This window comes from Halobacillus sp. A5, assembly GCF_024189315.1.
Taxonomy (GTDB): Bacteria; Bacillota; Bacilli; order Bacillales; family Halobacillaceae; genus Halobacillus_A.
This window is the reverse complement of the sequence record NZ_JAIZEO010000006.1, coordinates 55,536-170,878: the sequence shown is the minus strand read 5'-3', so window position 1 is coordinate 170,878 and position 115,343 is coordinate 55,536. Positions and strand designations below refer to the sequence as shown.

110 protein-coding genes, 1 pseudogene and 2 riboswitches (2 of these 113 cut by a window edge) are annotated in these 115,343 nt (G+C 42.2%); of the genes and pseudogenes, 60 read left to right on the top strand and 51 right to left on the bottom strand.

Annotated elements, in window-relative coordinates; all coding sequences use genetic code 11:
* Positions 1 to 564 carry the beginning of an MDR family MFS transporter gene (locus LF822_RS20940; protein WP_253926046.1) on the bottom strand. 999 nt of this gene lie to the left of the window's left edge, so 564 of the gene's 1,563 nt are visible here — the first part of the coding sequence; its start codon is at positions 562 to 564; the stop codon falls past the left edge of the window.
* Between the two features lie 18 nt (positions 565 to 582).
* A complete protein-coding gene (locus tag LF822_RS20935; RefSeq protein ID WP_253926045.1) occupies positions 583 to 1,002 on the bottom strand; it encodes a MarR family winged helix-turn-helix transcriptional regulator in 420 nt (139 codons plus the stop codon).
* 187 nt (positions 1,003 to 1,189) lie between these two features.
* On the opposite strand from LF822_RS20935, the gene LF822_RS20930 reads away from it, so the two are divergent.
* From LF822_RS20930 to LF822_RS20915, 4 genes are all read left to right on the top strand, one after another.
* The gene (locus LF822_RS20930) at positions 1,190 to 2,035 is read left to right on the top strand and encodes an SAM hydrolase/SAM-dependent halogenase family protein (RefSeq protein WP_253926044.1); all 846 of its coding nucleotides are present in this window, start codon (positions 1,190 to 1,192) and stop codon (positions 2,033 to 2,035) included.
* Between the two features lie 34 nt (positions 2,036 to 2,069).
* The gene (locus LF822_RS20925; RefSeq protein ID WP_253926043.1) at positions 2,070 to 2,879 is read left to right on the top strand and encodes a DUF4362 domain-containing protein; all 810 of its coding nucleotides are present in this window, start codon (positions 2,070 to 2,072) and stop codon (positions 2,877 to 2,879) included.
* Between the two features lie 210 nt (positions 2,880 to 3,089).
* Positions 3,090 to 4,049: a nuclease-related domain-containing protein gene (locus tag LF822_RS20920; protein ID WP_253926042.1), complete on the top strand. Its 960-nt coding sequence runs from the start codon at positions 3,090 to 3,092 to the stop codon at positions 4,047 to 4,049.
* A gap of 203 nt (positions 4,050 to 4,252) precedes the next feature.
* Complete coding sequence (locus LF822_RS20915; protein ID WP_253926041.1) at positions 4,253 to 5,077, top strand: aldo/keto reductase; 825 nt, start codon at positions 4,253 to 4,255, stop codon at positions 5,075 to 5,077.
* A 40-nt stretch (positions 5,078 to 5,117) separates the two neighbouring features.
* Here the strand turns inward: LF822_RS20915 and LF822_RS23220 are convergent, their stop codons facing one another.
* Positions 5,118 to 5,660 carry a TetR/AcrR family transcriptional regulator gene (locus LF822_RS23220; protein WP_253926040.1) on the bottom strand — a complete coding sequence of 181 codons (543 nt, stop codon included), beginning with the start codon at positions 5,658 to 5,660 and terminating at the stop codon, positions 5,118 to 5,120.
* A gap of 206 nt (positions 5,661 to 5,866) precedes the next feature.
* On the opposite strand from LF822_RS23220, the gene LF822_RS20905 reads away from it, so the two are divergent.
* From LF822_RS20905 to uvsE, 7 genes are all read left to right on the top strand, one after another.
* Positions 5,867 to 6,820: an ABC transporter permease gene (locus LF822_RS20905; protein ID WP_253926039.1), complete on the top strand. Its 954-nt coding sequence runs from the start codon at positions 5,867 to 5,869 to the stop codon at positions 6,818 to 6,820.
* Complete coding sequence (locus tag LF822_RS20900; RefSeq protein ID WP_253926038.1) at positions 6,810 to 7,757, top strand: iron chelate uptake ABC transporter family permease subunit; 948 nt, start codon at positions 6,810 to 6,812, stop codon at positions 7,755 to 7,757. The genes LF822_RS20905 and LF822_RS20900 overlap by 11 nt, the downstream gene beginning before the upstream one ends.
* The gene (locus tag LF822_RS20895) at positions 7,751 to 8,506 is read left to right on the top strand and encodes an iron ABC transporter ATP-binding protein (protein ID WP_253926037.1); all 756 of its coding nucleotides are present in this window, start codon (positions 7,751 to 7,753) and stop codon (positions 8,504 to 8,506) included. Before LF822_RS20900 ends, LF822_RS20895 begins: the two co-directional genes overlap by 7 nt.
* A 21-nt stretch (positions 8,507 to 8,527) precedes the next feature.
* The gene (locus tag LF822_RS20890; protein WP_253926036.1) at positions 8,528 to 9,457 is read left to right on the top strand and encodes a siderophore ABC transporter substrate-binding protein; all 930 of its coding nucleotides are present in this window, start codon (positions 8,528 to 8,530) and stop codon (positions 9,455 to 9,457) included.
* Between the two features lie 137 nt (positions 9,458 to 9,594).
* Complete coding sequence (locus LF822_RS20885) at positions 9,595 to 10,191, top strand: biotin transporter BioY (protein WP_253926035.1); 597 nt, start codon at positions 9,595 to 9,597, stop codon at positions 10,189 to 10,191.
* A 14-nt stretch (positions 10,192 to 10,205) separates the two neighbouring features.
* The gene (bioB, locus tag LF822_RS20880) at positions 10,206 to 11,201 is read left to right on the top strand and encodes a biotin synthase BioB (protein ID WP_253926034.1); all 996 of its coding nucleotides are present in this window, start codon (positions 10,206 to 10,208) and stop codon (positions 11,199 to 11,201) included.
* Positions 11,202 to 11,511: 310 nt separating this feature from the next.
* On the top strand, positions 11,512 to 12,462 hold the full coding sequence (gene uvsE / locus LF822_RS20875; RefSeq protein WP_253926033.1) for a UV DNA damage repair endonuclease UvsE: 951 nt from the start codon (positions 11,512 to 11,514) through the stop codon (positions 12,460 to 12,462).
* Positions 12,463 to 12,497: 35 nt separating this feature from the next.
* Here uvsE and LF822_RS20870 read toward each other — a convergent pair whose 3' ends face one another.
* Positions 12,498 to 13,028: a YceI family protein gene (locus LF822_RS20870; RefSeq protein WP_253926032.1), complete on the bottom strand. Its 531-nt coding sequence runs from the start codon at positions 13,026 to 13,028 to the stop codon at positions 12,498 to 12,500.
* Between the two features lie 204 nt (positions 13,029 to 13,232).
* Here LF822_RS20870 and LF822_RS20865 point away from each other — a divergent pair, with 204 nt between their 5' ends.
* A complete protein-coding gene (locus tag LF822_RS20865; RefSeq protein ID WP_253926031.1) occupies positions 13,233 to 14,168 on the top strand; it encodes an alpha/beta hydrolase in 936 nt (311 codons plus the stop codon).
* A 74-nt stretch (positions 14,169 to 14,242) separates the two neighbouring features.
* Here the strand turns inward: LF822_RS20865 and LF822_RS20860 are convergent, their stop codons facing one another.
* Together LF822_RS20860 and LF822_RS20855 are read right to left on the bottom strand one after the other, a co-directional pair.
* A complete protein-coding gene (locus tag LF822_RS20860) occupies positions 14,243 to 14,824 on the bottom strand; it encodes a CDP-alcohol phosphatidyltransferase family protein (protein WP_253926030.1) in 582 nt (193 codons plus the stop codon).
* A 103-nt stretch (positions 14,825 to 14,927) separates the two neighbouring features.
* The gene (locus tag LF822_RS20855; RefSeq protein ID WP_253926029.1) at positions 14,928 to 16,325 is read right to left on the bottom strand and encodes an alanine/glycine:cation symporter family protein; all 1,398 of its coding nucleotides are present in this window, start codon (positions 16,323 to 16,325) and stop codon (positions 14,928 to 14,930) included.
* 142 nt (positions 16,326 to 16,467) lie between these two features.
* Between LF822_RS20855 and LF822_RS20850 the strand changes: the two genes are divergently transcribed.
* Positions 16,468 to 17,088 carry a flavin reductase family protein gene (locus tag LF822_RS20850; RefSeq protein WP_253926028.1) on the top strand — a complete coding sequence of 207 codons (621 nt, stop codon included), beginning with the start codon at positions 16,468 to 16,470 and terminating at the stop codon, positions 17,086 to 17,088.
* Between the two features lie 26 nt (positions 17,089 to 17,114).
* Here LF822_RS20850 and LF822_RS20845 read toward each other — a convergent pair whose 3' ends face one another.
* The 6 genes from LF822_RS20845 to LF822_RS20820 all read right to left on the bottom strand — a co-directional run bounded on the left by LF822_RS20845 (position 17,115) and on the right by LF822_RS20820 (position 24,881).
* Positions 17,115 to 17,612, bottom strand: coding sequence for a PCYCGC domain-containing protein (locus LF822_RS20845; protein ID WP_253926027.1), 498 nt, complete (start codon positions 17,610 to 17,612; stop codon positions 17,115 to 17,117).
* Positions 17,613 to 17,727: 115 nt separating this feature from the next.
* On the bottom strand, positions 17,728 to 19,362 hold the full coding sequence (locus tag LF822_RS20840) for a thiamine pyrophosphate-binding protein (RefSeq protein ID WP_253926026.1): 1,635 nt from the start codon (positions 19,360 to 19,362) through the stop codon (positions 17,728 to 17,730).
* 10 nt (positions 19,363 to 19,372) lie between these two features.
* Positions 19,373 to 22,168, bottom strand: coding sequence for a bifunctional diguanylate cyclase/phosphodiesterase (locus tag LF822_RS20835; RefSeq protein WP_253926025.1), 2,796 nt, complete (start codon positions 22,166 to 22,168; stop codon positions 19,373 to 19,375).
* A 137-nt stretch (positions 22,169 to 22,305) separates the two neighbouring features.
* Entirely contained in the window at positions 22,306 to 23,484 is a 1,179-nt protein-coding gene (chrA, locus tag LF822_RS20830) for a chromate efflux transporter (RefSeq protein WP_253926024.1), read from the bottom strand.
* Positions 23,477 to 23,809: a PadR family transcriptional regulator gene (locus LF822_RS20825; protein WP_253926023.1), complete on the bottom strand. Its 333-nt coding sequence runs from the start codon at positions 23,807 to 23,809 to the stop codon at positions 23,477 to 23,479. The genes chrA and LF822_RS20825 overlap by 8 nt, the downstream gene beginning before the upstream one ends.
* Before the next feature lie 115 nt (positions 23,810 to 23,924).
* A complete protein-coding gene (locus tag LF822_RS20820; protein ID WP_253926022.1) occupies positions 23,925 to 24,881 on the bottom strand; it encodes an ABC transporter substrate-binding protein in 957 nt (318 codons plus the stop codon).
* 326 nt (positions 24,882 to 25,207) lie between these two features.
* Here LF822_RS20820 and LF822_RS20815 point away from each other — a divergent pair, with 326 nt between their 5' ends.
* The 4 genes from LF822_RS20815 (at position 25,208) to LF822_RS20800 (ending at position 29,089) form a co-directional block, all read left to right on the top strand.
* Complete coding sequence (locus LF822_RS20815) at positions 25,208 to 25,381, top strand: hypothetical protein (RefSeq protein WP_253926021.1); 174 nt, start codon at positions 25,208 to 25,210, stop codon at positions 25,379 to 25,381.
* A 666-nt stretch (positions 25,382 to 26,047) separates the two neighbouring features.
* Complete coding sequence (locus LF822_RS20810; protein ID WP_253926020.1) at positions 26,048 to 27,088, top strand: FecCD family ABC transporter permease; 1,041 nt, start codon at positions 26,048 to 26,050, stop codon at positions 27,086 to 27,088.
* Positions 27,088 to 28,098, top strand: coding sequence for a FecCD family ABC transporter permease (locus tag LF822_RS20805; protein ID WP_253926019.1), 1,011 nt, complete (start codon positions 27,088 to 27,090; stop codon positions 28,096 to 28,098). The genes LF822_RS20810 and LF822_RS20805 overlap by 1 nt, the downstream gene beginning before the upstream one ends.
* 13 nt (positions 28,099 to 28,111) lie before the next feature.
* Positions 28,112 to 29,089, top strand: a complete 978-nt coding sequence (locus LF822_RS20800) for an NAD(P)/FAD-dependent oxidoreductase (protein ID WP_253926018.1) — start codon at positions 28,112 to 28,114, stop codon at positions 29,087 to 29,089.
* A gap of 165 nt (positions 29,090 to 29,254) precedes the next feature.
* Here LF822_RS20800 and LF822_RS20795 read toward each other — a convergent pair whose 3' ends face one another.
* The 7 genes from LF822_RS20795 to LF822_RS20765 all read right to left on the bottom strand — a co-directional run bounded on the left by LF822_RS20795 (position 29,255) and on the right by LF822_RS20765 (position 38,183).
* Complete coding sequence (locus LF822_RS20795; RefSeq protein ID WP_253926017.1) at positions 29,255 to 29,701, bottom strand: DUF4385 domain-containing protein; 447 nt, start codon at positions 29,699 to 29,701, stop codon at positions 29,255 to 29,257.
* A gap of 4 nt (positions 29,702 to 29,705) precedes the next feature.
* Entirely contained in the window at positions 29,706 to 30,656 is a 951-nt protein-coding gene (glsA, locus tag LF822_RS20790) for a glutaminase A (RefSeq protein WP_253926016.1), read from the bottom strand.
* A gap of 119 nt (positions 30,657 to 30,775) precedes the next feature.
* Positions 30,776 to 31,801: a cytochrome d ubiquinol oxidase subunit II gene (locus LF822_RS20785; RefSeq protein ID WP_253926015.1), complete on the bottom strand. Its 1,026-nt coding sequence runs from the start codon at positions 31,799 to 31,801 to the stop codon at positions 30,776 to 30,778.
* Positions 31,802 to 31,844: 43 nt separating this feature from the next.
* Positions 31,845 to 33,176: a cytochrome ubiquinol oxidase subunit I gene (locus tag LF822_RS20780; protein ID WP_253926014.1), complete on the bottom strand. Its 1,332-nt coding sequence runs from the start codon at positions 33,174 to 33,176 to the stop codon at positions 31,845 to 31,847.
* A 109-nt stretch (positions 33,177 to 33,285) separates the two neighbouring features.
* Positions 33,286 to 34,059 (bottom strand): class I SAM-dependent methyltransferase, encoded by a 774-nt coding sequence (locus tag LF822_RS20775; protein ID WP_253926013.1) that lies wholly within the window; start codon positions 34,057 to 34,059, stop codon positions 33,286 to 33,288.
* 284 nt (positions 34,060 to 34,343) lie between these two features.
* On the bottom strand, positions 34,344 to 35,702 hold the full coding sequence (locus LF822_RS20770; RefSeq protein WP_253926012.1) for a glucoamylase family protein: 1,359 nt from the start codon (positions 35,700 to 35,702) through the stop codon (positions 34,344 to 34,346).
* 324 nt (positions 35,703 to 36,026) lie between these two features.
* Positions 36,027 to 38,183 (bottom strand): glycoside hydrolase family 3 N-terminal domain-containing protein, encoded by a 2,157-nt coding sequence (locus tag LF822_RS20765; protein ID WP_253926011.1) that lies wholly within the window; start codon positions 38,181 to 38,183, stop codon positions 36,027 to 36,029.
* 408 nt (positions 38,184 to 38,591) lie between these two features.
* Here LF822_RS20765 and LF822_RS20760 point away from each other — a divergent pair, with 408 nt between their 5' ends.
* From LF822_RS20760 to LF822_RS20740, 5 genes are all read left to right on the top strand, one after another.
* Positions 38,592 to 39,842 (top strand): sugar ABC transporter substrate-binding protein, encoded by a 1,251-nt coding sequence (locus tag LF822_RS20760; protein ID WP_253926010.1) that lies wholly within the window; start codon positions 38,592 to 38,594, stop codon positions 39,840 to 39,842.
* Positions 39,843 to 39,990: 148 nt separating this feature from the next.
* Positions 39,991 to 40,890 carry a carbohydrate ABC transporter permease gene (locus tag LF822_RS20755; protein WP_253926009.1) on the top strand — a complete coding sequence of 300 codons (900 nt, stop codon included), beginning with the start codon at positions 39,991 to 39,993 and terminating at the stop codon, positions 40,888 to 40,890.
* A 39-nt stretch (positions 40,891 to 40,929) separates the two neighbouring features.
* Positions 40,930 to 41,760 carry a carbohydrate ABC transporter permease gene (locus tag LF822_RS20750; protein WP_253926008.1) on the top strand — a complete coding sequence of 277 codons (831 nt, stop codon included), beginning with the start codon at positions 40,930 to 40,932 and terminating at the stop codon, positions 41,758 to 41,760.
* 82 nt (positions 41,761 to 41,842) lie between these two features.
* Positions 41,843 to 42,544 (top strand): alpha/beta hydrolase, encoded by a 702-nt coding sequence (locus LF822_RS20745; protein WP_256522529.1) that lies wholly within the window; start codon positions 41,843 to 41,845, stop codon positions 42,542 to 42,544.
* Positions 42,545 to 42,633: 89 nt separating this feature from the next.
* Positions 42,634 to 43,620 carry a LacI family DNA-binding transcriptional regulator gene (locus tag LF822_RS20740; protein WP_253926007.1) on the top strand — a complete coding sequence of 329 codons (987 nt, stop codon included), beginning with the start codon at positions 42,634 to 42,636 and terminating at the stop codon, positions 43,618 to 43,620.
* Between the two features lie 143 nt (positions 43,621 to 43,763).
* Here the strand turns inward: LF822_RS20740 and LF822_RS20735 are convergent, their stop codons facing one another.
* Positions 43,764 to 44,192, bottom strand: coding sequence for a BrxA/BrxB family bacilliredoxin (locus LF822_RS20735; RefSeq protein ID WP_253926006.1), 429 nt, complete (start codon positions 44,190 to 44,192; stop codon positions 43,764 to 43,766).
* A 16-nt stretch (positions 44,193 to 44,208) separates the two neighbouring features.
* Positions 44,209 to 45,345, bottom strand: a complete 1,137-nt coding sequence (locus LF822_RS20730) for a conserved virulence factor C family protein (protein ID WP_253926005.1) — start codon at positions 45,343 to 45,345, stop codon at positions 44,209 to 44,211.
* A gap of 152 nt (positions 45,346 to 45,497) precedes the next feature.
* Here LF822_RS20730 and LF822_RS20725 point away from each other — a divergent pair, with 152 nt between their 5' ends.
* From LF822_RS20725 to LF822_RS20715, 3 genes are read left to right on the top strand one after another with little or no spacing between them, the layout of a single operon-like run.
* Complete coding sequence (locus tag LF822_RS20725) at positions 45,498 to 46,418, top strand: ABC transporter ATP-binding protein (RefSeq protein ID WP_253926004.1); 921 nt, start codon at positions 45,498 to 45,500, stop codon at positions 46,416 to 46,418.
* Positions 46,411 to 47,367, top strand: a complete 957-nt coding sequence (locus tag LF822_RS20720) for an ABC transporter permease (RefSeq protein ID WP_253926003.1) — start codon at positions 46,411 to 46,413, stop codon at positions 47,365 to 47,367. Before LF822_RS20725 ends, LF822_RS20720 begins: the two co-directional genes overlap by 8 nt.
* 22 nt (positions 47,368 to 47,389) lie before the next feature.
* Positions 47,390 to 47,839: a DUF4064 domain-containing protein gene (locus tag LF822_RS20715; protein WP_253926002.1), complete on the top strand. Its 450-nt coding sequence runs from the start codon at positions 47,390 to 47,392 to the stop codon at positions 47,837 to 47,839.
* Between the two features lie 41 nt (positions 47,840 to 47,880).
* Here the strand turns inward: LF822_RS20715 and LF822_RS20710 are convergent, their stop codons facing one another.
* On the bottom strand, positions 47,881 to 48,057 hold the full coding sequence (locus LF822_RS20710; protein ID WP_253926001.1) for a hypothetical protein: 177 nt from the start codon (positions 48,055 to 48,057) through the stop codon (positions 47,881 to 47,883).
* 129 nt (positions 48,058 to 48,186) lie between these two features.
* Between LF822_RS20710 and LF822_RS20705 the strand changes: the two genes are divergently transcribed.
* Positions 48,187 to 49,089 carry a formate/nitrite transporter family protein gene (locus LF822_RS20705; protein ID WP_253926000.1) on the top strand — a complete coding sequence of 301 codons (903 nt, stop codon included), beginning with the start codon at positions 48,187 to 48,189 and terminating at the stop codon, positions 49,087 to 49,089.
* Between the two features lie 239 nt (positions 49,090 to 49,328).
* Entirely contained in the window at positions 49,329 to 50,033 is a 705-nt protein-coding gene (locus LF822_RS20700; RefSeq protein WP_253925999.1) for a Type 1 glutamine amidotransferase-like domain-containing protein, read from the top strand.
* Between the two features lie 88 nt (positions 50,034 to 50,121).
* Here LF822_RS20700 and LF822_RS20695 read toward each other — a convergent pair whose 3' ends face one another.
* Complete coding sequence (locus tag LF822_RS20695; RefSeq protein ID WP_253925998.1) at positions 50,122 to 50,592, bottom strand: DinB family protein; 471 nt, start codon at positions 50,590 to 50,592, stop codon at positions 50,122 to 50,124.
* A gap of 164 nt (positions 50,593 to 50,756) precedes the next feature.
* On the opposite strand from LF822_RS20695, the gene LF822_RS23215 reads away from it, so the two are divergent.
* Entirely contained in the window at positions 50,757 to 51,515 is a 759-nt protein-coding gene (locus LF822_RS23215) for a MerR family transcriptional regulator (protein ID WP_253925997.1), read from the top strand.
* 26 nt (positions 51,516 to 51,541) lie between these two features.
* Here the strand turns inward: LF822_RS23215 and LF822_RS20685 are convergent, their stop codons facing one another.
* Entirely contained in the window at positions 51,542 to 52,588 is a 1,047-nt protein-coding gene (locus LF822_RS20685) for a class I SAM-dependent methyltransferase (protein WP_253925996.1), read from the bottom strand.
* 139 nt (positions 52,589 to 52,727) lie between these two features.
* Between LF822_RS20685 and LF822_RS20680 the strand changes: the two genes are divergently transcribed.
* Both LF822_RS20680 and LF822_RS20675 read left to right on the top strand, forming a co-directional pair.
* Positions 52,728 to 54,131, top strand: coding sequence for an FAD-binding oxidoreductase (locus tag LF822_RS20680; RefSeq protein ID WP_253925995.1), 1,404 nt, complete (start codon positions 52,728 to 52,730; stop codon positions 54,129 to 54,131).
* Positions 54,124 to 55,419 (top strand): (Fe-S)-binding protein, encoded by a 1,296-nt coding sequence (locus tag LF822_RS20675; RefSeq protein ID WP_253925994.1) that lies wholly within the window; start codon positions 54,124 to 54,126, stop codon positions 55,417 to 55,419. Before LF822_RS20680 ends, LF822_RS20675 begins: the two co-directional genes overlap by 8 nt.
* 98 nt (positions 55,420 to 55,517) lie before the next feature.
* Here LF822_RS20675 and LF822_RS20670 read toward each other — a convergent pair.
* Positions 55,518 to 56,076, bottom strand: a pseudogene (locus LF822_RS20670) (NADPH-dependent FMN reductase).
* Positions 56,077 to 56,323: 247 nt separating this feature from the next.
* Here LF822_RS20670 and LF822_RS20665 point away from each other — a divergent pair.
* From LF822_RS20665 to LF822_RS20650, 4 genes are all read left to right on the top strand, one after another.
* Complete coding sequence (locus LF822_RS20665) at positions 56,324 to 56,479, top strand: hypothetical protein (RefSeq protein WP_188378975.1); 156 nt, start codon at positions 56,324 to 56,326, stop codon at positions 56,477 to 56,479.
* 264 nt (positions 56,480 to 56,743) lie between these two features.
* A complete protein-coding gene (locus LF822_RS20660; RefSeq protein WP_253925993.1) occupies positions 56,744 to 57,544 on the top strand; it encodes an SDR family NAD(P)-dependent oxidoreductase in 801 nt (266 codons plus the stop codon).
* A 44-nt stretch (positions 57,545 to 57,588) separates the two neighbouring features.
* On the top strand, positions 57,589 to 58,605 hold the full coding sequence (locus LF822_RS20655) for a thiazole biosynthesis adenylyltransferase ThiF (RefSeq protein ID WP_253925992.1): 1,017 nt from the start codon (positions 57,589 to 57,591) through the stop codon (positions 58,603 to 58,605).
* 433 nt (positions 58,606 to 59,038) lie between these two features.
* The gene (locus LF822_RS20650) at positions 59,039 to 60,193 is read left to right on the top strand and encodes an AI-2E family transporter (RefSeq protein ID WP_253925991.1); all 1,155 of its coding nucleotides are present in this window, start codon (positions 59,039 to 59,041) and stop codon (positions 60,191 to 60,193) included.
* A gap of 35 nt (positions 60,194 to 60,228) precedes the next feature.
* On the opposite strand, the gene LF822_RS20645 is transcribed toward LF822_RS20650, so the two are convergent.
* Together LF822_RS20645 and LF822_RS20640 are read right to left on the bottom strand one after the other, a co-directional pair.
* Positions 60,229 to 60,681, bottom strand: a complete 453-nt coding sequence (locus LF822_RS20645) for a GNAT family N-acetyltransferase (protein WP_253925990.1) — start codon at positions 60,679 to 60,681, stop codon at positions 60,229 to 60,231.
* Between the two features lie 12 nt (positions 60,682 to 60,693).
* Positions 60,694 to 61,692, bottom strand: coding sequence for a YeiH family protein (locus tag LF822_RS20640; RefSeq protein WP_253925989.1), 999 nt, complete (start codon positions 61,690 to 61,692; stop codon positions 60,694 to 60,696).
* A 115-nt stretch (positions 61,693 to 61,807) separates the two neighbouring features.
* Here LF822_RS20640 and LF822_RS20635 point away from each other — a divergent pair, with 115 nt between their 5' ends.
* Positions 61,808 to 62,707, top strand: coding sequence for a LysR family transcriptional regulator (locus LF822_RS20635; RefSeq protein ID WP_253925988.1), 900 nt, complete (start codon positions 61,808 to 61,810; stop codon positions 62,705 to 62,707).
* A gap of 565 nt (positions 62,708 to 63,272) precedes the next feature.
* On the opposite strand, the gene LF822_RS20630 is transcribed toward LF822_RS20635, so the two are convergent.
* Positions 63,273 to 64,481 (bottom strand): MFS transporter, encoded by a 1,209-nt coding sequence (locus LF822_RS20630; RefSeq protein ID WP_253925987.1) that lies wholly within the window; start codon positions 64,479 to 64,481, stop codon positions 63,273 to 63,275.
* Between the two features lie 112 nt (positions 64,482 to 64,593).
* Between LF822_RS20630 and LF822_RS20625 the strand changes: the two genes are divergently transcribed.
* The 3 genes from LF822_RS20625 (at position 64,594) to ytvA (ending at position 66,890) form a co-directional block, all read left to right on the top strand.
* Positions 64,594 to 65,451: a LysR family transcriptional regulator gene (locus LF822_RS20625; RefSeq protein WP_253925986.1), complete on the top strand. Its 858-nt coding sequence runs from the start codon at positions 64,594 to 64,596 to the stop codon at positions 65,449 to 65,451.
* A 1-nt stretch (position 65,452) separates the two neighbouring features.
* The gene (locus tag LF822_RS20620) at positions 65,453 to 66,013 is read left to right on the top strand and encodes a nucleotidyltransferase family protein (RefSeq protein WP_253925985.1); all 561 of its coding nucleotides are present in this window, start codon (positions 65,453 to 65,455) and stop codon (positions 66,011 to 66,013) included.
* An 85-nt stretch (positions 66,014 to 66,098) separates the two neighbouring features.
* On the top strand, positions 66,099 to 66,890 hold the full coding sequence (ytvA, locus tag LF822_RS20615; protein ID WP_253925984.1) for a YtvA family blue-light photoreceptor: 792 nt from the start codon (positions 66,099 to 66,101) through the stop codon (positions 66,888 to 66,890).
* Positions 66,891 to 66,945: 55 nt separating this feature from the next.
* Here the strand turns inward: ytvA and LF822_RS20610 are convergent, their stop codons facing one another.
* Positions 66,946 to 67,323, bottom strand: coding sequence for a VOC family protein (locus tag LF822_RS20610; protein WP_253925983.1), 378 nt, complete (start codon positions 67,321 to 67,323; stop codon positions 66,946 to 66,948).
* Between the two features lie 181 nt (positions 67,324 to 67,504).
* Here LF822_RS20610 and LF822_RS20605 point away from each other — a divergent pair, with 181 nt between their 5' ends.
* Positions 67,505 to 68,665 (top strand): acyl-CoA dehydrogenase family protein, encoded by a 1,161-nt coding sequence (locus LF822_RS20605; protein WP_253925982.1) that lies wholly within the window; start codon positions 67,505 to 67,507, stop codon positions 68,663 to 68,665.
* A gap of 143 nt (positions 68,666 to 68,808) precedes the next feature.
* Here the strand turns inward: LF822_RS20605 and LF822_RS20600 are convergent, their stop codons facing one another.
* Together LF822_RS20600 and LF822_RS20595 are read right to left on the bottom strand one after the other, a co-directional pair.
* Complete coding sequence (locus LF822_RS20600; protein WP_253925981.1) at positions 68,809 to 69,330, bottom strand: type 1 glutamine amidotransferase domain-containing protein; 522 nt, start codon at positions 69,328 to 69,330, stop codon at positions 68,809 to 68,811.
* A gap of 61 nt (positions 69,331 to 69,391) precedes the next feature.
* Positions 69,392 to 69,763, bottom strand: a complete 372-nt coding sequence (locus LF822_RS20595) for a DoxX family protein (protein ID WP_253925980.1) — start codon at positions 69,761 to 69,763, stop codon at positions 69,392 to 69,394.
* 164 nt (positions 69,764 to 69,927) lie between these two features.
* Here LF822_RS20595 and LF822_RS20590 point away from each other — a divergent pair, with 164 nt between their 5' ends.
* Positions 69,928 to 70,833, top strand: a complete 906-nt coding sequence (locus LF822_RS20590) for a DUF1002 domain-containing protein (RefSeq protein ID WP_253925979.1) — start codon at positions 69,928 to 69,930, stop codon at positions 70,831 to 70,833.
* Positions 70,834 to 70,876: 43 nt separating this feature from the next.
* Here LF822_RS20590 and LF822_RS20585 read toward each other — a convergent pair whose 3' ends face one another.
* Positions 70,877 to 72,151 (bottom strand): helix-turn-helix domain-containing protein, encoded by a 1,275-nt coding sequence (locus tag LF822_RS20585; RefSeq protein ID WP_253925978.1) that lies wholly within the window; start codon positions 72,149 to 72,151, stop codon positions 70,877 to 70,879.
* Between the two features lie 276 nt (positions 72,152 to 72,427).
* Between LF822_RS20585 and LF822_RS20580 the strand changes: the two genes are divergently transcribed.
* On the top strand, positions 72,428 to 72,958 hold the full coding sequence (locus LF822_RS20580; RefSeq protein ID WP_253925977.1) for an RNA polymerase sigma factor: 531 nt from the start codon (positions 72,428 to 72,430) through the stop codon (positions 72,956 to 72,958).
* Between the two features lie 176 nt (positions 72,959 to 73,134).
* Here LF822_RS20580 and LF822_RS20575 read toward each other — a convergent pair whose 3' ends face one another.
* Positions 73,135 to 73,719 carry an SCO family protein gene (locus LF822_RS20575; RefSeq protein ID WP_253925976.1) on the bottom strand — a complete coding sequence of 195 codons (585 nt, stop codon included), beginning with the start codon at positions 73,717 to 73,719 and terminating at the stop codon, positions 73,135 to 73,137.
* Positions 73,720 to 73,900: 181 nt separating this feature from the next.
* Here LF822_RS20575 and LF822_RS20570 point away from each other — a divergent pair, with 181 nt between their 5' ends.
* Positions 73,901 to 74,689 carry an alpha/beta fold hydrolase gene (locus LF822_RS20570; protein WP_253925975.1) on the top strand — a complete coding sequence of 263 codons (789 nt, stop codon included), beginning with the start codon at positions 73,901 to 73,903 and terminating at the stop codon, positions 74,687 to 74,689.
* Between the two features lie 492 nt (positions 74,690 to 75,181).
* On the opposite strand, the gene LF822_RS20565 is transcribed toward LF822_RS20570, so the two are convergent.
* On the bottom strand, positions 75,182 to 76,603 hold the full coding sequence (locus tag LF822_RS20565) for a hypothetical protein (RefSeq protein ID WP_253925974.1): 1,422 nt from the start codon (positions 76,601 to 76,603) through the stop codon (positions 75,182 to 75,184).
* Between the two features lie 104 nt (positions 76,604 to 76,707).
* Entirely contained in the window at positions 76,708 to 76,887 is a 180-nt protein-coding gene (locus tag LF822_RS20560) for a hypothetical protein (protein WP_253925973.1), read from the bottom strand.
* Positions 76,888 to 77,074: 187 nt separating this feature from the next.
* On the opposite strand from LF822_RS20560, the gene LF822_RS20555 reads away from it, so the two are divergent.
* The 7 genes from LF822_RS20555 to LF822_RS20530 all read left to right on the top strand — a co-directional run bounded on the left by LF822_RS20555 (position 77,075) and on the right by LF822_RS20530 (position 84,667).
* Entirely contained in the window at positions 77,075 to 77,668 is a 594-nt protein-coding gene (locus LF822_RS20555; protein ID WP_253925972.1) for an NUDIX hydrolase, read from the top strand.
* Positions 77,669 to 77,741: 73 nt separating this feature from the next.
* On the top strand, positions 77,742 to 78,884 hold the full coding sequence (locus LF822_RS20550) for a trans-sulfuration enzyme family protein (RefSeq protein ID WP_371925980.1): 1,143 nt from the start codon (positions 77,742 to 77,744) through the stop codon (positions 78,882 to 78,884).
* Between the two features lie 74 nt (positions 78,885 to 78,958).
* Positions 78,959 to 79,069: riboswitch (SAM riboswitch) on the top strand.
* 89 nt (positions 79,070 to 79,158) lie between these two features.
* On the top strand, positions 79,159 to 80,946 hold the full coding sequence (locus LF822_RS20545; RefSeq protein ID WP_253925970.1) for a PLP-dependent aspartate aminotransferase family protein: 1,788 nt from the start codon (positions 79,159 to 79,161) through the stop codon (positions 80,944 to 80,946).
* Positions 80,947 to 81,119: 173 nt separating this feature from the next.
* Positions 81,120 to 81,347: a hypothetical protein gene (locus LF822_RS20540; protein WP_253925969.1), complete on the top strand. Its 228-nt coding sequence runs from the start codon at positions 81,120 to 81,122 to the stop codon at positions 81,345 to 81,347.
* Positions 81,348 to 81,684: 337 nt separating this feature from the next.
* Positions 81,685 to 81,807, top strand: a complete 123-nt coding sequence (locus LF822_RS22955; protein WP_256522512.1) for a hypothetical protein — start codon at positions 81,685 to 81,687, stop codon at positions 81,805 to 81,807.
* 112 nt (positions 81,808 to 81,919) lie between these two features.
* Complete coding sequence (locus LF822_RS20535) at positions 81,920 to 83,422, top strand: phytoene desaturase family protein (protein ID WP_253925968.1); 1,503 nt, start codon at positions 81,920 to 81,922, stop codon at positions 83,420 to 83,422.
* 252 nt (positions 83,423 to 83,674) lie between these two features.
* Positions 83,675 to 84,667 carry a sodium:calcium antiporter gene (locus LF822_RS20530; protein ID WP_253925967.1) on the top strand — a complete coding sequence of 331 codons (993 nt, stop codon included), beginning with the start codon at positions 83,675 to 83,677 and terminating at the stop codon, positions 84,665 to 84,667.
* A 34-nt stretch (positions 84,668 to 84,701) separates the two neighbouring features.
* Here the strand turns inward: LF822_RS20530 and LF822_RS20525 are convergent, their stop codons facing one another.
* Positions 84,702 to 86,837: an MMPL family transporter gene (locus LF822_RS20525; RefSeq protein ID WP_253925966.1), complete on the bottom strand. Its 2,136-nt coding sequence runs from the start codon at positions 86,835 to 86,837 to the stop codon at positions 84,702 to 84,704.
* A gap of 150 nt (positions 86,838 to 86,987) precedes the next feature.
* Between LF822_RS20525 and LF822_RS20520 the strand changes: the two genes are divergently transcribed.
* The gene (locus LF822_RS20520; RefSeq protein ID WP_253925965.1) at positions 86,988 to 87,620 is read left to right on the top strand and encodes a uracil-DNA glycosylase; all 633 of its coding nucleotides are present in this window, start codon (positions 86,988 to 86,990) and stop codon (positions 87,618 to 87,620) included.
* A gap of 34 nt (positions 87,621 to 87,654) precedes the next feature.
* Here LF822_RS20520 and LF822_RS20515 read toward each other — a convergent pair whose 3' ends face one another.
* Positions 87,655 to 88,305 (bottom strand): hypothetical protein, encoded by a 651-nt coding sequence (locus LF822_RS20515; RefSeq protein ID WP_253925964.1) that lies wholly within the window; start codon positions 88,303 to 88,305, stop codon positions 87,655 to 87,657.
* Positions 88,298 to 88,888, bottom strand: coding sequence for a sigma-70 family RNA polymerase sigma factor (locus LF822_RS20510; RefSeq protein WP_253925963.1), 591 nt, complete (start codon positions 88,886 to 88,888; stop codon positions 88,298 to 88,300). The genes LF822_RS20515 and LF822_RS20510 overlap by 8 nt, the downstream gene beginning before the upstream one ends.
* 118 nt (positions 88,889 to 89,006) lie before the next feature.
* Between LF822_RS20510 and LF822_RS20505 the strand changes: the two genes are divergently transcribed.
* A complete protein-coding gene (locus LF822_RS20505; protein WP_253925962.1) occupies positions 89,007 to 90,686 on the top strand; it encodes a YndJ family protein in 1,680 nt (559 codons plus the stop codon).
* Between the two features lie 35 nt (positions 90,687 to 90,721).
* Here LF822_RS20505 and LF822_RS20500 read toward each other — a convergent pair whose 3' ends face one another.
* From LF822_RS20500 to LF822_RS20485, 4 genes are all read right to left on the bottom strand, one after another.
* Entirely contained in the window at positions 90,722 to 92,119 is a 1,398-nt protein-coding gene (locus LF822_RS20500) for an ammonium transporter (protein WP_253925961.1), read from the bottom strand.
* A 28-nt stretch (positions 92,120 to 92,147) separates the two neighbouring features.
* On the bottom strand, positions 92,148 to 92,489 hold the full coding sequence (locus tag LF822_RS20495; protein ID WP_253925960.1) for a P-II family nitrogen regulator: 342 nt from the start codon (positions 92,487 to 92,489) through the stop codon (positions 92,148 to 92,150).
* A gap of 182 nt (positions 92,490 to 92,671) precedes the next feature.
* Positions 92,672 to 93,712 carry a ribonucleotide-diphosphate reductase subunit beta gene (locus LF822_RS20490; RefSeq protein WP_253925959.1) on the bottom strand — a complete coding sequence of 347 codons (1,041 nt, stop codon included), beginning with the start codon at positions 93,710 to 93,712 and terminating at the stop codon, positions 92,672 to 92,674.
* 13 nt (positions 93,713 to 93,725) lie between these two features.
* Positions 93,726 to 95,948, bottom strand: coding sequence for a ribonucleoside-diphosphate reductase subunit alpha (locus tag LF822_RS20485; RefSeq protein WP_253925958.1), 2,223 nt, complete (start codon positions 95,946 to 95,948; stop codon positions 93,726 to 93,728).
* Between the two features lie 159 nt (positions 95,949 to 96,107).
* Positions 96,108 to 96,284, bottom strand: a riboswitch (cobalamin riboswitch).
* A 268-nt stretch (positions 96,285 to 96,552) separates the two neighbouring features.
* Between LF822_RS20485 and LF822_RS20480 the strand changes: the two genes are divergently transcribed.
* Both LF822_RS20480 and LF822_RS20475 read left to right on the top strand, forming a co-directional pair.
* Complete coding sequence (locus tag LF822_RS20480) at positions 96,553 to 97,230, top strand: class I SAM-dependent methyltransferase (RefSeq protein ID WP_256522510.1); 678 nt, start codon at positions 96,553 to 96,555, stop codon at positions 97,228 to 97,230.
* A gap of 89 nt (positions 97,231 to 97,319) precedes the next feature.
* A complete protein-coding gene (locus LF822_RS20475; RefSeq protein WP_253925957.1) occupies positions 97,320 to 97,880 on the top strand; it encodes a DEAD/DEAH box helicase family protein in 561 nt (186 codons plus the stop codon).
* Between the two features lie 138 nt (positions 97,881 to 98,018).
* Here the strand turns inward: LF822_RS20475 and LF822_RS20470 are convergent, their stop codons facing one another.
* Entirely contained in the window at positions 98,019 to 99,005 is a 987-nt protein-coding gene (locus tag LF822_RS20470; RefSeq protein WP_253925956.1) for a cation diffusion facilitator family transporter, read from the bottom strand.
* A 155-nt stretch (positions 99,006 to 99,160) separates the two neighbouring features.
* On the opposite strand from LF822_RS20470, the gene LF822_RS20465 reads away from it, so the two are divergent.
* Positions 99,161 to 100,471 (top strand): Glu/Leu/Phe/Val family dehydrogenase, encoded by a 1,311-nt coding sequence (locus tag LF822_RS20465; RefSeq protein ID WP_305881988.1) that lies wholly within the window; start codon positions 99,161 to 99,163, stop codon positions 100,469 to 100,471.
* Between the two features lie 459 nt (positions 100,472 to 100,930).
* Here LF822_RS20465 and LF822_RS20460 read toward each other — a convergent pair whose 3' ends face one another.
* Positions 100,931 to 102,361, bottom strand: a complete 1,431-nt coding sequence (locus LF822_RS20460; protein ID WP_253925955.1) for an aldehyde dehydrogenase family protein — start codon at positions 102,359 to 102,361, stop codon at positions 100,931 to 100,933.
* A 14-nt stretch (positions 102,362 to 102,375) separates the two neighbouring features.
* Complete coding sequence (locus tag LF822_RS20455; RefSeq protein WP_253925954.1) at positions 102,376 to 104,007, bottom strand: acetolactate synthase large subunit; 1,632 nt, start codon at positions 104,005 to 104,007, stop codon at positions 102,376 to 102,378.
* Positions 104,008 to 104,297: 290 nt separating this feature from the next.
* Here LF822_RS20455 and LF822_RS20450 point away from each other — a divergent pair, with 290 nt between their 5' ends.
* Positions 104,298 to 104,816: a hypothetical protein gene (locus tag LF822_RS20450; RefSeq protein WP_253925953.1), complete on the top strand. Its 519-nt coding sequence runs from the start codon at positions 104,298 to 104,300 to the stop codon at positions 104,814 to 104,816.
* 42 nt (positions 104,817 to 104,858) lie between these two features.
* Here the strand turns inward: LF822_RS20450 and LF822_RS20445 are convergent, their stop codons facing one another.
* Together LF822_RS20445 and LF822_RS20440 are read right to left on the bottom strand one after the other, a co-directional pair.
* Positions 104,859 to 105,713, bottom strand: a complete 855-nt coding sequence (locus LF822_RS20445) for an alpha/beta fold hydrolase (protein ID WP_253925952.1) — start codon at positions 105,711 to 105,713, stop codon at positions 104,859 to 104,861.
* A gap of 163 nt (positions 105,714 to 105,876) precedes the next feature.
* Positions 105,877 to 106,602, bottom strand: a complete 726-nt coding sequence (locus tag LF822_RS20440; protein ID WP_253925951.1) for a Bax inhibitor-1/YccA family protein — start codon at positions 106,600 to 106,602, stop codon at positions 105,877 to 105,879.
* Between the two features lie 209 nt (positions 106,603 to 106,811).
* Here LF822_RS20440 and LF822_RS20435 point away from each other — a divergent pair, with 209 nt between their 5' ends.
* Complete coding sequence (locus LF822_RS20435; RefSeq protein WP_253925950.1) at positions 106,812 to 107,237, top strand: pyridoxamine 5'-phosphate oxidase family protein; 426 nt, start codon at positions 106,812 to 106,814, stop codon at positions 107,235 to 107,237.
* 72 nt (positions 107,238 to 107,309) lie between these two features.
* Here LF822_RS20435 and LF822_RS20430 read toward each other — a convergent pair whose 3' ends face one another.
* The 3 genes from LF822_RS20430 to LF822_RS20420 form a co-directional block, all read right to left on the bottom strand.
* Complete coding sequence (locus LF822_RS20430) at positions 107,310 to 107,618, bottom strand: ArsR/SmtB family transcription factor (protein ID WP_253925949.1); 309 nt, start codon at positions 107,616 to 107,618, stop codon at positions 107,310 to 107,312.
* On the bottom strand, positions 107,611 to 108,516 hold the full coding sequence (locus tag LF822_RS20425) for a cation diffusion facilitator family transporter (protein WP_253925948.1): 906 nt from the start codon (positions 108,514 to 108,516) through the stop codon (positions 107,611 to 107,613). The genes LF822_RS20430 and LF822_RS20425 overlap by 8 nt, the downstream gene beginning before the upstream one ends.
* A 240-nt stretch (positions 108,517 to 108,756) precedes the next feature.
* Positions 108,757 to 110,145: a DUF2254 domain-containing protein gene (locus LF822_RS20420; protein WP_253925947.1), complete on the bottom strand. Its 1,389-nt coding sequence runs from the start codon at positions 110,143 to 110,145 to the stop codon at positions 108,757 to 108,759.
* A gap of 157 nt (positions 110,146 to 110,302) precedes the next feature.
* On the opposite strand from LF822_RS20420, the gene LF822_RS20415 reads away from it, so the two are divergent.
* Together LF822_RS20415 and LF822_RS20410 are read left to right on the top strand one after the other, a co-directional pair.
* A complete protein-coding gene (locus LF822_RS20415; protein ID WP_253925946.1) occupies positions 110,303 to 110,746 on the top strand; it encodes a GNAT family N-acetyltransferase in 444 nt (147 codons plus the stop codon).
* A gap of 75 nt (positions 110,747 to 110,821) precedes the next feature.
* The gene (locus tag LF822_RS20410; protein WP_253925945.1) at positions 110,822 to 112,276 is read left to right on the top strand and encodes an aldehyde dehydrogenase family protein; all 1,455 of its coding nucleotides are present in this window, start codon (positions 110,822 to 110,824) and stop codon (positions 112,274 to 112,276) included.
* Positions 112,277 to 112,435: 159 nt separating this feature from the next.
* Here LF822_RS20410 and LF822_RS20405 read toward each other — a convergent pair whose 3' ends face one another.
* A complete protein-coding gene (locus LF822_RS20405; protein ID WP_253925944.1) occupies positions 112,436 to 113,629 on the bottom strand; it encodes a pyridoxal phosphate-dependent aminotransferase in 1,194 nt (397 codons plus the stop codon).
* Positions 113,630 to 113,759: 130 nt separating this feature from the next.
* On the opposite strand from LF822_RS20405, the gene LF822_RS20400 reads away from it, so the two are divergent.
* A complete protein-coding gene (locus LF822_RS20400) occupies positions 113,760 to 115,091 on the top strand; it encodes a CoA-disulfide reductase (protein ID WP_253925943.1) in 1,332 nt (443 codons plus the stop codon).
* 50 nt (positions 115,092 to 115,141) lie between these two features.
* On the top strand, positions 115,142 to 115,343 hold the 5' portion of the coding sequence (locus LF822_RS20395) for a zinc ribbon domain-containing protein (protein ID WP_253925942.1). The gene runs 5 nt beyond the window's last position; the window shows 202 of its 207 coding nt (coding positions 1-202); its start codon is at positions 115,142 to 115,144; its stop codon lies off the right edge, out of view.

The following is a 115,343-nucleotide window of genomic DNA, read 5'->3' as shown; positions in this document are numbered from 1 at the left end:
GGCTTTGGGGAACATTCTCCAAATCATTGTATAGGCGACTATTCCGAACGGGAGAAAGACCCAGAACACCCAGTTCCATTGAAATGTATCTACTATATAGCCTCCAAGTGTTGGACCAAACACACTCGCTAACCCAAATACAGACCCCATCATTCCCTGCCAGCGTCCACGTTCACGAGGGGGGAACAAATCTCCAATAGCAGTAAAGGACGTGGAAATGATCATGCCTCCCCCAAGACCTTGAACGGCACGGAATATGATTAATTGAAAAATGTTCACTGACATACCGCAAAGCAGAGAAGCAATAATGAATATCCCAATTCCCGTCAGGATAAAAGGTTTACGTCCATATGTATCAGATAACTTACCCACAAGAATAGCTGTAATACTGGATGAGAGCATATAGATCGTAAACACCCAGTTGAAATAATTCATCCCTCCTATATCAGCTACAATTATAGGAAGAGCGGTACCAATTATCGTCTGATTAAGGGCGGCAAACAGCATGGCGGCCATAATCGCAATCATTATGGTGACTTTTTGTTTGTGGTCGAGGTGTTCCATTTGATTTCACCCTTTGTTTTATAAATTATGAAAAATCCGTATTAAATCTTCAAGCTCTCTTTTGGTCAGTTTTTCAAACCTCTCCTGCATATAAGCGGCTCTTTTGTCGTGAAGTTCCTCAAAAATGCTCTCTCCATAAGAAGTAAGCTGAAAAACAACCACTCTGCGATCTTGTTTTGACCTGGTACGTGTCATTAATCCTTTCTCTTCAAGACGGTCCATAATGGATGTCGCATGACTGTTCGAAACATTGAGTACGGAGGCAAGACAGGAAACATTTTGATGACTATTTTCGCGGATCGCGCGAAGAAAGGCGAATTCACTACTCGTAAATCCTTCCCCTAAAAGATCATTTAATTCCTTTCTAAACTCTTTAATGAATTGCCTCATTACCCCTTCCAGCTCTGTAATAAGTGTCATTTTTTCTTGATCCGCCATAATTTGTTTCTCTCCTTGAAAATATCATTAAGTTAATATTAAACCTGGTTAAATAATAAATCAATTGTAGGGAATGCTGTCATTTTATCCAATAGGGTCGAACGAATCTCATTGAGTTTTTGCCAAAGGTTTTGTATCATAGCTGTAATCAGAGAAAAGGTCGGTTAATATACTGGGAGGGTACAGCATGAAAAGGGCATTAGTAGTACAGTCGGATTTTGGGATCAGTGACGGAGCAGTCAGCGCCATGCATGGAGTGGCAAATTCAGTTGATCATGATCTAAAGATATTTGATTTGACTCACGATATTCCTCCTTATAATATCTGGGAAGCCTCTTACCGATTGTGGCAGACAGTCACTTATTGGACAGAGGGGACTGTTTTTGTGTCCGTAGTGGATCCTGGAGTCGGCTCTACGAGGAGAAGCGTTGCGGTTCAAACAGGGTCAGGACAGTACGTTATTACACCAGACAATGGCAGTTTAACCCATATCGCACGGACTGAAGGCATTAGAGCAGTGAGGGAAATAGATGAGTCGGTGAACCGGCTGCCGAAATCAGGAGAATCTTATACCTTTCATGGGAGAGATATTTATGCTTATACAGGAGCCAGGCTGGCTTCGGGGATCATTTCGTTTGAAGGCGTTGGTCCGGAACTTCCCGTGAGCAGTCTCGTTCAGCTGCCAGTAAAAGAGGCCTGGGCAGAGGATAATATGGTAGAAGGAATGATTGACATTCTTGATATCCGATTCGGGAATTTATGGACAAACATCAGCCGTGAGCTTTTTAAATCGTTGGATGTACCCTATGGCGGTGCGATTGAAGTCGAAATCAAGCATGATGGCCGCAGTATTTACCGTAACGTAATGACGTTTGGCCGCTCGTTTGCCGATACTCACAAGGGTGAACCGCTTGTTTACATTAATTCTTTAGATAACATGGCAGTGGCGATTAACCAGGGCTCGTTCGCGAGAGCTTATGGCATCCGTACAGGCTCCAATTGGATAGTCATTTTTCGAAAAAAAGAAGACTGAGGTTGATTCATAATAAGCGGTGAGGTGAAACCTTATGAAGGTCCAGTGGTTGTTGGGGGTATTGTTGTTTGTAGCAGCTGGATGTTCGAATCAAATCGCTGGCATCTATGATCAATCAGAAGGTTTCGATCGGCAGGAAGAAGATGTGATAGATACCCAGGAAAAGGTTGAAAATACACAGTATTTGGATGATTTTATTCAAAATATAAACGACCAACAAGAGGATGAGGTCCGCATTGTAAGCTACACTTCTGAAGGAAATCCTGTGTTTACTTATTTGACATTCGACGGGAGTGAGATTACCTTTCAGTCCGAAAACTCAGATGACACATTCGTCTCAGGAGAAACTATTGAAAAAACATGTGAAAATTTTGAACGTAAAGACCGGGTGGAAGAAACAGTATATCAATTGGAATGTGGGAAGAAGGGAGACTTGATTGACGTTCTTACCCTTCCATATGATGCTGCTGCACAGGATCAGTTTGAGTTCAAATTCTCTTACGACAAAGGAAATCATGTGGTAGTCGATACATTAGAGCAATCATTATCCATTCAGGCGGACTCAAGCAGTTTGAAACAGGAGAATTTCAAACTCACCGAAGAAGAAAGTAATAAAATATATAAGCTGTTCATCAAGGGAAATTACCAGCAGCGTAAAGATCTCTCAGGAAGCTGCCGCGAAGACCGGGAATATTCATTGAAGGTCGTAATCAACGCAAGTGAGAAAAGGTTTGAGTGGTCGAGCTGTGACTCAGGAGAAGACGTCGAAGATATGAATGAATTGGCAGAAGAGATGATTGCAATTATTGAGGAGACCAGAGCTTATCGTAAGGTGTTTGAATGAGTGTAAATGCCCATAAAAAGAGTGTTTCCGCCCATAACATCACTAAAATACCCACAAATGTGCTGACCTGGCCCATAAAATCGTATAATAACCCATAACCGGTAGAACGCCCTTAAATTTTCGACATCTGTCGAAAGTTTTCTTTTTTGAGAAGGATTTTGGAGAGACTTGTAGAGTATATACTCCTTAAGCTAAGGAGGTGAAAAATTTATGATTGTGAAGCAGCGCCGGCGCTCTTCTAAATTAAAAGTGCTGTATTATTTGTTAGAAGCCCTCCCCGAATCCCATCCAGTAGTTGAACAAGTAAAAGAAGAAGTTCTGTTCTCCGCTCCAGGAGAGCGGGGCGAAGAATCCCTGGATTTCCACCTGGATTATCTTGATCCCCCTTTTCTCATTCTCCATAACCTCCGCTTGTTTGATGGTCTCCACTATTTTCAAATCGATACCCTTTTGATGTTCCCGCAATTCATACTTCTCCTCGAAGTGAAGAATATCTCTGGAGAACTAACATATGACACCGACCACCATCAGCTCATTCGGACAAAAGACGGCGATCGAGTTTCTTTTCCTGATTCCATTGAACAAGTTGACCGGCAGCAGATCCTGTTGAAAAAATGGCTGCGTAAAAATTGTGCGTTCAGTCTTCCTGTTGAATCGCTGGTAGTTTTAGCGAGCGCTAAATCACCGGTTGAGATCACGGGTGATAACAGAAAGGAGGCAGGCGAAAGAATGGTAAGACGCCACTCCCTTTTGAGCAGGGTGAAGCAGCTGAGAAACACCGTTATCGGAGAAGAAAAGAGTATGGAAGAACTGTCAAAGGTGGCTCATAGGTTGAAGTCTGCTCATGAACCGTATGTGTTCAATTATCGAGAAAGATTTAAACTTTCTTATGAAGACCTGCATCTTGGCGTTAGATGTCCAGATTGTCATCGTTACCGGATGAAATGGCAGCAGGCCAAGTGGCTGTGCCGGTTTTGCGGGGAACAATCAAAAGATGTTCACCATTATGCTTTAGAAAGATTCTCTTATTTAGTCAGTGAGACGATTTCCAATCGGGAAGCTAGAGAATTTCTTGGGATTGAATCACGATATATCGTAAAACGACTGCTTAAGCACTATCCCCTGGTGGAAAAGGGCGCTAAAAAAGGTGCCAGATACCAGCTGAGATAGCGAAATGCCCATAAAAACACGTTTTCGCCCATAAATGAAGGTATTCGCCCATAAATTACAAGAACCGCCCATAAAACGGATTAATCGTCCATAAAGCACACCCCGCCACCCCCACGCCTCATCAAGCAAAATAAACGCATTCACTATTGCTCCTGTGCTACACTACCACTGTAACCTTTTACAAGAAAGGAAGAGATTTTCGCATGAATATTGTTAAATTACATGACAAAATCGAAATGCCTCAGCTTGGCTTTGGGGTATGGCGGGTAGAAGAGAAGGATGCGGTTCCAGCTGTAACGAAAGCAATTGAAACCGGCTATCGTTCCATTGATACAGCGGCGGTTTATAAGAATGAGCGTCAAGTAGGCGAAGCGATTGCGAAGAGCAATGTTCCGCGCGAAGAGCTTTTTATTACAACAAAGGTCTGGAATGCGGATCAAGGGTATGAGCAGACGATCAAAGCAATGGATGAAAGTTTAGAAAAACTTGGCCTTGACTATGTAGATCTTTACCTAATTCACTGGCCGACACCTGAATATGATGATTATGTTGAAACGTATAAAGCACTTGAGCAGCTGCAGAAAGACGGCAAAACGAAAGCGATCGGGGTATGTAATTTCAATGTCGATCATTTACAGCGTTTACTGGATGAATGTGATGTAAAGCCTGCTGTTAACCAGATCGAATGCCACCCGTTTCTTGCGCAGAATGAGATAAAAGAATTCTGTCGCAAGCATGGTATTTTAGTGGAGGCGTGGAGCCCGCTGATGCAGGGGGGAGAAGTGTTGAACAACGATACAGTTCAATCTCTTGCTGAGAAGCATGGTAAAACACCGGCTCAGATTATTATTCGCTGGCATTTGCAAAACGAATCGGTCGTTATTCCTAAATCCGTAACTCCATCACGAATTGAAGAGAATTTTGACGTATTTGATTTTGAATTAACAGCTGAGGATATGAGTCAAATTAACAAGCTTGACCGTGGGGAGCGCAAAGGTCCTGAGCCAAGTGAGATGAATGTAAGATAATAAGAATGCACAAAAAGGGCGCTGAACACAGCGTCCTTTTTTAATGTGTATAGATCCCGTAATCAATCATTTCTGTTATGTAAGCAGCGAGATCATAAGGCGTACAGGGAAACTGATTTTCCACCCACCAAAGAATGGAGCCGATAATACTTGAAGCAATAAAGGTCTGGGTAATTTCAGCAGAGAATTTGACGGAGTGCTGGTAATCATAAGCTACCGACAGAGTAGAGCGTGTGGAGGACTGAATAAACTGCTCAAACTGTTTCTTGAATTCTCCCAGTTCTTTCTTGCTTAACAACGTTTCGAAGCCGAGTCGTTCTACATATATAAATTGAAGCATTTCGACAAATCGGGGATGAGGTTTTTTCTCTTTCACGAAGTCGAATCTCAGGGGACAGTTTTCTAACCTCGTTTTCCATTGTACGAAAAGATCTTCGATAATGGTTTTTAATAAATCTTCTTTATCAACAAAGTGACGGTAAAATGTAGCACGGTTCATTTGAGCTTGATGCATAATCTGATGAACCGATATATGATGAATGTGATTCTCTTTAACAAGTTTAGGAATGCTTCTTTGATCCACATTTTACTTCTCTGCACCCGGGGATCTTTATTTTTTTCCACGTTTAACATCTCCTTTCTGCAACACTTATTCCATAAATGTCGATTATCCTCAGTATGTATTGACCTTTAACCAGCCTTTACTCTATTATTCTAATTGATAATGAATTTCAATATCATTATTATATCAATAATCGTTCTAAAGGAAAGGGATAAGGGTGTTTTTTTATGAAAATCAGATATACATTTGCAACTCTTATTCTTTTGTCCTTCATGTCGTTGTTCATTGGAGTTTCGGAGTTAGCAGTGACCGATTTGTTTCATCTTTCAGCTGAACAATTAGAGATTCTGACGGTAAGCCGCCTTCCAAGACTGGTAAGTATTTTGATTGCGGGGGCAAGCATTAGTATTTGTGGATTGATTATGCAGCAGTTAACGAGGAATAAATTTGTCTCTCCGACCACTGCAGGAACATTTGACTCAGCGCGTCTCGGGGTATTAATCTCTCTGCTTTTGTTCACATCTGCAAGTCCGCTTGTAAAGATGGGAGTAGCTTTTGTCTTTGCTTTGATGGGGACCTTTCTTTTTATGCAGATTCTGGACCGTATTAAATTTAAGGATACGATTTTTATCCCGCTCGTAGGTCTGATGTTCGGTAATATCATAAGCTCTATTACGACTTTTTTTGCGTTGAAACACGACCTTGTGCAGAACATGTCTGCCTGGCTTCATGGTGATTTTTCGATGATTATGGAAGGACGGTTTGAAATGCTTTACCTTTCCGTTCCACTACTTCTTTTGGCCTTTTTCTATGCTGACCTTTTTACACTTGCAGGAATGGGAGAGGACTTTGCCAGAAACTTAGGACTTAAGTATAAGCAAGTCGTTAACATCGGTTTAGCCATCGTAGCAATGATTACAGCCTCTGTTGTCCTTACGGTTGGAATGATCCCCTTTCTTGGATTAATTGTTCCAAATATCGTCACGATGTACTACGGGGATCATTTGAAAAAAAGCTTAATTCAGACAGCAATTTTCGGAGCGGGCTTCGTATTGATTTGTGACATCATTGGCCGCGTGGCGATATACCCTTATGAGATATCAATCAGTCTTACTATGGGCGTCGCAGGGAGTGCAATATTTATTTACCTATTGATGAGGAGGCGCTCGTATGTTTTTTAAAAGAAAAATAGCTCTCCTCTTAATAATCGCTTCTGTTCTTGTTCTTGCTTTTCTGCTTACCGGGATCAGCAGTAATTGGGACTACATACTTCCGAGAAGAGGCGTCAAAATAACAGCCATTGTTATAACGGGGGCGGCTATCGCGTTTTCTACCGTGGTTTTTCAAACGATTACAAACAACCGCATCCTCACTCCAAGCATTCTGGGCCTGGACAGTATGTATCTTCTAGTACAGACCCTGGTTGTTTTCTTGTTTGGTTCTGGTTCGCTGGCCATGATGGACAGCCAGTTGAATTATTTGGTCTCCATAGCCGCCATGGTTGTATTTTCATTTCTTCTCTTTAAATGGCTGTTAAGAAAAGGAGAAAACGTATATTTGTTATTGCTCGTTGGAATTATTCTCGGCACGTTTTTTTCAAGCTTGTCGTCTTTCATGCAAGTACTCATTGATCCGAATGAGTTTCTAATTGTCCAGGACCGTATGTTTGCGAGCTTTAATAACGTAAATACAAACTTACTCGGAATCTCTATTGTCATTATGATAGGAAGTCTGCTCTTGTACCTTCCATATCATAAGTATATGGATGTTGTTGCCCTCGGTAAGGATCACGCTGTTAACTTAGGAGTTCCTTATGACAAAATTGTCCAGCGGCTGCTGATCGTCACAGCCATACTTATTTCTGCAGCTACCGCTTTAGTCGGACCGGTTACATTTCTAGGGTTACTCGTTGTTAATTTAGCTCATGAATTTCTTAAAACTTTCCGTCATAACTACTTATTTGCAGTTTCTGTGCTGTTTAGTGTGATTGCACTTGCGGGAGGACAGCTGATTGTAGAGAGAGTCTTTACCTTTTCAACTACGATTAGCGTCTTAATCAACTTCATCGGCGGAATTTACTTTATCTATCTACTGTTAAGGGAGAATAAAGCATGGTAAAAGTAATGAATTTATTTAAGAAATATGGAGGTAAAGCAGTTGTAGAAGATGTCTCTATCACCATTCCCAAAGGAAAAATTACAACCTTTATCGGTCCAAATGGTGCTGGAAAAAGTACACTTTTATCGATGATCAGTCGTTTGATTACTGTGGATGAAGGAGAGGTGATGGTCGAGGATAATGACATCAGCAGATGGAAGACGGAAAACCTTTCAAAGAAAATATCGATTCTCAAGCAAAGCAACCATATCCATCTTAGACTGACGATTCGTGAACTTGTCTCGTTCGGAAGGTTTCCGTACTCGAAAGGGAATTTGAATGAAGAAGATGAATCAAAAGTCGATGAAGCATTGGAATTTGTAAGCTTACTAGATATGCAGCATAAATACTTAGATCAATTAAGCGGTGGCCAGCGTCAAAGAGCTTATATCGCCATGGTTATAGCCCAGGACACCGATTATGTGCTTTTGGACGAGCCTTTAAACAACTTAGACATGAATCACTCGGTTCAAATTATGAAAACTTTGAGCCGATTAGTGAAAGAGCTTGGAAAGACTATTGTGCTTGTCGTTCATGATATTAATTTTGCTTCCTGCTATTCCGACTATATTGTCGCTATGAAAAATGGGCGGATTGTAGAAAAAGGCGACAAGGATCAGATGATCGATGCGGCTGTATTAAACTCTATTTATGATATGGACATTGATATCCATACGATCAATAATCAAAAAATCTGTGTGTATTTCTAATAAAAATATGAGGTGAAGAAAATGAAAAATTGGTTAATAGCAGTAAGTGTATTATTAATGGTCGCTTTATTAGCAGCCTGTGGAGGGGACACGGAGGCTGAATCGAATGCTGCCGAAGAGAAGGTAGCTGTTAAACATGAGTTGGGAGAAACGGAAGTTCCGGCAAACCCTGAAAATGTGGTGGTCTTTGACTTTGGAATTGTAGACAGCTTAGACGAACTTGGGGTAGATATACAGGGAGTGGCAAAGGATTCTCTCCCGGATTATTTAAGCCACTATAACGGGGAGAATTACGAAAACATTGGGGGACTGAAAGAGCCGGATTTTGAAGCAATCAGTCAAATGGATCCTGATGTTATCATTATTTCTGGTCGTCAATCATCCGTGTATGATGAACTATCAGAAATTGCGCCAACTATTTATTTAGGAGTGGATACCACAAAGTACATGGATTCATTCCAGGAGAATATGAATACGTTAGGTGAGATTTTTGAAAAAGAGGAAGAGGTAGATAAGCAGTTAGCGGACATTGAAACCAATATTGAAGAAACGCATGATAAGGCATCGTCCATGGAGGACCAAGGGTTAATTACGTTAGCCAATGATGGAAAAATAAGTGCCTATGGAGAAGGTTCCAGATTTGGTCTAATTCATGATGTATTAGGAGTGAATCCGGTGGATAATTCTATTGAATCCTCAACTCATGGACAAAGTGTTTCATTTGAATACATTTCAGAGAAAGATCCAGATTACCTTTTTGTCGTCGATCGTGGAGCTGTTGTAGGCGGTGAATCCTCTGCAGAAAAGGTGATGGAGAATGAACTGGTGAAAAAGACAACGGCTTATGAGAAAGACCATATTATTTATTTAGATCCTCAATACTGGTATCTTTCTGGCGGGGGTCTGCAGTCAGTCAATGCAATGGTGAAAGAGATCCAGGAAAGCTTGTAAATTAGGCAGGGAAGAGGGCGCAAAGAACAGCGCCCTTTTTTCTTGGTTTTAATGTTAACCTTAAATAAAATAAGTTGACATAAATGGAGGTTTTCTTCTATTCTTATTTTATAAGTGAAGAGGAGGAAGAACTCATAATGAAAAGAAAATGGACAGCTTTAGAAATTACGATGGGGGCCCTTTTTGTGGCTATGATGGCGATTGGCGCTAACATTACCTCAATTGCTCCTTTTATGGTTATTGGCGGAGTCCCCATTACACTCCAAACTTTTTTTGCTATATTAGCGGGTTTGATTCTTGGAAGCCGTTTAGGTGCCATGTCGATGTTTGTTTATATGGTGCTCGGGTTAGTGGGAGCCCCCATTTTTGCTCAATTTAAAGGCGGGTTAACGGTATTGTTGACGCCGACATTTGGCTTTATCTTTTCATTTATATTAATAGCTTACATAGCCGGAAAAATGGCTGAGCGGAAACGCAGCTTAAAAATGTATACAGCGGCTTCATTAGCTGCAATGGTTCTAAATTACGTCCTAGGAACGAACTGGATGTATGCCGCTTATTTATTCTGGTTTGAAGCACCGGAAGGGTTAACGTATTCCCTCGTCTGGTCGTGGATGATGGTCCCGCTGCCAAAAGATATTGTTCTTTCCGTTTTTGCTGGTGTGCTGGGGTATCGATTAGAGAAAAGTGTTGTGAGAAGAAGTGCATTTAGAAATCGTGAAAAAATCGCATAAAGGCGGGATAGTTGATGCTGGATTGGAAATGGTTAGCTGAAAAATCACTTCAAGGAGAAGAATTAACCGATTTAGAAGCTTTAGCTGTGCTGGAGTGTCCTGAAGACGAGCTGCTGGATCTGCTCTCAAGCGCTTATTTGGTGCGTAGACATTACTATGGCAGCAACGTCAAACTTAACATGATTATTAATACGAAGTCCGGCTTCTGCCCGGAGAACTGCGGATACTGTGCTCAGTCGAGAGATTCAACCGCCCCCATTCAGAAGTACCGGATGATGGATAAGCAGGAGATCATGGAAGGAGCCGAACAGGCGCACAAGCTGAAGTCAGGCACTTATTGTATTGTTGCGAGCGGCAGAGGACCATCAAAGCGGGAGCTGGATATTGTCACGTCTGCAGTAGAGGAGATTAAGAGCAAATACGATATGAAAATTTGTGCTTGTCTTGGTTTGCTGAAGCCGGAGCAGGCTCAGCAGCTAAAGGTGGCGGGAGTAGATCGTTACAACAACAACATTAATACGTCAGCCAGGCACCATGACAACATTACTACCAGCCACAGCTATGACGATCGTGTGGATACGGTTAACCACGTGAAAGATGCTGGCATTTCGCCTTGTTCCGGCGTGATCGTCGGTATGAAAGAAACAAAGCAGGATGTAATTGATATGGCACGTGCATTGAAAGAGTTAGATGCTGATTCCATCCCTGTTAATTTTCTCCATGCGATTGATGGTACACTTCTGGAAGGAACTAATGAATTAACACCTGCCTACTGCCTTAAGGTTCTTTGTTTATTCCGGTTTATCAACCCGTCCAAAGAAATCCGCATATCCGGTGGACGTGAAGTGAATCTGAGAAGCTTACAGCCGTTTGGCTTATATCCAGCGAATTCAATTTTTGTGGGTGATTACTTAACGACAGCAGGCCAGGAAGGAACGAAGGATCATCAAATGCTTAAAGATTTAGGGTTTGAAGTGGATTATGTATCGAGTGAAGTGAGCCATCCCTGACATGGAGCAGTAGTTACGTATCTCGCCTGCATAATCTAAATCAAACAGCACTAAATACAGAAATTTGACTTTACGATTGTGAAATAACCAAACCTGACATAAATAGGGGCAGCGGGGGATGACTTCCATGGAAAGCGAGTCGTTCTCTGCCGCCCCTTTCCTGGTTAATGACCCATAAAAGTAGGATGGCCTATATTGGGAAACAAAAATAGACTTTAATATATATAAACATTTATGTACCAACATACTTTTAAATCGATACTTAAAAGGGAAACATACATAACTCAACGAATTGTTAAGGAGCCTGACTATGAAAATTCGATTTGGTTACGTTGCAAATGCGCTGAATTTGTATGATTCGACCCCTTCAAAAACGATGACATTCGCACGATATCAAAAGCTTGCATCAAAGGACCGGGAAGAGCAGCTCGAACGGATTACCCGTACGAACCTTGAACACACCATCCGCGCCCTGCACTATAATATCGCCCACGAAATTCCTCTTTACCGATTTTCCTCCTCATTAGTTCCTTTAGCGACTCATGATGAGGTTGATTTTGATTATATTACTCCTTTTACAGAAGAGTATCGAATGATAGGAGAGCTCGTCCGCGCCCATCAGCTTAGAACAAGCTTTCACCCTAATCAATTTACTCTTTTCACAAGTGACAGGCCGCACGTTACAGAGAATGCTGTGAAGGATATGGAGTACCACTACCGGCTGCTTGAGGCTATGGGGTTAGAGGAGGAGGGACACATCAATATTCACGTCGGAGGAGCTTACGGCGATAAAGAGAAGTCTATTGCACGATTTCACGATAACTTAAAGCAGCTGCCTGTCTCTATTAAAGAGCAAATGACATTAGAGAATGATGACAAAACGTATACAACCACAGAAACACTTCAAGTGTGTGAAGAGGAGAAGGTGCCGATGATGTTTGATTATCATCATTATATGGCGAACCATGACGAGGGGGAGGACCTCGATAAACTGCTGCCGAGTTTTTTTAAAACGTGGTCTGAGATGCCTCCAAAGCTTCACATTTCTTCCCCTAAGTCAGAACAGGCTTATAGAAGTCACGCTGATTTTGTAGATATTACCTTTGTTCGACCGCTGTTACAGGAGATTAAAAGGCTGGAGCAGGATGTGGACTTTATGATTGAAGCCAAACAAAAAGATCGTGCTGTGCTTCAATTAATTGAAGACATTTCATCTATTCGAGGGGTAAAGAGATTAAGTGGCGGCACTATACAGCTATAAAAAATCCCGCCTTTATCCGGCGGGATTAATGTTACTTATTCTGCGGCTATGAATTCGAAGTTGCCTTCAAATTTAACTTCTTTACCTAGAAGCACACCGCCGGTTTCAATGGCCGCGTTATACGTTATGCCGTAAGCCTCACGGTTAATCTTTCCACTGACGTCAAAACCAGCAACAGTGCTGCCGTCCATTGGACTTTTTGACGTTCCATTGAATTCTACAGTAAATGTCTCTTCATTAGTTACGTCTTTAATAGTGAAGTTTCCTTTCACTTCATATTCATCTTCGGACAGCTGTTTAATCGAAGTGCTTTCAAAAACCATATTAGGATATTTATCTGCTTCGAAGAAATCACCTGAACGAAGGTGGCCATCACGGTCTTCGTTTCCTGTATTAATAGAAGTTACGGGAATCGTAACTTTCACGCTTGCAGACTCTACGTCGGAAAGGTCGCCGTTAAAGTCAATTTCAAAGTCCTCAAACTCTCCCTTAGCTTTCGACACCATCATATGCTTAATTTGAAAATCTAACGTACTGTGAACTTTATCTAAAGTTAACGTAGTCATTTAAAATCCTCCTTCATTAAGTTATAAAATAAAAACTGGTTACCTTATGTAAGTAACTATACAGAACAATTACTTTGAAGTCAAGATAATTTAATAAATTAATTATAAACAAATAAATTGTGGTTGGATATATTTCCCTTTTATAATATAGAAATATAGAAGACCAAATATGAGTATGATTTTATAAATGAAGGAGAATGAATTATGACTTTAGATCCTCAAGTGAAAGCTTTGCTTGACCAATTAAAAGTATTGTCCCCTCCGCCATTAGAACAAATGCCTCCCATCCAGGCAAGGCAGGCTTATCAAATGCTGGAAGGCAGCAGGAGAGGCAGCTTAGAGGCAGTGCATCAGGTCTCAAATCAAACGATTCCGGGACCGGATGGAGAAATACCGGTCAGAATTTACACGCCTGAAGGAAACGGCCCGCATCCCGCGCTCGTTTTCTTTCATGGAGGCGGCTGGGTAGTCGGTGATCTGGATACTCATGACAGTGTATGCCGTTCTCTGACTAACCTGGCAGATTGTGTGGTTGTTTCTGTGGATTATCGTCTTGCTCCCGAGCATAAATTCCCGGCAGCAGTAGAAGACAGCTTTACGGCCCTTGAATGGACGGCTGATCATGCAGAAGAGCTGAATATTGATCAGTATAGAATTGCAGTTGGAGGAGACAGCGCAGGAGGTAATTTAAGTGCTGTTGTATCGATGATGGCAAAGGAGAAAGGAGCGCCCACTATCGTCTGTCAGCTGCTTCTTTACCCCGCGACAGATTTTACTGCGGCGACAGATTCATTGAGTACCAATGCAGATGGTTACCTTCTAACTAAAGAAAGTATGAATTATTTTCGCAATCATTATTTAAACAATGACGATGATGCTCTTAATTTCTATGCATCTCCTTATTTGGCAGAAGACCTATCAGGACTGCCCGCGGCGTTGGTGATCACAGCAGAATATGATCCTTTACGTGATGAAGGAGAGGCATTTGCTGAGCGTCTGCAGGAGGCAGGTGTCCCTGTAACAGTAAAAAGGTATGATGGAATGATTCATGGATTCATAAGCATGGCTGACCGTTTTGATAAGGGGAAGGCTGCATTAAACCTGGCAGCAGACACGCTGCGCTTTTATTTTACTAAATAGTTTTGCCAGCACCATATAATCAGAAAAGAAAAGGACGCTGGCTTGTTAATTAGTCAGCGTCCTTTTTATCAGAATTAGGTTAAAATTTTACGAGCTTCTACAAAGCGCTGCACGCCAGTAAACAATTCTGCTGCGAAGAAGATAAGAGTTGTCCAAAGTAAAATATCCGGGAGCAGCAGCATCAGACTGAATAATATGAACCCTTCTGTCCGTTCGGCTAAACCAGCCTGATAGTAAAACGATTTGACGCCTGCCTTTTCAGAAACTGTACCTACAACTAAGAAAATGGTCATTGATATCACGATGGAAACGGTCAGTAACAGAAGCGGCCACAGCACACCGGGATGGACGTAAGCGATTGCCACAATCATACTTACCTCGACGACCCGGTCGAAAGTGATATCCATGACCGTACCAAAAGGTGTGGACTTTGTATGACGCGCCATAGTGCCGTCTACTGCATCCAGATATCCGGATAACCATAGAAGAATGACGGCTGCGACCGGGTAACCTAAAATGTATAAAACACTCGTTCCGATTCCGGATACGAAGGCGATGATCGTCACTTGATCGGGGGTCATTCCTCTGGTCAAAAACCATTTCGCTGTATGTTCAATAGAAGGCTGGACGAATTTCCGTGCATGAGTATCTAACATCTTTTCACCAACTTTTTAATCAACGATACTTACAGCAGTATACCACGAATGAAAGCGTCAAAAGGAAACCACTGTCTCCATGTGGGAAGCAGTGGTTCTTGATTTAATCATTTTCTTCAACAAACAGTTTTACTTTTTGCTCTTTTGTTTTCTTCTTGTATACGCGATTTACATAATCATCTGTCAATGATGCGATTTCTTTGTGGAGGAAAAGCAGCGGAATAATATTGGCTAACAAGACAAAGGCAAGTAATAAGTCAAGGAACTGCCATACAAATTGCAGGCCGCCAATGGCTCCCAGGAAAACGGCAATGATGTATATGATCCGCATCAGTCTGGCGGCTTTTAAATTAAATAAATATTCAGCTTGTTTTTCTCCATAGAAGATAAGAACCCCAAGGGTGGTAACGACGAAAAAGATTAAGAATACAGTAATAAACGCGCCGCCGAGCGCATCTCCAAATTCAGTCGCTAATGCTGCATTGATCATATTAGAGGCATCGTCCGGCCCGACATCTTTCCAGGCCCCTGTGACGAGGACGACGAGTCCTGACATAGAGCAGATCACAATCGTGTCGACGAATACAGCAAATATGCCCCACATCGCCTGACGGGAAGGGTGGTCGGTCTGCGCAGCCGAGTGGGCAATCGGTGCTGTCCCGAGTCCGGCTTCGTTTGAGTAAAGGCCGCGTGCGACGCCCCATCGCAGGGCTTCAGCCACCATTGCTCCCGCAAAGCCTCCTGTTGCCGACAGGGGCGTGAAAGCGTGGGTGAAAATAAGGCCGAACACACCAGGGAGCTGGTCGATGTTTACTAGAATGATATAAAGACATACGCCGACGTACGTTATAACCATGAAAGGAACCATCTTATCTGTGACTTTACCAATTCGTTTAATCCCTCCAAAGACAACGACAGCAATAACAGCACACATAATGATTCCGGTAATCTCAACAGGCCATCCAAAAGCTCCTTCGGTCTGTGTAGCAATGGAGTTAGACTGTACCATAGTACTTGGTACTAATTCGATCATGAGGAAGAATGCGAATGCTGACGCTACCCAGTGCCAGCCCAGCGCTTTCTTTATGTAATATTGCGGTCCTCCGACCCATTCGTTCTTTTCATTTTTCTCCCGGTATTTCAGGCCGAGCAGAATTTCAGCATACTTTGTGGCCATGCCGATCAGCGCAATTACCCACATCCAGAATAAAGCTCCCGGTCCACCTAGTGAAATGGCTACAGGTACTCCAACGATGTTGGTGGCACCCGCTGTTGAAGCTAATGCCGAGGTGAAGGCTTGAAAAGGGGTGATAGTTCCCGTTTTATCCGTCTTTTTAAAAATCTGGCCGACGGTCTGGTGTAACACGTGACCAAAGAAACGGAATTGAAAGAATTTCAACCGAATCGTTAAAAAGATACCTCCGGCAATTAAAATAATAGCTAGAGGGTAGTTCCATAAAAAATCTGAAATATAAGCTATGATACTCTCCAAAGCATCCAATAGCATCGAACTCCTTTCGTTGTTAATTACATGGAATATTCCCTAAATTTCACAAAATAAACAATCGTATAGTACGGAATGAATGAGGACTTAAAGGTATTCATGTATGATGATAGAAACAAAGAACAAGGAGTTGACTGCGGTGATCTTAAAAAAGAACTCGTTTAAAGACCATAATATGAGTAAGCTTGTGAAAGGTTCGGTGGTGCCGCGCCCGATTGCCTGGGTCTCAACGATAAGTGAAGAGGGCGTTTATAATCTGGCTCCTTTTAGTTTCTTTACAGTAGCTTCAATGGACCCGATTACACTTTGTATCTCTGTAGGAGACGGAGAGCGGGATAAGGATACCTTATTAAATATTCAGGAGACGAAGGATTTTGTTATTAATATCGTATCTGAATCATTAGCGAATCAAATGCACGAGAGCAGCAAGCCATTCAGCCGCGATGTCGATGAATTTGAGAGAGCAGGTACAGCTTCGGGAAAGAGTGTTCAGGTCCGATCGCCTAAAGCATCTGAAGCTCCTGTAAGCTTTGAGTGTGAACTTGATCAAATTATTGAGGTAGGTACAAGCCACCTTATTCTAGGTAAATTAGTGTGCTGCCACATACAGGATGACCTGCTGCTTGAAGGAGATAAAATTGATCCTTATAAATTATCTCCAGTTGGAAGAATGGCGGGAGATTACAGCTATATCAGGGAATTCTATCGTCTTCCCAATGAAGACCTGCCTAAAGTAAAGAAGCATCTGGACTCGGATTAAAGTCCGGATGCTTCTTTAGGTGTATTTTACACTTCGGGTGTAGGGGTAGGTTCGGCGTAGCCATCTTCGTACTGTTTGTCGATGTCCTCCCGGATTTCTTTAACGGATTTGCCGTCCTGATGATCAACAATAGCCTGCGCTGCAATCTCTAAGCATACTCCGCATTTTGTTCCATGATCATCCCATACCAGGGATTCATCTTCTCGGCTTTCATGTACGAAACAGTCGTAATTATCACGATGCCCGGCTGTTTCCCCACATCCACAGTAGCAAGGGATGTTCTCTAATAAATCTTTGTTCTGAGCCACCGCCGCGTAAATATTCTGCATATCTTCAGGTTTCTCATCGAGGAACCCGGGCAGTTGTTCGTAGCTGGATGTTTCTTCACGCACGTCCCCGCTTTCCGTTGTTTCGTGAACGTGACCTTCATGGTTGTCGCTCGATTCTTCATTATTTTCTTCAGAACAGCCCGATAGTAAAGCTGATAAAACTAAACCGGCTATGGTTAATACGCGTAAATTCACTTTCTCTCGTCCCTTCAAATGGATAAATCATATCTATCATAGATGGAAAATGAGGGAAGTACAAGGGCTGTGTCCATCTTTCACAATATATTAAAGATTGGGTTCCTGGAACATTCTATTTTCCAAAGGAGGATAGAAATTTAACCCGGTCTCCCATAGGCGGTACGCGGTCATCAATCAATGCAATTTCTAAGAGAGCTGGACCATCTTGATTAAGAAGGGAATCAACAGCGTCTTGATGTAAATCTTCTATTTTATCAACTCGTACACTAGGAACCCCTAGTATATGTGCTAATGCTGAAATATCAACGGGCTCTTGAGAAAAACGATTATGGGCTCTTTTGTATTGCAGGGCGTGGCCGTGGTGGACCATCCCCAGGCGTGCGTTGTTCATAACAACGAAAAGGACAGGTATTCCATATTCTTTTGCAGTGAGCAGCTCCATACCATGCATAAAAAAGCACCCGTCTCCCGTTATGCTGACTGTAGGTCGTTCTGGGTCGGCAAGTTTTGTCCCGATTGCACTGCCAATTCCACTCCCCATTGCGCCAAAGTGAACGTTGATGTCAAAGCTGTCTTCCTCCAACACATTCATATGGTGAATGACATAGGCCATAAATTCACCGATGTCTATCGTATAGCGTGTGTCTGCGGGAAGTAAGTCCTGAAGTCGAAGCAGCGCATTTTTTGTGCTGAATTCATTGGATACGCTCTCGAACTGCCGGCGTTTTGAAGGGCTCATAGTTCTTTCATAACCTAATAGATGTAAGCCTTGATTAAGAGACGAAAGGGTGATTTCCACATCTCCTAAGATTGCTGTATCGACCGCATATCTGCGGTTAAATACATCGGCATCAAAATCAATTTGAATGACGGTTTTATCCTTAGTGATGTTAGGGTTGTAGTTATTTGTGGCTGTCTCTCCAAGACTGGAGCCGACAACTAATACTGTATCATAACCGCCTTCATTAACAATTCTGGAAGCTGATTCATGACCGGCAAATCCAAAGATCCCTTCACGGAGCGGATGATCATCAGGGATCAAGCCTTTAGCCTGTGGAGAGGTAATGATCGGCCATTTCAAAAGCTCAGCTAATTCTAACAAGTGTGGAACGGCCCCGCGTACTCCCTGGCCGGCAAAGATATACCCTCGATCCGATGCAGTCAATTGTTTGACGGCTTTTTCAATTAAGATATCATCAGGCAGGGAAGGAGACCGTTGGGGAAAAGGAGGGAGCGGCTGTTCCTTCACTTCTTGAAGCTGAACGTCAATCGGCATGGCAATATGTACAGGACCCGGAACCCCTGAGACAGCAATTTCAACGGCTTTGTGTATTTCAGCTAACAAATCTTCTGCTCGATCTACGCGTTTACTGTATTTTGTAACAGGCTCATAGATGGGCTGCGCATCAAGCTCCTGGGAAGCGTTTAACCCAACAGTGCTTACAGGGACAGACCCTGTAAGGAAAAGAATAGGGAGATTCTCTCTCATCGCATTGGCTGCCCCTGTGACTAAATTGGTCCCGCCCGGACCGCTGCTCCCGATACAGACAGATAACTCTTTTTTATATTTAGCATAAGCAGCTGCCATGTAGGAGGCGGCACCTTCGTGCTTCGCAACAACTGGTGTCACGTCAGGTGTTTCATAAAGCTCATCAAAGAAAGCATTGACTGAACCAGCCGGAATCCCGAATATATACGAAACACCGCCGCTTCTTAAATAATCAATAACTGCTTTTACAGATTTCACTTTCGATCCCTCATTTCTTAAGGTTAGTATGCATTTGTTCCATGGCCTTCTCCGCTTCTACTGGTTTACTATAATAATAGCCCTGAATGAGGTGACAGCCATTCGCGTTTAAATAGTCAAGCTGCTCCTTTTTTTCTACTCCTTCGGCGATTACATTTAATCGAAGGCTGTTGGCGAGTGTAATAATGGTGTTTGTTATTGCTGCATTGGCGGGATTGCCGGGTAAATCATCGATAAATGTTTTGTCGATTTTTAAAGCATCTACAGGAAAATCTTTTAAGTAGCCTAGAGAAGAGTAGCCCGTTCCAAAGTCATCTATAGATATTTGAACGCCCAGATCTTTAAGCTGATGAATAATGCTGCGCGTCTTCTTAGTGTTGTGTATGATTAAATTCTCTGTTAGTTCAAGCTCTAAACAGTCTGGTGAGAGCCTGGTTTCTTCCAGGATCTGTTTCACATGTCCGACAAGCTCATCCTGGTTAAACTGCTGAGGGGACAAATTTACAGATACAGTGATATCTTGAAAACCTTGTTCATGCCATGCTTGGGTCTGCAGGCACGCCTGTCTTAAGATCCATTCTCCCATTGGGATGATCAGCCCGGTTTCCTCGGCAAGCGGGATGAATTCCTTCGGTTTAATGATTCCTTTATTGGGTCTGTTCCAGCGAAGGAGAGCCTCTACACCTATCAGGACACCTTTACGTGAGTTATATTTCGGCTGGTAAAGAATCGTTAACTCTTCGTTCATTAATGCCCTGTAAAGGTCATTTTCAAATTCCACACTTTCTACAGTTCGATCTTCAAGCTCGGGTGCATAAAGCTGGAATTGGTTACCGGAGAGTTTTTTTGCTTTATACATGGCGACGTCCGCATGTTTAATGAGCTGTTCTGAATTCATACCGTTATCCGGGAAGACGCTTATCCCGATGCTTGTTTTAACAAAAACCTCCTGGCCGTTTACATGGAGAGCATCCGAGAAAACGTGCAGCACTTCACGGGCAGATTCTTTTGCTTCCTGCTTAGATTGAATGCTTGGCAGCAAAATAGTAAATTCATCACCTCCTTGTCTGGAAATGGTGGTTTCCTTTGGAAGAGTGTGTACAAGACGGTCGGCAATTTTCTTTAATACCTGGTCGCCGAACGTGTGTCCGAAAGTATCATTGATTTTCTTGAAACGGTCAAGATCAAGGAAAAGAACACCAAGACTTGTTCCATAGAGCTCTGCATATTTAAGCGCCTGATGCAGACGGTCCTGGAAGAGTACACGATTAGGGAGATTCGTTATACTGTCATAATACGCATGGTATTTAATCTTCTCTTCCATTTGCCTGCGGTGGGTTATATCTTTAAAAGTAACTACATAACCTACTGTCTGTTGTTTTTCAATTTGCGGGGTAATGACGAATTCTACTGGAAACCGTTCACCATTCTTCTTATGAAAAAATTCTTCTTCAGCTCTTCTGCCGCTGTCATTTGAAGGGGAGAACGAAGCGGATTCATCTAACATACAATTAGGAAAAATATGATGACTGGAATGCCCGATTAACTCTTTCTCGTGGTAGTAGCCCAGCAGATTCGCAGCGGAAGGGTTGCAGAATGTAATAAAGCCCTTTAAGTCGAGTCCAAATATTCCTTCGCCGGCAGAGTTTAATATTAGTTCTTTCTCTCGGCCGATTTGTTTAACTTCATGGATGACATGTTCAAGCTCATTATTTTTTTGAGTTAATTCTGAGGTTCGTTCCGATATTATTAATTCCTGTTTTTCAATATATAACAAATAGGAGAGTACAGGGGCAGTAGCGTCCACAATCGATTCAGCTAATTGCATAGCCGTTTTGGAGTAAGGGTAATTTTGTTCGCTTAGGTTCACGATAGCTACGGTACCAAGGACTTTTCCTGCAGCAATTAATGGAATCATATAGATCCCTTTTATTCCAAAAAGGTTACAGGCTTCGTGGTTCGGACGCAGATCCTGTTCAGTATCAGGGATGTAGATAGATTTTTTCTTCGTAAGAACTTCTTGAAATACTAAGTCTTTCTTGAAATCGAGGGCCAGGTGACGATGGGTTCTCTTCCACTCTTCCTCTGACCATTCACTGTCCTTGCTGAGACTCGCAGGGTTAATGTGACGGGAGGCCACAGGGTCTAAGAGATGTGCGCCTATATTGGGGTTATCTAACACTTCGCCGAGGTACTCGAAGCATTTATCCATTACTTCTTGAAGGGAAGAGCACATGGAAAGCTCTCTCGTAACGTTTAATAGAAGCTGTTTATCCGCAATAAGAGATTCTTTCTTCGTTAAGTTCTTCGCGTTTCGTACGGCTACGGCAGCCATATTAACGTAAGCTTCAATTGATTCGATTTCGGAAGGCTGCAGATTCATAGGGATGCCGTAGTCAAAGAGAAAGACTAGACCATACAGCTCTTTTTCAAAAGCCATAGGAAGCACAAGCAGAGATTTAATCCCGAATGCTTCAACCGCACGCTGGTCAGGTCTTGAGTCTAGGGAAGTGTCAGGAATGTAAATAGGTTCTCTCGTTTCAATAACCTCTTTTGCCAGATGATCGTGAGCAGTATCAACTACATGCATATCGAGCGACACACCGTTAATTAAATCAGGTTTACCAACGAACCCCCGATATGTATTATCTTCCTGGGGGAGGTAGATACCCACAGAATCACAGCTGACAATTTCTTCTGATATGGCGGTGACCACATGCTCCAGAGCTACTCTCAGCTCAAGATTAGTGTTGATTAACTTTGTAACCTGGGCTAATCGTGAATAACGTGTTTGTTCATTTGTCATATTCATCCCCCCGTAACAAAACTAGTACAGCGCAGCAAGCTCCTTTTCGTAAGTAATGTATATTTACCTTTATTATCGGCATGAAAAACAAAATATGAGCATGAAACGATCCATTTCATGCTCATTGTCTGACTCTATCATATCAAATTTAGGATGAATCCTGCACCAACTCCGATGAGAACAATTGCCCATGCAGGGACCTTAAAGAAATGCAGGCAGACAAATAGAACAGCTGCCAAAGCAAAATCATCATTATTTGTAATCGAGCTTGTAATCACAGGGTCGTAAAAAGCAGCTAGTAAGATGCCGACGACACTTGCATTGACTCCCATTAAGACACCCTGAAATTTAGATCTTTTCCTAAGTTCATTCAAAAAAGGCAGAGCAGCAATTAAGAAAAGGAATGAAGGAAGGAAAATACCTATAGTGGCGACAACAGCTCCTGCCACTCCCTCAATCATAGTTCCCAGGTAACTTGCGAATGTGAAGAGAGGTCCGGGAACAGCCTGGGCCATGCCATACCCCGCCAGGAACTCACCTGAATCAATCCATCCTCTAGGCACCACTTCTCTTTCAATCATGGGGAGCACGACATGTCCGCCGCCAAATACAAGGGATCCGACTCTAAAGAAAGTATCGAACAACTGGACAAGCATGTGATCTGTCGTACGGGCGATCAACGGCAGAAATGCAAGCAGCCCAGCTAATACAGCTAGTGAAGCAGCGCCAGCCTTTTTAGAAAAAGTGACGGGAAAGGGCTCTGCTTTTGTATCAGCAATCTCAGCGAAAAGCTTCGAACCGATCAGCCCGGCTGCCAGGATAATGACTATCTGCATCCACGCCGAAGGGAACAGCAGCATAATAAATGCCGCTATAATTGCAATCCCTATTCTAGTACGGTCCGGTGTTAACTTTTTTCCTAGACCGATGAGTGCATGAAGAACGACGGCAGCAGCTACGACCTTTAAGCTTTGAATAAAGCCGGCGTCACTAAGGTCATAGGATTGATACATTAAAGCAAATAAAATAAGAACAAGAATGGACGGGACGGTAAAGCCTATCCAGGAGACAATCCCCCCGAGCAGTCCGCCTCGCAGCATCCCTATGGCAATCCCGACCTGACTGCTGGCAGGGCCGGGTAAGAACTGGCATAAAGCGATAATATCGGCATACGTTTTATCATCCAGCCACTTACGCCGGTCAACGTATTCATCTTTAAAGTAAGCAAGGTGAGCGACCGGGCCGCCAAAGGATGTAAACCCTAATTTAGTGGAAGCGATCAGTATTTCTTTTAACGACCTTTTTCGTTTACTCATCTTTTATTCCTCCTTTTCCATAACCTTGATCATAGAGAATCTCCTGGGCGAGTTCTCTTACCTGTTGTTTTCCTTCTTCAAGAACTTTTTTCCCATGCTCAGTAATCGTATAGTATTTTCGTATTTTTCCGTTCACGGTTTCCTCATATTTGTGAAGGAGGCCATTTGAATGCAAGCTTTTTAAAGTGGGATATAATGTTCCAGGGCTGATATTGTATCCATGGGAAGCGAGCTCCTTCATCAGGAAAGCTCCGTAAATCGGTTCGATGTCCGCATGATATAAAATATGAATTTTAATAGATCCCAAGAAAAAATCTCTTAACAATTAAGAAGCCTCCCTACTCAATATCGATTTCCGATATCAATATACGATAATGTAAGGTGAAGATCAATAAAAAATACGTAAACTTTATAAAAGTTTACGTATTCTTAATAAACCTTTATTCAGTTAATGCTTCATTCACTGCATCTAATGTCATCTCGTGGGCAAGCGCACCATCTATTGTCCAGTGACTAGGGTCATTCATCGTGTATACCTGATCGTTCTCAACTGCAGGGGTACTCTGCCAGACGGAGCTTTCATCAAGGATCTCAAGTCCAGGTTCATTCTCCTCAGCTATTACAAATACGTGCTCAGCATCCAGTTCGCCAAGCTTTTCCATAGATATTGGGTTCCACTGTTCTTCCTGCTCTAACCCTTCAACAAAATCAGGAGGGGTCAGCCCTACTTCATCATATAAGACTTCTGCACCGTAACGGTCAGGTTCAAATACATAAAATTCTTCTCCCATTGTCCATACGAAGGCTACTGATTCATCGCCGATTGCATCCTCAGTATTGGCTTTTGTTTCCTCGACTTTTTCATCAAAATCGGAAAGTACTTCTTCCGCTTCGTCCTGTTTGTTCAAAATTTCTCCCATTTGAGTTAACTGCTCGCGCCAATCTGCATATATCTCATCTTCATACACAAATGTTGGGGCAATGCTCTCATAATCCTCATAAGAACCGTTTTGAATAGAGGAAGGGGAGCTGAAAATAATTAAATCAGGATCATAGCTTAACGTATCTTCCAGGGGTAGATCCCATTCAATTGTAGGTACGTCTTCCAGCTCAGGCTGAAGGTAATCGAGCACATCTTCACCAATAGCCCACTGTGCTGCCGGCTTCACTCCTAAAGCAAGCATTGAATCTTCTAAGTAAGGAGCGACGATATTTTCCGGATTTTCCGGCACAGTCACTTCACCTTCTGCGTGTTCAAGCGTGCGCTCACCTGATTCTTCTTCAGTAGACTCATCGCTGCTATTGGAATCATCTGCCTCCTGATTATCATTACTGCAGGCAAAGAGTGTAAGTATAAGCAATAAACCAGTGATAAACAATAAATTCTTTTTTATCATCAAACTTTCCTCCTATGATATTTAAATCAATCGTATGACGATAATGATAATCATTTTCATCAAAATAGTCAATTAATATTTATGCGCTGTGAAATTATGTGTTTAGGCTCTGTTTATAGGAAATTTAATACAAAATATAGAAACATGATATAATTAGGTTGCCTGATTCACGATATAAGTTTTGTTTCATGTTCAACTAATGAAGCATGGTAGTGAAATAGAGGGGATTTTTTCTTTCCAAAGCGTACATAAAGTATTGTTAAGCCTTTAACTAGAAAATATTAGGGTGTAATCTGATTTGGTAAATAAGAAAGGAGATGTCAAATATGACTATAGGTATTATTAGTTTAGCGTCTGTGCTTTTATGGGATGCTGTAACTCACGAGCTAAGTAAGCCTTCAAAAAAGCAAAGCAGCAGAAAAATTGTATCCTTGATGTCTTTAGGCTCTATTTCGACTTTGGTTATTACGATTTCGCTTTTTCAAAGCCTTTCTTTTTAAATTTCGTTTTTCGCTATAGAATGCTTAGTTTAATCCATAAATAATTAAAATGGTTGGGACATAAGTAGAGCAGTGATGTCAAAAAACGAATATTTGTATAAACGCAGATGATTAGCATAGTCAAAATGCGAAGACTCCAGTGGGAACAGCACGAGCCGAAGATCCCGGAGGAAAGCGTTCTTTGCTTTCAGGAAGCTTAAAGCCGTGCCCACGGAAAGCGAAGCATTTTGACGGAGCGATAGTGTGAATTCTCTTTAACATAAAAAATCCGAACTGATTTCTACAAAATCATTCGGATTTTTTACGTTTTATTCAGTTTTGTCCTGACCTCTTCTATTTTTATGACTAATTTAAACATTGAACGGTAACATAGTCTTTTTCATAAGGAATGAAATGCATTGAGATTCATTTTCTATGAGCTTACAGTTGTGTCATGATGATCAATCTTGCGGAAATGGGACTCTCATAAGCCCGGGCGTTAATAGAAAAGGAGAATAATATGAGTTCCTTCGCTTAACTAATTATCAACAATAATTTTCAACTTAGATAACAGTAATAATCAAACTTGAACATTTTTTATAAGTGCCATATACTTGTTTAGTGATAATCATTCTCAATATTTAATGATTTACATAAATAAGCTTACGAGGGTGGAAGAAGGGTTGAATGAAATTGGGGGAAGTAAATCGAACGTCTCATGAGGAGCGTCCTAAGCGGGTCGGGCGGGCAGCTGTGCTCTTTGTCCTCTCAGTGACCGGATTGTTTTTTTCATTAGGATGGTCTGTGGCCCTTGGTGCTTCTGACATTGAATTGTCAACTGTCTGGCAGGCGGTCACTGCTTTTGACGAATCAAATACCAACCATCAGGTGATTCAGGAACTGCGCATGCCTCGTGCTGTCGCTGCTGCGTTAGTTGGAGGGTTTTTGGCGGTATCGGGCGCAGTAATGCAGGGGCTGACGAGAAACCCGCTTGCTTCTCCATCCGTTATGGGTGTTACTCACGGGGCAGCCTTCGCCCTGATTGTAGCTTTGGTCTTCTTTCCTTCACTTTCAAATGCAGGGATGATGTTTGCTTCATTTATAGGGGCGGGCTTGGCCGTCATTCTAGTTATTGCCGTAGGCTCCTTTTCAAAAGGAGGACTAACCCCGGTGAAGTTAGCTTTAGCTGGTGTGGCGATCGGCGGCATGCTGAGTTCGCTGTCAACAGCTATTTCCTTACATTTCCAAGTAGCTAAGCAAATGAGCTTCTGGTATGCCGGCGGCCTTGCTAATACGAATTGGGCGTCTGTAAAAGTACTTTTAATCGCAGGGATTGTGGGGCTTTTGATTGCACTGGCCATTTCAAAATCGATGACAGTGCTCAGTCTGGGAGAAGATATCTCAAAAGGGCTGGGTCAGAACACGATTCTTATTAAAACATTAGGAGTTATTGTCGTTTTTATATTAGCGGGTGCTGCTGTTTCTGTTGCTGGAACGGTAGGTTTTATCGGTTTAGTCATTCCTCATATCACACGTTTTCTAGTCGGCTCAGATTATCGACTGATTATTCCGCTTTCTGCTATGTTCGGAGGTCTGCTTCTGGTTGTGGCCGATACCGGGGCCCGGTTGGTTAATGCGCCTTATGAAACCCCGGTAGGTGTGATTACAGCCTTAATTGGAGTTCCCTTCTTTCTATATTTAGCACGTGGTGAAAGGGGGAGTATGTAATGCCGAAAGGACGCAGCCGTTTTATTCTTCTGCTGGCGGGACTGTTTATTTTAAACATTGGACTATTTTTACTCAGCTTAAATCTTGGCTCGATACAGATCAGTCCTGCTGAAGTACTGGACACTTTTCTTGGGAATGGGGATACCCGGCAGGAGTTAGTACTTTTTCAATTCCGGCTTCCCGGGATTGTTATTGCTTTATTAGTAGGTATGGCTCTCAGTGTTTCGGGAGTCATCCTGCAAGGGGTGACCCAGAATGATTTAGCTGAACCCGGGATTCTTGGTATTAATACAGGTGCAGGTTTTGTTGTTGTTCTGTATATTTTCTTTTTTCAATCGTCCATGAACTCTATCAGCGGGTGGGGGACGTATCTGCTCCCGCTTTTCGCTCTGATCGGCGCTTTCTTGGCTGCTCTGATTGTTTACGCTCTTGCATGGCATAAAGGGGTGGAGCCTATTCGGTTAATACTGGTTGGGATAGGAGTAAACGCTGGTTTCAGTGCGGCTTTAATTCTCTTTCAGGTGCAGATGGATCCTCAAGATTTCATGCAGGCGATGGTATGGCTTTCAGGAGATATTTGGAGTGCAAATTGGAACTTCGTGGCGGCTACAGCACCTTGGATGATTCTGTTGATTATTTACAGCTTGTACAAAACATCGGCTTTAAATGTATTGACGCTGGGGGACGATCTGGCTAAAGGGCTGGGGGCCCCGGTTGAAAAGGAACGCAGGATATTGCTTTTATTAGCCGTCGGTCTTGCAGGTTTATCGGTAGCGGCGGCGGGAGGTATTGCCTTTCTTGGATTGGTCGCCCCGCATATGGCCAGGCGGATTGTAGGACCCAGACATGAACGGATGCTCCCTGTTTCGGCTTTATTGGGAGCGGCCATTTTGCAGGGGGCGGATATTATCGGAAGCAATCTGACGCCTAGTGCAGAGATCCCGGTTGGAATTGTGGTCACCATTGTGAGCACACCCTATTTTATTTACTTATTAATGAAAACGAATTAAGGAGAGAACAGCCATGAAAGAGCAGTTTGATGTTACGATCATCGGCGGCGGTACGACTGGATTATATACAGCATTTTACTGTGGTATGCGGGATATGAAAACAAAGGTTTTGGAATATCAGCCTGAAGCAGGCGGAAAAGTTTCATTTTTCTATCCAGAGAAAAGGATTTATGATGTCGGAGGTTTTCCTGGTATTCGTGGGGAAGAATTAGTCGCCGATGTGGAAAAGCAGGCAAAGAGCATCCAGCCGAGTGTAGTTACGGGTGTTAAAGTGACATCTATTGATAAATTAGAGGATGGAAGCTTTGTGTTGACAACGGGTACAGGCGATAAACATTACTCTAAAACAATTATTGTGGCTTCGGGGCTTGGCACCTTTGATATGGAACGTGTCATGCTGCCTGGAAGTGAAAAATATATGACCAGTATTCATTACACGATTCAACGGATCCAACAATACAAAGGTAAGAAAGCAGCAGTAATTTCAGACAGCCGTGTGGGAGTCGACTGGGCAATGGCATTAGAGAATGTGGCTTCAGAGGTGCATTTAATTAATCATGATGCTGACTTTAAAGCGGTTTATGAGCATGATATCGATAAGTTAGAGGCATCTTCTGTTCAAGTTCACAGGGAAAAAACAGCTGTTGAGTTAGATGGAGATGGGGAAGCATTAACTAGACTTAAGCTGAATTCAAATGAATGGTTAGAGGTTGATGACCTTCTTGTCTATCAAGGCCTTAAAATTGAGAAAAGCTTATATGAGGAGTGGGGTCTTCCTACAGAGAAGGGAAGAATTCCGGTCGGGCATGATATGAGTACCAATATTGAAGGGATATTTGCTGCAGGGGATGCTGTTTTCTATCCTCATAAAACGATGCTGATTGCTTCAGGATTCTCAGAAGCCATGACGGCTGTGAACAGTGCGAAGAAAACCATTGATCCAAAGGCTAAATCTCAAGTGTACAGCACTGTAATCTATAAACATTCATAGTTCTGTGGGTGGCGCAGAAAATGCCCATAAAATGCAGGTTTCCGCCCGTAGAAACGCCCTTAATTCGTAATAAAAACCCAACTCCGATTATATTCGCCCATAAACCGAAAAAAACGCCCATAAAAGGAATAGCAGCCTGACCATTATTTCAGGCTGCCGGTCTCCTTAACCATACTTTTTTTGGTGTTCGCGTTTCATTTTTAAATATTCTTCATCTTCACGTGCTTTAATCCATTTTTCTTCAAAAATGGAGGCGGACCGTGCTTTCTCTTCATCGATATTCCGATCATTAATTTCCCCGTCTTTATTATATTTTTTTCCGCCCTTGTAATTAGCGTACCTGCGCGACCTTGTGTACCCCATTTGCAGAAATTTCCTCGCCATATCCATCCCGACAAAATCTCCAGCTTCCTTATAGTCAAGAAACAGTTGATAAATTTTATCAGATGATTTTCTGGCGATATCAGGTGTTTTGAATCTCCAGTGTGGGAGGATCTCACTTTTGTAGGGCTGGACCATTAATACGCCCTGCTCGCCCCGGCCGACCCGGTACTTCTCAGGTTTTTCGCGAAAGTCGATATTATCAAAGTCGATCGAGTAGTCAAAGGACACTTGATCACCCCTCTATAACGTTTTCGATGCCGAACATATTTAAGTTTAAATCTTTGGAGAGTTTCTTAATCAGGGCCCCGCCGGCCGTACTATTTCCTCGCCCATCAATAGCTGGAGCGACGACACCAATGCCCATTTTTCCAGGAACAGCACCAATTATACTGCCGGAAACACCGCTTTTGCATGGGAATCCGACCTCTACTGCAAAATGGCCGGATGCATTGTACATTCCTGAAGTAAGCATGATGGCTTTTACTGTGCGTAAATGATGGTCAGGGATCAGTTTGTTGCCATCAGGGTCAACACCACCTCTGGCAAGAAAGAGACCGACTCTCGCAAAATCGTTGCAGCACATCATCACAGAATTCATTCGGAAATAAAGGTCCAGAGCCTCTTCTACATCAGTGACCAGTGTACCGGTACTCTGCATGAAATACGCTAGAGAACGGTTACGAGCCCCGTTTGCTATCTCTGCCTTATAAACGTCCTCGTCCATTTGTAGTCCATCGTTTTCCGTAATATCCCTTAAAAAGGTGAGGTAGCGCTCAAATCTTTTTTCTACACTTTGACCCTTAATGAGAGACGCGATGGATATCGCACCGGCATTGATCATTGGATTAAAAGGCTTGTGAGTATCCGGGGACTCCAGGGACGAAATGGAGTTGAAGAAATCGCCCATCGGCTCCATTCCCACCGTTTGAAATACCCGGTCCTTGCCGAAATCCTTCAAGGCAAGCATGAGACCGATAATCTTAGAAGTGCTCTGCATAGGGACGATGTGATTGTAGTCACCTGCAGAATAAATATCAAAGTTTTCCGTAATAATGGTGATGCCCAGTAAGTCCTTCATCGTATCATCAAAATTAGGTATTGTGGTGTTTACCTGCCCCTGCGATGCAAATGGTTTACTATCCTCTATCGCTTCATTTAAAAACTGTGTACTAAGTTCCGGCATCCCGTTAACTCCTTTACCATTTTTTCAGTATGTACCCTCAGCATAAGCGGTGATAAACACAACGATAGAGAAGGAATGGGATGAGGGGGCCAGGCTCTCCGATCAAACCAGGCCTCTATTCATTCCTGTTTTAAATAGCGTTGATCCTTTAAGAATAGTTTCCAGAACAAAATGAATGCAGGGACAAGGATGGCAAAGCCTCCGGCGTAAACAATGAGCAGCTTGTAAAAGACGGTATCATTCGTGAACGTATCTCCAATGGTTAAATCCGGATAAATTAAATAGGGAAGGTGCGCTGTTCCATACGCGTAAATAGCAATACCGTACTGAATGATAATAAATACAACTGCCGGTCGGGCTCTTCCTTTTCTTCCGTCTTTTCCTTTTAAATACAACAGACCGTAGCCGAGTAAAAAGAAGAACATCGATAAACCAAACCATAGCGGCCCGTCTTTTACAGTGTTTACAAACCAGGAAGCTTCTGAAGGCATCGTTTCGATTGTAAGTACGGCTATAATAATAGACACCGGACCAAGCCAGAGAGCGTGCTTCCTATAGGTTTGGTAGGCTGACCAGTCTTCTGCTTCTTTAGAGTAGTCCATTAAGAACACTGCAGAAATAAACAACTCCGTACTCAAGCCAAAGGCGATATGCATGTATAAAGTAGGGTGGGCGATTAATTCGGCATATAAAAGCCGTGGATAGTCATCTACGATTTCAACAAACCCTCCAAGTGTGATCGGAAGCATACTGACGAGCAGGGCAGGTATAATTAAGCCCGTGATCCCCGAAGTAATAATCAATACGTCTCTATATTTGTCGGCATGACTGGCAAATACCATGAAGGTTGTACGAATGGTTAACAGGAGAAGTCCGAGCCCTACAGGTATTAAAAGTAAGCTTCCAAGCATCGTGGTGGCAAAGGGAAAAAAGCTAACAAGAGCTACAACAAAAATAACGAAAAATACGTTTGTCACTTCCCACGTAGGGGAGAGAAAACGGTTTGCGATCTGAGAAGCACTGGTGCGGTCGTTCTTTCCATAAATCATTCCCCAAAAGCCGGCACCAAAGTCAAGAGAGCCAAGCATCGCATAGATAAAAAGAAGGGTCCATAAAATAGTAATTGCTAATATGGATGGTTCCACTACTACTCACTCCTTTCAAAAAGTGTACTCGCTGCTATCAAGATTAGGAGTTTCCCGCAGCCAGGTCCTTCTCCACAGGGTTCCGCTTAAAGTAATATCTCATCACAAATCCTGTGACGAACAACAGAACGACGTATAGAGTTAGAAATGAAACAAGCAGAATTCCTACGCTGCCTGACCGTGTTGCCGCTTCTTCAGTAGGCAGCACATCATTAATCGTCCACGGCTGGCGGCCGATACAGCTGAAACACCACCCTGCTTCAATCGCAATGACGGCTAAGGGACCACTGACGACTAATAAGGCGAGCATCCACCCTGGAAACTCACGCCTTAAGACATGCTTCCAAAATAAGGCAGCAAAAGAAAAGACAAGGAGTAACGTTCCAATACCCACCATGACATTAAATAGAATATGAACGTAAAGGGGAGGCCACAGCTCTTCTGGATATTCGTTCAGCCCAATAACCTCTGTATCAAAACGATCTCCTGCCAAAAAGCTTAGAGCATTAGGAATTTCTAATGCATATTTAACTTCTTCATCTTCAGCAGACGTGTAGCCTCCAATGGATAAACCGGCGTAACGGGTAGTTTCAAACAACCCTTCCGCGGCTGCCAGCTTTCGAGGGTTCTCTTCATGCAGCATTTGAGCGGTTTCGTGACCGTTAATTGCTGTTCCAAGAGACATCGCTGCTCCAAAATACAACGCAATCATCAATGCTTTCTTGTGATAGCTTCTTTCTTCTAAGGACAAATGGCTTTTCATAAGACGGATAGCTGCCACAGATGCTACTAGAAACGCTACTGTCATATATGCAGATAACGTGACATGAATAGCTGTAACACCAAAGCTTGGATTAAAAAAAGCTTCCCAGACGTTGACATTGGTGATAGTGCCGTTTTCTGAGATATCAAAACCGGCGGGCGTATTCATCCAGGCGTGAACATCCGTAATAAGAATGGCGGAAGCTGTAGCCCCCATAGCAACTAAAGTAATACTCAGCACCCGAAGTCCCTGCGGCAGTCGGTCGGCTGCGTATAAGTAAATGGACATGAAAACCGCTTCAATTAAAAAAGCAAAGATCTCTAACTGAAAGGGAAGTGAAATAACCTGTCCGACGATCTCCATGAAATTTGGGAAAAGCAGAGAAAGCAATACGGCTACAATGGTTCCCGAGGCGATTGATACAGCTAGTAATATAGCAAACCCCTTCGTCCACCGCTTGGCCATCAGGGCGTAATGCTCATCCTTTGTAATCCAGTACATAACTTCTGCAAGAATAATCATGATTGGGAGTCCGACGCCGATCGTGGCGTATATAATATGAAAACCAAGAGATGATCCAAATAAAATCCTGGCCATAACTACTACATCCATAATGTCACCTCATATTTTTTCTGCAGCACACATGCAAACTAGTCTAGCTTCAGCCTGTCCAGCGAGAGGAAAATTAAACATAAAAAAACCTATAACGGCGTGTTATAGGTTAAAGGGGCTTAGAGGAAAGGACCATCCATTCATCGATGGTAAATTCGGTGACTCTTTCGGAATGTGTTTTAATTTGAAAATATGATTTTAACCTCGTAGAGCTGTTCAAAAAGTATGTTTCGACTTGATGAATTTCCTTTTCTTCTAAAGTGCGGCTTGCCCATTCATAAAAGGGGAGTGTTTTTTTGCGGTCAATTTCTTTTTCAATACGTAAGCCATACTCTTTTAAAAGTTTTTTCCACTCGGAAACTTTCCAGGCTCTATGATGACTGGAGTCCCGCATTTTTTCAAAACTGTTATAAAACGAATCCAGTTCCGTGTCTTCAGGAGCGATATTGTCGATCATAACAAACCGGCCGTCTTTTTTTAAAACGCGGTGCACTTCATGAATGAAGTGCCCGGGATTTGGAAAGTGATGGGGGGCAATCCGGCAGGTGACGGCATCAAAGGATTCATCGATGAAAGGTAACTGCTCTGCATCTGCTACAACATAATGAATATTAGAATAAGAATGTAAATGAGAAGCTGTATTAGCAAGCATTTCCTTTGTAAGGTCGGTCGCAAATACTAGTTCAGCATCTAAACTTAGCTGTCTGGCTACATGTCCTCCACCGGTGGCAATGTCAAGAACCGTCCAGCTGGACTTTGGCTGCAGCCACACTGTTATCATATCTAAATCCTTTCTGTTGTTGTGGGTCTTGCTGGTTACATAGGATTCTTTACTTTTAGAGAAGGTTTTCTGTACCTGTCTTTTAATATTTTCATCGTTCATTTGAAACGCCTCTTTCGTTTATTTAGGTTATATTTATTATATGACGGATAAAGTGATAAGAGGAGTATGAGTTTTTTATCTTAAGTGATTACTTTTACTTATGACAAGGCAGCATTCAAATTAATTAGTATAGAGCCCGACTGTGCCCGTGACGACACTTCTTCAAATATGACGGATTGTCCCTCTAGAGTTAGAGAGGGGGCATGCTAATACTTCTATCAAAATAGATCAATAGCATAAAAAAACTTGCAGAAGATAAAATTTCTGCAAGCTTAAGATGTTGATTATTTAATAGAGAACTCTTCCTTCTCCAATAATTCTTCAGGTTTTTTACCAATTTCATCCTGGTGGAAGTAGTCTCGAATCGCTCCATCGTGAAGGAAGTTGGCAATGGCGACCATTGACATCCCCTGGTCCAGTGCCAAATATGCTTCTGTAACTTCACCAGTTTCTACGTTTACAGAGTCGAGAAATCCATACTTCCCATAGGTGTCATAGCTCTTCAACGTCTGAATGTTTTCCATAGCTTCCATTGGTGCATATCCTAAAGCTAAGAACGTCGCATGAGGAGTTACGGTACCGTCAGATTCATAACCTTCATGTCCCAGAGGAGCCGCACCGAATTCTTTATAATCGTCAGGAGTGGCAGCCGGGGACATTCCCCATGCTTCATACCCTTGTTCTTCTGCATATTCAATTTGGATATCCACATGACGCTGGTTATTTAAGCCAAGGGCATCTTCGCCAAGTTCTTTTTCCTTCATGACAAGCTGCGGCATGAGAGCTTCAAACATACTGCCGCCCCAGCTAGGGACATACTTCTGGTCGTTGTACGTATAGTGTCCTTCAAATACTTCGATACCATCGTAGGTTTCCGTTTGTCCTTCCGGGGTTTGTGACTGCCAATCCCAATCAGCCGGCATCGTGCGTTCCATTTCCCACCAGTGGGATTGCGGAACATCTCCTTTACCTATGGACAAATAGCTGGCGACACGCGGTTCTGTGTAGAGTGCTCCGTAATGGTGGTCGGTTAAACTTCCTGCAGCAGCGTCATACCCACCATGCATCTGACCGACTTCCGGGTCGTATAGGGTAGAGTAATCCATATCATCGACGAGATCACTTGTCTGTTCGTTAAGCTCAGGATACGCTTCTCCGGCAACAATTAATCCTGCAGATAACCAGCCATTATCTACTGTGGAAATGAATTCACCCCAGTCAGTCATTAAAGACCCATCATCGGTGTAGTACCAGTTGTAGTATAATCCGTTCCACGTTTCCATTTCTTCTAAAGTGTTAAGAGTGGTCTGAATTTTAGAGATCGCCTCTTCTTCAGAGAGAGTGCCTGACTCTTCGGCAGCGATCGTACTCATAAAGTACATTCCTATGTTTGTAGGGGAGGTATGTTTTTCTGGATCAATTTCTCCATCGTCCGTACGCACTGCATCATACGTAAGACCAGTTTCCTCATCCGTGAAATCTTCAAAATATCGGTAGGTCTGCTTCGAAATAGACTCTAACTGCTTGGTTAAAGCTTTTTCTTTTCCTGTTTCAGGTTTAGATGGTTTGGCCGTCGGTCCAGCTGGAAGAGCAGCACAGATCATAAATAGTAAAGCGACAGTAAATAAAAAGATTTTCTTCAAGCTAACACTCCTTCTTGAATATAGTGAAACGTTTCGATTAAAAGTATACATAAATGAAATGTAAGCGTAAACATATATGCGCATAATATTCTGAAAATTTAATAATTAGTAAAAAAGTAGTAGTTAGATTCGCAGGAATTATCCGCTTTTTCAGATGACAATTAATGATTTGTTCTTCACTTTCCAGGAAGGCTTAGGCCGTGCCCGCTTAAATGCTGAGTATGTTGACGAAGCGGGACGATTAAATACAAAAAGACCCGGTCGAATTCGAATGAAATGACCAGGTCTGCAAAATTAATATCGTTTTGTTTGAGCCTATATACGTTACTTCACTAATTTGAAAGAGGCGCTGTTATTCGCTTTACTATCGCATCCGATAAACACTTTGAAATCCCCGGCATCACTGAGATATTCTAAATTAGAGTGGTAATAACGAAGGTCGGATTCGTCAATGGTAAATGATATTTCTTTTTCCTGACCTGGTTTGAGGTAGACTCTTTCAAAACGTTTCAATTCCTTCACAGGCCGTACGACTTCTCCAGATAAATCTTTCACGTATAGCTGCACAACCTCCTCACCTGCCACATCTCCTGTATTTTTAACCTTAGAGGAAATGGTTAACGTTTCTCCTTCTTTAAGAACCTGGCTGGAAAGAGATACATCGCTGTAAGAGTAGGTTGTATAGCTTAATCCATAGCCAAATGGAAAAAGGGGGCCATTCGGACTATCTAAATATTGGGACACATAGCGTTCCTGTGCATCAGGGGCATTTTTGGGACGTCCTGTGTTGTAATGATTATAGTAAACGGGTATTTGTCCCGCAGATTGCGGGAACGACATAGCCAGCTTTCCTGAAGGGGCAGTTGTTCCATATAATAGATCAGCTACAGCCTGACCACCTTCAGTGCCTGGATACCAGGCTTCCAGGATAGCATTTGATTCATCAATAACACCGTGAAGGTCGAGAGGGCGTCCGTTGAACAATACAGTTACAATAGGTTTATTCAGGTGTTTTAATTCCTGGATTAAGTCAAGCTGACTTTCAGGGAGACGAATATCTGTGCGCGATCCAGCTTCCCCACTCATATCAGAGCTTTCTCCTAAAGCAAGCACTATTACGTCAGCTTCATGCGCGGCTTTTAGAGCAGACTGAATCTGACTGGAGGAGCCAGAATCTATTCCAGAGCCTTCTGCAATTTGTACATCTTTAGCATAGGACCGGATTCCACGATCTAAAGTAATTGTGTCCTCTTTTGATCCAAGCCATGACCACGGTCCTAAAATATCATGACTTTCAGCGAAAGGTCCGATCAAAGCAGCTTTTTGTGACTTTTTAAGTGGTAGGGCTCCGTCATTTTTCAGCAAGACGGCAGATTTAGCTGCCAGTTCTCGGGCGGTCGCGCGGTGATTGTCACTTAATATTAATTCGCTTTCCAATTTTTCATCTGCGCCGCGGTAAGGATTGTCGAAGAGGCCCAGCTTTTGCTTTAGTTTTAATATTCTTAAGACAGCTTCATCGACCAGCGATTCACTCAGGATACCTTCTGAAACTAAATTCTGTACATGGTTGATGTAGCATTCCGTCATCATTTCAATATCCACTCCGGCCTCTAAAGCCTTACGGGCCGCTTCTTTCTCATCTTCTGCAACTCCATGGGGAATTAATTCCTTTACAGCTCCCCAATCAGAAATTAATACACCGTTAAATCCCCATTCTTTTCTCAATAGTTCTCGCATCAAATCCTTATTCCCTGTAGAAGGTACTCCATTTAGAATATTAAAAGCGGTCATGACCATTTCGCAGCCCTCATCGAGTGCCGCTTTATAAGCAGGTAAGTAGTTTTCGCGGAGCTGCCACTCCGACATGTCTACTGTATTATAATCACGTCCGCCCTCGGCTGCCCCGTAGGCAGCAAAGTGTTTAACACAGGAAGCGACGCGCTGGTTGTCATTCTCGAAATCTCCCTGGAAGCCGCGGACGAACGCCCGGGCAAACTCACTGTTTAAGTATGCATCTTCTCCTGTTGATTCCATAACCCTTCCCCATCTTGGATCACGGGATAAATCAACCATCGGCGCAAAAGTCACATGGATCCCTGAAACAGATGCTTCAACGGCAGCTGCTTCAGCGCTTTTCTCAGCAAGATCGAGGTCCCAGGAACATCCGACAGCTAAAGGTACAGGAAAAATGGTTTTGTACCCATGAACTATATCAGACATAAAAAGGAGAGGGATGCCGAGTCTGTTTTGCTCCAGATGAACCTTTTGGATGTTTTTAATCTCTTTTGCTCCTGAAGCCCCAAGTACGGATCCTGTGTTTTCCACGACCTTTTCATTTATTCCCATACCTTCCATTGGACCGGTTATTTGGCCTCCGTCAGAAGATCCTTTTAAGAAAGGGGTGGCCAATTGAATCAGCTGCCCTGCTTTTTCATCTAATGTCATTTGCTCAAGCAGTGTTTGTAATTGTTGTTCGTTCATTTAATAAAACCTCCAGATCAAATAGTGAAACGTTTCGAAAAAGATATACATGGAGTATAAGCGCTTTCTTTTTGGTAGTCAAACAGAATTTAATTTTATTTAACGAAAATTCACTTGTAAAAATGAAGCGCAAAAAAAACTATGAATGTGTTGATATTACTTGGATAATTAGAGTTTTATGAGAAGGGGAGGGAAGGAGTAAACTGAGAAAATGTAAAAAAATTTTGAAAAAAGTATTGAAAGCGGATACACATTTCATTACAATCAAGTTATCGAAACGTTTCAATTGATGTTGATTCCGTATAAACTTGAATTTTTAGAAGGGAGTGACAGCTGAATCTCAACTCTCATCGAAGTGAGATGTCGGTTTAGTTTACTAAAAAATACACGAAAAAGGGGTAAGGTTCAATGAAAAAATCAAAAAAAATTGCTTTGGCTTCCGTAATGACGATGTCAATGTTCCTTGGCGCGTGCGGTGGGAACGATGATGCTTCAGGAGAAGACGAAGATACGATTTCTGTGTGGGCGATGGGTGAAGAAGGGAAGCAGTTAAAAGAGCTTGCTGAAAAGTTTGAAGAAGAAAACGAGGATGGAATTAAAGTAGAGGTTCAGGCGATTCCGTGGGACAGCGCGCATGACAAGCTGTTAACGGCGGTAGCTTCCCAGGATGGACCGGATGTTTTCCAATTAGGGACAACGTGGGTTCCTGAGTTTGCTGAAGCAGGAGCGATGCTTGATTTATCGGAATATACGGACGACTACCCTGAATTTGAACCTGATAATTATTTTGAAGGTGCAAGGTCAACAATGGAATATGACGGTCAGCAAGTAGGAGTACCCTGGTATGTTGAAAGTCGTGTGCTTTACTATCGTGAGGACTTACTTGAAGAAGTAGGATATGATGAAGCGCCGGCTACATGGGATGAGTTAAAAGATGCCTCAAGCCAGCTTGCCGACCGCAGTGAAGATGATTATGGGTTGGACATTGATCAGAATGACCAAATTACTCCATTCATTTTTGCCTGGCAGAATGGATATGAAGTAAGTGAAGAAGAGGCAGAGAATGGTGAATTCAACTTTGATGGTGAAGAATTCGTAGGGGCTATTGACTATTATCACAGCTTCTTTGATGAAGGAATCAGTCAGACATCAGAAGGTCAGGACATTACAAAGGCGTTTGAAAATGGTACAAAGCCAATGTTCTTTAGTGGACCATGGATGATTAACGTGTTAAATGACCAGGCACCTGATATTGAAGGAGAGTGGGCCACAGCTGTTATGCCGGAGCAGGAAACGGGCATGTCGAGCATAGGGGGAGCGAATTTGTCTATTTTCCACAACTCAGACAAAGTGGACGAATCACTTGAATTCTTATCTTTCATCAACGACACCGACACGCAATTGGATTGGCTGGAAATGTCTAATACGCTTCCGTCACGAACGGAAGCATGGGAAGATCCAGTACTGGAAGAAGATCCGATGTATGCTACATTTGGACGCCAGCTTGAAAATTCTCAACCAGGACCTCAAATAGAAGAGTGGGATCAAATTACCCAGGAGCTGCTGGACAGTATTGAAAGAATTAATGTCGGTGGAGCTGACGTTGAGGAAGAAATGACCAACTTCAATGAAAGGGCAGAGCAGTTATTAGAAGAGTAAGTTTAAAGTGTACAAGCTATGCTCAACAATAGAAATGGTGAATATAGGGGAGCAGGGAGATGGGTATGGTTCGTATTCATGAGTCTGGCCTCTGTATTCACTTCTTTTTTGTCAAATAGCTCAGTTTCTGTAAGGTGGGATACGACTTATGAAGAAATTATTAAATCAGGCCTATAAAGACCGCCATCCTTATTTATTTATAGCGCCGGCTGTTATTTTATTAACTGTGTTCAGTATCATCCCCATCATTATTGCCTTTGTTATCAGCTTTACTGACCTTGATTTAAAAGGGCTGGCGGACTGGTCGAACATTAATTTTATCGGATTTGAAAACTATCTGGGGCTGGTTGAAGATGATACATTTATCACCTCTTTACTTAATACGGCTTTCTATGTATGTATAGGGGTGCCGCTGGTTATTATCTCTTCTCTTTCAATTGCTTTGCTTCTTAACTATGGAAGCAATATGCTGTTTAGCGTGTTCCGCTCGGTATATTATATGCCGTCGATTACGAACATTATTGCAGTAGCTGTGATCTGGGGATACCTCTATAACACGGAGTACGGGCTTTTTAACTTCCTTCTGTCTATTGTTAATGTCGATAATATTCCATGGCTCGAAGAAAGAACCATTGCGAAGATTTCCTTAATCATTTTAGCTGTATGGAAAGGGATCGGAATTAATATGATCATTTTCCTTGCTGCTCTTCAGGGCATTCCACGATCCTACTATGAAGCAGCGGAAATGGATGGGGCCAACCGACTTCAAATGCTGTTTAACGTCACCCTTCCTCTGCTGAGGTACGCCACTTTTTTCGTCACGGTGACGACATTAATTGGATGGATGCAGTTCTTCGAGGAGCCGTTTGTAATGACGGATGGAGGTCCTCTTGACGGAACGATTTCAATCGCCTTATTTATCTATAAGGAAGGCTTCCAATACAGTCAATTTGGTTATGCTGCAGCAGGGTCGTTCGTTTTGTTTATTTTAATTATTATTATGACATTATTTCAATTTAAGCTTAGGAAGTCGGATACCGAGTATTAGAGAAGAATGAAACTTATAGAGTAACGGAGTTGATTATGCATGGCAGCTGTTACAAAAAAGAGCAGGATAGAGAGAGTGATCGTCACTACTCTTTTGGTGATCGGTGGAATTACTGTCTCGATTCCTTTTTTATGGATGATCTCAAGTTCATTTAAGCCGGAAAGTGAAGTCTTAAATATTCCGCCTACGATTATTCCTGAAACATTCACTTTGGAAAATTATGTTAATTTGTTCGAAAGCTTGAACTTTGCTGTTTATTTAAAAAATACCTTGATTATCGTGGTTTGTTCTTTTGTAGGGTTACTGTTTAACGCAATGGCAGGATATGGGTTTGCGAAGTTTGACTTTAAAGGGAGAGAAAAAGTATTTTATTTTGTACTGGCCACGATGATGATTCCCGGGCAGGTTACGATGATTCCTGTCTATTTACTACTCAACGAGATGGGGCTTACTAACACAATGGCCGGTATAGTGCTCCCTGGATTGGCTGTCGCCTTCAGTATCTTTCTGTTCCGTCAGTTTATGACTACGATACCTACAGATTTGATTGAAGCGGCCAGGCTGGACGGGGCGGGCGAATTCTATATCTTTTTCCGATTAATTATCCCGGTGGCAAAGCCTATTTTCGCGGTTCAGGGGATCTTAACCTTTATAGCTGCATGGAACAGCTTTTTATGGCCTCTGATTATTGCCAACGATGAAGGGTTGTACACATTGTCTGTTGGACTTTCACTGCTCCAGGGACAGTACGCCAATAATTTCGCCTTACAAATGGCAGGAGCTGCCTTTATGGTTGTTCCAATTATTATCATCTTTTCATTTTTTCAGAAGTTCATTGTCGAAGGGTTTACGATGTCAGGTATAAAGTAGGCCATGATTTAAGAGCGGTTCAGAAGGGAATTGAGGGGGAAAGGATATCGCTTTTCTAAATTGTCAGTTTCACTCTAAGGTTTTGGATTTAGACGTTTCTATGAATGTACTCATACCGGAGCACCGGAAAAATACCGAGAAAAAACTGCCCGCATTGTATTTGCTTCATGGGTTGTCGGATGATCATAGTAAGTGGCTGCGCTATACTTCCATTGAAAGGTATGTGGAAGAACGCGAGCTGGCTGTGATCATGCCGGCAGCAGATCGAAGCTTTTATACGAACATGGTGAATGGACATTCCTATTTTACTTATATAGCTGAAGAAGTTCCGGAAGTAGCGCGCACGATATTTCCGCTTTCTCGAAACAGGGAGGACAATTACACAGCAGGATTGTCTATGGGTGGATACGGTGCTTTAAAAATAGCATTGTCTTATCCTGAACGGTTCGCTGCAGCGGCCAGCTTGTCAGGCTCTGTTGATGTTGAGAGCAGGAGGAACGCTTTCCCTCAGGATTTTAAAAATATTTTCGGCGATCAGAGGATAAAGGGGAGTAGAAATGACCTTTTTTATTTGGCAGACCAATTAACCCGGCAGAATGGATTTATACCGAAGCTGTATCTTGCATGCGGTACAGAGGATCATAATGTTCAAGCCAATACGAGGCTTGTTGATTATATGTCTGAATTAGGCCTTCCGATTACCTACGAAAAAGGACCTGGTGCTCATGACTGGAAGTATTGGGATAAGCAGATTCAAAGAATACTGGGGTTTTTAGAATTTTGAATGTAAGTCATTGGAATTATAATGGTGCGAACGGTACCCTGTAATAAGGAAGGCTTATATTCTATTTGAATAGACGGGAGATTTTTAGGATGGCAACAATAAAAGATGTGGCAAAAAGGGCTGGTGTCGCTGTGTCCACAGCTTCGTACGCATTAAATGGAATTCAAAAAGTCAGCCCTGCCACAGCGGAAAAAGTGCAAAAGGCAGCAAATGAACTGAACTATCAAAAAAATGGTTTTGCTTCAGACTTAAAAAGAACGAAAACCAACACGATTGCTTTAATTTTGAGTGATTTATCAGGCCCCTATTATTCGGAATTAATTAAAGGCGTCCAGGAAATAACTTCAGCTAATGGTTATGATCTAATAGCCTGCAGTTCCATAGGAGGTGAGCTTTCGACAGCGACGAAATTTTTGAAAGAGAAGCGTGTCGACGGAGCGATCATCCTTGCTCATAATATTAGTGATGAACTTATTAAGGCTTCCGCTCGAAAGGATTTTCCTATTGTAGTACTTGATCGTGAAGTGAATAGTGATTCCGTATTAGAGGTTCAGGTTGATAATGTTCAGGGAGCCTACTTAGCTACGGAACACTTAATTGAAAAAGGACATCGTAACATTGCTTATGTGAGCGGTCCTTATAATTCTCATGATAACGAGAAGCGTTTTGATGGCTATAAGGCAGCCATGATGGATTACGATGTAAGCTACCAATCTCGTTTGAAAATTACTGGTGATTTTACTCGCGAAAGCGGCTACCGGGCAACTAAAATGTTAATTGCCCAGCAAAATTTACCGGATGCCGTTTTTTACGCAAACGACGAAATGGCTATAGGTGGTCTGCAGGCTTTCTCAGAAAAAAAACTGCGGGTCCCCGATGATATTTCAGTTATTGGGTTCGATGATATTCAGCTTTCTGAATATGTAGCACCACCGCTGACAACGATCAGGCAGCCGAAATATGAAGCAGGAGCTTTAGCTGTTCATCTTATATTTCAATTATTAAATGGAGAAAAAGCAGAAAGACATTACAGCCTATCAACGGAGCTTGTGGAACGAAAATCTGTGAAAGGGTAGGCTGAGACACCCGTAAACCAGGAGGAGTTCCTACTAATGCACTAAAAATTGCTCTATTCGCCCTCTAAACTTCCTAAAACCCCTTAAATATAATAGAAAAAACCCCGTCCTCCTTAAATGAGAAGACGGGGTTTCCTTTTTAATCAGCAATACTGCTGGTAAGCACTAGTTAAGTTTGCAACGATTTCTTCTACGTCATGATCCTCAATTTCCTCACGCGGAATAAAGTGAACAACTTGTCCTTTTTTCAGCAAGGCCATAGAAGGCGAGGATGGCTCATATCCTTCGAAATAATCTCTCATTCTGCTGGTAGCCTCTCGATCCTGACCAGCAAATACAGTAACCAGCTGGTCCGGCTTTTTCTCTGAAGCAAGAGACTCTCGGGCTGAAGGACGGGCTAAGCCTGCAGCACACCCACAAACAGAATTGATGACTACCAGGGCTGTTCCTTCTGAAGTGCTGATAAACCCGTCTACTTCTTCCGGGGTAGTAAGTTCAGTAAATCCAGCGTTTGTCAATTCATCACGCATCGGCTGGGATATTTCTTTCATGTAAGCTTCATATGGATTCATTTGTAAAACCTCCTGATTATTTATCTTTTTGTCTGGCTGCCTGGGTCATCTGGTGCCAGACCGACCCTTTTGCTTCTTCTCCGCCTTCAATCCGTTCAATTGCCATGTTTATTTGCAGACGCACCTCGAATTCGGGATCATCACTGGCCTCTTTAAGTGCGGGTAAGGCCGTTTCATCGCCCAGTTCATATAGAAACATGGCAGCTCTCCATCGAACAAGTCTATTCGGGTCTTTCAATGTTTCGATAACATGCGGCATAGCTTCTTTAAATCCAAGGTCAGACAAGCAGTCTCCTGCGGTGCGGCGTACAGTCACTGTTTTGTCCGCTAAGGCTTTATACAAGTATGGCAGAACTTCCGGCTCTTCAATCATTCCTAAATATGCCGTCGCCAGCCGACGAATGGAAGCTTTATCATCGCTCAATGCTTTATCTAATACGGAAAGGTCATCGACCGCAGGGTCCATTCGGTCAAGGGCAGCGTAGCGAATCTTCCAGTCGGGGTTATCTAAAATATCTAAAGATACCTTAGATGCACTAGATTCCACGGGCTCTGGATGGTCTTGGTCAAACGCTTGTTTAACAAGTCCTTCTAACCTTTTCTCATCATAGCTTGCGGCTAATTCCTCCCGTATTTGTTCTCCTATTTCTTCAGAAGAGCCGTAGCGCGGACTTTGCTCTATCCATTTACGCTCCATAATCATATTAGGAGAAGCGGGGGCTGCCTTCATAGCAGCTTCCATAAACCTATCGGGAAGACCTATACGCTTCTCTTCATCATTTTCTTCTAATTTCACCTGCATGGGAAGACCGCGGAACATCTGAACATATACTTTAACTTCACCAAAAGCCTCTTCAGTCTCAGAAGATTTCTGAGTCCGCTCCATCGTTTCTTCTGAACCGAAGACATTCCTTACTTCAGGGAGTATTTCCTCCCACGGAGTTTTGGCGCTTCGTTCTAAAGCAATGAAGTCTGCTACTCGGTATAAGCCTTTTACTCCTTCAATTTCAAAAAGCGCTGAGACAAAGTCTGGGGCGTCTATAAGAGAATCACCCTGTTTATAATTTAAACTTTTTCCAAAAGGAAGTTCTTCGTTTACGTTTATTTTCATCGAGTGAGGACTCGGTGTCGGTTCGATCGACACGATCTTCATAGTAGTCCCTCCCTTATACTTTTCTTAAAGTTTATCAAAGAAGTGGAATAGATTCCATTACGGCGTTGTTTGAAAAAATTCGTTAAATGTGAAACGATTTGCACACTAAATCGTAATGATAGTTGGAGTTATAAAGAGGAGGATTCGTTTACATGTCAGAAGCGGTAATGGAACTGAAAAACCTTAAGAAAACGATTAAAGGAAAGCCTATCATTAAAGGGCTTGATTTCACGATCCACAGCGGTGAAGTTTTTGGTTTTCTCGGACCAAATGGTGCAGGTAAAACAACGACGATCCGCATGATGGTCGGTTTAATGCAAATGACAGAGGGTGACGTTGTGATAAAAGGACACAGCGTTAATTCAAGCTATAAAGAGGCAATTCGTCATGTAGGGGCCATCGTGGAAAATCCGGAGATGTATCCTTTTATGAGCGGACGAAAGAACTTAGTACATTACTCTCGTATGATCCCCGGAGTAACTAAGGAGCGTATCGATGAAGTGGTACGACTCGTTGGTTTAGAAAATCGGGCTAGAGATAAAGTATCTAAATATTCGCTTGGGATGAGGCAGAGGCTGGGGATTGCCCAGGCGCTGTTACACAATCCCTCTGTACTTATACTCGATGAACCAACCAACGGACTCGATCCTTCAGGAATTCGGGAGATTCGTTCATACATAAGGAGGCTGGCTGCTGATGAAGGGGTGGCAGTTATTGTCTCAAGCCATATTTTATCTGAAATGGAGTTAATGTGTGACCGAATCGGGATTATAAAAAACGGAGAGTTGATTTCGATTCAATCGGTTCAAGATGCACTAAAAGAAACAGATAAAAAAGAAGTCCTTCTTGAAGCGGAGCCTGTTAATGAAGCGGAAATGATAGTCAAAGAAGCGGTAGACGGGAAAGTGACGGTCCATGGAGGGGAAATTGTATTTACAGCTAAACGTGATGAACTTCCATCTATTGTTAATCAATTAGTAGCAGGCAGCGTTAATGTCTACAGTGTTACAGTGACTCGTTCAACGCTGGAGGATAAATTCTTAGATCTGATTGGAGAGGGAGCCATTGAGTAATTTTATCCAGCTTATTAAAAATGAACAAATGAAATTATATGCCCAAGTGTCCACATGGGTGATGCTGATTTTAATTGCAGTATTTGTTATCGGCATGGGGGTCTTCTTTAAAGTGGATGGCATGATGAGCGATGATTCGGAGCAAGCCGGTGAAAATTGGGAGCAGCAGCTTGAAGCAGAAAACGAGCAGCTTCAGACCGAAATGGAGGAGGAGCCTGGTTTTACTTCCATGAATGAAGAAACGCTGGAAATGAATCAATACCGTCTTGATAATGATATACCCCCGGATGGGTACGATGTATGGGATTTTGTTCAGGAAAACCGGGGCAATATCTCTATTATCAGCTTATTGACGATTATAGTAGCTGCAAGTATTATTGCAAACGAGTATAAATGGGGTACAATTAAGTTATTATTGATCCGGCCTATTTCCAGAACGAAGATTCTGGCTGCGAAATACACGTCGGTTCTAATCTACGCATTGACGATGCTTTTATTTCTTTATTTACTGTCTTTCCTGACAGGAGCTGCTTTATTCGGCTTCGCAAGTCCTGCTGAGCCTTATTTGTTCATGAAGGATGGTGTAGTTAACGAGGCGCCTATATTTCAGCATACAGCTGCTCAATATTTGTTAAGTTCTGTTAATTTGCTGATGATGGCCACATTTGCCTTTATGATTTCGACTGTATTTAGAAATAGTGCATTAGCAATTGGTGTAGCTATTTTTCTCATGATGTCCGGAAACACGATTGTCAGCTTTTTTGCTGATAAGGAGTGGGCGAAGTATATTTTATTTGCGAATACAGATTTAAATCAGTTTTTCACTGGTACGCCGATGATCTCTGATTTAACTCTAGGTTTTTCTGTATCGATCCTCATCGCATACTTATTCGTTTTTCTTGGGCTGGCATGGGTCTTTTTTACAAAGAGAGATGTAACTAACGCCTAATTTGGAGAAGGAGTGTATTTTTATGAAAAGAACAGCTGAAATTGTTTTTACTGTGATTGGAGCTGTGTTTTTTGGGTTAGCTATAGCAATTGGAGCTGTATTTGCGAATATGGGGAATAACCCCCAAGCAAGAGCTGAGTTGGAAAGTATCCTGAGTCAGGATCCAAATGTGGATCCAGATCAGATTTCAATAGACCAGTTGATGAGTGCCATGACGACAGGAGCCTGGACAGTTCTGGCGGCAGGCATAGCAGCAGTGGTTATAGGGATCCTCTGTATTGTATTTCTTAAAGGGAATAAAAAGCCTAAGGCAGCAGGGATTATATTAATTGTAGCGGGAGTATTATTAACATTTGCAACATTTGGTGTGGGTTTATTTGGAGGTATTGCCTATTTAATTGCGGGTATCGTGGCATTAGTCCGTAAACCAAAACAGCCTGTAGTTGATGAAGAGCCGGCGGAAACATACTAAATCAAAAAGTGTGAGCTCAAATTTTGAGGCTCACACTTTTTTTAATCCAATATTCTGTTCATCTCGTCTGTATCAGCCGGCTGCCGGTTAGCTGTGGTGAAATTCTGCGGCATAAAGCCATCACCGTTGCAGATTTTACACGTGTACTGCCATTCCTCATCGTCCATTAGTAACCCTCGCCCGTCACAGGCTAAACAAACTTGATCCCGACTTCCCATGGGTACCCTCCTAAAAGAGTGATTTTACTAAGTAATTTTTCCTGAATTAGGGAAAATATGCGTGAACTTCTCTTGATAGGTTAAGAATTAGATGTTGAAGGGAATAAGTTGAGGATGGGAGGAATGGAAATGAGCGAGGAAAACAAAGACGAGATGGAGCATCATGAAGGTGAAACAACGGATTCGAACTCCTCTGAGATAGATCGCCCGGGCCGGCAGTTTTATATCCCTTCTCAAATAGTCGATGAATTCGGTGAAAAAGGAAGAGATCACTTGAGGCAGCAGTTTGGCAGTCGATTTTTATTGGCCTTAACTGCTGGCTCGTTTATGACGTTTGGGGCGATTTTTTCCATCCTGCTTGCAGAAGGTGTGGAAACCCAGGGTGTCTTTTATTTATTATCAGGGCTGGGTTTTGCAGCAGGCTATGCAATGGTGTTTATATCAGGAGCGGTATTATTTACGGAAATCAACGTCCTGCTTCCATCGTATTTATTTAATAAAGCCAACTTGATGAAAGTCAACATCTACAAGTTTTGGGCTTCAACGTATATTGGAAATATTATAGGTGCATTCATGGTGGCCTTTCTTATTGAGGTGTCAGGATCACTAAATGCAGAGTTTTATACAGAGCTTTCTTCTTATTTGGATAAGAAAATGAAGTTTATGGATCATGGAGCTATGGGCTGGTTTGAAGTAGTCGTATCAGGGGTGCTTGCTAACTGGCTTATCGGAATGGCCGCCTTTCTTACAACCGCCGCGAGGGATATTACAGGAAAGATACTTGGAACGACACTGCCGGTTATTTTATTTGTAGCTGGTAATTTCCAGCATAGTGCCGCTAACATGGGGTACTTTAGTATGGGTGTTTTGGCTTCAGATAAATATTCGTGGTATGAATATATTCTTTTTAATCTCATCCCGGCAAGTATAGGTAACTTGATTGGCGGAGGAATCCTTGTATCATTATTATTTTCTTATGCTTACAAAGACGACATTCCAACTTCTCTAGGGAAAAAGAAGAAAAGAAACTGAAAGAGGACCCGCATTTAAATCATAAGGATTATACTTGGTTTTAATGTATTAAAGTCAAACGCATTGTTACAATTAGTGTTTAGTGGAGTTCAACCTTCCTTTAATAATCTAACCTGTTAAAGCAAGCGGGTTAGATTATTTTTTACATCCAACAGTAAGGCACTGCATATAGAAAGTCTTGACTTATTTATGCGTTCTCTATATATGTTGGATAAGAGAAAAAAGAATGGAGGAGAGGAATGAAACAGATTATTGCTATGGGAGGGGGCGGCTTCTCAATGGAGCCTGACAACCCACTTCTCGATACATACGTGTTGGAACAAGCAGCTGACCCATGTCCTAATATTCTTTTTGTTGGCACAGCCAGTGGCGATGTTGATTCTTATATTGAAAAATTCTACCGTTTCTTTGAACACTACCCATGCATTCCCGATCATTTGTCTTTGTTTAAGCCGTCCACACGAAATATAAGAGAAAAGGTGCTTCAGCAGGATATTATTTATGTAGGCGGAGGAAACACAAAGAACTTGCTGGCTTTATGGAAAGAGTGGGGGCTGGACAATATATTAAAAGAAGCATGGGAGAAAGGAATCATACTTACTGGGGTAAGCGCAGGTGCAATCTGCTGGTTTGAACAAGGAGTAACGGATTCTTATGGAGACTATCTGGAACCTTTAAATTGTTTAGGCTTTTTACAAGGGAGCTGCTGTCCTCACTATGACGGGGAGAAAGAAAGAAGGCCGGTTTATCGTGAGTTTGTGGAAGCAGGTACACTGGCTGCTGGATATGCCTTAGACGATGGAGCAGCTATCCATTTTACAGGTCAGAAAATTAAACGAATTGTGGGTTCCAGAAAAAATGCCCGGGCTTATAAGTTACAAGCGAAAGAAACTCTGCAGGAAACCGCGATGGCTGTTGAGTTTTTAGGAGAAATTAAGAAGTGAACCAGTCAGATATGTGCGGTTCACTTCTTTTATTCAGGCACAATGTGCTTGCAACTTTGACGGACGTCGCAGTGCTTTTATTCAATGGTTATTCAAACAGCATAATTTCTGGATCAAGCTTAAACGTATGAACGAGCATAGCATGAAGTTGACCACGATGATGGTACATATGAGCAATAATTTCCAGAAGCCACTCAAATCGTGTATATGTCACATCCCACCATGAAGTGATTTCTGCAAAAAGATGATCTTCTGTATAATGTTCGTACTGAAATTTAAGCTGGGCAAAATGTTCAAAAAGTGTGGTGGAGATTTCAGCCTTTGTTTTTAGAGATTTAGAATTATAAAACTGTTTCATTTCTTCTTCAGTTGCTCCTTCAGCAACTCGCCCATCTGCAGCTGGGATCATAGCTAAGTGTTCAAGCAGCTCACCTACGGAATATTTCCCGTTAGTTGGGCGGAACGTTAAATCTTCTTCTTTTAGCTGCCCCAGTATTTCCGAAAGTGAAGCAATAACAATTTCTAATTGGTGAAAAGCGCTTTGGCAATACATATTCATATTTATGACCTCATTTAAAAGTTGGTGTTACACAGATATTCTTCAAAACATTAAAAATACCTCTCTATGTTATAAAATCTCTTAAAAAACGACAATATTCCCCGGGAAATAATATTGACCTTTACGTTACGTCATAGATTACTATTAATATTGAGGTGATCACCGTGTATAAAGTAAAAGAAGTAGCTGATTTAGCAGGTGTCAGTGTGCGCACACTGCATCACTATGATCAAATCGGGCTTTTATCCCCTGCAAAAGCAGACAACGGGTACCGTTATTACACTGATAATGATTTTATCAGACTGCAGCAGATCCTTTTCTTTAAAGAGATGGATTTTTCCCTTTCAAGAATTAAAGAAATAGTAGGGGATCCAAGCTTTAACGAAATGCATGCCCTTAAGCAGCATAAAGAAGTGCTCATAGAAAAAAGAAAAAGGCTCGATAAAATTATCTATTCCATTGATCAGTCACTGGAAACTTATGAAGGAGGAAGAACCATGTCGCATAAGGATCGATTTGAACCATTTGACATGAAGCAAATTGAAGAGCATCAAAAGCAATATGCAAAGGAAACCGAACAAAGGTGGGGGAATACAGAAGCATATCGGGAATCAGCCAAAAGAACCGCCGCTTACTCAGAAGAGGATTGGAGGAGGATACATGAAGAGAGTGAACGGATAGATCAACACCTGATTGATTTGATGGACCGCTCTTCCGCGGATCCAGAGGTTCAGAAATGGATTGCGGCCAAACAGCAGCATATTACAGACCATTTTTACAATTGCAGCATAGATATATTTCGCGGTTTGGCCGATATGTATATCCACGACCCGCGATTTACTAAAAATATCGATAAGAAAAAGAATGGCTTTGCTAAGTTTTTACACGACGCTATGCATGAATATTGTGATCATCACCAATAAAGAAGCTGCCCAAATGGGCAGCTTCTTTACCTTGGCTGACAGACTATACCGTTGTGGACTTTAATGAAGCCATGACGACAGATATTAAACCCGCTCTCATACATATACAATCCCATTTGCTCCACCGTCATAAGCTCCCGGTACGTATGGTTCATTACATCAGCCATAATCCGGTAGTATACTCTTGAACGAATCTGATTTCGGGGTGTTGTTAAAACGCAGTAACCTCCAGGCTTTAAAAACCGTCGATGCCAGTCTGCTGCTTCATGCTTGTATTCATCAGGAAAATGCTCCAGCAGTCCCACTGATAAAACGATATCAAACTCCTTGCCATATTTTAAATTTCGGATGTCGTCTACGACATATTCGATTGTAAAGTCTTCTTTATAATAAACCTTAGATTGACCTGTTTGTGGATTGGAACCTAAAAATGGGTAGCCCTCGGGAAATTCTGAGAATCTGGTAGTTTTGCAGTATTCGTCGTAATCCACCATAACGATTTCTGCCCCAGGGTACATAGCCCCCAGCTGCATCGCTTCATATCCCTCAGCAGCACCAAGAAAGAGAATCTTTGGCTTTTTTACATCAAGACCTTCAAACAAAGCCCTTTTACCACGTGGGTCCCAGATACCGTCTTGAATTCTATGAACATAATTCCAAAGCTGCATCTGAATGACACTTCCAAGGGCTTGCTTTACTTCCTGAGGTTTAAAGGACCGCAGACTATGTAGAAAGTTCTGCTTGGCATTGTGAGATTCTTTAGGAACATCTTTTATGAACCATTCATGAAAAGCTTTATTGAAGAAGGTCCATGACGTATGGGCGTCCATTGTTCGATTGTGCTGACGTTCCCAATCCCTTTTCTCTCTGGATTCGGATTTGACTTCATAGGGCTTTCCTACATCTTTCCAGCTTAGCTGGGACCAGTCTTTGACTGTGTTAAGGGAGACAAATTTATTGTATTCCTTTGCTGAGTAATTCCTTAAATCTAGACGAAAAGATGGCAGTTTTTCTGTATGACCGATATGCTGATCAGAATAGGGACGAGGATATTCGGTATGCGCAGTTAACAACGTGATCACCGCCTGTTATTTTCTTCAAGTATATCCTTTTATGGTAACGCTTACAATAATAGGCTTGTTCTCATAAGCAGGAGATTATTCGTCATAGCCAGAAGTAATCTATATAACGTAATTGAAAGAGGGGTTTAGGATGAACAGCTGGATGAAGAAGCTTCTTCAAGTACTACCTGAGAAACAAATTCTCACAGATCTGGCCGACCGCTATAGTTACAGCTTCGATGCTTCTTTCGGTGAGTATTTACCAGAAGCAGTCGTCCAAGTGAAAAATAATCATGAAGTGGCTGCCGTTCTTAGGGTGGCTAATGTCTATAAAGTACCCGTGTACCCTAGAGGATCAGGAACCTGCTTAAGTGGAGGTCCGCTGCCTGTTAAGGGCGGTATTGTCATGGACATGTCTCAGTGGCCTGAAAAAATTGAAATGCAACCTGAAGATTTGATTGTAAAGGTCTCACCAAGTGCCCGGACGAGTGAGATTAATAAAGCAGCTGAGGCCTATGGGTTAATGTATGCTCCTGACCCAAGCAGTGCACACGTAGCAACAATTGGGGGCAACCTTGCTGAGAATTCCGGGGGACCGCGGGGGTTAAAGTATGGTGTAACAAAAGACTATGTCATTGGCTTGGAAGTGGTAACGCCAGAAGGGAAGATCATAAAAACTGGAGGGCAGACTATTAAGAATGTAACGGGTTATGACTTAACCAAGCTGATGGTAGGGTGTGAAGGCACGTTAGGAGTGATAACAGAAGCTACATTAAAGCTTATCTCTAAACCTCCTGCCACCCAAACCATCTTGGTATCGTTTTCTGAAGTAAGAACAGCCGGTAAAGCGATCTCAAAAACGCTGACCTCCGGAATTTTACCAGCCAAAATGGAGTTTTTGGATCAAGCATGTATCCGGGCTGTTGAAAATTTTCAGCCGGCAGGGCTCCCGATTGAAGCGGAAGCTGTCATCATTATTGAACTGGACGGACATCCAGAATCGTTAAAGGTGGAAAAAGAGCTGATTAAAGGTATTATGAAGCAAATTGGAGCGGTGGATATTATCATTCCAAAGACAGTCGAGGAAGCGGCAGGAATATGGCACGCAAGAAAGCAGGTTTCACCGGCTATTGCTAAAATTAAACCAACCAAAGTGTCTGAAGATGCAACAGTTCCCCGAAGTAGAATTCCAGATATGCTGGACCGGTTAAATGAAATTAAGAGAAAATACAATGTAGAAGTCGTTGTATTTGGACATGCTGGGGACGGGAATCTGCATCCGAATATATTATGTGATAAAAGAGATCAAGAGGAAATGTTGCGTGTAGAGAGAGCAGTGGCAGAGTTGTTCCAAGCGGCTATTGATCTTGGGGGCACGCTCTCGGGTGAGCATGGAATAGGGACCATGAAGGCTCCGTTTATGGAAAGTGAGCTAGGAGCAGCTGGGGTTGATATGATGAAGCGGATTAAGAACAGCTGGGACCCTAATCATATATTAAATACGGGAAAGATATTTTCGGAACAAGGGCAGAGGCTGGTGCTGCGCCATGACTAACCTGAAGGAGATTCAAGAAAAAGTAAATTATGATAAGCTCTTTGACTGCGTCCAATGCGGCTATTGTCTTCCCGCGTGTCCTACGTATGAAACGATGGAACGGGAAACACATTCACCAAGAGGGCGGATTAATCTTGTAAAGATGGTAGCAGAAGGCAAAGCTGAAGTGGAGGATCTTCGCAATCCCATCGAAAAATGTCTCGGCTGCATGGCTTGTATGACAGTATGTCCGACGAATGTCGAATATAACTTGATTTTTGAGGGGGCAAAAGAGGTCATTGAAGACCATGATGTTAAGCCCGCAGCGCTGAAGAAAACGGAAGACTTTATCTTTAATTCCTTATTCCCCTCTTCAAACTGGATGGGGTCAATCGGGAACGCCGCCTGGATCTATCAAAAATCAGGACTGCAAAAGGCTGCTCAGACCACACACCTTACAGCATTGGCCTTGCATGCAGGCCGGTTTGAACGAGTAATGCCTGACCTTCCCAGTCCAATTGAACGTATACTACGAAAACGCCGGGTCCTGCCGGATTACAAGCTTCGTACGACAGTTGCATTTTTTACCGGATGCGTAATGGATGCGATGTTCTTTAAAACAAATCAAAACACAGTAGAACTCCTTAGACTATCCGGGGCTGAAGTTCTAATGCCCAAAGGGCAGACATGCTGCGGAGCGCTGCATTCTCATGCGGGGAAGGCAGAGTCAGCTAGAGAGCTGGCGATGAGAAACATAGAAGCTTTTGATCTTGAGGATGTAGATTACATTGTTAATAATGCCGGGGGGTGTGGGGCCAAGATGACCGAGTATCCTCAACTGTTTGAAGAGAACACAACTTGGCACGAGCGTGCAAAAGAATTCGCAGCTAAAGTAAGGGACATTTCTGAAGTTCTCGTTGAACTGGATGGCCTTACTTTTACACAACCTGTACAACGTTTGGTTACTTACCAGCCTTCGTGTCATCTGACGAACATTCGGCGAATCTGCGATGAGCCTAGAATGCTCCTTCATGCAGTTCCAGGAATCCTGGTGAAAGAATTGGAGAGACCGGACTTTTGCTGTGGTTCAGCGGGGATATACAATCTCGTTAACTATGATGAATCCATGAAGATACTTGATTTGAAGATGATGGATGTTAAGGAGCGGAAGACCAACACGATCATTACGACGAACCCGGGCTGTTTATTACAAATGAAGCTTGGAATCGAAAGACACGGATTAGAGGGAGAAATTGAGGCGGTTCATCTAGTTGACTTATTAATGGAGGCAGGACCATCGGCAAAATAAAAGAAGGCCGCTTCATGCCCGGCCTTTTAAGTTTGTTTATGCTGAGAGAATGAATAAAATCGATTGTAAAGATCGTCAGCTGACGCAGTAAAGTTCATTTAATAATGAACTTTCTCTTTTTGATTCTCTACAAAAGGAATGAAATGGTCTACAACGTTATCAATAAAATCTATAGTCTGCTTGTCCGTAAGCTGTCCATGTTCATTTATTTTATGCTGAACAGCTCCAATTAAGATCTCATTTCCCGGAAGCACGTTTGCTCCCATACCAGGCGCATTTAAAATTTGGCGAAGCTGCATCTGTGCACGGACGGTACCCAGAGCTCCCATTGTGGCTCCAGCTATAAACGTTGCTTTATTGGCCATCTCACGCTCCCCGCGGGAAAGCCAGTCCAGCGCATTTTTAAGCACACCTGGAATCGAATGATTAAACTCAGGCGTGACGTATAAGAAAAGCATCCGCATCCGCCACTTCAGCCTTGAAACGCTGAACAGAGGCAGGTGCTTCCTCCTCGATATCCTGATCATAATAAGCCAGATCCCGAATGGTCACGATCTGGATATCCAAACGATCTTTATATCGTTCCTTGATAAACTGAGTTAACTTCATATTATAAGAGTCCTTGCGAATACTTCCCACAAGAGCCGCAACCTTAATCATGAAAAACCCTCCTCCAATTGATCTATTGATCCCCATTATAAACACCGCCAAATCAAGATTCTAATCATCTGCCTGCTGAATTTATGCCAGTAGTAAAAAACTCACCGAATTTTGTCAAAAAAATTGTAAAGAAAACTATTGCGTTACCCCCCTTATAGGGAGTAAAATTTTCTTAAATTCCTTAGTTTTAGACGAAATAACAGCGGGAATTGTCTTATATACTACAAAAAGGGAGGTTATCACAATGACGATGCTTTATTCCAAGGCTCGCGAGCTATTCGACCAGGATTACAAGAATAGTGAGGAAGCTAAGGAATCTCAACAGGCGGCTTCCACTAAAGTGAAGCGTACAAGAAGCGGCAAACTTCTAATGCCTTTCCGTAAAAACAAGCGGAAATAAAGACTTTAAGAAGTGGTGACGATAAGCTATGAGAGTAACTATCAAACAAATAATAATGAATAAGCCAATGGCTGTTCCGTGGAATCAACGTCTGAAGACCTAAAGTCTTAAGACGTTGATTTTTTAATGTGAATTTTCTTAAGAAATCCAACCGCCGTCATCTTCCGCCAGAGTTAAATTAATGTAAACAAGTAAATTATATAACGGAAAAAAGTTTGAATACATGCAGATAGTGCTATCTTATTCTTATAAGGAGGCTTGAGCATGAGCATATTTTCAAACGATGCATTAATACAGAATCACATCTTAATTACCGGGGCGACCGGAGGTATTGGATACGAAACAGCTAAAGAAGCGGTAAAAGCCGGAGCGCGGGTGACAGTTACCGGCCGTAATGAAGAGAAGCTTAACGAGCTCAAACAAGCTTGTGAGAGCGAAGTGTCCTCTGCTGAAGTACTTGTATGTCCTGCTGATTTAAACAAAAGCGAAGACCGAAAACGCCTTGTTCAGGAAGCCGTTCAGACATTTGGAGCGATTACCGGACTTGTGAACTCCGCTGGTGTAATCGGGGGAGGAGCTTTAGAGAATCTTACGGAAGAGGAGTTGCGTTCGGTTATGGAGCTCAACTATTTCTCTACCGTATTATTAACACAAGAAGTGTATTCCAAAATGAAAGAACTGAAAAAAGGAGCTATCGTAAACCTATCCTCGCTTTCAGGTCTTAGAGGAACGCACAGCAACACGGCGTACAGCGGTTCTAAATTTGCCATAACAGGCTTCACCCAGTCTTTTGCTGTGGAAGCGGTAGAACATAACATCCGGGTAAACGCCGTCTGCCCTGGGTACGTTGATACTCAAATGGGCCGGCAGGCCATTAAGAACAAAGGAGAACGTGAAGGGCGCAGTTTTGAGGAACAGCTTGAAGAAGCTGAGAAAGGTATCCCTTCAGGGAAACTCAGTACTCCCGAAGAAGTGGCGCGTACGGTTGTTTTTTTATTATCGGACGCTTCATCAAATATTATTGGCGAATCGCTTAAGATCTCCGGTGGAAGCGTTATGAGATAGCTTCATGGTAAGATAAAGAATATCTGTACAAATGGAGGTCCGGAATGTCTTTTGATCGTTATTCACGCCAGAAGCTCTTTCGCCCGATAGGTGAAGAAGGGCAGGAGAAGCTGAAGGCGAAGCATGTGTTATTTATTGGTTCAGGTGCCCTTGGGACAAGCAACGCCGAACAACTCGTCCGAGCGGGAGTGGGGAAAGTTACTATTGTCGATCGCGATTATGTGGAATGGAGCAACCTTCAGCGTCAGCAGCTTTTCACCGAAAAAGATGCCAGTCAGAGAATTCCAAAAGCGAAAGCAGCCGAAATAAAATTAAAAGAAATAAATACAGAAGTAGAGATCAATGCTCATATATTGGACGTTCAGCGTGAGGAGCTTGAAGGTTTAATAGGGGGGGTGGATCTCGTCCTTGACGGTACTGACAACTTTGATACACGTATGCTCATCAATGACATATGTCAAAAGTATAACACTCCATGGATTTATGGAGGGTGTGTGGGAAGTCACGGTATGAGTTATACAATTGTTCCTGGTGAAACGCCATGCCTTGGATGCCTGCTGCAATCCGTTCCAATCAGCGGTGCTACCTGTGATACAGCCGGGGTAATCAGTCCGGCGGTTCAAATGGTGACCGCCCATCAAGCAGCTGAGGCATTAAAAATTCTTGTAGAGGATAAAAGTGCATTAATCGGCCGGTTCATAACCTTTGATTTATGGAATCATCATTATACTAAGATGAAAGTAGCCAGGGCTAAACGTGGGGACTGTCCTTCATGTGGAGTGAAACCGACTTATCCTTACCTCTCGCCAGACCACCAGACGAAAACTGCCGTATTATGTGGACGTGATACCGTACAAATCCGCCCGCCTTACAAAATAGAAAGAAACCTCGATGAAATTCGTGCTTCACTAATAGAGGGGCAGGTTGAACAAAACCCTTTCTTACTTTCCTATAAAAGAGATAATTACCGTATGGTGTTTTTTAAAGATGGACGTGTATTTATTCATGGTACTAAGGATATATCAGAAGCGCGCAGCCTTTATTATCAAATCCTTGGATGAGCGCAGCCGTGTTTTAGAAATGGCTGAGAAGGGAACCATACCTTTAACAAACCATGTCGGGTAGGAGGTTGCAGCAATGGGAAGATTAATTAAACGAGCGATAAAATATGGTCCAATGATCTATCCGTTTATAAAGAAGTTTATGAGAAGCCGAAAAGCTAAAAAATTTTAATAAAAGCGTGCCTCAAGAAGGCGCGTTTTTTATAGTTTTCTAAACTGCAGTTAAATTTGCTTTAAACTGGCTCCGCACAAGCCCCGAGACGCTCGTGTCATAAGTTGATGGGAAGGCCGTCTTCCTCCATACGTTGGGAATATACACTTTGTGTTTGTCATGGGCTTTGCGCCTTTGCTTTTTTAAGCGCAAAAGGTTAAGCACAGTACCTGCGGTATTGGCAGCGCTGTGCTAAAATAAAGCTATCAGGGAGGGAAAGCTATGGAAAAATGGGAATCTACACCGATGATTCGTTTTTTTGGCGGGAGAAATCTACTTTACATATTAGCCATTCTTTTGTTTATTGGATTGAACCTGCTTATCTACACTCAGGTTTCCTTTATTTTTCATCCGATCGTTATTTTTATAGAAACGATTGCTCTGCCTGTACTGTTTACAGTAGTCGTATACTATCTCCTGCGCCCATTTATAGAGCTGCTTGAGAAGCTGGGAATTAAGAGGGTGTGGGGCATCTTAATTACTATCGCGTTAGTAGCAGGCTTAATAACTCTGCTTGTTTTTTTAATTATTCCTTTTTTAGAGCGTCAATTTATGAGTCTTGCGCAGGAGCTTCCTGAATACTTAATGGAAATGGCGGCCGCAGTAGACAACTGGCTGCGAAATTCAATGTTCGCTAATTACTATCATGACTTATTTGAAGACTTGGAAGGCACCCTGGGTCAGGTTTCAGATAACTTTTCTTCTTATGCAGGAAATACGGTAGAAGGAATTACTAACTTCATTTCAACGGTGACGAATGTCATTGTGGCGATTGTAACGCTTCCTTTCATCCTCTTTTATTTGTTGAAAGATGGAGAGAAATTTCCTACTATGCTCTTAAGAGTTTTCCCGCCTAAGGTAAGACCCGAGCTCTCTAGTGTATTTAAGGGGATCGATCATCAGCTGAGCGCTTATATTCAGGGTCAGATTATCGTCAGTTTCTGTATAGGGGTTATGATGTATATCGGGTTCATCATTATAGGGTTGGATTATGCACTGCTCCTGGCGGCTATAGCCAGTGTTACAAGTGTAGTGCCATATTTAGGACCGACCATTGCCATAATTCCAGCATTAATTATTGCTATTGTAACTTCGCCGTTCATGCTGCTCAAACTGGCTGTCGTATGGACGGTTGTTCAATTGCTGGAAGGTAAATTCATTTCCCCTCAAATCATGGGTAAGAGACTTCATGTACATCCCGTAACCATTATTTTTGTACTTCTGACAGCAGGTCACCTTTTCGGTGTAATTGGGGTGATTGTCGCGATCCCGGGTTATGCAATAATTAAAGTCATTGTTACGCACTTATTTTATTGGTTTCAGCGCCGGTTTAATAAATACGCCGATTCTGATAATCAATATGGAATCACTAAATAGCCAGCCCGAAAGTTTGAGAGTGTAGACCCACAGGGTCACACTCTTTTTTTATATTTAAATTCTGTCAGCCATAGGCCCGGGGCAGCTTTACGTGTCCTTGTTATTTTAAAGCCTGAGGATAAATACAGCTCGACTGCCGGTTTATTCTTAGCGGCTGTATTGACTAGGATGGACTGCGGAGAAAAGGAAAATAGATGGGTGAGCAATGCTTTGGCAATTCCTTTCTTAAAGAAAGCGGGAGCGACCGCGAGTCGATGGATATCAATTACTCCTTCCTGTTCCTTATAGGAAAGGAATCCAGCTAACTCACTTCCTTCGTAATAACCGAGAAAGGTCTCACCACTCAGCAGAATATCCTCAGCCGTATCATACAGTCTTGGGATCTCGGTCGATTGAATAAGCTCGGCTTCTACTTCATAAGAGGGCAGCTGAACAGTTAAAATTTGTTCAGCCGTCTGAAGGTGGGTATGGTCTAATAAGCGAATCATTTACCGGCCTCCTTATAAAATGAGAAATGTAAAGACGCTGAGCAGCACTGAGGTTATGGTTACAGCGGCAATCGGTTTTATTGCCCGGTCTCTTACGTCCCGCAGGCTCACGTTTAATCCTAGACCCGCCATAGCCATCGTTAGAATAAAAGAAGTCAAGGAAGATACCCCGTCAATAACGTTATTTGACGCAGGAAGATAAGAAGGCAGGACAAAGCTTCCAATTAAACTCATCATCAAGAATCCTGCTAAAAACCATGGAAAAGGGAGCTTCTGTGGGGAATGTAGATGTTTCTTTCGCTTCACCACCGCAATTAAAATCACACACACAGGGACCAGTAAGAACACACGTCCAAGCTTGCTTAACAGAGCCATACCCATACCATTTTCCCCAGCTGGCTCTCCTGCGAGGGCCACATGGGCGACTTCGTGCAAACTGAGTCCAGCCCACATACCATAGCTTTCTGAATCTATAGGCAGAAAGGGACGTATCATAATGAATGTTACTGCAAAGACCGTCCCGATTAGTGAAATGATCCCCGCGCTAAGCGCCGTGTCTTCTTCTTTTACTTTAAGAATAGGAGAGACGGCTGCGATGGCAGATGCCCCGCATATCCCTGTTCCAATACCTAAAAGCAGGGAGAGTGAATGGTCTGCTTTCAGCGTTCTCGATAAGATCATCATGACACCAAGACTGAAAATAATAACGAGAGAATCACGGAGGAGTAAAGGAATGCCTTCTTCAAAGATGATATGAATATTCAACTTTAAACCGAATAAGATAATGGCTAGTTTTAATAGTTTATGAGCAGAGAATCGGACCCCTTCACTTAATTTTACCGGAAAACCAAAAAAGTGGCGATAACCAACCGCTAACAATATCGCCACGGATAAAGGTCCAATTTGACTGAATACCGGTGCCAATGCAAGTAAAAAACCAACTGCTGCTATTGAGAAAGTGAAAGCAATTCCTGGCAGTAATGATTGGTATGATTTATAGAAATGTGACATACGATCCTACCTTTATGGTTCTTGTATAAGAACCACTATACGAGCGGTACAATGATTAGTAAAATAGAACTTAGTAATGGTAAGGATTAATAATTTTAATGAATGGATGGAAGCTATGGAAACTGAGTCTTTACAAACGTTTACCCGTGTCATTGAATTAGAGAGCTTTACGAAAGCTTCCCAAGAGTTGAATTTGTCTCAGCCAACTGTAAGCTTTCATATCAAAAGCTTGGAGGAACACTTTCAAACCACACTGATTGACCGTACTCCAAAACGCTTCCAAGTTACCTCTACCGGAGAAATTGTTTATCAAAGAGCAAAGCAAATACTAGGTCTGCTTGAAAAAGCGCGCACTGAAGTTTACGACTACCACCATCAGCTACGAGGGAAGTTACGTATAGGGGCAAGCTATACAGTCGGGGAATATATTCTTCCCTCACTGTTAAAAGCGTTTGACGATTTATACCCAGAAGTTGAACTTAGTGTAACCATCAAGAATACAGAACATATCAATCAAGGAGTCCAGCTGCATGACCTGGATGTTGGCTTGGTTGAGGGTAAGGTAAATCAAAAGGATTTAGATTCCTATCCTTTTATGGAGGATGAAATGGTTGTTGTCGTACCGATGGATCATCCCGTTCGTTTGAAAGAGACTGATTTCAATCAATGGCAGGATCACACGTGGATCTGCCGTGAACAAGGCTCAGGGACCCGTGATGTTATGGAAACTTTTTGGGACAGGTACAGCATTCGTCCGGGAAAACGAATCACGATTGGAAGTAATCATGGAGTAGTTGAAGGAGTTAAGCAGGGAGTAGGGATGTCTATTATCTCAAAAACAGTAGCTGAACACTCGGGGGCGGATGAGCTGATCTATCCTCTGCCTTTTCTCAGTTCAACTAATCGTTTCTTTTCTTATGTAATTCCTGCTGATGAGAAAGAAATATCAAAGAATGTATCCGTGTTTATCGAGCTCATAAATTCATTGTATCCTTTTAATGAAAGGCTCGGCTAAACAATGGGATTCAAGTGCTTTCTTTGGATCCAATCGTCTGGCAGTTAACTTTCCAATTGTTCAATAACCCAATTCAGTTACATTTGTGAGTAGTAGGGTTGGCAGAAAGCGAGCGGTTTCTCTCCATCCTTTCATACCTTCTAAGTACGGAATACATGTCTATTCAATCTTCAACTATAAAGGTCTTATAAAATTGAACGGCTACCTTGGTTATTGCACTTGCGGCATTTAATACAGCTTAATAAAGAAATGTAAAAAAACTGTGTAAATATGCTCGAAAGTGAATATGAGAATGAATTATGGGGTATGGTTAGATTAGAGTAAATGAAACATAATCAGTTAGTGAATCGTAGAGCATGACATAGAGTTTTTTAAGTAATCCTAACAATACATTGAGGTGAAATTATGAAAAGCCTGGACCAGATCGTCGATTATTTGAAGACACTGGGAGTTGAGGTTGAGAAGGTTTATAAAACACCCAAGGAAGAAGCTAGGTAAGGCAGGAACGAAAGATCAAGAATTCTATACATGAAAACAATAAGGTGTGCTTCTGCATACCTTATTGTCATGCTGTTCTTGAAGTAATATCTACAAACTGTGGATGCTTTGACTGAAACCATGCCCACAAAAGTCCGAACATAGCTGGAACGAATAAGAGCAGAAACACATTATTTGCCCCATGTGTATGCGCAACCCATCCGAATAAAGGTCCTGTTACCACGACTGAGGTCTGATTACAGAGCATTCGAAAGCTGGCCATTCTGCCGTGGAATCTGCGATCAGTTGCTATTTGCTGAACAGATTGCAGCAGCGCCCGCACGATAGAAGTTCCGGTGCCGACCAGTAGTATGCCGGCCAAGGCTGCGCCAGTGGATGGAATCGACCCTAATATAATTAAGCCTGTGCACATCGTCAGTAAAGCGTAAATGGCGAGGTGATTTTTAGTGTGTCTCCACCACCAGGCTCCGAGTAATCCTGCTGCAATCCCACCAATGGAAAACATAATATCCAGCGCACCGTATACTAATGCTGATTGCTTTAAAAAGTCACTTGTATAAACGGAAAGGAATCCGAGAGTAGTATGAAAGGTAAGTTGACCAATCATCATCATAACGAATAAACCATACAGCATTTTATGAGAATGCAAGTAAGTAAACCCTGAGTAAATCTCCTTATAAAAATCAGACTGAGCTCGATTGTTACGTTGGTAAGCGGGAACATAATCCAGGAGCCAGATGACTAAGAATGCGCCTGAGTACAAGAGAATCACGATAATTAATGACAGCGTCATAGTAAAAAAGCTTGAAAACATACCACCAAGACCTGCACCAGCTAAACTTCCGGAAATAGTAGCAGATCCTGATAGTGAAAAAATTCTCGGAAGCTCCTCCACTTTATAAACTTCAGCTGCTAAGGCTTGAAGGGAGGGGCGAAACAATGAACCTGACGTTTGAAGCATCATGTGAGTAAAAATGATGAGCCAGGGGGTTGTCAAATCGCATAAAAAGGCTGTCCACAGTGCACTTAGTACAACAACGCTTACCCCTCCGGCGATGATAGACAATCGTTTTCGATTGTAACGGTCGACAAGAACACCAAATATTAGGTTTGAAATGAGCCCCGGTATAAACCCAAAACTTACAAACAATCCAGTGTATAAGGCATTCTCTGTCCATTGATACAGAAACCATGTCACCAGTACAAAATACATTGCGCGACCGCATTCATAAAGAAAATACCCAGCTAATAATTTTCGAGTATTGCTGTGATTCATATGCTATCACCTCAATTCTATCGTTAATAATTATCATACTCTCCATTTAGCGATAGGAATAATATTGTTTTATAATAGAAGGTGATAAGAAAAATGAATCGAGGTGGCAGATTTGAAGCTGGAAGATTATAAGCTTATTATGCAGCTTAATCAGTACCACACCATTCGTGCGACTGCTAGAAACATTCTAATATCACAGCCGGCCATTACCCAGCGGTTAAAGTATATTGAGGAGTACTTAGGGGTGGATGTATTTATTCGTACTTCTAAAGGCCTTGTGTTAACACCGGCAGGAGAAACCGTGCTCAAGCATGCTCGCGCCATGTTATCATCTGAAACTGAATTACATAATCAATTGCTCCGCAGTAAAGAGACTGTCAGCGGAACATTGTCGTTAGGAGCATCCTCACTAATCAGCCAGCATCATTTGCCTTATATTCTGCAGAAGTATACTACAGCTAGTCCAGACGTCAAAATCGACCTTGTTACGGGAACAAGTGCAGAAATTAAACAGGCAGCAGGAGATTACCACGTATCGATCGTAAGAGGGGAGCCTATAAAGGGATATGTAAACCATGCTTTGTTTAAAGATGCTCTATATTTATTTGATACCGTATCTTTGAATGGAACAGCAGAACGACCGTTTATAGAATTTAAAACCGATGCTGAATATCAGAGGCTTGTTGAAGAATGGATGCTGCAGCAAAATAAAATTAAGATTCGTCGTACAATGAAAGTTGATCATTTTGAGACAGCTAAGCAATTAATGAGGACCGGTCTAGGTGTTACAGTCCTACCGGAAAGTATTGTAGAAGAAGAGTTATGGAAACTTCCTCATCTTCCGCTGCAGTTGAACGGCCGGTCAATGAAACGCAGGACGTGGGTCTGTTTTAATAAAGAACTGAGTGATCTTCCTCAAGTAGCCGCTTTTATCAAGCTGCTTTTAAATCATTCTTGGGAGGGCGTCTGATTTGGGAAACGATGAGCTGATCCAAATAATCAAACAAACTGAGTTTCTTCAAGAAGTTTTTAAAGAAACGGAAAAAGAATTCTGTCATTATTACATTGGAGCAGGTTGTATCACTCAATCGGTATGGAACTATCTAAGCTCATACCCTCAAGGGTATGGGATAGGGGATATAGATATCGTTTATCACGACAAGACGGATCTAAGCGGGCGTGAGGAGAGTCTAATTGAAGGGCACCTTCGTCAACAGCTTAACTATCTGCCATTTTCAATCGATGTTACTAATGAAGCACGCGTTCACTTATGGTATGAAGATAAATTTCACAAGCCTGTCAATCCCTATCAAACGGTAGAGGAAGCCATAAATACATGGCCATCCACAGCTTCTTCCATAGGGATAAAAAAACAAAATGGACGTTATTTAGTTTACGCGCCGTATGGAGTGGACGATCTATTTCACATGATCGTCCGTCCCAATAAGAAAATAGTAACGAAAGAAGTGTATGAGCAGAAAGCTTTGAAGTGGAAAAAGCGTTGGCCGAAGTTAAGGATTTTTTCATGGTAGGTATCTGATATCCTTTTGGTTGGAATTTTGAGATGGTACCTTTTATTATGAAAGTAATTATAATTCTCTAAAGGGGACTGTACATATGAAATATTCGCTAGATAAATTGGAGGAAATTCAGCAGAATGAATTTATAAAAGCCGCTATTGATCATGTTGGGGCAGGAGTAGTCATCTCTGACCCAAGTCAGGAAGATAATCCCATTATATATGTTAATAAAGGATTTGAAGAACTTGCAGGGTATTCGGCGGAAGAAGTGCTTGGCCTGAACTGCCGCTTTTTACAAGGAAAAGAAACCGACCCCAAAACGGTTAAGGACATAAGGGCTGGGTTAGGTGAATCCCGGTTTGTCCAAGTTGAAATACTAAATTATAAGAAAGATGGCACTACCTTCTGGAATGAACTACAGATCTATCCTGTACATATCAATCATATGGATCAAACTTTTTTTGTTGGTGTGCAGCAGGACATTACCCAAAGAAGAGAGGCGGAAAGCCTTGTGGGTCACTATTCTTCAGAGGTGAAAAGGTTATCAACTCCTATTGTACCTATTGAAGATAGTATTTCCGTATTGCCGCTGATCGGAACCATAGATGAGGACCGTCTGCAGCAAATGCTGGAAACGGTCAGTCACCACGTCCAGGAGGCGAAAGAGGACTACCTCATTCTGGATTTATCCGGGGTGTATACTTTTAATGAAGATATACACATGGGGATTTATCAGTTAAATCAGCTGCTTAATTTAATGGGCACCACTCTTTTACTTACAGGGGTAAAACCGAATTTCGCCATGCAGAGTACTCCTTATGCTGATTTCTCAGAGATGTCGTTACACAGTTATTCATCAGTTAAACAAGCTTTACAGGAAATAAGGTAATTTATTGAGGCTTAAAGGCTGTCTTTCCCCGACAGCCTTTTTTGTTCTGAAATTTTCAGCCGCTGCAAATCATAACGATATGACCATCTGGATCATAAATGTTGAAAAAAGAAAAATCCTCATATTCAGTAATAGATTGAGCTATTTGTATTTCGCGGTCCTCTACAAAAGAATACGATTTATGAATATCATTTGTGTGAATATTAAACAGAGGGCAGGGAATCGGCTGGAAGGATTTCGGTTCATTACCAGCCGGACCTGCACCCAGGGTTAAACTCGTATGGTTCGCTAAAGAAAAAGTGTATACTGGTTTTTCTATAAACGAGGTATCTGTTTTTATTCCCAGTAACTGACCATACCACTCAACAGAATGCTCTAAATCGGTCACATGGACAAACACGGTATTAATCTGCGGGTGAATCGGATGGATCATTAGACAGCCTCCTTCTAAATAGTTATTCCTTACATTAATTCTACTCTTCATCCGGGAAACCCTTTACCCAGGATAATTTAACAGGGTTGTATATAATAAAAGCGTAGATAAAGCGGATGATTCGCATTATCTCTATCGCTTTTGTATGATTTGACTATAGGTTCAAAAAGGATGTGAGAAGATGAGTGATCTCATACGCACATGGTTGAGAAATGAGAGGCACGAGCGTCTTTACGAAAAGGCAGTAAATATTGCTGAAGAAGCTCGGTCACATATCGAAGAAACCGATCGTGAGGCTGAGTTTTCTTACCAAACGTTAAAAGTGATAAAACAAGAAGGCTATCCATCCTTAAGCCTGCCTGTGCAAATAGGTGGAGAAGGCCTGTCGTTATATGAATTTTTATTTTTACAAGAAAAAATAGCCGAGGGCGATGGTTCAGTAGCTTTGTCTATTGGATGGCATGTCGGCGTTATGATGGAGCTGAGCCAGGATAGAAATTGGACGAAGAAACATTTTCTCAGCCTGGCAGAGCATATACTCGAAGACCAGGTCGTTGTTAACCGAGCAGCAACTGAACCAGCTACAGGGAGCCCGACACGTGGAGGAATTCCTGAAACTACAGCGGTAAGACAAGGGGAGAATTACGTAATAAATGGCCGGAAGACATTTACGTCGATGGCGGAGCATCTTGATTATTATATCGTCTCGGCTTACGTAGATGATATAAAAGAAGTTGGCTGGTTCCTCATCGATCGTCATCAGCCTGGTGTAAAAGTCGAGAAAACATGGGATACGCTGGGAATGCGGGGCACCGCCAGTGATGATTTAGTTTTAGAAAATGTAGAGCTAAGCACGGACCATTTAGTAGAAAGAAAGCGTGAGGGCAAACCATCTCCTAAGGGATGGCTGCTTCATATTCCAGCCTGCTATCTTGGAATTGCTGTAGCTGCGCGTAACGAAGCCATTAAATTTGCTAAAAATTTTCAGCCGAATAGTTTAGATACACCGATTGCAGAGGTTAGTCATATCCAGGATAAAATAGGAGAAATGGAATGGAAGCTGATGCAGGCTCACAGTTTCATGTATGCTATAGCGAGAAGATGGGATGAGGAACCTGAGAAGCGTGAACACATGGGAGGCGAGCTGGCTGCAGTTAAATTAGCTGTTACAAACACTGCAGCAGAGGTAGTTGACCTTGCCATGAGAATTGCCGGAGGGAGAGGTCTTTCTAAATCTGAGCCCTTCGAAAAGTACTATCGTGATGTGAGAGCAGGGCTTCACAATCCGCCAATGGATGATGCCGTTTTAAGAATGCTGGCGGGACAGGCTTTAAATGAATAGACAGACAGAAAAATCCCGCCTTCTTTGTGGAGAAGAGCGGGATTTTTTTCTTTGTCCAGGTAATTATAAAATCCCAAACTGTAGATTTCTTTTTAAAAAAAGTGACATCCAGCTCCAGCACCCAGACACTCGCGTTTCTTTGTTCATTCTGCCAGTAAATCAGCGAAAGCTTTCGCGTAAGGCGGCAGATCAGGTGGGCGACGTGCAGAAACAATGTGGTCATCCACCACAACTGCTTCATCAAACCATTCAGCACCTGCGTTTTTCATATCATCTTTAATTCCGGGTGTACTGGTTACTTTTCGACCATCGAGAATGTTCGCCGAAATCAGTACCCACCCAGCATGGCAGATCTGTCCAATAGGTTTCTTTTGTTCATCCATATGCCGTACCATGTTTAGTACGTCTTCATAGCGGCGCAGCTTATCAGGAGACCAGCCACCAGGTACGAGGATACCATCGTATGCAGAAGGATCGATATCTTCAAACGCATAATCGGAGACAGCCGGAACGCCATATTTTCCGGGGTATTCAACACCTGCTTTTTCTCCAACAAGATGTACCTCTGCCCCTTCCTCTTGTAATCGAAGTACGGGATACCATAATTCAAGATCTTCAAAATCCTTGCTCACAAGGGCGATTACTTTTTTATTTTCTAATCTCACGGTCAGCCTCCTTTAGATTTAACCTATGTTAAGTGTATCAAATAAAAGGGAGACCATGATACTATTTCGAAACAGCTAGCACCCACCAGATTAACAAAGGCTGAAGAAGCGGACGCAGCCAAAGTAAAATTAAATTAGGTTCGTCCGACCATGGGGCGGGCGCGCCGATTATGGCAGCATAAATATTGGCCGGCAGTACGGCTAGTAAGAAAATCGCTGTAGCTATACCGGCTGCTCTTCTTGTCTGGGGGAAAATGAGAAACAAGGAAAGCATCCATTCCATGATGGCTGTAATATAAACGAGTTCTAACTGGTAAGGCAAAAAGTCAGGGATCATAACAGCAAAGCCTTCATCATATACGAAATGGGCGACCCCCGCTAAGAACAAGGCGATGGCGAATATATATAAGGTGATGGTCTTGAAAATACTCATGTACACACTCCTTTGAAACTAAATCGCTCAATCAATCGTATTATAAGTTGACGGAAGAATAATCCAAAAAAGCAGGTGCCTATTTAAAAAAATTTAGTATAATAAAGGTTAAGTTTAGCATAATCACAAGTAAGTTTGAATTTATAACTAAGGAGACGAAATGAATGAATAATCGTATCGGTCTGTTTTTGTTGTCATTTATTATAATGGCTGCCTCTTTTCTGCCTCAGGGCGTACAAGCGTCCACCGGAGGAAACGAAGGTATTAACGAAAAGCTTGGGCTGCCTATCGTAGTATATGGGGAGGCCTTATCTGATTCTCAGCAAAGTGAAGTTTCCGATTCATTAGAAGTAGATCAACATGAAGAGGTGGATGAATTCACCGTTACGGGACAGGATATAGCTGAGTATATAGGGGGTAATCCGAACTCTAACATGTACTCATCCGTAAAAATTATTCACCAGGATGACGGAGAAGGGATCGATATTGAAATTGTTACTCCCGAAAATATTACCGAAGTAACACAAGAAATGTACAACAATGCATTATTAACGGCCGGTGTTGAAAATGCGGATGTACTTGTTGCCTCGTCCGTTCAAGTGAGTGGCCATTCTGCACTGACTGGTATATATAAAGCGTACGACGCAAAAGGAGTAGCTTTAGATGAAGACCGCATGGAAGTCGCAAGTGAAGAACTGGATGTAGCTACCTCTCTTGCAGATGAAGAGGGAGTTGACGAGGCTGAAGTGAGTGAGCTTCTAACTGAAATTAAGAAAGCTATTGCTGAGCAGGATCCCGCTACGAGGGAAGAGATTGAACAAATCGTTGAGGACCAGCTGAGCAATTTGAATATTGAACTTAGTGAAGAAGATCGTCAACGTTTAATTGATTTATTTGACCAAATGCGTGATTTAAATATAAATTTTGATGAAGTAAGAAATCAGCTTGATGAATTAACAGGCGGACTGCAGGATGTTATTAATGACGAGGGTTTCTGGAACAATGTTTCTAATGCAATTCAGGAGTTCTTTGATGCGCTGACAGACTTTTTCCGATCTGTATTTAATTAAAATAAAACACCTGAGTCTCTCAATACAGGACTCAGGTGTTTATTTATGTTTTGATTTCGTTCTTTTTTATATGAGACAAATAACATTCAGCTGCTCTTTTGTATTTTCCGGTTTCGTACATGTGGTCTCCCAGCTTCAAGTATAGGGTTTCCAATGGTTCCTGATCCGGATCCTGTTCAAAGAACTTAATGCATTCTTCTAAACTGTTCTGGTACTCTGCATAGCTTTCATTTTTATAATAATAGTCCAGAAAGGCCTCCAGCAGATAATAGTAATCCGTCTCTTTTCTAACTTCCTCTCTCGCTTCTTCGAAAAGCTGTCGTGCTTCGTCTAACCGATTTAAATTAATATAGGCTTTACATAGAGAGTGGTAGGATATTTGTTTGTTTGCCTTCAGCCCTTCTGCTTCTTTAAGCTGCAGAGCTTTCTCTAAATAGCTGCTTGCTTCACTGTTATCCCCATCTTTACGCATAACGACACCCTTATTATGAAGTATCTGTGTGAGTAAGCGTCCATTTGGCAGGCCCTCGGCAATGTCCTCTGCCTGAGTTAAGTAATTCATTGATTTCCCAAACTCTTCTTGATTTAAAAAAATGACCCCGATTAAGTTATAAACCATAGAAACTTCTCTATGCATACTGAGAGCTTCATAATAATTGAGAGCTTCGTGACTGAACGCCGCGGCATCACGGTATTTTTTCACGGCATTTGACAGAACGGCAATATTATAAGTGAGTGCAGCCTTAACCCCTAAAGTCTGGTTTTCTAAGCTGTAACTCCTATAGTGAGAAAGACTGGATTCGAAATCAGATTGTTGGTAATGCCGTATACCTTCACAGTAGTGGTAGGCGTTTTGTATATATAAGGGAGCTTTCGTGATGTAATCTTTATCGATAAATGGGTATATGTACGTTTGATAAGTAGCTTCAGCACGACTATAATCCTTTGTTTTACAATAGAATGCGCATTTTAACAACAGAAAATAAATTTCCTGATAGACATTTGAAAGATAAGTGTAATAGTTGTCCACGATCGTTTCTACTAGAGGTGATGCCTTATCAATTTGAGTAATGATAAATTGTTCCAGCTGATTAAGCACGTGGTGAACCTCAGGATCCTCTTCTTCAAAGTTCTCAAAAAATGCAGAAGGAAGATGCAGTGAGGAAGCAATTCTTAGTAAGGTTGTCTTCCCTGGATGACGATATCCATTTTCAATTTTACTCAAATGAGCTGTTGAAATGGTATCTCCTGATAAATCATTCAACGTCATATCATTTAATTTACGGTAGATATTAATTCTTTTTCCGATATTCACCATTATTCACCTTCCTAATCCTTACATTAAAACAATGGTTATACAATTTTTTGAATTCCTTTACAAACCATGATACAGATTTTGTCGTTTCTTGAATAGGTATAAAGTAACATTAATGAAATATTTTTGTAAAAAACAAGACATAAAACGGCGGTTAAAGGAAATTTTTTAAAAAAATTGCTAAATTGTTTCATGATATTAGTACAAAAACTAGATTTCTAAATGATGGTAATATTGTACGATAAATGAAAACGGATCAATTTTATTGGAGTGGACAATGTGAAGGACATCAATCGAGAGCAAAGTCTGAATGAAATCGTAGTTGATCACTACGCTGCCTTACTGCGAACAGCCATGTGCTATGTGAAAGAGAGTATGACAGCTGAAGATATGGTGCAGGAGGCCTTGCTGAAGGCTTACGAACGCTTTGACCTTTTCCAGCAGGGTAAAAATATGAAGGCATGGGTTTTTCGTATTATGATAAACCTTTGTAAAGATCACCTGAGGAGCTACACAAAGCGCAACGTCTCCCCCTGGGAGGATCAATGGCTTCACTGTACGGAAGCGGAAGGCAGCAACCCATTAGAAATTATTGTGGAAAAGGAAGAATACCATCATATACATGAAGCGATTGATCATTTAAAGCCCGATTACCATCAGGCTGTAAATATGTATTACTTTCATGACTTATCTGTAAAACAAATGTCCCACGTTCTCCATTTAAATGAAAATACACTGAAAACCAGAATGAAACGAGCGCGAGATCGTATAGGCGGAGAGATTAGAGAATCCGTGGCTTCACACGGGTAAAGTTAACGGATTCTTAGGTCTGCCGGCTTAACGACCCCACGTCGTGCAGGGCCTTGGGAAGCTAGTTGTTTCCTAAAACCCTTTCCTCTTGTTTATACAATGAATGTTTCCACGAGTTAAAAAAGAAAATGACGGTTTCTCAATAAGAAGGAAAAAATCCATTTCAGCTCGTTTTGTTATTGGTCAGCAAGGATTCCGGCGTCTTCTGTGATTTGCTCATACGGGACGTCTGTCTCGCCTTTATAATGCTTCATGACTTGATTATTTTTGTCCATTAGGAAGAAGGAGGTGCCGTGATTAACCTGTTCGGCTTCTTCAGGTTTCTGCACAACAGTTCTAAAGCTGTCCTGGCCATATTGTTCAATTTCTCCCTGTGAGTACCCTGTGATAAAGGACCAGTTAGAGAAATCTGCATCTTGAGCCTGGGCGAATTCTTCAAGCATTTCAGGAGTATCTACCTCTGGATCAACGCTGAAAGATACAATCTCAGCATCAATACCTTCCTCTTCAAGCTGATCTTGAACCTTTGTCATATTACGGGTCATGGGCGGACAGACGGTGTTACATGAAGTGAAAATAAAGTTAGCAAGCCATACGTCACCTTCCATATCATCAACAGAGAAATCTTCTCCGGACTGTGTAGTACCGCTTATATTGTCAATTTCCCACTCGAGGGGATCCTCCAGCTCTTTCTCTCCACATGAAGTCAGTAACAGTAATAGCCCGAGCAAAAGTGTTGTCATAAGTATTCGTTGTTTCATTATAAGAGACTCCTCTCACATTCTAAGTACCTTCTTACAGTTTACGACTGCTGGAATGAGAGGTCAATTTGCAAATGAACGAGTACCTCCAGCTTGAAAAAATGTTCATGTAGTTTTCACAATTGCGTATGGGCAAAATAGCAAACGGAAACACTAGGTAAAAAAGTCGGGGGATGGCATTATGGGATACATTTTAAATCAAGAGGGACAGAGACTTTATTATGAGGATCGGGGAACTGGTAATGCAATCCTATGTATCCATCCTCCAGGTATGGGGAGGAAAGTTTTTAATTACCAGCTTGAGCTTAGTAATCACTTTCGCTTAATTCTTCCAGATTTAAGCGGGCACGGTGACTCTGACTCGATAAAGCTGAACCCTAAGATTGACGACTTTGTCGATGAGCTATTGACAGTTATCAATCATTTGAATATTGATCAAGTGTTATTATTCGGTTATTCAGCCGGGGGATCTGCAGCTCAGGCTTTTGCATTGAAATATCCTGAACGTGTAAAGGGTTTAATATTGTCTGGAGCCTTCCCTAAGGTGAAGTCTAAGCTTTTAAAGATGGAGTTCTTAACGGGTATGGCATGGCTGAAGAAGAAGCCGGATTCCTTAGCCAGGATCCTGAGCAAATCGCATTTTAAAAATGAGAGAGTAAAACTGGAACAGTATCACCATATTCTAAAGTCTGATCCAGATGTGTGGTACAGCTATTATAAAGAGTCATTATTCTACGATTGCAGTCGTCAGTTAGACAAGTTGGATATGCCTATGCTGTTAATGTATGGAGGCCGTGCCGAGTGGGTTAATCACCACGCTCCCTTTTATCGGGAATGTCCCCAGGCTAATCTTGTTATAGTAGAGAAAGCCTACCATCAACTCCCAGCTACCCACAGTAAAGCTGTAAATCAATCCATCCTTGATTTTTTCAACCGGACATATGTAACAAAAGACGAAGCAAGAGCATGACCCTTGCTTCGGACTGTTGAGAAACCATCGTTTTCTTTTTCATCTCGAAAGTGTGTATCCATTCCTTGCAGGATCAGGAGGAAAGGGTTCTAGGAAACGACTCCCTTTCCATGGGCGAATGGTGTGCCTCCTCAGGCCTTATTGGCCTTCCGGGGTCACACCTGATTCGTCTCTCCCATAGGAGTCTCGCCGTTTCCTAAAACCCTTTTTCGATAATTGATTACTAAACCAAGTGGCGGCTAAGATGTTCTTGTGATGGTTTCGAGGGCTTCTTTTGATTAAAAGGAACGAAAAACGCGACGACTCCTGCGGGACGAGCAGCCAGGAAAGACCCCGGAGATCGCAGATCGAGGAGACTTTCCGCCTAACCCGCTTAAAAGCGGCGCTTTTTCCTGTTCCTTATCTCTAGATTCTAATGGAGGAACAATGAGATACCATATGTACATCCATCCAAGCTTTTTCACCAGTCGGAAGAAAGGGCATGACCCTTGCTTAGTCTATTTTTATTTCTTCAGTTAAACTTACTTTTTGGGAAATTGCTGCCTTCTTAAAATCAACCTGGAGCTTCTCTGCATCTTCAAGTGAATAGCTGGAGATGTCCAGTATAGTCTGTTCGCCGCCGTAGCCTATTCCGGGGTTCGGGTTGAGTTCTTCATCGTCTACGGAAATGGTATAAGTTTCAGTTGAATTGAATCCTTCATAGGGGTTACCAGGCTGAGCGCTTAAAAAATATGGGTCATCATCAGACTGTGGCTCGTAGGAAAGCATAAACTGGGAGTTCATAGAAGGATTATAGGTCTTTTCCTTAAGTATAATGTCCGTGTTTAAGTGTTCCGCTATCTTCTCGTCCGTCTGCATTCTTTCCTGCTGGTTCCCTTCTTCCACCACTTCGTCGTAATCACTTACGTCTATTTCAAAAGAGTATTCCTCATCACGAACAACATCCACCGAATCAACATCTATTTTTATAGATTCAGGGATACTATTGCTTGAGGGAAGTTCCGTGATAAAGTTTTGTGAGTCTTTCCTGTTTTTGTAAATAGAAGTTATGGGAATATCTTCTCCATCTGCTGTAAATGTTCCTTTCAAATTTACTACCTCATAATCGTCGTGCTCTAGTTCAAAGCTGATCTTATTACTGGAAATACCAAAATCTATCTTCTTAGGTATCACGGTTAAACCATTCTCGTCGAAGGATTTATTAAACTCTTCGGTGTGGAGAGTGTCCTGACCTGGATCATATGTATACTTTACTGTTTCTTCTTCTGTTTTGTGAAAACCGTCATTCATTTCAAGTCTGAATGATGTTAACGCTTCTTCCTCTAAAGCTGTATCCTGTATTTGTCCAGGAACCTGACTGTCCATTCCCTCTTGTTCTAACCGTGGAATAGCAGCAAATCCGTACAGCTTACCATTATATGTTTTTAAAGATTGATGCTCCATGCCATGCATGTGAACAGTATGGGACTGGGTAGGAAGGTCACCCTCAGGTGAGTGAAGGTTGATCTCTGAAATTTTAAAGAAGGAGTTATGGGGTGAATCTTCTTTATCCATAAATACGGCTAAGTCAATGCTGTAGTATATCATAAGCTGGTGCTGTGAATACCACATTTCATCGACGGTTAAAGCTCCTTCATGCTCCGGTATGGCGAAAGATTGATCTGGTGTCTGCACAATTTCCATTTTCTTAGCTTTTTGGTATCCTGGTGCCTGCTGCTCATAAAATTGTTCAATTTCTTCATGGCTTTCCACTTCCTCAATTGCACTTGGAAGGTCGATTTCATCAGCGCTTGGATTTTGAAATACCTGTAACTTCTCTGTTGCATTGTCCTCGTCACTCATACTCCACTGCACGGCAATTGCAAAGCCGACAGCGATGACAGCAATGGCAATCCACCTGGATTTGTTCTTCATATACCAGTGTCCTCTCTAGAAAAATTTGGCTGCTTTACTATTAGGATACCAGATTTTTAGGAGGATTAAATAAAGAAATAAACGCCCAGCTTCAGTCTGAACGTTTAATCTTTGTTCTGATCGGAGTAATGTTCCAACATAGAATCTGCTTCTGTTTCATCATGATGCCCTTCGTTTTTATGATTTGTTTCGCTGAAAACCTCGCTCATTTTAGAAGGGTGGGAAAAAATCTCCGCTGCTTCATTTGTCATTCCTCTGTTTGATTTCGATTTCCTTCTCGTCAATGGGATATCCCCCTTATTAAAGAATAGGTTTTATATTTTGCCGGCAATAATTGCCACATCTCCATTTTATTCAGCCCTTATTTTTAGTATGAGTTACCGGTATAATTTTAAACGAATTTCCTCGTTTTTTGTCGTTCTATGATAGACTAATGAGTATAACTAAATGGCGAGGAGAAATTGTGAGCGTATGGGAGAAACATTAAAAATTTTCAGCGACTGGTTGACCCCTATAGGTGAAAAAGATAGAGACGAGATTCACCGCGATGGAGATTGGCATGAAAGCTTTCACTGCTGGTTTTATAGTCATTTGGAGACCGAAACAAAGATTTATTTTCAAAGACGTTCTAATATTAAGAAAGACTTTCCTAATTTATATGATATTACTGCGGCCGGTCATATCGGTGTGGCCGAGAGTCGAATTGAAGGTGGATTAAGGGAAATCCACGAAGAATTAGGGTTACTATTGGAAGAAGAAAAAATCAGTTATACTGGTTTTTATAAAGAGCAGCTTCGAATGAAAACCTTTAACGATCGGGAAATATGCCATATTTATCTGTTTCCCTACAATGAAGCACTTTCGTTAACGATGAATGAAGAAGTAACAGATGTGGTCAAAGTAAATCTTGAGGATTTTCTAAGTATGATTTCTAAAAACAGGAACTTTCTGATTGCAGAATCAATTATTACTCATCAAAAAGAAACCCTGCAGCGGCATCACTTTTGTCCTCATGATTTTAACTACTATCAGCATGTGATACAGGAGATTCTGCAGACAAAGTAATATGATTTTTTGACAACATACAATAAGGATAAGATATACTGTTGGGAACAACTGATTGAAGGGATGGATGAGAATGACGAATCAATTTAGTACACGTGTTGTACATAATAAATTGAATCAAACCACAGCTTTAAACAGCAAGGCGACTCCGATTTACCAGACGTCGGCTTTCACATTTAGTGATTTAGACCACTTAGAAAGCTATTATTCCGGAGAGACACCTTATCTATATACGAGAGAAAACAATCCGAACACTGACGAATTAGGACAGGCCGCAGCCAATCTTGAAGAAGCGGAGGACGGGGCAGCGGCTTCTTCGGGAATTTCTGCAATTATGGCTGGAATCCTTTCCATAGCGCAGGCAGGGGATCATATTGTTACTGCTGAAGATATTTACGGAGGGACCCACCAGCTCATTACTAAACAGTTATCCAGCTTTGGAATTGAGTATACTATGGTTTCCTTTGCTGATCCTGATGCCATACGTTCTGCTATTAAGCCAAATACGAAGCTTCTCTATACGGAATCGATTACTAATCCCTTCCTGCGGGTGGAGGACATTCAAGGTCTCGTTACACTTGCGAAAGAATACGATTTAAAAACGATGGTGGATAACACATTTGCTACCCCTTACTTACTGCAGCCTTATAAGCAGGGTGTTGACTTAGTAGCTCACAGTGCTACTAAATATATTGGGGGGCATAGTGACGTAACGTCAGGTATAGTGACAGGACACAAGGATTTAATTGCGAAAGCAAAACAGAAAATTATCGGTCTTGGTACGAACTTGAGTCCATTTGAAGCTTGGCTCACTCAGCGCGGTTCTAAAACGCTTGCTTTAAGAATGAAGCAGCAGTCTGCTAATGCACAACATGTAGCCAGCGTTCTGAAGAAAGACGATGGAGTTGAAAAAGTTTACTATCCTGAGTTTGTTTCTGACCGTGGAAATGGGGCCATTGTTACGATAGAGCTTGCTCAGCAAGTTGATTTTGAATCCTTTTTCAAATCCCTGGGGTGGATTAAATTAGCCCCAACCTTGGCAGGGGTGGAGACTACAGTGTCCTACCCAATCCGTACATCTCATCGTGCACTGTCGCCTGAAGAACAAGAAAACCTGGGCATTACTGATTATACGATCCGTTTGTCCATCGGCATAGAAGAAGCGGAAGATATTGCTGCTCAGTTTCAGCAGGCAATCCGGGATTCGATTAAATAAATATTCGGAAAATTATTGACAACTCAAAATGCAATGCTTATAATTCATTAACATAGCCCACCTAACTAATATAACTCTTATCAAGAGCGGCAGAGGGACTAGGCCCTGCGAAGCCCGGCAACCTACAAACATCGGTTTGAAAAGGTGCCAATTCCTACAGATCATAAAGGTCTGAGAGATAAGAGGAGGACATGACTTTACCCCCCCCTCTTCTTATCGAAGAGGGGTTTTTGCGTTTTCCTATACTATATAAGATTTCAAGGAGGAAGTTAGAATGACAAACTCATTTGAAAGTTACGATTTAGATACACTCGCCCTGCATGGGGGACAGGCTCCGGACCCGACAACAGGTTCAAGAGCGGTGCCGATTTACCAGACGACTTCTTACGTGTTTCACGATACAGATCACGCTCAAAGTCTTTTTGCTTTGGATGAACCCGGCAATATCTATTCTCGAATCGGCAACCCGACTGTAGACGTGTTTGAGAAGCGCATGGCCCTGCTCGAAAACGGAGTGGCCTCTGTAGCAACAGCGTCTGGAATGTCAGCCATTTCATTATCTATATTAAACCTGGCAGGTTCAGGCGACGAAATCGTTGCAGCTGCAAACTTGTATGGCGGGACTTATAATTTATTCGCTAATACTTTGCCGAGATATGGCATTAAAGTTATTTTTGTGGACCCGGAGGACCCTGAGAATTTCCGAAAAGCGATTACTGATAAAACAAAAGCGGTTTTTGCAGAGACGATCGGCAACCCGAGTCTCCACGTACTGGATTTTGAAAAAGTAGCCGGGGCTGCTCATGATAACGACATCCCCCTGATCGTAGATAATACATTTGCCACCCCTTACTCATGCAAACCGATCGACTGGGGCGCTGATATTGTTGTCCACTCCGCTACAAAATGGATCGGCGGCCATGGAACCACGATCGGAGGAGTGGTTGTAGATGGTGGGCGCTTTGACTGGAGCAATGGCAAGTTCCCTGTTTTTACTGAACCAGATGAGAGTTACAATGGAATCCGTTACGCAGCAGACTTCGGTACACTTGCATTTATTACAAAGCTTCGTGTCCAGCTGCTTAGGGATTTAGGTGCATGCTTAAGCCCTCAGAGTGCTTTTCAGCTGATTCAGGGACTTGAAACTCTGCACTTAAGAGTGGAGAGACACGGAGACAACGCCCTTGAAATTGCTCAATATTTAAAAGGTCACCCTGATGTAGACTGGGTTTCTTATCCAGGTTTAAGTGAGCATCCTGCACACGAACTGGCTAAGAAATATTTAGAAGCAGGGTATGGATCCATCGTTAATTTCGGCATAAAAGGTGGACGTGAAGCAGGACGTAAAGTGATTAACAATATTGCTCTATGGTCACACGTGGCTAACGTTGGAGATGCGAAATCACTTATCATTCACCCGGCATCTACTACCCACCAGCAGCTCTCTGTAGAAGGTCTGGCTGCAAGCGGGGTAACTGAAGAACTGATCCGTCTATCTATCGGGCTGGAGTCAGTGAAGGATTTAATTAATGATTTGAACCGGGCGATTGGTAAAGCGACAGGGCGGGAAGCGGCCTCTGCCATAACTGAAAATGATGAAGGGGTCATTAAGTGGGCCTTAAACTCTCCTCAAATAAAAGAGGAAGAGGACGGGAAAGAAGTAACTCGTCCAAAGCGCCTCGCGGTAGTGGGGTTAAGTGGTAAGCCTTCAAGACCGAGCCACCGTCTTGCGCGCAAAATGCAGCGTCTCGGGTATCAAATCGTACCTGTAAACCCTCGCGAGGAGGAAGTGCTGGGGGAAAAAGCCTATCCAGATCTAAGCTCTATTCCATTTAAAATAGACGTTGCCCAAATATTCCGGAGTCCCGAAGCGGCAGTAGAAATTGCGAAAGAGGCAGCGAAGGTGAAGCCGGAAGTATTCTGGCTGCAGGAAGGTGTTATCGCTCCTGAAGCCGCAAAAATTGCTAGTGAAGCAGGGTTACAGGTTATTCATAACCGCTGTACGTACAAGGAAGCTCAGAGGTTAAGAGGAACAATTGACACATACGCTTGTGAAATATAAACAATTCAAAAAAAGCAGGTCAGCCATGGAGCTGATCTGTTTTTTTCGATTCCCGGGGAAGAAACAGGGTTCTTCGGTCCGTGACACCTTATGATCTCTTGAAAATCAATGTGTGCTTTTGCTTGTTATTGGGTATACCTGTAATAGATGTTAATTGTGGAGAGGTGATTTTGATGGCTTATTCGGTAACATTACAAAAGATTTTAATTTTCCTTGGAATTGGAGTAACGACAGGTGCGATTATCGGTTTCAGTGCTGTTTATTGGTTTGATCAAGGCGGGATCGTATTTGTTCTTTCCATGTTCTTAAGTATTCTGACAGTCTTTGCTGCAGCCATGTATGCGGAACTCTATCACATTCGTGAGGCTGTAAATAAACAAAATAAGAGAAACGGTTTGTAATGGGGTTTTCAAAATTTATCGCTGAATGAAAAAGTGAGTAAAAGGGCATAAACCACCCCAATAACAGCTATAAGAATATAGCTTGTTTTAGTAAGTTTTTTAAAAATAATCCAAAATGTAAGACAGACAACGCTGATAATAAAAACCCAATAAATGATATTCATGATTACTCCTATCCATCGATCTTTTACTACCCATATTACGTAATCAAGTAACCTCTGACAACCTTTCAAGTATGCTTAACACTGTTTAGGTGCTCAGCCCTATGGGAATATTTTAAAGATAACAGCTAATCCGGAATAGGGATTGTTTTAGACTCTGCTTATGAGAATGGGCTATGACAGTGTATGAGCTGGCGGCCGATTGGTCAGCTCAGGTTCAATACCGTCACGTAATACCCCGATGGATAGGGGGGGTATTTTTATCATCAGCTTCTGGAGATATTGGCGCTGATACATAGAGCCTGGGTGAAGAAGCTATGTTAACAATTTGAAGGGTAAGCAGTATCGGCAGCGGGGGAGGCAGCGATCCAGCCTTCTTCCGTTGGTTTATTAATTTTGGAGGTGGAAGGTATGGGGAAACGTCAAGCAATTGTGGTAGGAGCAGGTTTAGGTGGCATGTCAGCAGCAATCAGGCTCAGCTCAGATGGATATGATGTAAAGCTTCTGGAGAAAAACAGCAGCCTTGGAGGCAAGCTGAATCGCAGAGAAGGAAAAGGCTTCACTTTTGATACAGGACCGTCCATTTTAACCATGCCATGGGTGCTGGAGCAGCTTTTTGAAAGTGTGCACCGCCGTGTAGAGGATTATATGACGATTGAACGGGTGGAACCGCAGTGGCGCACTTTCTTTGAAGATGGCACACAGCTCGATGTAACTAGTGATCTGCCGACTATGCTTGATGAGATGGCAAAAGTAACAGATCGTCCGAATCGTAATTTGACAGACTTTCTATCATACAGCCAGGACATGTATGAGTTGTGTATGAAGAGCTTCTATAAATATAGTATTCAAGATTTACAAGATTTGAAGAGCCATCATAAGTTAAGTGAACTCTTTAAGATGGATCCGTTGAGTACCATTGCGAAATCGACCCATAAACAGTTTAATAATAAATATTTGGAGCAGCTGTTTAACTTTTTTGTGATGTACGTGGGGTCCAATCCTTATTCAGCACCGGCTATTCTTAATCAGCTGGTTTATGTTCAGCTTGGTCTGGGCATTCATTACGTTAAAGGCGGTATGTATAAGATAGCCGAAGGAATGGGTGCATTGATGGACGAATTACGAGTAGATGTCCGTTTAAATACACCTGTACAGCAGCTTGTGGTCGAGAATGAAGATGTAGTTGGAGTGGAAACGGAAGATGGTGAAGTTCATAAGGCTGATGTCGTTGTGTCTAACTTAGAAGCTATTCCATCGTATCGCCGTCTCGCACCTGCATCATCCAAAGTGAAGAAGGAAACGAAATCTCTCGCAAAAAAATTTCAGCCGACTGTTTCAGGACTCGTACTGCTCTTAGGAACGAATAAAACATTCGATCATTTGAAGCACCATAACTTCTTTTTCTCCGAAGATCCAGAGAAAGAGTTCAAAGAGATTTTTGAAAAAGGCGTCCCTGCTGATGATCCGACCATATATATTGGAATTTCTGCCCGTTCGGATGAAACGCAGGCGCCTGACGGTAAAGACAACCTGTTTGTGCTTACACACGTGCCTCCTCTCAAGAACGGGAAGCGTAAGCCTGTCGATTGGGATCAATATAGAGAAACTGTACTCGATAAGCTTGAAAGAATGGGAATGGAAGGAGTCAAAGATTCAATTGAGTTCGAATATCGTTTCACTCCAGAAGATCTTGAAAGCTTATATGGTCCAAATGGCGGGTCCATCTACGGAATCGCAGCGGATAAGAAGACCAATGGCGGCTTTAAAATCCCATCGAAGAGCCAGATATTCAACAATCTTTATTTCGTGGGAGGCTCTACCCATCCGGGGGGCGGAGTGCCCATGGTGACGCTGTCCGGACAATTGACGGCTGACTTAATCAAGGAGAATACAACTGAAAAAGTGATGTAAGGAATGAGCTGGTCTGATTGGACCAGCTTTTTCTGCTCTGGGAGATTATAAATTTCGAGCTTGTGAATCCAACTCCTTCAGACGTTTTGCTTATGCGCGTGTGTCTGCCGGGGAGCTTGCACCTTTTTCTTAATTGATCAGTCAGGAATAAAGCGAGGTTGACATGCCGGTTTTTTATAGTTTTGAGGGCTGATATTTGGGGAAACGTAACGGTATCCTGGTTAAGAACATTAGATTTAAGGAGATTATGTCATGGGAGACGTTTTAGCTTTTGTATTATTTTTTGCCGCAGCAGTGGCAACATTTTTTTCTGCTTCCCGTTTAACAATGTTCGGAGATGCAGTGAAAGAAAAAACCCGGGTTTCATCAGGTTTTATGGGTATCATTATTGGTATTGCCATTTCGTTACCAGAGTTGACCTCCAGTGTAACGTCTGTGGTCATTGATGCTCCGGATTTAGCAGTCGGTAACTTAATAGGTAGTAATCTGTTTAACGTTGCAGGGCTGGCAATATTTGACTTAGTGTATCGCCGCCATCAAATTATGACGCATGCCACAGCAGAGAGTAAGCTGTATGGATGGCTGGTTATTTTTATAACATTAATTATTCTTCTGGGAGTATCTATTACTCTTCCTACTCACATTTTTCATATAAGTTATTCTACGATTGCAGTGATTCTCATGTATTTCATAGGGACGAAATGGATTAATGATCGAACGGAGTACAAAGGGAGAAAGATTAAGAGGGAAATTAAACAGTACAAAGAATATTCCTTTAAACAAGTGGTTACTTATTTCGCTTTAGCAGCAGCAGCGATTATGGTAATTGGGAGTGTACTCACCGTAACAGCTGAACGCATAGCTGAGATTACAGGATTAGGGACTTCATTTGTAGGCTCCTTCCTTGTTGCCATCAGTACGTCGCTGCCTGATATGGTAAGCGTGGGGACGGCCATGAAGCTGAGAAGGTTTAACTTAGGGGTAAGTTCTCTCTTAGGGAGTAATGCCTTTAATTTAGTCATCCTTGCCATCACTGATTTGATTTACCTTCGAGGCGGACTGCTGGGTGAAGCGACCAAATCCTCCAACTTAATTACCGGAGGCGCTTCAGTTGTATTTATCTTTTTAATTATTTACAGCATTTCCCGAAGAAAGACACAGCCTTCCTTTAGTTATATGCTGCCTTCTATTTTGATTGTGGCCGGATATTTTGTCACAACATACTTTGTATTCTCGATGAGATAATGAAAAAAGAGCGTCCGCCTTATCGGCAGACGCTCTAGTTTTGTTTTCGGCGGCGCTTCGTAAAAGGAAGCCACCAGTTCCAGTCCCCGAGCAGCTGCATCAATGCAGGGACTAACAATAGTCTGATGATTGTTGCATCTATTAAGATGGCGATAGCAATACCTATACCAATTTGTTTAACGGGGAGGACACCAGTAAAGGCAAAAGCGCCTGTAATCACAATCATAATTAAGGCAGCTGATGTGATGATTTTACTTGTGCTGGCTAACCCTTCAATGGTTGCTTTTGTATTATCGCCTGTCTGCTGGTAAAACTCATGGATCCTTGAGATGAGGAATACTTCATAGTCCATACTTAAACCAAAGACCAAACTAAAGACAATGACTGGCAGAATAAGCGCAATATCTGCTGATTCTAATCCGAAATGCCCTCCTTGAAACAACCAGACGAGAACTCCGAATGTTGAGGCTAACCCGAGAATATTCATCAGGATTGCTTTAAGAGGGATAACAATAGATCGAAATGCAATCGTTAAGATGATAAAGGTAGATAGCAGGATAATTGTCAGCGTGAGCGCAATTTTGTCGGAGATTTCTGTGTAGATCTCTTCGTTAAATTTGGGCTGGCCGCCGAATTGGAGTGAATACTTCCAGTCGGTTTCTTCCCAATCCTCTAAAAGGTCCTGCGCTTCTGAAGAGTTAGCTTCTGCAGAAAGGTGAATAGGAAGCAGCAGTTGATTTTTCTGGATAAACTGATCCACAGCAGGTGTTAACTGCCCGCTCGTTTCTTCATTTTCCAAAGCAGCAGCAAACTCTGAAGGGTCTGTAATATCGGTTGCTGTGTAAATGGTATCTACAGAGTTTACAATTTCTGAGTCCTTGAAATCATCGCTTAAATCTTTAATTTCCTGCAATCCTTCTTCATCTTCCCATCCATCTTTTCTCTCTGCGACAGCGTACACTGTGCTCTCGTCCCCGCCCATAAACTCTTCTTCAATCGTTTCGTAGGCCGCTCTTGATTCATAGCTCTCAGGGAGTGAACTAATGGTTGGTATGGTAAGGTCCATATTATAAATTGGCAGAACACCAGCCGTTAATAGTATAAGGGCTGCTGTTGCAATTTTGACCGGTCTTTTCATCACGGATCTGGCAAATGACCGCCAGCGGGCAGTAGTATCTTTAGGGGCGGGGACAATACGCCACTTATTTAAAGTCCCGCCTGAAAGATACAGCAATGCCGGCAGCAGGGTGAGTGAACAGAGAACAGCTGCGGCTATAACTACAGTGCCGCCGACGGCAATATTAGTGAAAATGTCTACTTGAATAACGCTCATAGCGCCTAACCCGATAAACACACAAACTGCAGAAAATAAAATAGAGCGTCCTGCTGTAGTAATGGTGGTCATTAAGGCTTGTATTTTATCCTGTTTGTTCAACTCTTCGCGGTATCGATTGATAAATAATAAAGCGAAATCAATACTGAGGGCTAAACCGATCATCGGTGCTATATTTAAAATAAAGATAGACAGGTCCATATACCGGCCGATCAGTGTTAGTATCCCAAAACCGGTGATGATTGTAATTCCGCCGATGACCAGCGGCAGAAGAGAAGCGATGACCGTACCAAATGCGACGATTAAAATAATGAGGGCTACGGGTACTCCGATAAGTTCTGCTCGTTTTAAATCATTTTGACTTGCTTTATTAATATCTTCAGATATGATAGGAGCCCCTGTTAAGGTGGCGTCTTCCTCATTGATGACTGAGTTTATTTCCTCCCTGACATCATTCGTTTCGATCGGCTGCTCAAAATGAAAACTGGCATAAGCATAAGTATCATTGATCGCTTCTTCATTCTCTATAGGAGAATCGATAGCGGCCTCTAGATCCAGCTGTTCAATCTGCTCTAGAGTACTGTCAATGGTGTGTTCAAACTCGTTAGTGGTTTTCTTTCCTCTTTCAAACAATAGCAGAAGAGTTGAATCTGGAAAGTTAAAATCATTTTCTAACAAGGATTGGACTTGTTCATATTCTCCATCCGTTCGAAATCCATCTCCTTCCAGCATAGACGGAAGCTGGAGCGCGAAATAGCCGAGAGCTATGAGAGCAAGTAACCAGAAGATTAGTATATACTTAGATGAGCGCACGATAAAAGAAGCTAATCTTTTCATGTTTCAGCAGGTTCTCCTTTACTTTCTTTATTACCAAATCATACCTTTATTCGATCAAGAAGAAAACATAATTGCTTTACACATGCGGGGTGTGAAGAGGGAGGAGAGAGGGTAAACCAATTTTATGTATAGATAAGGAGGGTTTAGAACATGGAACTTCCTGAACTTATAATGAAAGAAGCAAATAAAAAAATGGAAAATTATGATGTGGAAGGCTTTGTACTGGGCGGCGGGAATACTTCTGCTGATATCGTCATAGTGGGGGAAGCACCTGGTGAGCAGGAGGCAGTAAAAGGTGTCCCTTTTATAGGAAGGGCAGGGGACGAGCTGGATAAACAGTTCGACTACTTAGGAATAACTAGAGATGACGTTTATATTACGAGTGCAGTGAGGAGCCGGCCATACAAATGGGTGAAGACGACTAAAAAAGGTTCTGGAGGGAGAAGAAAAGCAAACCGAAAGCCGAACAAAAAAGAAGTTTGGGCTCATGCTCCGATTCTTGATTACCAGATAAGCAAGATTGCTCCCAAATTAATTATTGCTCTCGGCGGTGTAGCGCTGGAGCGATTGTTAGGTAAGGGATATAAGATTACAGAAGTACTCGGAGAAGTAATCGAGAGCCCTATCTTATATACAGGAGAAACACGGTATGAATGGACGGAGAAGGAATACACTGTCTTTCCTTTGTATCATCCCGCTGCTGTATTTTACAATCCGAGCATTAAAGAGGATATTTACCAGTCTCTCGATCAGTTAAAACAATATATGGGGGAGAAACAATAAAACCCGTTTCCTTTTTATAGGGAACGGGTTTTATTTATTGAGCCATTGGAAGGGCGTCTTCTTTTTTGAATAGGTAGTAGCCTTGTTCGCTTACTGAACTAGAACCGATCCCTTTGCTTCTCCTGCTTTTTATAGCAACTAAGTCTTCTGCTTCAGAGCCTTTAACACTGTATATCTTTTCCTCGGAAGTGATGGATTTCCTGCTCTGCTGTTCGGCTGGGGAATCAGGTTCGACGCTTCCAATCGGCTCTTCCAGGTCATCTTCTTCCACCCGGTCATCAGTTTGAACGTACATATTGTCATTATAAATGACATACGTGTGGCGGATCATGGTAGAGCTTGAATTGTCATCACGGTCGCTTGCCTGCTCTATGCTCTGCTGTGCCTCGTCATTATGAACTACTTGCTGTGATTTCATTTCTGTGTTGACAGAGCGCTGCGACAATAGTGAAATCTCATGCTGGGATGAACTAGAAGGTTGATCGTTTATTTGGAAAAATATAAATGCTAATACCGCTACTGTGGGAACGGGAATAATATACCTCGGCCATTTTTTCGCTGGTTTGTTGTAATGATTTCTTACTTTAACAATTAGTGCACTTGCTTCATGTTCGTCCCTAGGCACTTTATTGTATTTCACCTTATGGTCCATCTTTTTCAATCGACGATCCATCAGTTCATTCATTTATAGTGCTCCCTTCTGAAACGAGCTTTTCCTGCAATAGCTGTCGGCCTCTCCGGAGTCTCGTCTTCACAGTGTTTGGACTGACATTGAGCAAGTCAGATAACTCTTTTACATCAAATTCTTCAAAATAGTAGAGTACAATGACTTCTCTATATTTGTCCTCGAGCTTTAATATGTGTTCAAGAAGTTCTTCATCTTCGCTTTTATTCACAGTATGTTGTTCAGGGGTCTCATTTTGAGATGGAATGTTTTGAAAGACTTCCGCACCTTTTTTAAATACTCTGCGAATGTAAGAGCTTTTTAAATGATCCTTACATAAATTAATGGTAATTTTATAGAGCCAGGTTTTTTCGCTGGATTCTTGTTTGAAGCTTGCATATTTTTGATACGCTTTTATAAATGTTTCCTGTGTTAAATCTTCGGCTGCTGCATGGTCTTTAACGTAAGAGTAAGCGAGCCATTTCAAATCATGGCTGTAAAAGTGGATCCATTCCTCCACTTTTTCATTTATAGTTGGAGAAGGTTTCGGTTCTTCCGTATCCTTCTCGGTACGCTCTTTACCTATTAATCTGTTCCACCTCATAGAATAGACGACACTCCTTACATTGAGGTTTTATTTATAACTTAAGTAAGACTGTGTATAATATTTCTAGCATAACATATGATTTCCTCGTTAGATGCAACAAGTTAGGAGAATAAATATGAAATACACAGGCGCAATATTATCACTGGCAGGTACCATTATACTAATGATTTGGCTCACTCTGTTTGATATGAGTTTAATAGATATAGCTTTATCCTTTTCTTTCTTAATTCTTGTACCTTTATTATTGGAAGAAGTGGTTCGTTATAATAAGAATAATCGTGCAGAGCAATGGATTAGAAATGTAATGATAACTTCGCTTCCTTTTGCTGGAGCGGGAATGCTGTCAGTAGCTCTTCCTCCAGGGACGGAAGCAGGAGGATGGGCATTAATATGGTTGTTTTTTACGATTTTAATAGCTGTTGGCGGTTTGATGAGGCTGCTTGGCAGAGGGATCAGACCTGTGGAAGAAACGGTTATAGATATTGGATTAATTTATATAGCTGTAGGCGGGGGATGGCTGGTTCTCTCAAGTGGAGGAGCAGGCCGTTTTCTTCCCTATTCAGATACGATCGTCCAGCTTACAGCTATTCACTTTCACTATGCTGCATTTGTTGTTCCGATTGTTACCGGGTTATTTGGACGCTGGCTCGTTTCCTATAAGAAACAGGATGCAGGGCTGGCTTACAGGGTGCTCGCTTCCGGCATAGCGTCCGGACCAGTACTTGTAGCCGCAGGACTGAATCAAGGCCCGCCTTTGGAAGCGTTTCTCGTTGCCATATATGTAATTTTTCTGTTATGGATGGCAGTGTGGTGGGTATGGTGCTCAGCTGAGTTCCCGATGGGAGCAAAAATCGCCATTCGTTTATCTTCGATGCTGCTTATTATTAGTATGAGCTTGTCTGTAGTTTACAGTTTTGGCTTGACGGTGGATACTTACTGGTTAGGAATTGGAGAGATGGTTCGCTGGCATGGAGTTTTGAACGCTTTTGGTTTTTCTTTATTTTCAGTTATGGCTTGGCGCAGTTTAAAGCCTGCCCCGAACTATATTTATACAAGCTTTCCGGTTACAAACCTTCGTGCACGTGGGTACGTCGGCTATAACATTGTTTATAAAAAGGGCTGGGATGCAGGTCACATATATGAAACCGGTCTTGTAGATGATTTTTCTCTTTATCATTCTAAATACTTTAAACCTGAGGACGTGGCCGGAAGAATCCAATCCTTCTATGAAAATACGAATATCTATTCATTAGAAGCAGAAGTGGAGTGGCAAAAAGGCTTCCATCGAATTTCTAAAATTATTAATAAATGGACGCGGAAAATGGGGCAGATTAACATTCCTGTTTCTGGTCCTCTGAAAATGGCTGGGGAAGTGGTTTCAATTGATGATGACCAGGATGGAAGGAAGAATGTTAAGGCCTGGTTAAGAAGGAATGCGGTGTCAGGCGAGCCTATATTTGCAGCTCTTTATTCTTCTCACTTGAGTGATAAGGAACGTTACATGAATATTGGTTTACCTTTACCAGTTGGAGTAATGACGGGGGTGCTTCGCCCTTTAAATGCGAAGGGCGGAAGTCTGATTTTAACTAGTGAACGTCAGAAACGCAGAGGGGATGAGGGGATTTATCTGACTCTGGGGGACTGGACAGTGAGGCTGCCGTTAGGGGAGTATTTTTATGTGAGAGAGCGGACGGATGGTAATCTTGAAGCTGAACACGTAATGAAATGGCTTAAGATTCCGTTTTTAAAAATTAATTATACGATCAAAGAAAAAGGGAAAACCACCTCCAGCTGAGACGAGAGGTGGTTTTCTTAGTTTTCCAGTTCATGCTACTGAGCCGTTCGTTCTTTCTTTTTTGCTTTATTGTTTTCGAGGCTGTCGAGTCTGTTTAGTAAGCCCACGCCGAAATCCTTACCTACATCCGTGACATTTGGATTTTCGTTAAAGATACTCTTAGAAGATTCATAGGCGCTTGAACCATGCTCAGCAAAGTCCAGCCCGGAGATTTCTTCCTCACGGGAAACGCGGATTCCAAAGGCTGATTTAAGAGCAAAAATGACAATCGCTGAGGTTCCCATTGTCCAGGCCATAACGGCAAGTATGCCGACCGCCTGGATAGATAGAAGTTCAAATCCTCCACCATAGAAGAGACCACCTTCTAATGCAAAGAATCCGACAGCCAATGTACCCCATACCCCGCAAATACCATGCACGGCGATAGCTCCCACTGGATCGTCAATGTGAAGCTTGCGGTCAAGCAGCTGCACTCCTTCAACGAGGATAACACCTGCAATCAAACCAGTAATAATCGCTCCAACTGGAGACAAATCGCCTGTCCCGGCTGTAATACCAACAAGTCCGGCTAACGCTCCGTTTAACGTAAGTGAAGCATCAATCCGTTTATATTTAAGCTGCGAGTAGAAACCTGAACCAATAACACCGGCTGAAGCAGAAAGCAGCGTCGTCGCTACAACTCCTGGAATGGCTGAAGGGTCTGCAGCCAGCGTGCTTCCGCCGTTGAAACCAAACCAGCCGAACCATAGGATGAATACACCTAACGCTCCGATTGGAATATTGTGACCTTGAATAACGTTTACTTTACCGCCGCTATATTTTCCTAGACGGGGTCCTAAAAACATAACGGCAACTACAGCTCCAAGGGCGCCTGTTAAGTGAACAACCGTAGAACCGGCAAAATCAACAAAACCGAGCTCGGATAACCATCCCCCGCCCCATACCCAGTGTCCTACAACTGGATAAATAAAAGCTGTCATAAATACAGTCAGTATTAAGTAAGAACTTAACTTAATACGTTCCGCTACAGCACCAGAAATAATAGTGGCACACGTAGCAGCAAACACTGCCTGGAAGACAAAGAAACCAACTTGGTCTTCGTGGCCGCTGAGTAAAAATCCATCAAGACCTAAAAATCCTCCCCCTGAGGTACCAAACATAATGCCATATCCCACAATAAAGTAGAGAATAGCAGCAATGGACATGGTCATAAAGTTTTTCATAAGAATGTTCAAAGCATTCTTAGAACGGGTAAATCCTGCTTCAACCATGGCGAATCCAGCATGCATGAAGAAAACAAGGAACGCAGCGATCATGATCCAGACCATATCCACAGATTCTAGAACGGCTTCAGGTGTGGCCGCCGTTTCAGCACTTGCAACTACCGGAAAGCTCAAAGATATAAGTAATAATAGTAGGAACACTTTTTTCATTAGTTCATGACATCCTTCCGAAATAATATTAAATAAGTGCAGCTTTTCCCTTTTCTCCAGTGCGAATGCGGTAAACCTCTTCAATAGAAGAGACAAAAATCTTACCGTCGCCTACCTGATCGGTTGCGCATGTATTTGTAATAACTTCTACGATGTCTTCGACTTCTGTTTCATCGACTACCATTTCAACTTTTACTTTTGGATAAAGCTTAACTTCATAACGGTTGCCGCGAAAGATTCCTTCCTGCCCTTTTTGCTGTCCACAGCCCGCAACTTCTGATACCGTTAATCCCTTAACACCTAGAGTATCAAGGTTTTCACGAAGGGACTGAAAAGCCTCGGGACGAATGATGGTCTCCACTTTTTTCATAGATGACTTCCTCCTTTTTAATTAATGTTAGATTTTATGACATGTTAAGTAATGATTGTCCTTACTATATATCAAAAATTCAGAAAAATCAATACTTATCTTAAGTTTAATGTTAGAAAAGTTGACACAAAAAATCCCGAACCATGGAAAAATGATTCGGGACGGTACTAACTGTGCTCTATTTAAAGGTCATCAAACCCGTTATCCTCAGATACTTTAGTGTATTGTCTTGACTTCTGCTCGAAGAAATCGGATTTTCCTTCATCTACGTCCTGATAAGCGCGAATCCACTTTAGAGGATTTTCAGCATATTCAGGAAATGGTTTCTCTGCACCCATTAATCTGCACCTTTTGTTAGCAATGAATCGGATGTAGTCCTCCAGGTCATCAATTGGAATGCCGGGGAATTCGTTGCCGATAATATGGTGCGCCCATTTGATTTCAAGTTCCACAGCTTCTTTAAATGTGGAAGTAACAAAGCTTTCGTACCACTCACGATCCAGCTGTGGATTCTCATTTAACGTTTCTTTGAAAATATGAGCAAATAAGTTCACGTGGATTTGTTCATCCCGGTTAATATAATTGATCATGGTACTCGTAGAAACCATTTTCTGATTTCGAGCCAGATTATAGAAGAAGGCGAAACCCGCGTAGAAAAACAGCCCTTCTAATACTACGTCATACACAACAGATTTTAAGAATTTTTCCACGCCCGGGTCGTTGGCGAACTCTTCGTATCCATTCGTAATAAACTGATTTCTTTCCATTAAGATTTCATCATGCTTCCAATATTCAAAGATACGTTCCTGCTCGCTTTGGTCAACAAGGGTTGACAGCACATAAGAATAGGATTGATTATGAACGACTTCCTGAAAAGCGAGCACCTGCATCAGAGCTGAAACACTGGAGTCGGTTAAATAATCAGCGACCTTCCCTGAGTAATCGGTCTGTATGGAGTCGAGAAAAGCAAGAAGGCCGATAATCTTCTTAAAGGAGGCCTGTTCCTGGTCAGACAGTTCAGGCCATTGCTTTAAGTCGTTACTCATATTAATTTCGCTGGGAATCCAAAAGTTGGCAAGCATCGTTTTGTACATTGGATAAGCCCAGGAATAGCGGGTATCGTCCCAGTTTAAAACGTTTGAACTTCTGCCGTTGACCATCCCTGTAGAAGCATTTGGGGCATGATGGTCAACAAGCTTTCGTTTTTGCAATGTTTGATCCATTCAAAATTCCTCCTTAAGATGAGCAGCTTTCACACTCATCGAATTCACCCTGGCTTGAAGTAGAGCGTGTGTAATAGGTTGTTTTTAAACCGGAGTTCCATGCGTCCAAGTGTAATGCAAGCAGTTCTTTGGCTTTAATAGAGTTTTTTACATAGATATTGAACGAAATCGACTGATCGATATATTTCTGACGGGCAGCATTCTGTTTAATACTTGCGTGCTGGTCTACATCATAGGCTGATTTGTAGTACCAGAATGTTTCAGGGCTTAAGTCAGGCGCTGTAACAGGTATTTTGAAATCCTTTTTCTCCTCTGAGTAGAATTTCTTGAAAATCGGATCGATGCTTGCGGTGCTGCCGGCAATTAATGAAGTGCTTGAGTTTGGCGCGACAGCCATAAGGTAACCGTTTCTCATGCCGTTACGACCGACTTCATTCTGAAGCATATTCCAATTGAATTTACTGTCCTGGTCAAACGACCGTTTAACGAAAAACTCTCCTGTTTCCCAGTCCGATCCTTCAAAGTAAGGATAACTTCCTTTCTCCTTAGCTAATTGACTGCTCGCCAAAATCGTATAATAGGAAATTTCTTCATAAACTTCATTGGCGTAATCAACAGCTTCATCTGATTCCCATGCTAGTTTCTTCGTGGCAAGAAGGTGAGCCCAGCCGAAGGTTCCTAATCCAATACCTCTATAGGACTGGTTTGTTAACTGAGCCTGCAGCACAGGGATGGTATTCTGGTCGATCACATTATCGAGCATCCTTACTTGAATGGGAACCAGCCTTGATATTACTTTATTGGGTACTGCACGTCCTAAGTTAATGCTGGATAAGTTACATACAACAAAGTCGCCGGGAGATTGAACGGTAATAATTTTCCCATCTTCTACCCGCTGCTCTTCCTGGGTTGTCGGGCTTTGGTTTTGTGTAATTTCAGTACAAAGGTTGCTGCAGTAAATCATTCCCTGGTGGCTGTTAGGATTCATGCGGTTAACTTCATCACGATAGAACATGTAAGGTGTTCCTGTTTCAAGCTGACCGATCATGATACGTTTCATAATTTCGATGGCAGGTACCTTTTCTTTGGAAAGCTGCTCGTTCTCCACGCAGGCAAGGTAACGATCCCTGAAGGATCCACTGCCTCGTGATTCATCATAATAATCCTCTAAAGAAAAGCCCATTACACTTCGAACTTCATGAGGATCAAACAAATACCAGTCTTCACGGTTTTCAACGGCTTCCATAAATAGATCCGGGATGGATACGCCTGTAAATAAATCGTGAGTCCGCTGACGTTCATCTCCATTGTTTAAGCGGCTGTCCAGGAAAGGAAAAATATCTTTGTGCCAAATGTCTAAATAGACTGCCACTGCGCCTTGGCGCTGTCCGAGCTGATCAACACTAACAGCTGTATTATTTAATTGCTTCATCCAAGGAAGCACTCCGGAGGACACGCCTTTAAAACCTCTGATGTCACTGCCGCGGCTGCGGATTTTTCCTAAGTAGACCCCGATACCTCCGCCGTGTTTACTTAAATTAGCGATATCTGTGTTGCTGTCGTAAATCGATTGAAGGCTGTCGTCGATCGTGTCAATAAAGCATGAACTCAGCTGACCATAACGCTTCCCTGCGTTGGCAAGGGTCGGAGTAGCCACGGTCATATACAGATGACTTAACGCCCAGTAAGATTCTTTCACTAATTCCAGCCGCCGTGCATTTGGTTCGTGGGCCATTAAAACCATGGCAATAATCATGAATCGTTCCTGAGGCAGCTCGTACACAAGCCCTGATTTAGAACGGGCCAAGTAGCGGTCGCCTAGTGTTTTTATACCGATATACGTAAACAATTCATCCCGTTCAGGGGTAATAGCCTGCTCCAGCTCATCCATTTCTGCTTTACTGTAAAGGCTGAGCAGATTCGGGTCATAAATATCTTCTTCGACAAGAATTTCCACTAAGTGATGAAGCCCTTCATAAGCTTTTGAAGCTCTGCGGTTCAAGGTCGCTGCTTCATACATTTGCTGCAGATGAATTTTGCTTGCTAAGTACGTCCAGTCCGGTGCCGTTTCACTAATCTCAGCCAGACATTCTAAGATTAAGGACTTCGCCTGTTCGTTTTGGTCTCCTTGTAGTTCTTTAGATTTCGTAATCATTTTCTCCATGTTCAAAGTAGAGAATTGTTCGGCGTGGGCCTCCAGCCATTCCTGCCAATATGCTTTAATTACGGTACTCAACTTGCATCACTCCTCTATAAAAATAAAAAACATTACATAAGCATAAAAAAATCCGCCCATTCGAGTGAGCGGATGAAACCATGGAACGAAAGAAGTCTCTAGGAAAAGCCGACTGCTTTCGCTCCATCGTATCATCTTCTCAGTCCCCGAAGAAGTTGAAACTTATGCGAATGAAGACAGGTTTCCTGACTCACGCTCGATCTTACTCCGGCACCTTCCCGTGAGAAACACAGTGGACATTTGCCGTTTTGCGAGCGATTACAGTTGCGGGGGCAGCTCTGGATTTTCACCAGATTCCCTATTAAGCCTTGTGGCATCTTTTGTTCGCGGATACTATATATGGTGTTGTTTGAATGAATTAATTAGCTTATATTGTGTTTTAAGCATAACGGAGATTATTAGAATGTGCAAGATGTTTAGTGGAGGAGGGACGAAAGAATGGACAAAAATAAAGGAGAATTCAGGAGTTTTAGCGAATAAATAAGGTGTAAGATTTTTTTGAAATAATGTTTTTAAAAAAATGGACATCTGTTTGTACTAAAACAATAAATAATTTATTAATTCGATTCCGGGATCACTGCGAGGTTGAGTAGGAGGAAGTATAATGACATTTAATTGGCATAAAGCAACAGAGAAACAGTGGGATGAGAGAGCTGCATTTTGGAACGCCAACAGTCAAAATATGTGGGACAGCGGCAGCAGAAAATCAATTATACCTTTAGTAAAAAAACACGTCAATCCAGGGCAGTCTATTGCAGATCTTGGCTGCGGTGACGGCTATGGTTCTTATAAATTAGCTGAAGAAGGATATCAAGTGACCGGATTAGATTTGTCTGAAGACATGATTCAACTGGCAAAAGACAGACTTGCGAAAGAAACTCTACAGTTTGTGCAGGGCGATTTAGCCCGCCTGCCTTTTGAGAACGAAAAATTTGATGCAGTCATGGCGATTAATTGTCTAGAGTGGCTCGAGGTTCCTTTTCAGGGATTGGAAGAAATTAAACGTGTCGTAAAACCTGGCGGAACGCTGTGTATAGGGGTGCTTGGTCCAACGGCTAAACCCCGGATAAACAGCTATCGCCGTGTATATGGTGAAAGAGTCATCTGTAATACAATGATGCCCTGGGAGTTTGAACAGATGGCGTTAGAAACAGGATGGATGCTTGAAGAGGGGCATGGAGTTTATAAGCGTGAAGCAGAAAATATAGACGTGTCTTCGCTGCCTCGAGAACTGCAGCAGGCGTTAACGTTTATGTGGTTATTTGTATTTAGGAAGAAATAGAAGTCATAAAGGAATGAGAAATCCATTGCCTGGCGGGACGTTTTTAGAAGTTCCCTATTGCAAATAAAATTAAGAAAAGAAGTGATCCATTGCAGCTGGTTTTATTATTTGGGCCCCAGGCTGTCGGAAAGATGACGGTCGGGCATGAGCTTGAAAAAATAACAGAATTAAAATTATTTCATAATCATATGACCATCGATCTTGTTTATCCTTTCTTTGAATTTGGTCATCCCTCCTTTATAAGGCTTGTAAATTTATATCGTAATGAACTGTTTAAAGAAGTAGCTAAGAGTGATTTGCAAGGAATGATCTTCACATATGTTTGGGCATTTGACCAGAAGTCGGACTGGGATTTTGTAATGAACACGTGCCGTATTTTTGAAGAGCAAGGAGGAGAGATATGCTTTGTTGAGCTTGAGGCCGGTCTGGAAGAGCGTTTAATAAGAAACACATCATCTCACAGGCTGGAGCATAAGCCGTTAAAAAGAGACATAGAACAGTCAGAATACAACCTAAAGGAAACCTTTAAGCAGCATCGTCTCAACTCCCGGGAAGGGGAAATTAAAGCTGAACGTTATGTGAGGATAAACAATACAAATATGAGCGCAGCAGAAACAGCACATGTTATTAAAGAAAAGTTTGACCTTTAAGAAAGGCTGGATTAAGCTTTGTGAAATTCTTTGCTGTTAATGACTTCGGGTGCAGATCATTAAATTGCAGGAGGGTGACTCTGACTATTCATCCGCAGAAAATAGTAAAAAGCCGAAAACGAAGAAGCTTTCGGCTTTTTAATTTTGACCTTCCAGGTCTTCCTCATACTGGTCCATCGACCAATTCTTTTCTTCGTCACTTTCGATCACACCTAATGTGACATCCGAGATGCTTTCGTCCTCTAAAACTTTTTCTTTTACCTTGTATTTTATATCCTCAGCTTCTGCAAGAGAGAGCCCTTTCTCAAGCTCGATATAGCTTTCTACGTGGTATTCCCGGCCTTCCTGGAGAATTCGAAGCTTTTTAATATCTTTTACGTTCGCATTCTCCAGGATAGCTTGAGCAACTCTTTTTTCCACTATACTTGGGGCTGCTACACCAATTAAACCGATCGTATTTTCATATCCAATCTTAATGGCTACGCCAATCAGTAAAAGACCGATGATAAGTGTGCCTACCCCGTCAAGAAGATACAGTCCGGTAAAATAGGATAATACGACAAAAACGAGAGCAATAAATGCTCCTGATGTAGCAATTAGATCTTCATAAAAGACCAGTCTTGTAGGAGGGGAGGCCAGCCTGGAATTTTTAAAAGAGCTTGTATAGACATTGAATCCTTCAACTCCAGCTCTGCTCTCTTCATTTATTTCCTTCATTACTTTAATTAAAATGTAACCGTCAATAATGATGGACACCACTAATATTCCAATGTTTAACCATATGTTAGTGGAGGATTTGGGATCCTGAATAAGCCCCCAGCCTTTTAATACTGTTTCATAAGCCATGATGCTGATAATGATGACAGCTACGAGGACAAAGAGATTAATGATACGCCCAAAACCTGAAGGGAATCGTTTAGTGGGTTCTTTTTCCGCCAGGGCGCTTCCGAAAAATACGAATCCCTGGTTCGTAGCGTCCGCTACAGAGTGCATGGCTGTAGCAAACATGGCTCCGCTTCCGCTGACAGCTGCAGCAATCGCTTTAATAATGGCTAATAAAGAATTCCCTAACGCGGCGACTCCTGATGACTTGTTTCCTTTTTTTAGTAATTTGAGATAAGACATACCATGTTCATCCTCACTATTTCCTGAAGTTATATTTTATTTTGCTTAAAAGCTGCAAAATTACTCTGTCTTACGAAAATTGTCTCTTCCAAGGTATAAAGTAGCCCAATTATTGGAACTTTATGAACAGGTATACATGGAGGAGGAAGGACAGGATGGGAAATAAACGTGACAAGACTGAATCGGATCTGACCACTCATGGTCTTAACCCGTACAAGATCGTAAACGACTTATTGCAAGAGTCCGTAGAAAAGCTGAAGTTAAATAATAACATTTATGAAATATTGAGGAAACCAATGAGGTTGTTAGAAGTCTCTTTACCTGTACGAATGGACAATGGAGAAATTCAGAACTTTACCGGCTATCGGTGCCAGCATATCGATATATTGGGTCCTACGAAAGGCGGCATTCGTTTTCACCCTGACGTTTCTGTGGATGAAGTCAAGGCTCTCTCGATTTGGATGTCGTTAAAGTCAGCTATTTTGGATCTTCCTTTAGGTGGAGGCAAGGGCGGCGTCATTGTTGATCCGGCTCAGTTGTCAGAACGTGAGCTTGAAATCTTGAGCCGCACCTATATTAGAAAAATCACCCCTATCATCGGTCCTCAGAAGGATATCCCGGCACCTGATGTAAACACAACACCGGAAATGATGGGGTGGATGATTGATGAATTTGATCAGCTTCGCGGCTACAATATTCCAGGAATGATTACCGGGAAGCCAGTTATTATTGGAGGGTCATTAGGAAGGCTCGAAGCAACAGGCAGAGGAGTTGTATTAACGATACGGGAAGCGGCTGAAGTGTTAAAGATGGATTTAAGTAAATCTACAGCAGCTATTCAAGGTTTTGGAAACGTAGGTTCAATGACTGCTAAATTTTTAGATGAATTAGGAGTGAAGATATTATCGGTGACGGATGCAAAAGGCGGGATTTACAAGAAAGAGGGTCTCAATATTCCTGAGCTGATTGATTTTGTAAAGGAAGGAAATCTTGCTTCAGAATTTTCAGAAGCTGAATCTATATCTAACGAAGACATGTTTGGGCTTGAGGTGGATATATTAATCCCGGCAGCTATTGAAAATCAAATTAATAAAGATACAGCGCCAAATATTAAAGCTAAAATTGTAGCAGAGGCCGCTAATGGTCCTACTACTCCTGAAGGCGATGCCATTCTGGAAGAGAAAGAAATTTTTGTAATTCCAGATATTTTGTGTAATGCCGGAGGGGTCACTGTGTCTTACTTTGAATGGGTGCAAAATTCGATGAATTACTACTGGAGTGAGAAAGAAATTAACCAGAAGCTTGAGGAGCATATGGTGTTTGGTTTCGAGAGCATTTTAAAGATGCGTGATGAGGAAAACTGCAGGATGAGGCAGGCGGCCTATATGGTAGGTATTAACCATATTGTCAAAGCGCTGAGTGCACGAGGGTGGATCAAGGATTCTGACTTAACATCAAATGAATAAAGAAACTAAAAAAGACTATAAGCTGGGGCTCATAGTCTTTTTTAGATTGGTGAAAAAGCACCGCTTTTAAGCGGGGCAGGTGGAAAGTCTCCTCGATCACGACAGTTCACGACCCGCGGTACCATTTCCTATTCCTTTTTACAAAAAGCACAGTTTGGACCATCACATTAGCCCGGGGACCTTATCTTCTTTCTCAAGCTCCATTGTTATGCTTCCACTTCCGTTTGAACAAAGCTGAGCACTTTCTTTTTAAGAAACTGAATATCTTCATCTAGATTAAAGTCCATTCTAATCCGTCCTTTTTCGCAAATGACCATAAATTTGCCTATTTGCCCATAAGTTGAAATTATCGCCCGTAAAATCATGAAATGGCTCATAAACGGCGATAAACGCCCATAAATCGAGAACGCTCGCCCACTCGATATAAAAAAGACTATGAGTTGGAGCTCATAGTCTTTTTTAATTAAGTTTAATGCCGATGAATTTCAATTCGGTCATATCATCAATGGCGTATTTAACGCCTTCACGTCCGATGCCGCTTTGTTTGACGCCGCCGTAGGGATGGTTATCCTGTCGGTAGGTGGAGATTTCATTAATCCACACTCCGCCCATCTCAAGCTCGTCAGCCACATAGAGAGCCCGGTTAATATCATTGGTAAATATTCCAGCCTGTAGACCGTAAATTGAGTCATTGGAAAGCTTGATGGCCTCCTCTTCAGTTCTAAAAGGAATAATCGATACAATAGGAGCAAATACCTCTTCAGCGATAACTTTCATATCATTATGAACGTTTGTCATAATGGTAGGTGTCAGCATAGCACCGGTGAGTTCTCCACCTGTTTCTACTTTAGCTCCGTTAGAGACTGCATCATCAATCCACAGCTTTGCACGTTCGGCAGCTTCCTCGTCAATCATAGGTCCGAAATCTGTCTTCTCATCCAGCGGATCTCCAATTTGCAGCGCTTTTGTCTGTGTTACGAATTTCTTTAAAAATTCGTTGTAAATGGATTCATGCACGTAAATCCTCTGGGCGGATATACATACCTGTCCCGAGAAGGCAAAGGCGCCTGTCACTAAATTGTCAACGAGAGAGTCGATATCGGCATCTTCAAATATGATGTTAGGGGAATTGGATCCTAATTCCAATGTGATCTTCTTAAATTCGGCTTTTTCACGGATTCCTTTTCCAACGGGCAGGCTGCCGGTGAAGGTTACTTTCTGTACTTTATCATGCTCGACGAGGGGATCGCCCAATTCCTCCCCCAATCCCATAATGACATTTAATGCTCCTTTAGGGAGGCCTGCTTCATGAAAAAGCTGTACAAGCTTGAAAGCAGAAATGGGTGTTTTTTCTGCTGGTTTAAAGATCACGGTGTTCCCTGCCGCTAAAGCAGGAGCGATTTTGTGCAAAGATAAATTAAGAGGGAAGTTAAAGGGCGTAATTGCAGCTACTACCCCCAGCGGAATACGCTTCGTAAATCCTAAGCGATTCTCTCCGCCAACTGCGGCGTCTAGAGGGATAACTTCTCCGTTGATCTGCTTAGCGTACTCAGAAGCGAAGCGCAGGACCTGTACAGCACGATCGACTTCATCTCTGCTTAGTTTAAGAGGCTTGCCGGCTTCTTCTGCTACGGTTTGGGCAAAGTCTTCTCTCCGTGCTTCAAGAAGCTGGGCGGTTTTTAATAAGATATCCGCTCGTTCATAGGCTGGCATCTTCTTTATAATGCGATGATATGTTTCATAACAGTTATCCACCGCAGCGTTTAAATCTTCTCGAGAAGCCAGTATAATCTTTGCAATCTCCTGTTGATTATAAGGGTTCTTTACCGGTAACGTCTCCCGGTTTTCTTCGTTATACATTTCACCGTTAATTATGGAGGAAATAAACATCGGGTCACCTCAACTCAGCAGTTTATATTTTTTAGCTTTTCGGTTAATTTCATATTCTCGCTGTAATCTACAGGGCAGTCGATAAATACTGGTTTTTGAAGAGAAACAGCTTGTTCTAAAGCAGGCTTTAAATCGGATGCTTGCTCAATTCTCATCCCCTCAAATCCGTAGGAATGGGCCAGCTGGACATAATCTGGATTGCCAAAGCTGATATGAGAAGTCCGTTCAAATTTCTTTAATTGGTGCCACTCGATTAATCCGTACCCATCATCCCGCCACAAGAGAACGATGATAGGAAGGTTAAGCCGTACAGCTGTTTCTAATTCGGCTCCTGTCATTTGAAAAGAACCGTCACCACAGACAGCCACTACGTTCCGATTCGGCTGGGCCATTTTTGCCGCTATAGCCCCAGGAACCGCTATCCCCATCGATGCCAGACCGTTTGAAATCAGGCACGTATTCGGGTGCGCCGTATGATACATTCGAGCCATCCACATCTTATGAGCCCCGACATCAGAAATAGCAATATCTTCATCCGCAAGCACCTCGCGTAAGTCAGATATAATTTTCTGAGGCTTAAGAGGGAAGCCTGAATCCTCCTTATACTCATTTAATTCTAAGAGAGCTTGTTCTCTTATCGACTTTATCCATTCAGGTTTTTCGTTAGAAACGGGCAGAACCTTTTGAAGCTCGGAGAGATTTTCTTTAATATCACCAATAACATTTAAAGCAACAGGATAATGAGAGTCGGTTTCCGCATCCTCCGTGTCGATGTGTAAAATAGGTGTGTCTCGATTTGGATTCCAATTTTCCGGCGGCGTTTCAGCGATATCGAAGCCGATACAAATGATTAAGTCTGATTGTGAGAAGCCGCAGGTAATATAATCTTTTCCGCTGATTCCGGCCGTGAGCAGGCTTAGGTCATTTTTATATGAAAGGGCACCTTTGCCCATAAACGAATGAACAACCGGTAACTGTGTTTGCTCCACAAACTCTTGAAAAATATTTTCCGCCTGGCCTCGTGTGATTCCGTTTCCGGCTAAAATCAACGGGTAACTTGCCTGTTTAATAAGTTCAGCGGCTTTCTTGATGACTTTTTCATCTGCTTGCGGTAGAGATCGGCCGGTTACTCGAAGCGGGCTTCCTTCCACCTCCATACCTGCTATGTCCTCAGGCAGATCAATATGAGTCGCCCCGGGTTTCTCCTGAATGGCCAGCTGGTAGGCTTTTCTAACGACCTCAGGAACAATTTCTGCTGTTTTAATTTGTGCGTTCCACTTCGTCACAGGTTCATATAAGTTTACGAGGTCATAGTATTGATGTGATATTTTGTGCTGTCGGTTTAAGCCTGCCTGACCTGTAATCGCAATTAATGGGCAGTGATCCATATTTGCATTGGCCACACCGGTTAATAAATTCGTCGCTCCCGGACCGAGTGTGGCCAGACAGACTCCAGGCTTGCCAGTCAGTCGGCCGTAAGTTCCAGCCATAAATGCAGCACTGGTTTCGTGATGGGTTACAATAAATTCGATACTTGAGTCGAGCAGAGCATCCATTAAATCGATATTCTCTTCACCCGGCACACCGAAAATGTATTCGACGCCTTCATTTTCAAGACATTGAACTAGCAGTTCAGCAACTTTCATATTAAAACACCCTCTGTGCTTTTTATTATTCAGCCTTGTTAAAAATTAAAGTTGATAACCCAGAGTTATATAATGAACACCCTTAATCAGGGTAATTCTCCCCAAGCATCGGCTTGACCGCATTTATCAACTTTTAACACACAACAAAGCCAGTATATAAGGTTATTTTGTGTGAAGGAGGGAGTTCTTATTAAAAATAATAAGAAATAGTACTTTCTGCATTCAAATATGCATGCAGAAAAACTTCCATTATAATAAAAAAAGAGAAATAACTGAAGAGGTGATGAAGTGTGTATTCGGACGAAGTTATGAGAAGGGTCCGGCAGAGTTTACGTTCCAATCAGCAATCAGCTGCGAATGAGGTGATTGCTTCTTTATCGAAAGTAGAAGTAATGGATCTTTACCTGCAGGATTTTGGGGAAAGAATCTCTTCCAGTGAAATAAGAAAAATGATTTTAGATATTTTTGATGTTCATCTTGAAGGGATCTCTGCTTTGGAGAAGCTCCGGATCTCATTGTTTTCAAAAGGGCAGTGGATTGCACAGAAGCCTGGCGATCTTTTCATGGTGTACGCCGGGGCAGACGATATAGATGTAAAGATTTCTCCTACACCTTATTTTATGGAAGCTACCGGGTTGGAACGGCTTCCTGATGAGTTAATTTTAAAATTGACTGCTTTAGGTTATATTCCTTCAGAGGGGGGATATTACTACATAGATCCGCAAAAAGAAGGAGTTTCTTTAACATTTAAAGATCAGACCATCGCTGCTGTAGGAGAAATAGTTATGACGCATTATAAAAACCTATAAATATAAAAAGACGCAGAATCACTTGAGATTCTGCGTCTGTTATTAATGAATGCTCCACAGAAATTCGGCCACGGTCTGATCGACCCCTGTGTGCTCATGAAGTCCTGAGTGAGTGGAGTTTGCATCTATAAATGTTTCATTGTAGTAGTTTTCTTCTGGGACGATATTATTTAAACCATGGGCACTCTGTTCGGTTACAAGGCCGTCCCATCGTTCTTCTATGGGCGCTTCTTCATTAATGATTCCGGCAATCGACAAGGCCTGCACATCTTCGTCAAAGTTCTCCTTGCTGTTAATCATCGTGGTTAAGGCGTTAGATTCAATCTGTAAATCCACTGTAGCTTCTCCCGAGTTCATTGTGAAATAATCATTCTGACCAATCCCTAGAAAAGGACTGCCGATTGTTACCAGTTTGTTTACTTCAGGATAATCGTTCTCCTGATTATTTAACAGGAAGTTGGTCGAAGCCAGACCGCCCATAGAATGCCCAACTAAGTTTACTTGATCGATCGCGTAATCTTGTTTTAGACGGGACATAATGGACTGCATCCAATTCGTCTGATCAGCTACACTGGCCCGGTTATTTCCAAAGATAACTTGAATAAACGGGTTCATAGTATGGGGAATACCGCCACGCACCCGAACGTCCCCAGTTGGACTCACATAAACGACCATTCGTTTATTGCCCCATTTATTGTCTTCAAACCGGTCCAGCATTGTATTAAATGAAGCCGGACCGCCTTTAAATCCATGGACAAAGATCGTTGGAGTCATCTCAGTTGGTTTCTCTGAACGAGTAGGAGTGGAGTTAATGAAAAAGAGTGACCCGCCCAGGACGAAAGATAAAATCATGATGGTTATAAACTTTTTTTTGTTTGTATATAATTTGTCGAGCATAGTGGTCCTCCCAAAAGCATCTTCCTACATTTTAATACAAATTGAAGCAAAAATAAAGTTAATGTTTCAATTATGTTACAAATATTACGTAAATATGTTGGTGTGTTTTGGCAGTATTTTTTGTGAAGACCGTGTTGGTATTGGCGGGGCTATTGATGGACTTTTAACGTCGTATTTTTCGCAGCAGACGTAGAATTTCAATGTACAGCCACGCTAATGTAACGATTAAGCCAAACGCTCCATACCATTCCATATATTTGGGTGCTCCTCGTTTTGCCCCTCTTTCAATGAAATCAAAGTCCAGGACGAGATTAAGAGCTGCAACAGCCACGATAAATACACTGATCCCTATACCGACAGCTCCACTTGAGTGAAGATAAGGCACTTCAGTTTGAAAGAAGAGCCTCAATACAATATTAACTACATATACAATGAAGATTCCAAGGGTCGCCGAAACGATCATTAATCGAAGTTTATGTGTAACTTTAATAATGCGTGTCGCATAGAGCATAAGAAGTCCGCCCATTACTGCAAATGTCAGGGCTGCAGCCTGAATAACTATACCAGGATAGCTGGCTTCAGCGAATGAGGAGATACCTCCCAGAAGAAACCCTTCAAGCGCTGCGTACAACGGTGCAGTTAAGGGGGCTGCCTTCTTAACAAAAACAGTGATTAACGCGACGACAAAGCTTCCAGCGGCTCCAATGATGACCATCATCGTAATGTCTATGCCCTGGTAATATTGATACCATGTGTAAATGGCGGTGCCTAATAAAAATAGTAACAATAAGCTTGTTTTAAAAACCGTACCTGCCATTGTCATTGTACGGCTTGAGCCAGAGGAACGCTTGAAGGCTTCGCTGCTAAGCACGGGATTTCCGGTTCTCATTATAGACAACTCCTCCAAATAAACTTCTCTTTCCTGTCCGTAGTGTAACTTATGTAAACTCTTTCATCCTAGCGATATCTATTTTTTGTAGAAAGTGACGGTGGAGTATCAAATGGAATGGAGGGAACCTCTTTACACAATCTAATGTTTATATTTCCGTTTCAACAGGAAAACTAAGAACAAGTTTATAAACTGAAAGGAGAATGGAAGTGGACCAGCAAGAACTCAAAAAGAAAATTTATAATATTATGGACCGACATAAAATTGGTACACTGGCTACCGTTAAAAACGGCAAGCCGCACACGAGGTATATGACTTTTTCCAATGACGATGAATTTACATTTTATACCCCGACTCATAAAGAAACGCACAAGGCTGAAGAAATAGAGGAGAACCCTAATGTTCATATTTTAATCGGTTATGAAGGTGAAGGTTTAGGGGATTCCTATTTAGAAGTTGAAGGACAGGCGAAGATCCGTGAAGATCAGAAGATTAAGGATTGGCTCTGGAGTGAACAAATGGAGCGCTGGTTTACGAGTAAAGGGGATCCAGATTATATCGTACTTGAAATTTATCCTGAAAGTATTCGTCTTATGAATGCAGGAGACAATACACCCGAAACATTGGAATTATAAAAGCAAAAAAAGGATGCCTGAGTGTGAGGCAGCCTTTTTGAATGGACTTTTCGTTAAATTATAAGGTTTCACCTAATGGTGCAGGGCGTGCTGGATCATCTGCTGAAGGACGTTGATCACATGCTCATCATCATGAGAATAATAAATGGTGGTTCCCTCACGGCGGTATTTCACCAGGCGCAGGTTTTTTAAGAAACGCAGTTGGTGGGAGACCGTCGACTGGCGCAGGTTTAAGCTTTCCGCTATTTCATTCACACTGTATTCTTTCTCAAAAAGTAAATTCAGAATACGCACACGAGTGTGGTCGGATAAAGCTTTAAATGTCTGAGTGACAACAAACAACGTTTCTTCATCAAGTTCTTTCGTATAAGAATCATCCATGCTCTGTGCCTCCTTCGTCTTGTTCCAGCATTGCGCAGTATTCGTCTTCATATTCAATTTCTATCGTAATATGGTCAAGGTGAATGGGATTGATGACTTCTTTAACGTCGTCTTTAATGGCACACACCTCTTCTTTAGTTGAGGATGAAGGTACGACCACGTGTGTGGAAAACGCATGATGCTCTCCATCAAGTGACCATAAATGGGTATGATGAGTCGATTGAATCCTTGGCAGTGCATTAATCTTCTCAATGATCCCGTCGAGATCAATATTTTCTGGTACGCCCTCAAGGAATAACCTCATCGTTTTGATTAGGTTCACAATAACGTTATAAAGAATGTATAACGTTATGGCAATTGAAGCAAGTGGGTCAAGAATCGGTAAATCAATAAAAGTCATTACGACACTGACGATAAAGACAGCGACCCAGCCCAGTACATCTTCGAGTAAATGCCACGTCATTACCTTCTGATTTATTGATTCGCCGCCCTTAAGTCTGAGGACAGCCGCTCCATTTACAAGAACACCTAGTACCGCAAGTCCCATCATACCTAACGTATGCGGCTGTTCAGGATCCATAAGTCTAGGAATTGCTTCTGAGAGAATAAAGATCGAGCCGGCCACCAACACAACGCTGTTTATCAGCGCAGCGAGGAGAGAGAACCGTTTAAACCCAAAGGAGAAATGATGCGTTTTCCCTTTCTTAGAGAATCTTTGCAAAAACCAGGCCAGCCCCAGCGACAGGGAGTCTCCCAGGTCATGCAGTGCGTCTGAAATAATGGCCATACTGTTTGTGAGTATGCCGCCTATAAGCTCGATAATTGTAAAGCTGAGATTTAAAAAGAATGCTACTTTTATGTTTCCCGTTGTATGGTCGTGGTGATGATGATGCCCCATAAAAGCACCTCCTTATTTCAATATATGATTATATGTACATATATAATAGTAAGGAAAATTTAATTTGGTGTCAATGAATAAAAAATTTAGAAGTGAAGAGGAGAAAGTGACAGGAATAATTAGGCTGGAGAAAGCGAGGTGAATTTAAACGGAGGTGTTCCAAAGAAACAACGCATAAGAAAATAATTTAATCAAAAAAAATAAATCAGGCTGTCTACTTTCTCGACAGCCTGATTTTAATTATGTGTTTTCATTAGCATTAGGATAAAATTTAGATTCTATACGAGGGTATTCATTCAAGTGCTCCGTTACTTTAGCTAAATTATAAATTTCACGCAGTAAAAAGGTTTTATCGAGCTCATAGATGACCTCAGTCTCTATATGATCCATGGTATTGCATGCAAACTCCCAAAGTTTATCATGTTTTGAGACATCAATGGACTCGGCTACTTTAGCCAGAGACGAAATGATATCGGTAATGATTAAATGGTTATCTTTTGCGTAATGACGAATAAAGCCAAATCCTCGGTACAAGTAATAATCAAAGGTCTCTTCCTTGAGAATAACGCGGACTTGTTTTTGGTCATCTGCAAGGTAAGGGGTGAAAGTGATATAGCTGTCTACGCTGAGCATGAGCTCGGCCATTTGATGGATCGTGTTTGAAGCCGTTTTTGGGTCATTATTTCCGATGGCTTTAATTGCTATCTCAGCCAGTTTGTGCATCCCCATTTGTAAATCTTGAATTTCAGTTTCCTTATGTCCTAACTCAAACATAGCGTAGTAGTTTGACTCTTCTATTTCTCCGGCCCCTGGTCCCCAAAAGCTGAAGAATTCATTTCCAGCAAGTATATAATCACCGACCTGGAAATGTAACTGAATGATAATATCGTTTTTCCTCGCTTCTGAGATCATTCTATTATAATCCACTGTCTGCAAGTAACCTGATTCCCGGGCCAATACATGGTGCTGGTCTTTTCGTTCTTCATCCTTTAAATCTCCAGGTTCCTCCGTCCGGTGCTCATCCAGATCCTTACGCAGGGTATCATTGATAATCTTTTTAGAGACATTCTTCATCGTATACGTAATGTTATGAACCTGCATCCATGTGGTGGCGTGGTTTATGAAATAGATAAACACGACAGCTGTAGTAAATGCCAGAATAACGGTAATTACAGGTGTAGCAACAAAGACTGTATCTGAGGAAGCATTCCCGATAAATAAAAAGGCAAGCAATACATAAACGAAGCTGCCGTTAAATATTCCAAGAGCGTGCTGGGTCTGACGGTCAGATACAAAGTTTAACAGCATACGCGGTGAGAACTGGCCGCTGAAGGTTGTGAGTACGACAAGTAGAGAGTTTAACGTAAAGGCGCTGAGTGTCAAAATACCGCCAATTAACGTACTTACGAGGGTCCTCGTTACTGAAACTTCAATTTGCAGCATTTTAGGGGCGGCCTCTTCCAGCCCGATTTGGAGGTCTAAAAATAAAGTAACAGCAACTAGTACAATAGATATTAAAATGTATACAGCAGGCATGTACCATAATGTCATCTGCATTTCATGCTTTCGCTGCCGTCTCGACATGCGGAAATATTTACGAATTTCTACAGGGAGAAAATTTAGGAACATGAACAAGAGACCTCCTTATATTAATATAATTTTGCTAGACGTAATATACCCTGACCGTGCCTTTTTAAACTGTATGACAATAAAAAAATAGTTGGTTTTTTATAGAAATTTTGTATAGTGTTATTAAGTTCAATTTAACGAAAAGAGGGAGAAAAAGATGTGGGTAAGAAAAACATTTGAAGAATTGACGAAGCATGAACTGTACTCCATCCTTCAATTGCGCGTTCAAGTATTTGTAGTGGAGCAGGAGTGCCCCTATCCCGAAATTGATGGAAGAGATGATGAGTGCTTACATATGTGGAAAGAGCGCGGAGGAAGAATCGAAGCATACTGCCGTATTGTCCCGCCGGAAAACGAAAGCGGACACTATTCTATTGGACGAGTTCTCGTTACCGAGGCTGCAAGAGGATCGGGAGCAGGGAGGGAATTAATGAATCGGGCGATCAGTTTTTTAAAAAACGAGATTCACGCCCCGTCCATCTCGCTGCATGGTCAGGAATACCTGCGTGCATTTTACGGTTCTTTTGGTTTTAAAGAAGTATCAGAAGTGTATTTAGAAGATGATATTCCACATGTGGATATGCTAATGGAAATTAGATAGTGACTCTAAAGGTTTCAAGTAAAGACAAAAGTGGAAAATACCCGTGTGACTACGATACACATGGAGGTTTCAATAATGAGTCCACAAACATTTATGAAGCAATATATAAATGGAGAATGGCAGTCAGGCTCCAGCGAAAAAATGGTTGAAAACGTAAACCCCTATACAAATCAAACTCTTTCCAATATACCTTCCGCCAGTGAAGAGGATTTAGACAGAGCTTATCAGGCAGCTGAGAAAGCCCAGCAAGAATGGAAGGTGTTTACACCGGCCGAAGTTCAGTCTTATTTTGAAGAGCTGGTGAAAGTTGTAGAGAAGCGCAAGGACGAAATTGTGGACTGGCTTGTTAAAGAAGCAGGGAGCACGATTGTGAAAGCTGAAGTGGAATATCAGGCAGCACTCGGGATTATTAAAGAATCCGCTTCATTTCCTACAAGGATGAATGGACAGATCCTCCCTTCAAATACTAAGGGGAAAGAGAACAGAGTGTACCGTTCACCAAAAGGCGTCATTGGTGTCATCGGTCCATGGAACTTTCCTTTTCATTTAGCGATGCGTTCAATTGCACCTGCGATAGCCACTGGAAATACAGTAGTCGTTAAGCCAGCTTCTGAAACTCCGGTAACTTCAGGATTATTTATAGCAGAGTTATTTGAAGAAGCTGGATTTCCTAAAGGCGTATGTAACGTAGTGGTAGGAAGAGGATCGGAAATCGGTGATGTCTTTGTCACTCACCCCTCCGTGAAGCTTATTTCGTTTACTGGTTCAACAGAGGTAGGAAGTCATATCGGTGAACTAGCCGGAAGGCATATCAAGGATACAGCTCTTGAGCTTGGCGGTAATAACGCTATGATTGTTCTTGAAGATGCGAATATAGATAAGGCTGTACAGGCTGCAGCTTTTGGCAAATACCTGCATCAGGGTCAAATCTGCATGGCGGTTAATCGGATTATTGTGCATGAACAAGTTCACGATGAATTTGTTTCCGCTTTTAAAGAAAAGGTGGAAAGCTTAAAATTTGGCGATCCATCTGAGAAAGAAAGCGTTGTTGGACCACTTATTAATCACGAGGCAGTAAAACGGATTCAAGAGGATATAGAAAAAAGTGTCGAGCAGGGAGCGTCGATTTTAACCGGAGGAGAGGCTGAAGGTAATATCATGCAGCCGACCATCTTAACGGGAGTGACCAGTGATATGCCGGCAGCCGAGCATGAAATGTTTGGTCCCGTGGCTTCCATTATTAAAGCAGGCAGTGAAGAGGAAGCGGTGAAGGAAGCGAACAACTCCCATTACGGGTTAAGTGGTTCAGTGTTTACCGAAGACATTCACCGTGGTGTAGAAGTGGCGAAGCGGATAGAGACAGGAATGATTCATATTAACGATCAATCTGTAAATGACGAAGCTCATGTCGCCTTTGGCGGTGAAAAAGAGTCCGGGATCGGCCGATTTGGGGGAGAATGGGCTTTAGAAAAGTTCACAACCGTGAAATGGATAGGAGTCATGAACGGGTATAGAGAATTTCCATTTTAATTGATGAATGTACACATGGTATCTATGGTTCCTCTATTAGAATCTAGAGAAAAGGAACAGGGGTTTCTCCTGTCTGCTCATCCTGCAAGAAATGTGTACACACTTTCAAGATGAAAGAGAAATCGATGGTTTCTCAACAAACTGGAAAAACCGGAGCCTTTACTGCTCCGGTTTTTTTACATGTTCTTTTTTAAAAGCTTTAAACCTTTTAACGGCATCTAATAGACTTTCTTCTGAGTTATTTAAGCCGATCCGCACGTACGATTCACCATATTCTCCAAATCCGATGCCTGGGGCAGTAAATAAACCAACTTTATCAAGCAATTCGTCTGCAAATGATTCTGAGGAGTACCCTTCAGGAGCTTTCAACCACATAAAGAAAGAGCCTTTGCATGGCGTGAACTCATATCCCGCTTCCTGCAGACCTGTAGCTAATATGTTCCTTCTTCGTTCATACATATCTTTAATGTTATCCACACAGTCCTGGGACCCTAGCAGCGCATCAGCAGCGGCATCCTGGACGGCGCCAAACAAACTGACATAATAGTGATCCTGAATTAATTCAAGCGCTTGAACGACGCTTGGATTGCCGACGGCAAAAGCGATACGCCACCCGGCCATGTTGAAGGTTTTTGACATTGTATAGATTTCAACACCTACATTTTTTGCACCGGGGACTTGAAGAAAGCTTAAAGGTTTATCTCCATCAAATCCAATCGCTCCATAGGCAAAGTCATGAACTACGCAAATATCATGTTGATCAGCTATCTCAACTGTCTCTTCAAAGAAAGCTCGATTCGCAACCGCCGATGTCGGGTTATTTGGATAATTGAGAAACATAAGCTTCGCCTTATTTAATGTCTCTTCCTCAATATCTCCGTAATTAGGAAGGAAGCCGTTCTCCTCAAGTAAAGGGAGAGGCTCCATTACACCATCTGCAAGCGCCACTCCCGACCAGTAATCGGGATAACCCGGGTCAGGTACAAGCGCGACATCACCAGTATTTAAAAAGCATTGACTCAATTCAACCAGTCCGGCTTTACTGCCGAACAGGACGGCAACTTCCTGATCGGGATCAACATCTACATCGTACTCCCGTTTATAGTAAGTGGCCACAGCTTCCTTTAAATGGTCAAATCCTTGAAAAGGAGAGTACTTATGATTGACGGGGTTCTCTGCAGCCTGCTGCAGGGATTTGACAATGTGATCGGGGGTAGGCTGGTCAGGGTTGCCCTGGCCGAGATTAATTAAATCTCGCCCCTGCTGCTGATATGTATGAAGCTTTTTAACGAGCTTGGCAAAGAATTGGTCAGGTAAGCGCTGTAAAGCCTCGGATTGCTGGAACTCCTTCATAGAATCCTCCTTTTGTTTATTTTTTGAAAAGTTTAATAATTCATACTAACGTGCTCTTAATCATTTGTAAAGAGGGGTTTTTGTCATCCTTTGCTTTGGGGTATAACTAATAGGAAGGATGTGATAAAGAATGAAGATTATTATTATAGGTGGAGATGCTGCAGGAATGAGTGCTGCCATGCAGATTGTACGAAACAGCGAGGGTCATGAAGTCATCGCCCTTGAGAGAGGGGAAGTCTATTCTTATGGTCAGTGCGGTCTCCCTTACGTTATTGGCGGGGAGGTAGAGTCTACGGATGACCTCATCGCAAGGACACCTGAAACATTTCGCGAAAAGTATGGCATTGACGCGAGGGTGCTTCACGAGGTCACCCGTGTGGATTGTGATCACAAAGTGGTACACGGCATTAATCATGCGAGCGGGGATGGATTTGAGGAACATTATGACCGTCTGCTGGTCGCTACAGGCGCAGACCCGGTTATGCCGCCGTGGGAAGGAATACAGCTGCAAGGCATATTTCCTTTAAAGACGATTCCTGATGCAGAAGCGATCGTGAGGGACTTAAATCAGAACGTTCAAGACGTTTCAATTATTGGAGGGGGTTACATAGGACTGGAAATGGCAGAGAATTTAGTCAGCCTGGGCAAAAACGTCCGCATTATTGACCGTGGTTCTCAGCTCGCTAAAATTTTCGATGAAGACATGTCGTCTCTTGTGCATGAAGAAGCAGAAAAGAACGGCGTGTCGCTGTTACTTAACGAATCGGTAGAAGGTTTTGAAGGAGGAGAGCGGGTGGAATGTATCCTAACGGACAAAGGACGTTATGAAGCGGATCATGTGCTTATTTCCGCAGGGGTTACACCTAACACTTCTTTTTTAGAAGGAACCGGCATTTACAAAAGCTATAATGATGCGATTCAAGTAAATGGTTTTATGGAAACAAGCATCATGGATATTTATGCTGCCGGGGACTGCGCCACCCAATATCATCGTATAAAAGAACGTCACGATTATGTACCGCTTGGCACTCATGCCAATAAACAAGGTCAGATTGCTGGATTAAATATCGTCAATAAACACACCAGCTTTTCGGGAATTGTAGGGACTTCTATTCTAAAATTCTTTAGTTTGTCACTCGGGCGTACGGGAATCTCTTCCCGGGAGGCTGAACAGGAAGGTATTCCTTATAAAACAGTTACTATCGACTCCACACATGCTGCCGGGTATTACTCAAAAGAAGGTACTATGAAGGTCAAACTCCTTTATCATGAGAAAACGCGGGCGTTATTAGGAGGGCAGATCATAGGGAAAGAAGGGGTGGATAAAAGGGTTGATGTCTTGGCAACTGCTCTCTATCACCAGATGTCAGTGGACCGTTTGATTGAATTAGATTTAGCATACGCTCCGCCTTTTAACAGCGTCTGGGACCCTGTTCAGCAGGCAGCCAGAAAAGCAAAGTGAAACGTATAGCAGCCTTCAATCGTAAGGAGTAAATAAGGAGGTTTTTTACCATGAGCGAACAAGGATGTATAAAATGCGGCAGCAAGGATGCGGATTCGAAAGATGTGGCGATGACCGGAACTGGATTATCTAAAATGTTCGATGTTCAAAGCAACCAATTTACAGTCGTCTTCTGCAAAAACTGCGGCTACTCAGAGTTTTATAACAAAGAAGCTTCTAAAGCCAGTAATATTTTTGATTTTTTCTTTGGAG

What these genes read in the sequence shown, in the direction of transcription:
- LF822_RS20905 (WP_253926039.1), top strand. Translation starts at nt 5,867, where the DNA reads ATGAAAATCAGATATACATTTGCAACTCTTATTCTTTTGTCCTTCATG.
- LF822_RS20565 (WP_253925974.1), bottom strand. Translation starts at nt 76,603, where the DNA reads ATGAAGAACAAATCCAGGTGGATTGCCATTGCTGTCATCGCTGTCGGC.
- LF822_RS20755 (WP_253926009.1), top strand. Translation starts at nt 39,991, where the DNA reads ATGAAGAAATTATTAAATCAGGCCTATAAAGACCGCCATCCTTATTTA.
- LF822_RS20680 (WP_253925995.1), top strand. Translation starts at nt 52,728, where the DNA reads ATGAACAGCTGGATGAAGAAGCTTCTTCAAGTACTACCTGAGAAACAA.
- LF822_RS20900 (WP_253926038.1), top strand. Translation starts at nt 6,810, where the DNA reads ATGTTTTTTAAAAGAAAAATAGCTCTCCTCTTAATAATCGCTTCTGTT.
- LF822_RS22955 (WP_256522512.1), top strand. Translation starts at nt 81,685, where the DNA reads ATGACAGTGTATGAGCTGGCGGCCGATTGGTCAGCTCAGGTTCAATAC.
- LF822_RS20820 (WP_253926022.1), bottom strand. Translation starts at nt 24,881, where the DNA reads ATGATAAAAAAGAATTTATTGTTTATCACTGGTTTATTGCTTATACTT.
- LF822_RS20805 (WP_253926019.1), top strand. Translation starts at nt 27,088, where the DNA reads ATGCCGAAAGGACGCAGCCGTTTTATTCTTCTGCTGGCGGGACTGTTT.
- LF822_RS20715 (WP_253926002.1), top strand. Translation starts at nt 47,390, where the DNA reads ATGAAAAGAACAGCTGAAATTGTTTTTACTGTGATTGGAGCTGTGTTT.
- chrA (WP_253926024.1), bottom strand. Translation starts at nt 23,484, where the DNA reads ATGAGTAAACGAAAAAGGTCGTTAAAAGAAATACTGATCGCTTCCACT.
- LF822_RS20500 (WP_253925961.1), bottom strand. Translation starts at nt 92,119, where the DNA reads ATGAAAAAAGTGTTCCTACTATTATTACTTATATCTTTGAGCTTTCCG.
- LF822_RS20505 (WP_253925962.1), top strand. Translation starts at nt 89,007, where the DNA reads ATGAAATACACAGGCGCAATATTATCACTGGCAGGTACCATTATACTA.
- LF822_RS20440 (WP_253925951.1), bottom strand. Translation starts at nt 106,602, where the DNA reads ATGAGAACCGGAAATCCCGTGCTTAGCAGCGAAGCCTTCAAGCGTTCC.
- LF822_RS20415 (WP_253925946.1), top strand. Translation starts at nt 110,303, where the DNA reads ATGTGGGTAAGAAAAACATTTGAAGAATTGACGAAGCATGAACTGTAC.
- LF822_RS20470 (WP_253925956.1), bottom strand. Translation starts at nt 99,005, where the DNA reads ATGTCTTATCTCAAATTACTAAAAAAAGGAAACAAGTCATCAGGAGTC.
- ytvA (WP_253925984.1), top strand. Translation starts at nt 66,099, where the DNA reads ATGAAATATTCGCTAGATAAATTGGAGGAAATTCAGCAGAATGAATTT.
- LF822_RS20775 (WP_253926013.1), bottom strand. Translation starts at nt 34,059, where the DNA reads ATGAACGATGAAAATATTAAAAGACAGGTACAGAAAACCTTCTCTAAA.
- glsA (WP_253926016.1), bottom strand. Translation starts at nt 30,656, where the DNA reads ATGCCGGAACTTAGTACACAGTTTTTAAATGAAGCGATAGAGGATAGT.
- LF822_RS20525 (WP_253925966.1), bottom strand. Translation starts at nt 86,837, where the DNA reads ATGAAAAGATTAGCTTCTTTTATCGTGCGCTCATCTAAGTATATACTA.
- LF822_RS20530 (WP_253925967.1), top strand. Translation starts at nt 83,675, where the DNA reads ATGGGAGACGTTTTAGCTTTTGTATTATTTTTTGCCGCAGCAGTGGCA.
- LF822_RS20460 (WP_253925955.1), bottom strand. Translation starts at nt 102,361, where the DNA reads ATGTTTATTTCCTCCATAATTAACGGTGAAATGTATAACGAAGAAAAC.
- LF822_RS20425 (WP_253925948.1), bottom strand. Translation starts at nt 108,516, where the DNA reads ATGGGGCATCATCATCACCACGACCATACAACGGGAAACATAAAAGTA.
- LF822_RS20405 (WP_253925944.1), bottom strand. Translation starts at nt 113,629, where the DNA reads ATGAAGGAGTTCCAGCAATCCGAGGCTTTACAGCGCTTACCTGACCAA.
- LF822_RS20515 (WP_253925964.1), bottom strand. Translation starts at nt 88,305, where the DNA reads ATGAATGAACTGATGGATCGTCGATTGAAAAAGATGGACCATAAGGTG.
- LF822_RS20445 (WP_253925952.1), bottom strand. Translation starts at nt 105,713, where the DNA reads ATGCTCGACAAATTATATACAAACAAAAAAAAGTTTATAACCATCATG.
- LF822_RS20545 (WP_253925970.1), top strand. Translation starts at nt 79,159, where the DNA reads ATGACAAACTCATTTGAAAGTTACGATTTAGATACACTCGCCCTGCAT.
- LF822_RS20570 (WP_253925975.1), top strand. Translation starts at nt 73,901, where the DNA reads ATGGGATACATTTTAAATCAAGAGGGACAGAGACTTTATTATGAGGAT.
- LF822_RS20890 (WP_253926036.1), top strand. Translation starts at nt 8,528, where the DNA reads ATGAAAAATTGGTTAATAGCAGTAAGTGTATTATTAATGGTCGCTTTA.
- LF822_RS20635 (WP_253925988.1), top strand. Translation starts at nt 61,808, where the DNA reads ATGGAAACTGAGTCTTTACAAACGTTTACCCGTGTCATTGAATTAGAG.
- LF822_RS20535 (WP_253925968.1), top strand. Translation starts at nt 81,920, where the DNA reads ATGGGGAAACGTCAAGCAATTGTGGTAGGAGCAGGTTTAGGTGGCATG.
- LF822_RS20640 (WP_253925989.1), bottom strand. Translation starts at nt 61,692, where the DNA reads ATGTCACATTTCTATAAATCATACCAATCATTACTGCCAGGAATTGCT.
- LF822_RS20550 (WP_371925980.1), top strand. Translation starts at nt 77,742, where the DNA reads ATGACGAATCAATTTAGTACACGTGTTGTACATAATAAATTGAATCAA.
- LF822_RS20810 (WP_253926020.1), top strand. Translation starts at nt 26,048, where the DNA reads ATGAAATTGGGGGAAGTAAATCGAACGTCTCATGAGGAGCGTCCTAAG.
- LF822_RS20510 (WP_253925963.1), bottom strand. Translation starts at nt 88,888, where the DNA reads ATGAGGTGGAACAGATTAATAGGTAAAGAGCGTACCGAGAAGGATACG.
- LF822_RS20750 (WP_253926008.1), top strand. Translation starts at nt 40,930, where the DNA reads ATGGCAGCTGTTACAAAAAAGAGCAGGATAGAGAGAGTGATCGTCACT.
- LF822_RS20710 (WP_253926001.1), bottom strand. Translation starts at nt 48,057, where the DNA reads ATGGGAAGTCGGGATCAAGTTTGTTTAGCCTGTGACGGGCGAGGGTTA.
- LF822_RS20480 (WP_256522510.1), top strand. Translation starts at nt 96,553, where the DNA reads ATGACATTTAATTGGCATAAAGCAACAGAGAAACAGTGGGATGAGAGA.
- LF822_RS20700 (WP_253925999.1), top strand. Translation starts at nt 49,329, where the DNA reads ATGAAACAGATTATTGCTATGGGAGGGGGCGGCTTCTCAATGGAGCCT.
- LF822_RS20420 (WP_253925947.1), bottom strand. Translation starts at nt 110,145, where the DNA reads ATGTTCCTAAATTTTCTCCCTGTAGAAATTCGTAAATATTTCCGCATG.
- LF822_RS20495 (WP_253925960.1), bottom strand. Translation starts at nt 92,489, where the DNA reads ATGAAAAAAGTGGAGACCATCATTCGTCCCGAGGCTTTTCAGTCCCTT.
- LF822_RS20930 (WP_253926044.1), top strand. Translation starts at nt 1,190, where the DNA reads ATGAAAAGGGCATTAGTAGTACAGTCGGATTTTGGGATCAGTGACGGA.
- LF822_RS20645 (WP_253925990.1), bottom strand. Translation starts at nt 60,681, where the DNA reads ATGATTCGCTTATTAGACCATACCCACCTTCAGACGGCTGAACAAATT.
- LF822_RS20520 (WP_253925965.1), top strand. Translation starts at nt 86,988, where the DNA reads ATGGAACTTCCTGAACTTATAATGAAAGAAGCAAATAAAAAAATGGAA.
- LF822_RS20725 (WP_253926004.1), top strand. Translation starts at nt 45,498, where the DNA reads ATGTCAGAAGCGGTAATGGAACTGAAAAACCTTAAGAAAACGATTAAA.
- LF822_RS20765 (WP_253926011.1), bottom strand. Translation starts at nt 38,183, where the DNA reads ATGAACGAACAACAATTACAAACACTGCTTGAGCAAATGACATTAGAT.
- LF822_RS20400 (WP_253925943.1), top strand. Translation starts at nt 113,760, where the DNA reads ATGAAGATTATTATTATAGGTGGAGATGCTGCAGGAATGAGTGCTGCC.
- LF822_RS20735 (WP_253926006.1), bottom strand. Translation starts at nt 44,192, where the DNA reads ATGAATCCATATGAAGCTTACATGAAAGAAATATCCCAGCCGATGCGT.
- LF822_RS20660 (WP_253925993.1), top strand. Translation starts at nt 56,744, where the DNA reads ATGAGCATATTTTCAAACGATGCATTAATACAGAATCACATCTTAATT.
- LF822_RS20610 (WP_253925983.1), bottom strand. Translation starts at nt 67,323, where the DNA reads ATGATCCATCCGATTCACCCGCAGATTAATACCGTGTTTGTCCATGTG.
- LF822_RS20870 (WP_253926032.1), bottom strand. Translation starts at nt 13,028, where the DNA reads ATGACTACGTTAACTTTAGATAAAGTTCACAGTACGTTAGATTTTCAA.
- LF822_RS20410 (WP_253925945.1), top strand. Translation starts at nt 110,822, where the DNA reads ATGAGTCCACAAACATTTATGAAGCAATATATAAATGGAGAATGGCAG.
- LF822_RS20865 (WP_253926031.1), top strand. Translation starts at nt 13,233, where the DNA reads ATGACTTTAGATCCTCAAGTGAAAGCTTTGCTTGACCAATTAAAAGTA.
- LF822_RS20740 (WP_253926007.1), top strand. Translation starts at nt 42,634, where the DNA reads ATGGCAACAATAAAAGATGTGGCAAAAAGGGCTGGTGTCGCTGTGTCC.
- LF822_RS20935 (WP_253926045.1), bottom strand. Translation starts at nt 1,002, where the DNA reads ATGGCGGATCAAGAAAAAATGACACTTATTACAGAGCTGGAAGGGGTA.
- LF822_RS20430 (WP_253925949.1), bottom strand. Translation starts at nt 107,618, where the DNA reads ATGGATGATTCTTATACGAAAGAACTTGATGAAGAAACGTTGTTTGTT.
- LF822_RS20835 (WP_253926025.1), bottom strand. Translation starts at nt 22,168, where the DNA reads ATGACAAATGAACAAACACGTTATTCACGATTAGCCCAGGTTACAAAG.
- LF822_RS20650 (WP_253925991.1), top strand. Translation starts at nt 59,039, where the DNA reads ATGGAAAAATGGGAATCTACACCGATGATTCGTTTTTTTGGCGGGAGA.
- LF822_RS20695 (WP_253925998.1), bottom strand. Translation starts at nt 50,592, where the DNA reads ATGAATATGTATTGCCAAAGCGCTTTTCACCAATTAGAAATTGTTATT.
- LF822_RS20925 (WP_253926043.1), top strand. Translation starts at nt 2,070, where the DNA reads ATGAAGGTCCAGTGGTTGTTGGGGGTATTGTTGTTTGTAGCAGCTGGA.
- LF822_RS20885 (WP_253926035.1), top strand. Translation starts at nt 9,595, where the DNA reads ATGAAAAGAAAATGGACAGCTTTAGAAATTACGATGGGGGCCCTTTTT.
- LF822_RS20555 (WP_253925972.1), top strand. Translation starts at nt 77,075, where the DNA reads ATGGGAGAAACATTAAAAATTTTCAGCGACTGGTTGACCCCTATAGGT.
- LF822_RS20540 (WP_253925969.1), top strand. Translation starts at nt 81,120, where the DNA reads ATGGCTTATTCGGTAACATTACAAAAGATTTTAATTTTCCTTGGAATT.
- LF822_RS20605 (WP_253925982.1), top strand. Translation starts at nt 67,505, where the DNA reads ATGAGTGATCTCATACGCACATGGTTGAGAAATGAGAGGCACGAGCGT.
- LF822_RS20595 (WP_253925980.1), bottom strand. Translation starts at nt 69,763, where the DNA reads ATGAGTATTTTCAAGACCATCACCTTATATATATTCGCCATCGCCTTG.
- LF822_RS20575 (WP_253925976.1), bottom strand. Translation starts at nt 73,719, where the DNA reads ATGAAACAACGAATACTTATGACAACACTTTTGCTCGGGCTATTACTG.
- LF822_RS20860 (WP_253926030.1), bottom strand. Translation starts at nt 14,824, where the DNA reads ATGTTAGATACTCATGCACGGAAATTCGTCCAGCCTTCTATTGAACAT.
- LF822_RS20730 (WP_253926005.1), bottom strand. Translation starts at nt 45,345, where the DNA reads ATGAAGATCGTGTCGATCGAACCGACACCGAGTCCTCACTCGATGAAA.
- LF822_RS20675 (WP_253925994.1), top strand. Translation starts at nt 54,124, where the DNA reads ATGACTAACCTGAAGGAGATTCAAGAAAAAGTAAATTATGATAAGCTC.
- bioB (WP_253926034.1), top strand. Translation starts at nt 10,206, where the DNA reads ATGCTGGATTGGAAATGGTTAGCTGAAAAATCACTTCAAGGAGAAGAA.
- LF822_RS20705 (WP_253926000.1), top strand. Translation starts at nt 48,187, where the DNA reads ATGAGCGAGGAAAACAAAGACGAGATGGAGCATCATGAAGGTGAAACA.
- LF822_RS20665 (WP_188378975.1), top strand. Translation starts at nt 56,324, where the DNA reads ATGACGATGCTTTATTCCAAGGCTCGCGAGCTATTCGACCAGGATTAC.
- LF822_RS20585 (WP_253925978.1), bottom strand. Translation starts at nt 72,151, where the DNA reads ATGGTGAATATCGGAAAAAGAATTAATATCTACCGTAAATTAAATGAT.
- LF822_RS20630 (WP_253925987.1), bottom strand. Translation starts at nt 64,481, where the DNA reads ATGAATCACAGCAATACTCGAAAATTATTAGCTGGGTATTTTCTTTAT.
- LF822_RS20465 (WP_305881988.1), top strand. Translation starts at nt 99,161, where the DNA reads ATGGGAAATAAACGTGACAAGACTGAATCGGATCTGACCACTCATGGT.
- LF822_RS20920 (WP_253926042.1), top strand. Translation starts at nt 3,090, where the DNA reads ATGATTGTGAAGCAGCGCCGGCGCTCTTCTAAATTAAAAGTGCTGTAT.
- LF822_RS20590 (WP_253925979.1), top strand. Translation starts at nt 69,928, where the DNA reads ATGAATAATCGTATCGGTCTGTTTTTGTTGTCATTTATTATAATGGCT.
- LF822_RS20800 (WP_253926018.1), top strand. Translation starts at nt 28,112, where the DNA reads ATGAAAGAGCAGTTTGATGTTACGATCATCGGCGGCGGTACGACTGGA.
- uvsE (WP_253926033.1), top strand. Translation starts at nt 11,512, where the DNA reads ATGAAAATTCGATTTGGTTACGTTGCAAATGCGCTGAATTTGTATGAT.
- LF822_RS20915 (WP_253926041.1), top strand. Translation starts at nt 4,253, where the DNA reads ATGAATATTGTTAAATTACATGACAAAATCGAAATGCCTCAGCTTGGC.
- LF822_RS20780 (WP_253926014.1), bottom strand. Translation starts at nt 33,176, where the DNA reads ATGGATGTAGTAGTTATGGCCAGGATTTTATTTGGATCATCTCTTGGT.
- LF822_RS20490 (WP_253925959.1), bottom strand. Translation starts at nt 93,712, where the DNA reads ATGGATCAAACATTGCAAAAACGAAAGCTTGTTGACCATCATGCCCCA.
- LF822_RS20455 (WP_253925954.1), bottom strand. Translation starts at nt 104,007, where the DNA reads ATGAAAGTTGCTGAACTGCTAGTTCAATGTCTTGAAAATGAAGGCGTC.
- LF822_RS20655 (WP_253925992.1), top strand. Translation starts at nt 57,589, where the DNA reads ATGTCTTTTGATCGTTATTCACGCCAGAAGCTCTTTCGCCCGATAGGT.
- LF822_RS20815 (WP_253926021.1), top strand. Translation starts at nt 25,208, where the DNA reads ATGACTATAGGTATTATTAGTTTAGCGTCTGTGCTTTTATGGGATGCT.
- LF822_RS20760 (WP_253926010.1), top strand. Translation starts at nt 38,592, where the DNA reads ATGAAAAAATCAAAAAAAATTGCTTTGGCTTCCGTAATGACGATGTCA.
- LF822_RS20895 (WP_253926037.1), top strand. Translation starts at nt 7,751, where the DNA reads ATGGTAAAAGTAATGAATTTATTTAAGAAATATGGAGGTAAAGCAGTT.